At 64.5% G+C, this 111,499-nt stretch carries 107 protein-coding genes, 1 tRNA gene and 1 pseudogene (2 of these 109 cut by a window edge); 37 read left to right on the top strand and 72 right to left on the bottom strand.

Annotated elements, in window-relative coordinates:
* From H1B27_RS09890 to glsA, 3 genes are all read left to right on the top strand, one after another.
* Positions 1–795, top strand: the 3' portion of a protein-coding gene (locus H1B27_RS09890) for a TAXI family TRAP transporter solute-binding subunit (RefSeq protein ID WP_197965913.1). It extends 372 nt beyond the left edge of the window; the window shows 795 of its 1,167 coding nt (coding positions 373–1,167); its start codon lies beyond the left edge, outside the window; it ends in the stop codon at positions 793–795.
* Between the two features lie 233 nt (positions 796–1,028).
* Entirely contained in the window at positions 1,029–3,104 is a 2,076-nt protein-coding gene (locus H1B27_RS09885; RefSeq protein ID WP_197965912.1) for a TRAP transporter permease, read from the top strand.
* 21 nt (positions 3,105–3,125) lie between these two features.
* Positions 3,126–4,973: a glutaminase A gene (glsA, locus tag H1B27_RS09880; RefSeq protein ID WP_197965911.1), complete on the top strand. Its 1,848-nt coding sequence runs from the start codon at positions 3,126–3,128 to the stop codon at positions 4,971–4,973.
* Between the two features lie 151 nt (positions 4,974–5,124).
* Here the strand turns inward: glsA and H1B27_RS09875 are convergent, their stop codons facing one another.
* From H1B27_RS09875 to H1B27_RS09810, 14 genes and pseudogenes are all read right to left on the bottom strand, one after another.
* Positions 5,125–5,427, bottom strand: a complete 303-nt coding sequence (locus H1B27_RS09875) for a nucleoside triphosphate pyrophosphohydrolase family protein (RefSeq protein WP_061876794.1) — start codon at positions 5,425–5,427, stop codon at positions 5,125–5,127.
* Positions 5,428–5,453: 26 nt separating this feature from the next.
* Positions 5,454–5,981, bottom strand: coding sequence for a carboxymuconolactone decarboxylase family protein (locus H1B27_RS09870; protein ID WP_197965910.1), 528 nt, complete (start codon positions 5,979–5,981; stop codon positions 5,454–5,456).
* Between the two features lie 480 nt (positions 5,982–6,461).
* Positions 6,462–6,821, bottom strand: coding sequence for a Zn-ribbon domain-containing OB-fold protein (locus H1B27_RS09865; RefSeq protein WP_061876796.1), 360 nt, complete (start codon positions 6,819–6,821; stop codon positions 6,462–6,464).
* Entirely contained in the window at positions 6,818–7,954 is a 1,137-nt protein-coding gene (locus H1B27_RS09860; protein ID WP_197965909.1) for a thiolase family protein, read from the bottom strand. The genes H1B27_RS09865 and H1B27_RS09860 overlap by 4 nt, the downstream gene beginning before the upstream one ends.
* A 146-nt stretch (positions 7,955–8,100) precedes the next feature.
* Positions 8,101–9,300 (bottom strand): annotated as a pseudogene (locus H1B27_RS09855) (CaiB/BaiF CoA transferase family protein).
* 129 nt (positions 9,301–9,429) lie between these two features.
* Complete coding sequence (locus tag H1B27_RS09850; RefSeq protein ID WP_061876799.1) at positions 9,430–9,636, bottom strand: hypothetical protein; 207 nt, start codon at positions 9,634–9,636, stop codon at positions 9,430–9,432.
* A 122-nt stretch (positions 9,637–9,758) separates the two neighbouring features.
* Positions 9,759–10,928 (bottom strand): acetyl-CoA acetyltransferase, encoded by a 1,170-nt coding sequence (locus H1B27_RS09845; RefSeq protein WP_061876800.1) that lies wholly within the window; start codon positions 10,926–10,928, stop codon positions 9,759–9,761.
* 59 nt (positions 10,929–10,987) lie between these two features.
* Positions 10,988–11,638, bottom strand: a complete 651-nt coding sequence (gene eda / locus H1B27_RS09840) for a bifunctional 4-hydroxy-2-oxoglutarate aldolase/2-dehydro-3-deoxy-phosphogluconate aldolase (protein ID WP_061876801.1) — start codon at positions 11,636–11,638, stop codon at positions 10,988–10,990.
* A 25-nt stretch (positions 11,639–11,663) separates the two neighbouring features.
* Positions 11,664–12,632: a sugar kinase gene (locus H1B27_RS09835; protein ID WP_061876802.1), complete on the bottom strand. Its 969-nt coding sequence runs from the start codon at positions 12,630–12,632 to the stop codon at positions 11,664–11,666.
* A gap of 26 nt (positions 12,633–12,658) precedes the next feature.
* On the bottom strand, positions 12,659–13,645 hold the full coding sequence (denD, locus tag H1B27_RS09830; RefSeq protein WP_061876803.1) for a D-erythronate dehydrogenase: 987 nt from the start codon (positions 13,643–13,645) through the stop codon (positions 12,659–12,661).
* 64 nt (positions 13,646–13,709) lie between these two features.
* Positions 13,710–14,633 (bottom strand): carbohydrate ABC transporter permease, encoded by a 924-nt coding sequence (locus H1B27_RS09825; protein ID WP_061876804.1) that lies wholly within the window; start codon positions 14,631–14,633, stop codon positions 13,710–13,712.
* Positions 14,626–15,543, bottom strand: coding sequence for a carbohydrate ABC transporter permease (locus H1B27_RS09820; RefSeq protein ID WP_197488609.1), 918 nt, complete (start codon positions 15,541–15,543; stop codon positions 14,626–14,628). Before H1B27_RS09820 ends, H1B27_RS09825 begins: the two co-directional genes overlap by 8 nt.
* A gap of 100 nt (positions 15,544–15,643) precedes the next feature.
* Positions 15,644–16,963 carry an ABC transporter substrate-binding protein gene (locus tag H1B27_RS09815; protein ID WP_197965908.1) on the bottom strand — a complete coding sequence of 440 codons (1,320 nt, stop codon included), beginning with the start codon at positions 16,961–16,963 and terminating at the stop codon, positions 15,644–15,646.
* A gap of 54 nt (positions 16,964–17,017) precedes the next feature.
* A complete protein-coding gene (locus H1B27_RS09810; RefSeq protein ID WP_061876807.1) occupies positions 17,018–18,085 on the bottom strand; it encodes an ABC transporter ATP-binding protein in 1,068 nt (355 codons plus the stop codon).
* Between the two features lie 201 nt (positions 18,086–18,286).
* Between H1B27_RS09810 and gntR the strand changes: the two genes are divergently transcribed.
* From gntR to H1B27_RS09785, 5 genes are all read left to right on the top strand, one after another.
* Positions 18,287–19,387 carry an HTH-type transcriptional regulator GntR gene (gene gntR, locus H1B27_RS09805; RefSeq protein ID WP_197965907.1) on the top strand — a complete coding sequence of 367 codons (1,101 nt, stop codon included), beginning with the start codon at positions 18,287–18,289 and terminating at the stop codon, positions 19,385–19,387.
* A 124-nt stretch (positions 19,388–19,511) separates the two neighbouring features.
* Entirely contained in the window at positions 19,512–21,341 is a 1,830-nt protein-coding gene (locus H1B27_RS09800; protein ID WP_061876809.1) for an IlvD/Edd family dehydratase, read from the top strand.
* A gap of 132 nt (positions 21,342–21,473) precedes the next feature.
* Positions 21,474–22,205: an SDR family oxidoreductase gene (locus tag H1B27_RS09795; RefSeq protein WP_061876838.1), complete on the top strand. Its 732-nt coding sequence runs from the start codon at positions 21,474–21,476 to the stop codon at positions 22,203–22,205.
* 18 nt (positions 22,206–22,223) lie between these two features.
* The gene (locus H1B27_RS09790; protein ID WP_061876810.1) at positions 22,224–22,970 is read left to right on the top strand and encodes an SDR family NAD(P)-dependent oxidoreductase; all 747 of its coding nucleotides are present in this window, start codon (positions 22,224–22,226) and stop codon (positions 22,968–22,970) included.
* A 99-nt stretch (positions 22,971–23,069) separates the two neighbouring features.
* The gene (locus H1B27_RS09785; protein ID WP_197965906.1) at positions 23,070–23,336 is read left to right on the top strand and encodes a hypothetical protein; all 267 of its coding nucleotides are present in this window, start codon (positions 23,070–23,072) and stop codon (positions 23,334–23,336) included.
* 15 nt (positions 23,337–23,351) lie between these two features.
* Here H1B27_RS09785 and H1B27_RS09780 read toward each other — a convergent pair whose 3' ends face one another.
* Positions 23,352–24,233, bottom strand: a complete 882-nt coding sequence (locus H1B27_RS09780; RefSeq protein ID WP_197965905.1) for a DMT family transporter — start codon at positions 24,231–24,233, stop codon at positions 23,352–23,354.
* An 86-nt stretch (positions 24,234–24,319) separates the two neighbouring features.
* Between H1B27_RS09780 and H1B27_RS09775 the strand changes: the two genes are divergently transcribed.
* From H1B27_RS09775 to H1B27_RS09765, 3 genes are all read left to right on the top strand, one after another.
* A complete protein-coding gene (locus H1B27_RS09775; protein ID WP_197965904.1) occupies positions 24,320–25,186 on the top strand; it encodes a LysR family transcriptional regulator in 867 nt (288 codons plus the stop codon).
* 75 nt (positions 25,187–25,261) lie between these two features.
* A complete protein-coding gene (locus tag H1B27_RS09770; protein WP_197965903.1) occupies positions 25,262–25,942 on the top strand; it encodes a site-2 protease family protein in 681 nt (226 codons plus the stop codon).
* A 58-nt stretch (positions 25,943–26,000) separates the two neighbouring features.
* Complete coding sequence (locus H1B27_RS09765; protein ID WP_061876815.1) at positions 26,001–26,423, top strand: hypothetical protein; 423 nt, start codon at positions 26,001–26,003, stop codon at positions 26,421–26,423.
* Here H1B27_RS09765 and H1B27_RS09760 read toward each other — a convergent pair.
* The 6 genes from H1B27_RS09760 to H1B27_RS09735 form a co-directional block, all read right to left on the bottom strand.
* Positions 26,411–27,223 (bottom strand): energy transducer TonB family protein, encoded by an 813-nt coding sequence (locus H1B27_RS09760; protein ID WP_197965902.1) that lies wholly within the window; start codon positions 27,221–27,223, stop codon positions 26,411–26,413. The genes H1B27_RS09765 and H1B27_RS09760 overlap by 13 nt on opposite strands.
* Positions 27,224–27,234: 11 nt before the next feature.
* Positions 27,235–27,693: a TonB system transport protein ExbD gene (gene exbD / locus H1B27_RS09755; RefSeq protein WP_061876817.1), complete on the bottom strand. Its 459-nt coding sequence runs from the start codon at positions 27,691–27,693 to the stop codon at positions 27,235–27,237.
* 3 nt (positions 27,694–27,696) lie between these two features.
* A complete protein-coding gene (gene exbB / locus H1B27_RS09750; RefSeq protein ID WP_061876818.1) occupies positions 27,697–28,662 on the bottom strand; it encodes a tonB-system energizer ExbB in 966 nt (321 codons plus the stop codon).
* Positions 28,659–29,348, bottom strand: coding sequence for a Fe2+-dependent dioxygenase (locus tag H1B27_RS09745; RefSeq protein ID WP_061876819.1), 690 nt, complete (start codon positions 29,346–29,348; stop codon positions 28,659–28,661). The genes exbB and H1B27_RS09745 overlap by 4 nt, the downstream gene beginning before the upstream one ends.
* A gap of 2 nt (positions 29,349–29,350) precedes the next feature.
* Entirely contained in the window at positions 29,351–31,750 is a 2,400-nt protein-coding gene (locus H1B27_RS09740) for a TonB-dependent receptor (protein WP_197965971.1), read from the bottom strand.
* Between the two features lie 205 nt (positions 31,751–31,955).
* The gene (locus H1B27_RS09735; RefSeq protein WP_027571757.1) at positions 31,956–32,195 is read right to left on the bottom strand and encodes a hypothetical protein; all 240 of its coding nucleotides are present in this window, start codon (positions 32,193–32,195) and stop codon (positions 31,956–31,958) included.
* A 378-nt stretch (positions 32,196–32,573) separates the two neighbouring features.
* Here H1B27_RS09735 and H1B27_RS09730 point away from each other — a divergent pair, with 378 nt between their 5' ends.
* The 3 genes from H1B27_RS09730 to H1B27_RS09720 all read left to right on the top strand — a co-directional run bounded on the left by H1B27_RS09730 (position 32,574) and on the right by H1B27_RS09720 (position 37,514).
* Entirely contained in the window at positions 32,574–33,740 is a 1,167-nt protein-coding gene (locus H1B27_RS09730; protein WP_197965901.1) for an efflux RND transporter periplasmic adaptor subunit, read from the top strand.
* The gene (locus H1B27_RS09725) at positions 33,737–36,883 is read left to right on the top strand and encodes a multidrug efflux RND transporter permease subunit (protein WP_197965900.1); all 3,147 of its coding nucleotides are present in this window, start codon (positions 33,737–33,739) and stop codon (positions 36,881–36,883) included. The genes H1B27_RS09730 and H1B27_RS09725 overlap by 4 nt, the downstream gene beginning before the upstream one ends.
* A gap of 64 nt (positions 36,884–36,947) precedes the next feature.
* Positions 36,948–37,514, top strand: a complete 567-nt coding sequence (locus H1B27_RS09720) for an invasion associated locus B family protein (RefSeq protein ID WP_061876823.1) — start codon at positions 36,948–36,950, stop codon at positions 37,512–37,514.
* Between the two features lie 10 nt (positions 37,515–37,524).
* Here the strand turns inward: H1B27_RS09720 and H1B27_RS09715 are convergent, their stop codons facing one another.
* The 7 genes from H1B27_RS09715 to H1B27_RS09685 form a co-directional block, all read right to left on the bottom strand.
* The gene (locus H1B27_RS09715; RefSeq protein WP_197965899.1) at positions 37,525–37,887 is read right to left on the bottom strand and encodes a DUF1428 domain-containing protein; all 363 of its coding nucleotides are present in this window, start codon (positions 37,885–37,887) and stop codon (positions 37,525–37,527) included.
* A 168-nt stretch (positions 37,888–38,055) separates the two neighbouring features.
* Positions 38,056–38,129: transfer RNA gene (locus H1B27_RS09710), tRNA-Gln, on the bottom strand.
* Between the two features lie 210 nt (positions 38,130–38,339).
* Entirely contained in the window at positions 38,340–39,242 is a 903-nt protein-coding gene (gene rnz / locus H1B27_RS09705) for a ribonuclease Z (RefSeq protein WP_197965898.1), read from the bottom strand.
* A 48-nt stretch (positions 39,243–39,290) separates the two neighbouring features.
* Entirely contained in the window at positions 39,291–40,274 is a 984-nt protein-coding gene (locus H1B27_RS09700) for an antibiotic biosynthesis monooxygenase (protein ID WP_197965897.1), read from the bottom strand.
* Positions 40,275–40,289: 15 nt separating this feature from the next.
* Positions 40,290–41,687 (bottom strand): guanine deaminase, encoded by a 1,398-nt coding sequence (gene guaD / locus H1B27_RS09695; protein WP_197965896.1) that lies wholly within the window; start codon positions 41,685–41,687, stop codon positions 40,290–40,292.
* Between the two features lie 14 nt (positions 41,688–41,701).
* Positions 41,702–42,916, bottom strand: a complete 1,215-nt coding sequence (locus H1B27_RS09690; protein ID WP_197965895.1) for a multidrug effflux MFS transporter — start codon at positions 42,914–42,916, stop codon at positions 41,702–41,704.
* Between the two features lie 396 nt (positions 42,917–43,312).
* Complete coding sequence (locus H1B27_RS09685) at positions 43,313–44,086, bottom strand: alpha/beta fold hydrolase (RefSeq protein ID WP_197965894.1); 774 nt, start codon at positions 44,084–44,086, stop codon at positions 43,313–43,315.
* 145 nt (positions 44,087–44,231) lie between these two features.
* On the opposite strand from H1B27_RS09685, the gene H1B27_RS09680 reads away from it, so the two are divergent.
* The 3 genes from H1B27_RS09680 (at position 44,232) to H1B27_RS09670 (ending at position 47,850) form a co-directional block, all read left to right on the top strand.
* Complete coding sequence (locus tag H1B27_RS09680; RefSeq protein ID WP_197965970.1) at positions 44,232–44,882, top strand: GntR family transcriptional regulator; 651 nt, start codon at positions 44,232–44,234, stop codon at positions 44,880–44,882.
* Positions 44,879–46,408: an aldehyde dehydrogenase gene (locus H1B27_RS09675; RefSeq protein WP_197965893.1), complete on the top strand. Its 1,530-nt coding sequence runs from the start codon at positions 44,879–44,881 to the stop codon at positions 46,406–46,408. Before H1B27_RS09680 ends, H1B27_RS09675 begins: the two co-directional genes overlap by 4 nt.
* Before the next feature lie 74 nt (positions 46,409–46,482).
* Positions 46,483–47,850: an MFS transporter gene (locus H1B27_RS09670; RefSeq protein WP_197965892.1), complete on the top strand. Its 1,368-nt coding sequence runs from the start codon at positions 46,483–46,485 to the stop codon at positions 47,848–47,850.
* A gap of 187 nt (positions 47,851–48,037) precedes the next feature.
* Here the strand turns inward: H1B27_RS09670 and H1B27_RS09665 are convergent, their stop codons facing one another.
* Positions 48,038–48,643 carry a TetR/AcrR family transcriptional regulator gene (locus tag H1B27_RS09665; protein ID WP_197965891.1) on the bottom strand — a complete coding sequence of 202 codons (606 nt, stop codon included), beginning with the start codon at positions 48,641–48,643 and terminating at the stop codon, positions 48,038–48,040.
* Between the two features lie 200 nt (positions 48,644–48,843).
* On the opposite strand from H1B27_RS09665, the gene H1B27_RS09660 reads away from it, so the two are divergent.
* Positions 48,844–50,088, top strand: coding sequence for an efflux RND transporter periplasmic adaptor subunit (locus H1B27_RS09660; RefSeq protein WP_197965890.1), 1,245 nt, complete (start codon positions 48,844–48,846; stop codon positions 50,086–50,088).
* Between the two features lie 164 nt (positions 50,089–50,252).
* Positions 50,253–53,441, top strand: coding sequence for an efflux RND transporter permease subunit (locus H1B27_RS09655; protein WP_197965889.1), 3,189 nt, complete (start codon positions 50,253–50,255; stop codon positions 53,439–53,441).
* 51 nt (positions 53,442–53,492) lie between these two features.
* Here the strand turns inward: H1B27_RS09655 and H1B27_RS09650 are convergent, their stop codons facing one another.
* The 6 genes from H1B27_RS09650 to H1B27_RS09625 form a co-directional block, all read right to left on the bottom strand.
* Positions 53,493–53,990: a hypothetical protein gene (locus H1B27_RS09650; RefSeq protein ID WP_197965888.1), complete on the bottom strand. Its 498-nt coding sequence runs from the start codon at positions 53,988–53,990 to the stop codon at positions 53,493–53,495.
* A gap of 93 nt (positions 53,991–54,083) precedes the next feature.
* Positions 54,084–54,530: a MaoC family dehydratase gene (locus H1B27_RS09645; RefSeq protein WP_061877650.1), complete on the bottom strand. Its 447-nt coding sequence runs from the start codon at positions 54,528–54,530 to the stop codon at positions 54,084–54,086.
* Positions 54,531–54,917: 387 nt separating this feature from the next.
* Entirely contained in the window at positions 54,918–55,340 is a 423-nt protein-coding gene (locus tag H1B27_RS09640; RefSeq protein ID WP_061877651.1) for a hypothetical protein, read from the bottom strand.
* A gap of 12 nt (positions 55,341–55,352) precedes the next feature.
* On the bottom strand, positions 55,353–55,574 hold the full coding sequence (locus tag H1B27_RS09635; RefSeq protein ID WP_007592399.1) for a hypothetical protein: 222 nt from the start codon (positions 55,572–55,574) through the stop codon (positions 55,353–55,355).
* A gap of 201 nt (positions 55,575–55,775) precedes the next feature.
* Positions 55,776–56,594, bottom strand: coding sequence for a lytic murein transglycosylase (locus H1B27_RS09630; protein ID WP_061877652.1), 819 nt, complete (start codon positions 56,592–56,594; stop codon positions 55,776–55,778).
* 36 nt (positions 56,595–56,630) lie between these two features.
* On the bottom strand, positions 56,631–58,484 hold the full coding sequence (locus tag H1B27_RS09625; RefSeq protein ID WP_197965887.1) for a flavin-containing monooxygenase: 1,854 nt from the start codon (positions 58,482–58,484) through the stop codon (positions 56,631–56,633).
* Between the two features lie 179 nt (positions 58,485–58,663).
* Between H1B27_RS09625 and H1B27_RS09620 the strand changes: the two genes are divergently transcribed.
* Both H1B27_RS09620 and H1B27_RS09615 read left to right on the top strand, forming a co-directional pair.
* Positions 58,664–60,289 carry a long-chain fatty acid--CoA ligase gene (locus tag H1B27_RS09620; RefSeq protein ID WP_197965886.1) on the top strand — a complete coding sequence of 542 codons (1,626 nt, stop codon included), beginning with the start codon at positions 58,664–58,666 and terminating at the stop codon, positions 60,287–60,289.
* 54 nt (positions 60,290–60,343) lie between these two features.
* Positions 60,344–61,555 carry an acyl-CoA dehydrogenase family protein gene (locus H1B27_RS09615; protein ID WP_197965885.1) on the top strand — a complete coding sequence of 404 codons (1,212 nt, stop codon included), beginning with the start codon at positions 60,344–60,346 and terminating at the stop codon, positions 61,553–61,555.
* Positions 61,556–61,803: 248 nt separating this feature from the next.
* Here the strand turns inward: H1B27_RS09615 and H1B27_RS09610 are convergent, their stop codons facing one another.
* From H1B27_RS09610 to H1B27_RS09590, 5 genes are all read right to left on the bottom strand, one after another.
* Positions 61,804–62,712 (bottom strand): amino acid ABC transporter substrate-binding protein, encoded by a 909-nt coding sequence (locus tag H1B27_RS09610; protein WP_061877655.1) that lies wholly within the window; start codon positions 62,710–62,712, stop codon positions 61,804–61,806.
* 137 nt (positions 62,713–62,849) lie between these two features.
* On the bottom strand, positions 62,850–64,283 hold the full coding sequence (locus tag H1B27_RS09605) for an amidohydrolase family protein (RefSeq protein WP_197965884.1): 1,434 nt from the start codon (positions 64,281–64,283) through the stop codon (positions 62,850–62,852).
* Between the two features lie 16 nt (positions 64,284–64,299).
* On the bottom strand, positions 64,300–65,325 hold the full coding sequence (locus tag H1B27_RS09600; RefSeq protein WP_197965883.1) for an ABC transporter substrate-binding protein: 1,026 nt from the start codon (positions 65,323–65,325) through the stop codon (positions 64,300–64,302).
* 39 nt (positions 65,326–65,364) lie between these two features.
* Positions 65,365–66,141: an ABC transporter permease gene (locus tag H1B27_RS09595; RefSeq protein ID WP_061877658.1), complete on the bottom strand. Its 777-nt coding sequence runs from the start codon at positions 66,139–66,141 to the stop codon at positions 65,365–65,367.
* Entirely contained in the window at positions 66,141–66,998 is an 858-nt protein-coding gene (locus H1B27_RS09590) for an ABC transporter ATP-binding protein (protein ID WP_246515320.1), read from the bottom strand. The genes H1B27_RS09595 and H1B27_RS09590 overlap by 1 nt, the downstream gene beginning before the upstream one ends.
* A gap of 196 nt (positions 66,999–67,194) precedes the next feature.
* On the opposite strand from H1B27_RS09590, the gene H1B27_RS09585 reads away from it, so the two are divergent.
* The gene (locus H1B27_RS09585) at positions 67,195–67,953 is read left to right on the top strand and encodes a GntR family transcriptional regulator (protein WP_197965881.1); all 759 of its coding nucleotides are present in this window, start codon (positions 67,195–67,197) and stop codon (positions 67,951–67,953) included.
* Here H1B27_RS09585 and H1B27_RS09580 read toward each other — a convergent pair.
* Entirely contained in the window at positions 67,950–68,366 is a 417-nt protein-coding gene (locus H1B27_RS09580; protein WP_197965880.1) for a nuclear transport factor 2-like protein, read from the bottom strand. The genes H1B27_RS09585 and H1B27_RS09580 overlap by 4 nt on opposite strands.
* A 148-nt stretch (positions 68,367–68,514) precedes the next feature.
* Here H1B27_RS09580 and H1B27_RS09575 point away from each other — a divergent pair, with 148 nt between their 5' ends.
* Positions 68,515–69,756: an amidohydrolase family protein gene (locus H1B27_RS09575; RefSeq protein WP_197965879.1), complete on the top strand. Its 1,242-nt coding sequence runs from the start codon at positions 68,515–68,517 to the stop codon at positions 69,754–69,756.
* Positions 69,757–69,831: 75 nt separating this feature from the next.
* Here the strand turns inward: H1B27_RS09575 and H1B27_RS09570 are convergent, their stop codons facing one another.
* The 6 genes from H1B27_RS09570 to H1B27_RS09545 form a co-directional block, all read right to left on the bottom strand.
* Positions 69,832–70,755 carry a DUF1932 domain-containing protein gene (locus tag H1B27_RS09570; RefSeq protein ID WP_197965878.1) on the bottom strand — a complete coding sequence of 308 codons (924 nt, stop codon included), beginning with the start codon at positions 70,753–70,755 and terminating at the stop codon, positions 69,832–69,834.
* Positions 70,755–71,624, bottom strand: a complete 870-nt coding sequence (locus tag H1B27_RS09565; protein WP_197965877.1) for a substrate-binding domain-containing protein — start codon at positions 71,622–71,624, stop codon at positions 70,755–70,757. Before H1B27_RS09565 ends, H1B27_RS09570 begins: the two co-directional genes overlap by 1 nt.
* 84 nt (positions 71,625–71,708) lie before the next feature.
* On the bottom strand, positions 71,709–72,392 hold the full coding sequence (locus tag H1B27_RS09560; protein ID WP_061877663.1) for a 4-carboxy-4-hydroxy-2-oxoadipate aldolase/oxaloacetate decarboxylase: 684 nt from the start codon (positions 72,390–72,392) through the stop codon (positions 71,709–71,711).
* Entirely contained in the window at positions 72,389–73,102 is a 714-nt protein-coding gene (locus H1B27_RS09555) for a PIG-L deacetylase family protein (RefSeq protein ID WP_061877664.1), read from the bottom strand. Before H1B27_RS09555 ends, H1B27_RS09560 begins: the two co-directional genes overlap by 4 nt.
* Before the next feature lie 49 nt (positions 73,103–73,151).
* Positions 73,152–74,036, bottom strand: coding sequence for an amidohydrolase family protein (locus H1B27_RS09550; protein ID WP_061877665.1), 885 nt, complete (start codon positions 74,034–74,036; stop codon positions 73,152–73,154).
* A gap of 32 nt (positions 74,037–74,068) precedes the next feature.
* Positions 74,069–74,779 (bottom strand): TetR/AcrR family transcriptional regulator, encoded by a 711-nt coding sequence (locus H1B27_RS09545; protein ID WP_197965876.1) that lies wholly within the window; start codon positions 74,777–74,779, stop codon positions 74,069–74,071.
* A 117-nt stretch (positions 74,780–74,896) separates the two neighbouring features.
* On the opposite strand from H1B27_RS09545, the gene H1B27_RS09540 reads away from it, so the two are divergent.
* A complete protein-coding gene (locus tag H1B27_RS09540; protein ID WP_197965875.1) occupies positions 74,897–75,874 on the top strand; it encodes a tripartite tricarboxylate transporter substrate binding protein in 978 nt (325 codons plus the stop codon).
* Between the two features lie 226 nt (positions 75,875–76,100).
* Here the strand turns inward: H1B27_RS09540 and H1B27_RS09535 are convergent, their stop codons facing one another.
* Positions 76,101–77,243 (bottom strand): mechanosensitive ion channel family protein, encoded by a 1,143-nt coding sequence (locus tag H1B27_RS09535; protein WP_197965874.1) that lies wholly within the window; start codon positions 77,241–77,243, stop codon positions 76,101–76,103.
* A 127-nt stretch (positions 77,244–77,370) separates the two neighbouring features.
* Between H1B27_RS09535 and H1B27_RS09530 the strand changes: the two genes are divergently transcribed.
* Positions 77,371–78,621 carry a DUF763 domain-containing protein gene (locus tag H1B27_RS09530; protein ID WP_197965873.1) on the top strand — a complete coding sequence of 417 codons (1,251 nt, stop codon included), beginning with the start codon at positions 77,371–77,373 and terminating at the stop codon, positions 78,619–78,621.
* Between the two features lie 33 nt (positions 78,622–78,654).
* Here H1B27_RS09530 and H1B27_RS09525 read toward each other — a convergent pair whose 3' ends face one another.
* The 6 genes from H1B27_RS09525 to H1B27_RS09500 form a co-directional block, all read right to left on the bottom strand.
* Positions 78,655–78,897, bottom strand: coding sequence for a hypothetical protein (locus H1B27_RS09525; RefSeq protein ID WP_061877670.1), 243 nt, complete (start codon positions 78,895–78,897; stop codon positions 78,655–78,657).
* Between the two features lie 149 nt (positions 78,898–79,046).
* A complete protein-coding gene (locus tag H1B27_RS09520) occupies positions 79,047–79,247 on the bottom strand; it encodes a hypothetical protein (protein WP_131874530.1) in 201 nt (66 codons plus the stop codon).
* Positions 79,248–79,262: 15 nt separating this feature from the next.
* A complete protein-coding gene (locus H1B27_RS09515) occupies positions 79,263–79,448 on the bottom strand; it encodes a hypothetical protein (RefSeq protein WP_061877672.1) in 186 nt (61 codons plus the stop codon).
* Between the two features lie 136 nt (positions 79,449–79,584).
* Entirely contained in the window at positions 79,585–80,850 is a 1,266-nt protein-coding gene (locus tag H1B27_RS09510; protein ID WP_197965872.1) for a cytochrome P450, read from the bottom strand.
* 92 nt (positions 80,851–80,942) lie between these two features.
* Positions 80,943–81,263 carry a hypothetical protein gene (locus H1B27_RS09505; RefSeq protein WP_061877674.1) on the bottom strand — a complete coding sequence of 107 codons (321 nt, stop codon included), beginning with the start codon at positions 81,261–81,263 and terminating at the stop codon, positions 80,943–80,945.
* A 106-nt stretch (positions 81,264–81,369) separates the two neighbouring features.
* Entirely contained in the window at positions 81,370–82,143 is a 774-nt protein-coding gene (locus H1B27_RS09500) for a ferredoxin--NADP reductase (protein WP_061877675.1), read from the bottom strand.
* Between the two features lie 156 nt (positions 82,144–82,299).
* Between H1B27_RS09500 and H1B27_RS09495 the strand changes: the two genes are divergently transcribed.
* A complete protein-coding gene (locus H1B27_RS09495) occupies positions 82,300–83,496 on the top strand; it encodes an amidohydrolase family protein (RefSeq protein ID WP_197965871.1) in 1,197 nt (398 codons plus the stop codon).
* Between the two features lie 55 nt (positions 83,497–83,551).
* Here the strand turns inward: H1B27_RS09495 and H1B27_RS09490 are convergent, their stop codons facing one another.
* The 8 genes from H1B27_RS09490 to H1B27_RS09455 all read right to left on the bottom strand — a co-directional run bounded on the left by H1B27_RS09490 (position 83,552) and on the right by H1B27_RS09455 (position 91,884).
* A complete protein-coding gene (locus H1B27_RS09490; RefSeq protein WP_061877677.1) occupies positions 83,552–84,019 on the bottom strand; it encodes a MarR family winged helix-turn-helix transcriptional regulator in 468 nt (155 codons plus the stop codon).
* 24 nt (positions 84,020–84,043) lie between these two features.
* The gene (locus tag H1B27_RS09485) at positions 84,044–84,748 is read right to left on the bottom strand and encodes an ABC transporter ATP-binding protein (protein ID WP_197965870.1); all 705 of its coding nucleotides are present in this window, start codon (positions 84,746–84,748) and stop codon (positions 84,044–84,046) included.
* The gene (locus tag H1B27_RS09480; protein WP_061877678.1) at positions 84,745–85,536 is read right to left on the bottom strand and encodes an ABC transporter ATP-binding protein; all 792 of its coding nucleotides are present in this window, start codon (positions 85,534–85,536) and stop codon (positions 84,745–84,747) included. Before H1B27_RS09480 ends, H1B27_RS09485 begins: the two co-directional genes overlap by 4 nt.
* On the bottom strand, positions 85,533–87,422 hold the full coding sequence (locus H1B27_RS09475; RefSeq protein ID WP_197965869.1) for an ABC transporter permease: 1,890 nt from the start codon (positions 87,420–87,422) through the stop codon (positions 85,533–85,535). The genes H1B27_RS09480 and H1B27_RS09475 overlap by 4 nt, the downstream gene beginning before the upstream one ends.
* Before the next feature lie 217 nt (positions 87,423–87,639).
* The gene (locus H1B27_RS09470) at positions 87,640–88,842 is read right to left on the bottom strand and encodes an ABC transporter substrate-binding protein (RefSeq protein WP_061877680.1); all 1,203 of its coding nucleotides are present in this window, start codon (positions 88,840–88,842) and stop codon (positions 87,640–87,642) included.
* 80 nt (positions 88,843–88,922) lie between these two features.
* Positions 88,923–89,507, bottom strand: coding sequence for an amino acid synthesis family protein (locus H1B27_RS09465; protein WP_197965868.1), 585 nt, complete (start codon positions 89,505–89,507; stop codon positions 88,923–88,925).
* A 26-nt stretch (positions 89,508–89,533) separates the two neighbouring features.
* The gene (locus tag H1B27_RS09460; protein ID WP_197965867.1) at positions 89,534–90,430 is read right to left on the bottom strand and encodes a UPF0280 family protein; all 897 of its coding nucleotides are present in this window, start codon (positions 90,428–90,430) and stop codon (positions 89,534–89,536) included.
* Complete coding sequence (locus H1B27_RS09455) at positions 90,427–91,884, bottom strand: 6-hydroxynicotinate reductase (protein ID WP_197965969.1); 1,458 nt, start codon at positions 91,882–91,884, stop codon at positions 90,427–90,429. Before H1B27_RS09455 ends, H1B27_RS09460 begins: the two co-directional genes overlap by 4 nt.
* A 240-nt stretch (positions 91,885–92,124) precedes the next feature.
* Between H1B27_RS09455 and H1B27_RS09450 the strand changes: the two genes are divergently transcribed.
* Together H1B27_RS09450 and H1B27_RS09445 are read left to right on the top strand one after the other, a co-directional pair.
* Positions 92,125–92,607, top strand: coding sequence for a (2Fe-2S)-binding protein (locus tag H1B27_RS09450; protein WP_061877682.1), 483 nt, complete (start codon positions 92,125–92,127; stop codon positions 92,605–92,607).
* On the top strand, positions 92,607–96,137 hold the full coding sequence (locus H1B27_RS09445) for a molybdopterin cofactor-binding domain-containing protein (protein ID WP_246515318.1): 3,531 nt from the start codon (positions 92,607–92,609) through the stop codon (positions 96,135–96,137). The genes H1B27_RS09450 and H1B27_RS09445 overlap by 1 nt, the downstream gene beginning before the upstream one ends.
* Positions 96,138–96,267: 130 nt before the next feature.
* Here the strand turns inward: H1B27_RS09445 and H1B27_RS09440 are convergent, their stop codons facing one another.
* Positions 96,268–97,236 (bottom strand): catechol 2,3-dioxygenase, encoded by a 969-nt coding sequence (locus H1B27_RS09440; protein WP_061877684.1) that lies wholly within the window; start codon positions 97,234–97,236, stop codon positions 96,268–96,270.
* A gap of 436 nt (positions 97,237–97,672) precedes the next feature.
* Here H1B27_RS09440 and H1B27_RS09435 point away from each other — a divergent pair, with 436 nt between their 5' ends.
* The 3 genes from H1B27_RS09435 to H1B27_RS09425 all read left to right on the top strand — a co-directional run bounded on the left by H1B27_RS09435 (position 97,673) and on the right by H1B27_RS09425 (position 100,640).
* Complete coding sequence (locus tag H1B27_RS09435; protein WP_156504817.1) at positions 97,673–99,412, top strand: ATP-binding protein; 1,740 nt, start codon at positions 97,673–97,675, stop codon at positions 99,410–99,412.
* A 135-nt stretch (positions 99,413–99,547) separates the two neighbouring features.
* The gene (locus H1B27_RS09430) at positions 99,548–100,126 is read left to right on the top strand and encodes a peroxidase-related enzyme (RefSeq protein ID WP_061877685.1); all 579 of its coding nucleotides are present in this window, start codon (positions 99,548–99,550) and stop codon (positions 100,124–100,126) included.
* Between the two features lie 10 nt (positions 100,127–100,136).
* Positions 100,137–100,640, top strand: a complete 504-nt coding sequence (locus tag H1B27_RS09425; RefSeq protein ID WP_061877686.1) for an MgtC/SapB family protein — start codon at positions 100,137–100,139, stop codon at positions 100,638–100,640.
* Between the two features lie 121 nt (positions 100,641–100,761).
* Here H1B27_RS09425 and H1B27_RS09420 read toward each other — a convergent pair whose 3' ends face one another.
* From H1B27_RS09420 to H1B27_RS09410, 3 genes are all read right to left on the bottom strand, one after another.
* Positions 100,762–100,929 (bottom strand): hypothetical protein, encoded by a 168-nt coding sequence (locus H1B27_RS09420; protein ID WP_197965866.1) that lies wholly within the window; start codon positions 100,927–100,929, stop codon positions 100,762–100,764.
* Between the two features lie 149 nt (positions 100,930–101,078).
* The gene (locus H1B27_RS09415; RefSeq protein ID WP_165936396.1) at positions 101,079–101,222 is read right to left on the bottom strand and encodes a hypothetical protein; all 144 of its coding nucleotides are present in this window, start codon (positions 101,220–101,222) and stop codon (positions 101,079–101,081) included.
* A 138-nt stretch (positions 101,223–101,360) separates the two neighbouring features.
* On the bottom strand, positions 101,361–101,981 hold the full coding sequence (locus tag H1B27_RS09410) for a ParB-like protein (protein ID WP_197965865.1): 621 nt from the start codon (positions 101,979–101,981) through the stop codon (positions 101,361–101,363).
* Positions 101,982–102,299: 318 nt separating this feature from the next.
* On the opposite strand from H1B27_RS09410, the gene H1B27_RS09405 reads away from it, so the two are divergent.
* From H1B27_RS09405 to H1B27_RS09380, 6 genes are all read left to right on the top strand, one after another.
* The gene (locus H1B27_RS09405) at positions 102,300–102,641 is read left to right on the top strand and encodes a hypothetical protein (protein ID WP_061877688.1); all 342 of its coding nucleotides are present in this window, start codon (positions 102,300–102,302) and stop codon (positions 102,639–102,641) included.
* A 235-nt stretch (positions 102,642–102,876) separates the two neighbouring features.
* Positions 102,877–103,164 carry an acyl carrier protein gene (locus tag H1B27_RS09400; RefSeq protein ID WP_007592476.1) on the top strand — a complete coding sequence of 96 codons (288 nt, stop codon included), beginning with the start codon at positions 102,877–102,879 and terminating at the stop codon, positions 103,162–103,164.
* Positions 103,165–103,174: 10 nt separating this feature from the next.
* The gene (locus H1B27_RS09395) at positions 103,175–103,645 is read left to right on the top strand and encodes a 3-hydroxyacyl-ACP dehydratase FabZ family protein (RefSeq protein ID WP_061877689.1); all 471 of its coding nucleotides are present in this window, start codon (positions 103,175–103,177) and stop codon (positions 103,643–103,645) included.
* Entirely contained in the window at positions 103,642–104,847 is a 1,206-nt protein-coding gene (locus tag H1B27_RS09390) for a beta-ketoacyl-ACP synthase (RefSeq protein WP_061877690.1), read from the top strand. Before H1B27_RS09395 ends, H1B27_RS09390 begins: the two co-directional genes overlap by 4 nt.
* 21 nt (positions 104,848–104,868) lie before the next feature.
* Positions 104,869–106,146, top strand: a complete 1,278-nt coding sequence (locus H1B27_RS09385; protein WP_197965864.1) for a beta-ketoacyl-ACP synthase — start codon at positions 104,869–104,871, stop codon at positions 106,144–106,146.
* 8 nt (positions 106,147–106,154) lie between these two features.
* On the top strand, positions 106,155–107,087 hold the full coding sequence (locus H1B27_RS09380) for a lipid A biosynthesis lauroyl acyltransferase (RefSeq protein ID WP_197965863.1): 933 nt from the start codon (positions 106,155–106,157) through the stop codon (positions 107,085–107,087).
* A 7-nt stretch (positions 107,088–107,094) separates the two neighbouring features.
* Here the strand turns inward: H1B27_RS09380 and H1B27_RS09375 are convergent, their stop codons facing one another.
* The 6 genes from H1B27_RS09375 to H1B27_RS09350 all read right to left on the bottom strand — a co-directional run.
* On the bottom strand, positions 107,095–107,451 hold the full coding sequence (locus H1B27_RS09375; protein ID WP_197965862.1) for a DUF5615 family PIN-like protein: 357 nt from the start codon (positions 107,449–107,451) through the stop codon (positions 107,095–107,097).
* A gap of 1 nt (position 107,452) precedes the next feature.
* The gene (locus H1B27_RS09370) at positions 107,453–107,683 is read right to left on the bottom strand and encodes a DUF433 domain-containing protein (protein ID WP_197965861.1); all 231 of its coding nucleotides are present in this window, start codon (positions 107,681–107,683) and stop codon (positions 107,453–107,455) included.
* Between the two features lie 79 nt (positions 107,684–107,762).
* Positions 107,763–108,887, bottom strand: a complete 1,125-nt coding sequence (locus H1B27_RS09365; protein WP_197965860.1) for a polyamine ABC transporter substrate-binding protein — start codon at positions 108,885–108,887, stop codon at positions 107,763–107,765.
* A 2-nt stretch (positions 108,888–108,889) separates the two neighbouring features.
* Positions 108,890–110,068, bottom strand: coding sequence for an aminotransferase (locus tag H1B27_RS09360; RefSeq protein ID WP_061877696.1), 1,179 nt, complete (start codon positions 110,066–110,068; stop codon positions 108,890–108,892).
* A 21-nt stretch (positions 110,069–110,089) separates the two neighbouring features.
* Entirely contained in the window at positions 110,090–110,416 is a 327-nt protein-coding gene (locus H1B27_RS09355; RefSeq protein WP_061877747.1) for a rhodanese-like domain-containing protein, read from the bottom strand.
* Positions 110,417–110,573: 157 nt separating this feature from the next.
* On the bottom strand, positions 110,574–111,499 hold the 3' end of the coding sequence (locus tag H1B27_RS09350; RefSeq protein WP_197965859.1) for a potassium transporter Kup. 1,003 nt of this gene lie beyond the right edge of the window; 926 of the gene's 1,929 nt are visible here — the last part of the coding sequence; the start codon falls outside the window, past its right edge — the gene reads right to left on this strand; its stop codon occupies positions 110,574–110,576.

Here is a 111,499-nt window from a genome sequence, read left to right as displayed (position 1 = left end):
TGCGCCTCGCTCGGCGTCGCCGCCGACACCGGCGTGAAGGAGCTGAAGGACCTCAAGGGCAAGCGCGTCGGCTTCGTCGTCGGCTCGCCCGCGCTGAACCAGAACTCGCTCGCGGTGCTCGCCTTCGCCGGGCTGACGCAGAAGGACGTCAAGGCCGTCGAGTTCGCCAGCTACGGCGCGATGTGGAAGGGCCTCATCAACAACGACGTCGATGCCGCCTTCGGCACCACCATCACCGGTCCCGCCAAGGAGGCCGAGGCTTCGCCGCGCGGGTTGATCTGGCCGCCGCTCCCGGCCAAAGACAAGGAAGGCTGGGCGCGGATGCAGAAGGTCGGCTCGTTCTTCTTCCCGCAAGCCGCCACCTGCGGCGCCGGCATCTCGCCGCAAAAGCCGGTCGAGCTCGGCAACTATCCCTATCCGATCTTCGTCGCCTACGCGTCGCAACCGGCCGATCAGGTCTACGCAGTGACCAAGGCGATGATCGTGAACTACGACGCTTACAAGGACTCCGCGCCCGGCGCCGGCGGTCTCGCCGCCGACCGCCAGACCAAGAACTGGGTGGTGCCGGTGCATCCCGGCGCGGTGAAGGCGCTGAAGGAAGCCGGGCAATGGAGCGATGCGCAGGAGGCGCACAACAACCAGCTGATCAAGCGGCAGGAGGTGCTGGCAGCCGCGTGGGCCGATTACGGCAAGTCCAATCCAGCGTCGGAGGACAAGGCGTTTCTCGACGGCTGGATGAAGGCCCGCGCGACAGCACTCGCCAAGGCCAACATGCCGAACGGGTTCGAGGAATAGTCGCGCAATGGGATTGTCGGTTGCCGGGACCGCGGTGCGCCCCCTCTCCCGCTTGCGGGAGAGGGTTGGGGAGAGGGTGTCTCCACGGTGGGACTCCCCCAGAGTAGAGAACCCTCACCCGCCGCTTCGCGGCGACCTCTCCCGCAAGCGGGAGAGGTTTCGTCGCCCGCGGCGCGAGCGATTCAAACAACTGTCGTTCGCCTGATCTGCACAGTAGCCCACGCGCGGGATCAATGATGTCTTCCTCCACCACCACCGCCCCGCAAGACGAGACCAAGCGGGTCGTGTTCGACGATCCGCATGGCGCCGCCGCCAACATGCAGGAGGCGGAGGTCACGCGCGTGCGCGCACTTCGCGGTGCCTGGCGCTGGGCGCTGGTCGTCGCGACCGCGGCGACGATCCTGCTCTGCATCAATCAGCAATTCTCGCTGCGCTTCTTCATCGGCTACACCCAGCTCAACACGGAGTATTTCTATCTCCTGATCGCCTTGATGCTGCCCTTCACCTTCCTGATCTTTCCGGGAACGTCGCGTGCGTCGCTCGATCGCATTCCCTGGTACGACCTCGTCCTTTTTGTCGCGACCTTCGCGGCAGCGCTCATGCTGATGTCGAACGTGCGCAAGGCGGCGGAGGCCGGCTGGGAATTCGGCGGCGCGCCGACGGGCGTGATCGCCGCCGGCCTCGTGATGTGGGGAATGCTAATGGAGGCGCTGCGCCGCACCGGCGGCTGGAGCCTGCTGCTGAGCGTTTTGCCCTTCACGGTCTATCCGCTGTTCGCCGAAGCCGGCTGGCTCGGCCCGTTCCGCGGCACTCAATCGACGCTGGAACAGGCGACCGCCTATCACGTGCTGTCGGGCGAAAGCCTGCTCGGAATTCCCATCCAGGCCTTTGCCGACACCGTCATCGGCTTCCTCGTATTCGGCACCGCGCTGATGATGACCGGGGCCGGAAAATTCTTCATCAACCTCGCCTTCGCGCTGTGCGGCACCTTCCGTGGCGGCGCGGCGAAAGTCTGCATCTTTGCCAGCGGCCTGCTCGGCATGATGTCGGGCTCGATCATCTCCAACGTGCTGACCGCCGGCACCATGACCATCCCCGTCATGAAGAAAAGCGGCTTCCGCGCCTCCTATGCTGCCGCGATCGAGGCCTGCGCCTCGACCGGCGCGGTGCTGGCGCCGCCGGTGATGGGCGCCACCGCCTTCGTGATCGCGCAGTTCCTCAATGTCAGCTACGCTGACGTCGCAATCGCCGCGATCATTCCGGCGGTGCTCTATTACATCGGCCTGTTCATGCAGGTCGACGCCTATGCGGCCCGCCACAAGCTGAAAGGCATCCCGCGCGCCGAGCTGCCGCGGATCATGGATACGATCAAGGACGGCTGGTACTACGTCTTCGTCATCGCGCTTTTGATCGTGATGCTGCTTTACTTCAAGCGCGAGAGTCACGCGCCGTTCTACGCCACCGCGCTGCTGCTGGTCCTCAACCAGTTCTTCTCCAAGGACACGCGCTGGACGTTGGCGACGATCGGCAAATTCCTCGAGGTGAACGGACGCACCTTCGTGGAGCTCGTCGGCATCCTCGCCGGCTGCGGCCTGCTGATCGGCGCATTCTCGATGACCGGCGTCGTCTCGAGCCTCGCCAACGACCTCCTGCACATCGCCGGCGACAACGCCTTCCTGCTGCTCGGCATGTGCGCGCTCACCAGCCTCATTCTCGGGCTCGGGCTGACGACGACGGCCTGCTACATCTTCCTGGCCATCCTGGTCGCGCCCGCGCTGGAGAAGCTCGGGCTCAACCGCATGGCGGTGCACATGTTCATCTTCTACTGGGGCATGCTGTCGTCGATCACGCCGCCGGTCGCGATCGCCTCGTTCGCGGCCGCGGGCATCGCCGGCTCGCCGGCGATGAAGACCGGGTGGGAATCGATGTGGGTCGGCAGCATCATCTATTTCCTGCCGTTCTTCTTCGTGCTCAATCCGGCCCTGGTGTTGCAAGGGCCGAGCCCCTATCTCGCCGGCCTCGGCCTGATGGGGCTCGCCGCCTTCGGCACGCTGTTCATCTGCGGCGGCATCCAGGGCTACCAGCCCTTCGTCGGCGATCTCCGCGGTGCCGGCGCGCTGGAATGGCCCATTCGCGTGCTGCTCGTGATCGGCGGCTTCGTGGTGGCGACCCCCGGCGGCGGGATCATGCCGCTGTCACAGATGCAGGTGACCTTGCTGGGCCTTGCGATCTTGCTGCCGACGATCTTGATCGCGCTTCTTCTGGTCCGACGCCAGCCTGTGATGCCGGACGGGTTGCGCGTGCCTTAATTGCGTTGCACAAGTGCGGCGATGAAGCCGCACCTGTCCGCCGCCTCCGCCTGGACCCGCTCGAAACCGCCTTTGCTGCGGTTCCTGGACAATTGCCTCAGCGAATTCTCCGCCGAGACCTCGGGCCATGTCGCCGACTACATTCCTGAACTCGGCAAGGCCGACCCTGCCTATTTTGGCATCAGCCTCGCCACACTGGACGGCCATGTCTATGAAGTGGGCGACAGCCGGGTACCCTTCACCATCCAGTCGATGTCGAAGCCCTTCGTGTTCGCACTGGCGCTGGACCTGCTCGGCGCCGGCAGGGTCGAGAGCGCGATCGGCGTGGAGCCATCGGGCGATCCCTTCAACTCGATCCGGCTCAATTCCGAGAACCATCCGTTCAACCCGATGGTCAATGCCGGCGCGATCGCCTGCACCGGGCTGATCTACGACAGCAAGGGCGTGGAGGCCTTCGAGCAGATTCGCACTGCGCTCAGCCGCTTTGCCGGACGCGACCTCGCGCTCGACGAGGCCGTCTATGCTTCCGAAAGTCAGACCGGCGACCGCAACCGCGCCATCGGCTATCTGCTGAAGACCAATGCGGTCATCTCGGACAATGTCGCCGGTGTCCTCGACGTCTATTTCCGCCAATGCGCCGTGCTGGTCACCGCGCGCGACATCGCGGTGATGGCGGCGACGCTCGCCAATCGCGGCATCAATCCCGTCACGGGCGAGCAGGTGCTCAGCGCTTACGCGATCTCGCGCACGCTCTCGGTGATGACGTCGTCGGGCATGTACGACTATGCGGGCGAGTGGATCTACCGCATCGGCATTCCTGCCAAGAGCGGCGTCGGCGGCGGCATTTTGGCCGCCCTCCCCGCGCGTCTCGGTCTCGGCAGCTATTCACCGCGCCTCGACAAGCACGGCAACAGCGTGCGCGGCATCAAGGTCTGCGAGGCGCTGTCCTCACATTACGATCTGCACATGCTCAACCGCAGCGACGACGCGCGCAATGCCGTCATCGCCGATTACGACATCGGCAAGAGCCCGTCGCGCCGCGTGCGCCGCCCGCAGGAGCGCGAGATCCTGGCGGCACACGAACAGGAGGTGCGGATCATCGAGCTGGTCGGCACGCTGTCGCTGTCGGCCGTCGATTACGTCTCGCGGCGCCTCGCCGGCCGGCCGCGGCCGCAATTCGTGATCTTCGATCTGCACCGCGTGACCTCGACTACTCGCGCCGGCGCACGGCTGGTCGCAGAAGCGTTCGAGGAACTGGCTGCGCTGAATGTCACGGTGGTCTTGTCAGGCGTCCGGCGCGCCTCCAAGGAATGGAACACGTTGCGCGAATGGACCGCCGAGTTGAAGAACGTGCGCGACTTCTTTCTGCTCGATACCGCGATCGAATGGGCCGAAGACCAGATCGTCTATCGCTACGGCGGCTCGATCGATTTTCACGAGACCACCGAGCTTGCCGAGCAGCCCCTGCTGGCGGGGCTGAGCGAGGAAGAGCTGACGGATCTCGCTTCGCTCTGCACCGTCAGGACCTATCAGTCCGGCGCGAAGATTCTCACGACCGGCGATCCTGCGGATGCCCTGTATTTCCTGCGCAGCGGCGCGGTGCACGTCACCTTGCCAGACGGCATACGGCTGGCGACGCTCACCGCCGGCATGGCATTCGGCGAGATGGCACTGCTGGAGGCAACGCGTTCTGCCGACGTGTCAGCCGACATGGCGGCAACCGCATGCGAAGTGTCGCTGAAGGATTTCGAACGCTTCCGCAAGCAGCATCCACGCGCCAGCGAATGCATCATGCGCAACCTCGCCCAGCTGCTGGCCGACCGCCTGATCGTCGCCAACGCGAAGGTGGATATTCTGACGTCGACGTGAGCGGTAGGCATTCATTCCCATGAGATCGTCATGCCCGGGCTTGTCCCGGGCATCCACGTTCTCCGTGCTGCGTGGCAAGGCGTGGATGGCCGGGACAAGCCCGGCCCATGACGCTGTGGAAACTGTCGGTGCCTCAGCCGACGCCGTTTGCTCAGCGGCTCGCAGCTTCGCTGATGCGTCGCTTGATCTTGGCAGCACTGGCATCGAGCAGCGCGGATGGCTGCTGGCCGGTGGCGGCGCACAGGCAGGCCCAGTAATAGACGACATCGCCGAGCTCTTCGACGAGACCCGCCTTGTCGAGCCAATCGTCGCGCAGGAGCTTCTTGATGTGGTCGGCGACCTCGCCGGATTCACCGGCAAGGCCAAGACCGAGATAGGACAACCGCTCGTTGGACGGATGCTCGTCGACTTTGGCAACGCCAGCGGCCCAAGCCGCATATTCATCGATCGTCATCGACTTCCCTCGCCGCTTCTGTCTGATTAGCCCACCACTTCCGTGACCGGCTGGAGGTCGATCTCGAAGGTCTCCAGGAATTTCGAAGTCATGATGTAGAAGCCGACCGAGAGCTGCAATTCGACCAGAGCGGCCGGCGTCAGCTTCGACGCGATCGCCTTGAACGTCGCGTCCGTCGGCTTCTTCAGCTTCACGACCTCGTCGGTAAAGGCGAGCGCGGCGCGCTCCACCTCATCGAAGCAGGACGCCGCCTGCCAGTTCTCGAGCGCCTCGTTCTGCTCGTCGGTGACGCCGACGTTCTTGCCGATGCGCTTGTGCGCGACGATCTCGTACGGCGCCTCGCACAAGATGCCGGTGCGGGTGATCGCGAGCTCGCGCACGATGGGATCGAGCTCGCCCTTGTGCCTGATAGCGCCACCGAGGCGGCAATATTGCTCAAAGTAACTCGGCGAATGCGCCATCATCCGAAAGATGTTGGCATGACGGTTCTTGTCGAGGATTTCGCGGGTGCGGTCGGATGCCTTGGACGGGTCGCTGTACGGGATGCGGGCCATGATTTTCCTGAAGTTTTCCCTGAGCTTTTGATGCTTCTTGTCGCCACCGGCGAAAGTTCCCGAAGACTCTATTCGCGGGCGGACGCAGGAGCAACATCATCGAGTCAAATTGCCGCCGCATTGCTGATCGACCCTGACACTGTCGATATTCGCCGCGTGGGGACAAATCGCGGCGGATACTCGCAAGGGGTGTTCCGAGTAAAAACAATTGGCCATCATGTGCGCTAACCGCGCAACGATGAGTCATGCCCAAGTCTAGGGAGAGAACGGCATGAAGGAAGCCACCAAGGGGGCGGCCTCGGGAGCGCTCGCGCATATGCTGGCGGTGACGGCGATGCTCGTCATCGCCAGCATCTTGTTCTACGGGCGTTAGTTCGAGTTTTAGCGTTTTCGTCATTCCGGGGTGGCCCTCGCACAGGCCAGGCCCAGAATACCCGTTCCAGGCTCGGTCCCATGACCGCCCCCGAATGACGAATCCCGCTAGGCCCTCTTCGTGAAGAACGGCACGAGCTTTCCCGCAAAGGGCTTGAAGCTCGCGACGACCGAATCGCCGATGGCGAGATCGTTCGCGCCGTGCGCCATCATGCGAAACCCCTCGGCGCAATCGACCAGCAGGATGTTGTAGGGCACGTGGGCGCGCGTCTCGGGTGTTGCCGCGCGGCAGACCAATGAGGTCGCGTAGACCCTGCCCTTGCCGCTGGCACGCTGCTCGCGCGGATCAGGTGCGCCGCAGGCCGCGCAGAAGGCGCGGTGGAAATACTGCACATGGCCGCACGCGTCACAGGCCTGAAACGTGATCGCCTCTTCGCCCTTGGTCCAGTCCGCGAGACGCTCGCTCATCTGACCCGCTCCAGAAACATGCTGACGTGAGACGACAGCACGCCGCCGTCGCCGTGCAGCAGCGCGATCGAGGCATCGCGCACCTGCCGATTCGTCGCCCGGCCCGTCATCTGCAAATGCGCCTCGACCAGATGCGCCATGGCGCCGCCGACGCCGCAATGGCCGTAGCTGAGCAGACCGCCATGGGTGTTGAGCGGCATGGCACCGTCGCGGCCGAAATGGCCGGCGCGGACGCGCGCGGCCGCTTCGCCGCGGCCGGCAAGACCCAGATCTTCCAGCAGCATCGCAAGCGTGATCGTAAAGCTGTCGTAGATCGCGGCATAGCACACGTCGGAGATCGCGAGACCCGTGGCCGCCTTTGCTCGCGCGATAGAGATCTCGGCGCCGAGTTCGCCGAGGGCGGGCGCTGCCGTGACATGCTGATGCGTGTGGGCCTGGGCGCAGCCGCGGATGCGCACGCCCGCTTCCCCGGTTCTCTCTCGGCTGACGACGAACGCCGCGCCGCCGTCGGAGACCGGGCAGCAATCGAGCAGCTTGAGCGGCATCGCCACCGGCTTGGAGGCCATGACGTCGGCGACCGTGATGGGATCGTGGAATTGCGCGCCGGGATGGGTGCAGGCGTGCTTGCGCATCAGCACCGCGAACTCGGCGAGGTGCTGTTCGGTCACGCCGTATTCGTGCATGTAGCGGTTGGCGACGAGGCCGTAATAGGCGGGAATGGTCGGGCCGAGCGGCACCTCGTAGTCGGGATGGCCGACCTGCGCCAACGCCTGGATCGAGGCATCGCGGCTCTGTCCGGTGAGGCGGTTCTCGCCGGCGACGACGAGCACGTGGCGCACGACGCCGGCGTCGACGAGTTGATGCGCGAGCATCGTCATCGCGAGTCCCGTGGCGCCACCGACCTGCACCGCATGGGCGTAAGACGGACGAATCCCGAAATGCTCGGCAAACACGGTGGCGAGCATGATGTGCGGCGAGACGGTGGAGTAGCCGCAGAGGATGCCGTCGATGTCCGAGCGGTTCAGCCCGGCATCGTCGAGCGCGGCTTGGGCGGCCTTGCTCATCAGGTCGAGCGAGGACGAGCCTTCGTGCTTGCCGAACGGCGTGAGGCCGACGCCGGTGATGAAGCTCATGGCGGGCTTTCTCCTCTGTCATTCCGGGGCGCGACGAAGGCGCGAGCCCGGGATCCATAATCACCATCGGGAGTATGGATTCCGAGCTCGCGCCTAACGGCGCGCCCCGGAATGACGGATGAGAGAGTATGGGCCATCACCTCCTCCTACTCCGGAGCCGCGCGCGTGACGCCATCGCGGACCATGGCGGCGATCTCGTCCTGGGAGTAGCCGATCTCGCGCAAAATCTCCGCGCCGTGCTCATTGAGCCGCGGCGCCAGGCGCACCGGCTCGGCCTCGGTCTCGGACCAGGTCGCCGTCACCTTCATGCTGCGAATCGGACCTTCGGTCGGGTGAGTGACCACGGGGAAAAAGCCGGTCGCCTCCAGATGCTCGTCGTGCAGGATCGAGGCGAGGTCGTGCATCGGCATGACCGGCACGTCGGCCCTGGTGAGCAGGTCGATCCACTCGGCCGTGGTGCGCGTCTCGAAGACGCGCGCAAGCTCGGCGTAGACCACATCGATGTTGGCGGCGCGACCCGCGAAGGTCGCGAATTTGGGATCGGCGCGCAGATCGTCGCGCCCGGTGGCCTTGAAGAAATTCTCCCACTGCTTGTCGTTGTAGATGATGACGCTGAGATAGCCGTCCGAGGTCTTGTAGGGCCTGCGGTCGCGCGAGAGGTGGCGGGCATAGCCGCCCTTGTCGAGCGGCGGCTCGAAGGTGAGCCCGCCCATGTGATCGCCCATGACGAAGCCGGCCATGGTCTCGAACATCGGGATGTCGACGCGCTGCCCGCGGCCGGTGCGGTCGCGGTGCACGAGGCTGGCGCAGATCGCCCCGACGGCGGTGAGGCCGACGATGCGGTCGACCAGCGCATTCGGCACGTAGCGCGGCACGCCGTCGCCGGTCTGCGCCATCAGCGCCGGCAGCGCGGTGGCACCCTGGATCAGATCGTCATAGGCCGGTTTTGCGGCGTAGGGCCCGTCCTGACCGAAACCGAACACGCCAGCATAGACGAGGCGCGGGTTGATGGCGGAAACGACATCGTAACCGAGCTGAAGCCGCGCCATCGCCTGCGGACGGACGTTGTAGACGAGCACGTCGGCGTCCTTGAGCAGCCGCAGCACGGCCTCGCGCCCCGAGGGCTTTTTCAGATCGAGGCAGATCGAGCGCTTGCTGCGGTTGGTGTTGAGGAACACCGGGCCCATGCCGGCGTGTCGCATCGGGCCGATCAGGCGGGTGACGTCGCCGTCCAGCGACTCCACCTTGATGACATCAGCCCCTTAGTCGCCGAGCATCTGGGTCGCATAGGGACCCATCAACACGGTGGTCATGTCGATGACCTTGATGCCCTTCAGCGGCCCCATCGTTTGCTCCCGAATGCGCGAGGCTCAAGACGCGGCCCGCGAATTCGGTCCAGCTAACGGCAGCGCCGCCGCTCGCGCAAGGGCGGGCGGCGTATGGCGGCATGCGCAGCGCGGCGGCGATATCGGCCGCTATTTCTTCTGGCGGGATTCCCGGATCTTCAGGAGCCGGTCGAGCTCTTCGTTCTGCTGGCTGATCCGGTCGGCGATGCGCGACTCGTTCTGCTCGCCCGAGGCGGCAGCTGCCTGCTCGATGAGCTGGCGGATATTGTCCTCGAGGATCGCGATGCGGTCGTTGAGTGCGTCGAGGGAGAGAGAGTCTTCGTAGTCGTTGCTCATGATGCGCGTCTCGCCAATCAATCAGGAGCCGTAGGGTGGGCCAAGCGAAGCGGGCCCACCATGATCTAACGCAAGGAAAAGGTGGGCGCGGCGCTTGCGCGCCTTTGCCCACCTACGAGAGTCTACTTCAGCGGCTCCAGGATGGAGACGTAGTTGGCGACCGCAGCCCCGCCCATGTTGAAGATGCCGCCGAGCTTGGCATTCTTGAGCTGCATGCCCTCGGGGGCCTGCCCTGCGAGCTGCATCGCGGTCATCACATGCATCGAGACGCCGGTGGCGCCGATCGGATGGCCCTTGGCCTTGAGGCCGCCGGAGGGATTGACCGGCAGCTTGCCGTCCTTGAGCGTCCAGCCTTCCTTGATGGCGCGGGCGCCCTGCCCCTTCGGCGTCAGGCCCATCGCTTCGTACTCGATCAGCTCGGCGACCGTGAAGCAGTCATGGGTCTCGACGAAGGAGAGATCGGACAGCGTCACGCCCGCTTTCTCCAGGGCGCGCTGCCAGGCGACCGTGCAGCCCTCGAACTGCAGGATGTCGCGCTTGCTCATGGGCAGGAAGTCCTGGGCATGCGCGGTGGCGCGGAAGCCGATCGCCTTGCTCATGCCCTTGGCGGTCTCGGCATCGGCCAGCACCAGCGCCGCGGCGCCATCGGAGACCAGCGAGCAATCGGTGCGCTTCAAGGGGCCTGCGACGTAAGGGTTCTTCTCGCTCTCGGCGCGGCAGAAGTCGAAGCCAAAGTCCTTGCGCATCTGGGCGAAGGGATTGGCGACGCCGTTCTTGTGGTTCTTGGCCGCGATCAGCGCCAGCGCATCGGACTGGTCGCCGTATTTCTGGAAATAGGAGCTGGCGATCTTGCCGAACACGCCGGCGAAGCCGCCGACGGTGTCGCCGTCCTCGGGCAGGTAGGACGCCTTGAGCAGGTTCTTGCCGATCTCGGCGCTAGGGGTGCGCGTCATCTGCTCGACGCCGACGACCAGGACGATCTTGGCAGCCCCTGCGGCAATCGCGCGCAGGCCCTGGTGAACGGCGGCGGAGCCGGTGGCGCAGGCGTTCTCGACGCGGGTCGCCGGCTTGAAGCGGAGCTTCGGGTCAGCCTGGAGCACCAGCGAGGCGGTAAAATCCTGAGGGGAGAAGCCGGCGTTGAAATGGCCGAGCACGATCTCGTCGACGTCGCCGGCCGAAATGCCGGCGTCCGCCAGCGCTTCGTTGGCCACGCGGGTGACGAGGCTTTCGACGGTTTCGGTGTCGAACTTGCCGAACGGCGTATGCGCCCATCCGACGATGCTGGCGGTCATGATGTTCTCTCCCTGGGATCTCTTCCTGAGCTAAGTCTTAGCCCAGAGATGGCAAGACTTCACGCGGCTTTCAGGGCCTGGACGGTGCGCTGGCAGATGGCAGTTATGCCGGCCCAGTTCCCGGCCCGGATCTCCGCCATTGGGCATAGCCAGGAGCCGCCGACCGCGACCACGTTGGGCTCCGCCAGCCAGTTCGCCGCATTGGCCTCGCCGACGCCACCGGTGGGGCAGAACCGCACGTTCGGGAACGGCCCGCCGAGGGCGCGCAGGCCCTTGATGCCGCCGGCCTGCTCGGCCGGGAAGAACTTTGCGACGTCGAAGCCGTAGGACAGCGCCATCATCAGTTCGGAGGCCGTGGCAATGCCCGGCGCGAACGGCAAGGAGCTGTCGGTTGCTGCCTTCAGCAGATCGGGCGTCAGGCCCGGGCTGATGCCGAACGCGACACCGAGCTTCTCGACGCGGGTGAAGTCGGCCGGATTGAGAATCGTGCCGATGCCGACGACCGCCTCGGGCACCTCGGCCATCATCGCCCTCGCGGCTTCGATCGCGACGGGGGTGCGCAGGGTCACCTCCAGCGTGCGGACGCCGCCGGCAACCAGCGCACGTGCCAGCGGCACCGCATCCTGGATACGCTCGATGGTGAGGACGGGAATGACGGTCGCCGCCTTGAACAGCGCGACGAGGTGGTTCTGTTGGGCGGACGTGGTCATAGGACTCGATTCATTTGGTCGCTTTTCACTTGCTGGCCTGGCGAGAGGCCGCCGGCCGGTGCCGCTTCTTCGGGGGCATGGCATAGCCCGGAATGATGGCGCCGGGATAGCAGATCACGAGGCTGGCGAGGCGATGTCCGGCCTGGGCCGCCTCGACCGGATCGGAACCGGCGAGGCGCGCCGCGATATAGGCCGCGGCGAAGCTGTCGCCGGCGGCGGTGGTGTCGACGACCGGTTTCGTCATGGGTTCGGCGCGAACCTCGCTGGTCCCGCCGGGAAAGCGCAGCAGGCTGACGGGCTCGGCGAGCCGGAACACCAGCTCCGGGCTCGGGAGGCGCGCCATCAGCTGGTCGTGACTCTCGCCGGGATAGAGCGCGAGCAGGTCCTCGGTCGAGGTCAGCACGATGTCGGCGATCGCGAAGGCTGCGGCAAAGACCTCGCGGGCGACATCGCGATCCGGCCAGCCGCGTGCGCGAAAGTTGGTGTCGAACACGAAGCGGGTGCCGAGCAGGCGGGCGCGCTTGATCGCGGCGAACAGGCGCTCGCGCCCGGGCGCATCGTAGATCGAGAGCGTGATCGCGGAGAGATAGACGATGTCGTAGCTCATCAGCGAATTGAGGATCTCGTCCGTTTCCGGCAGGCTCATCAGCTGCCGCGCCGCCGCGCTGTCACGCCAGTGGAAGAACTGCCGCTCGCCCTTCGCATCCAGCTGGATCATGTAGAGGCCGGGCAGCTTGCCCACCAGCCGCACGACACGCCGCGTGCCGACGCCCTCCGCGTTCCAGGCCGCGATCATCTCATCGCTGAGACCGTCATCGCCGAGCGCGGTGAGATAGTCGACCTTGACGTCGAGTCGCGCCAGATAGACGGCGGTGTTGAGGGTATCACCGCCGAAGCCGCGTGAGTACAGGCCGCCCCCCTGCCCGGCGGACGCACCTCCTTGCGCCTGCCTGAGCTCGACCATGCATTCGCCGATGCAGGCAACGCTCGCCATCACTAGGGCCCGCTCAGTCAGAGGTCTCAGGCGACGAAATTGCCGCCGAGCTCGTCTTCGATGTGAATGCGGATGATATCGTCGAAAGTCTTCTCGGCCGTGGTGAAGCCGAGCTCGCGCGCACGCTTCGGGTCGAAATTGCGCGGCCAGCCGCCGACGATGCCGACGATGAAAGGATCCGGCTCGCGCTTGATGCGGGCGGCAACCTTCTCGCCGGCGACGCGCTTCAAGGCCGCGATCTGCTCGCCGACCGTTGCCGACAAGCCCGGCATGGTCAGGTTGCGGCGCGGGCCGACGGTGGCGAGGTCCATGGTGCCGGCGTGCAACAGGAAGCCGACGGCCGAGCGCGGCGTGGCGTGCCAGTGGCGGACGTCCTCGGACACGGGGAGGACCGCTTCCTTGCCGGCGAGCGGCTCGCGCAGGATGTTGGAGAAGAAGCCCGATGCCGCCTTGTTGGGCAGGCCGGGGCGGATGCAGATGGTCGGCAGGCGGATGCCGATGCCGTCGAGGAAGCCGCGGCGCGAATAATCGGCGAGCAGGAGTTCGCCGATCGCCTTCTGGGTGCCGTAGCTGAGCAGCGGGGTGTGGAAGAACTCATCGCCGATCGCATCCGGGAACGGGGCGCCGAACACCGCGATCGAGGACGTGAAGACGACGCGCGGCTTGTAGCCGCCGCCGACGAGTCTGATCGCATCGAGCAGCATCCGCGTGCCGTCGAGATTGATCCGGTAGCCCTTGTCGAAGTCGAGCTCGGCTTCGCCCGAAACGATCGCGGCGAGATGGAAGATCACGTCGGGGCGGCCGGCGATCAGCTTCTCGGCCGCGCCGGGCACGGCGAAATCGCCCGACACGGTCTCGACCGGGAAACCGGCCTTTTCCGGCTTCTTGGGCTCGACCACGTCATGCATGGTCAATCTCGTGATGTCGCTCTTGCCGAGCCGGCCGTCGCGCAGCAGCCGTTCACAGAGTTTGCGGCCGACCATGCCGGCGGCGCCCAGAACCAGAATGTGCAAGAGCCTACTCCTTCTTATTGGCAGGAGCGCACCGCTCCTGATGCGCCCTCGGCAAGCCCCGCGATCATTCCTTCACGGCGCCGGTCATCGCCGACACATAATGCTCCACGAAGAAGGCGTAAAGGATCACGAGCGGCAGCGAACCGGCCAGGGCTCCGGCCATCAGCGACCCCCAGCGGTAGATGTCGCCGTCCACGAACTCGTTGACGATCGCAACCGGCACCGTCTTGTTGCTGGTCGACTGCAGGAAGGTCAACGCATAGATGAACTCGTTCCAGCATAGCGTGAAGCAGAAGATGAAGGCCGAGATCAGGCCGGGAATCGCGAGCGGCACCACGATCTTGACCAGAATCTGCCAGCGGCTCGCCCCGTCGATCAGCGCGCACTCCTCGAGCTCGAAGGGGATGGTCTTGAAATAGCCCATCAACAGCCAGGTCGAGAACGGGATCAGGATCGTCGGATAGGTCAGGATCAGCGCCAGCGGCGAGTCGAAGAGGCCGTACTGGTACACGACGGTGGCGAGCGGAATGAACAGGATCGACGGCGGTACGAGATAGGCGAGGAAGATCAGCCCCCCGACGAGATTGGCGCCCTTGTAGCGCAACCGCACGATGGCATAGGCCGCGAACACCGATGCGACGATCGAGAGCACCGTGGCGCAGATCGCCACGTACATCGTGTTCCAGAGCCAGTGCGGATAGTAGCTCTCGAACAGCAGCTTGTGGAAGTGCTTGAACGTCGGATTCCAGGTCCAGAACGGATTGTACTTGTCGAGATCGAGCAACTGCTCGTCCGGCTTCACCGAGGTCAGCGCCATCCAGTAGAACGGGAACAGCAGGACCACGACGATGATCGTGAGCGGCAGATAGAGCGTCACGAGCCTGCGCGGCACCGACTGCAGGTAGCTCATGCCCTCGCTGTTGTCGACGCGCGACGGCGCCGATATGACCGACTTGAGATCGACTTTCGAGGCAGGAAGATCAGTCATTGCTCTCTCCCTGCTGCCACTTGCGGCGCTGCAGGCCGAACCAGGAGACCATGATTGCAGCGAGCAGGAACGGGATCATGGCGCTGGAGATCGCCGCGCCCTCGCCGAGCTGCCCGGCGATGATCGCCCGCTGATAGGACAGCGTGGCCATCAGGTGGGTTGCGTTGACCGGGCCGCCACGCGTCATCGCCCAGATCAGCTGGAAGTCGGTGAAGGTGAAGAGCACTGAAAACGTCATCACGACGGCGATGATCGGCGTCAACAGCGGATAGGTGATGTAGCGGAAATTCTGCCACCGCGTGGCGCCGTCGAGCGTTGCCGCCTCATAGAGCGAGGGCGAGACGGTCTGCAGGCCCGCGAGCAGCGTGATCGCGACGAACGGCACGCCGCGCCAGACATTGGCGAAGATCACGCAAATCCGCGCCCAGGTGGTGTCGCCGAGGAAGTTGATGTTCTGGCTGATCAGGCCGAGCTGCTTCAGCGACCAGGAAATGATCGAGAATTGCGAGTCGAAGATCCACCAGAAGGCGAGTGCCGAGAGCACGGTCGGAACGATGAAGGGGATGAGCACCATCGCGCGCAGCATCGCCTTGAAGGGCATGTGCTCGTTGAGCAGCAGCGCGAGATAGAGTCCGATCGCGAATTTGAAGGCACTGGCGACGAAGGTGTAGAGCAGCGTATTGAATACGGAAAGCCAGAAGATCGAGTCGTCCCAGAGCCACTCGTAGTTCTCGGTGGCGATGAACTGCCCGACCCTGCCGATGCGCGTGTCGGTGAACGACAGCCAGATGCCGAGCCCGAGCGGATAGGCCAGGAAGAAGATCAGGAACGCCATGGCCGGCACCATGAACCAGAAGCCGAGCCAGTTGCGATTGTATTTGAGCTGGGTCCAGGCGCTCGCCTCGCTCATCTGAGGCTTGGCCCGGGGAATTGCGACATCAGCCATGCCCGATATCCCTGATCGAAATGTTGACGAGCGGGCGGCCGAAGGGCCGCCCGCCCCGTGACCGTCAGCGATAGATGCGCTTCAGCTGGCGCTCGGCATCCGCCATCGCGCCCTTCGTATCCTTGGCGCCGGTGCAGTAGTTGGCGAACATGTCGACGACGATGAAATCGGCGATTGCGGTCGCCGCCTTCTCGCCGACCGTACCGATACCGGACGCCGGCAGCGTGCGCTTGGAGGCCTGCGAGAAGACGGTGTTCTTGGGATCCGCCGTCCAGATCGGCGCCGTCTCATAGGCGTTCAAGGTCTGGGTCAGGTAGCCCTGCGCGCCATCCAGCCACTTCTCGTAGTTCTCCTTCTCCAGCATGAAGGCGACGAAGGCCTTCGCCGCGTTCGGATATTTGGTGAAGTTGAAGGCGAGGATCGGCAGCGCGAGCTGCAGTTCCGTCGGCTTGCCGACCGGACCGACCGGCCAGAGCGCGTGATAGGTGTCCGCGGCAAGCTCTTTCTTGCTCGCGTCGGTTTTGGCGGCCACGTAGATCGAGATGCCGTTCGCCGTGCAATAGAGCTCTCCGGCGAGGAATGCCTTGTTGTTGGAGGAGTCGTTCCAGGATGCCGTGCCCGGGATGAAGCTCTCATACAGCGCCTTGCAATACTCCAGCGCCTTCGCCGTCTCCGGCGAATTGATGATGATCTTGTCGTTCTGGTCGACCGTGTAGGCCCCGTGCCCCCACAGCACCCAGTGCAGCCAGGAATTGCCGTCGCCCGATGCATGCCCAAGTGCGAAGCCGGCCGGCGTGTTGTTGGCCTTCAGGGCCTTGCACATTTCGAGGAAGCCGGGGAAATCCTTCGGGAATTCCTTGAAGCCAGCCTTGTCGAGCGCCGATTTGCGGTAGTTCATGTAGCCGCCGTTGGTCGCGACGGGAATGCCGAGCCAGTCGTTGCCGAGCTTGCAGGTCTTGGCGGCCGCATCGGTCCAGCCGCCATATTTCTTGCCGAGATAATCGGCGACGTCGTTCATCTTCAGCACTTTGGTGGGGAAGAGCTGCGGCAGCGTGTGCAAGCCCCAGGCAAGATCGAGCCCGGAGCCGGTATTGGCCGCGACCGAGGCCTTCGGCTGCACGTCCTCGAAGGATTCGCTGAACACGTTCATCTCGGTGCCGGTGGCAGCCTTGAACGCAGCCACCATCGCGTTGAATGCATCGTCCTCGGCCGGCACGAAGCGCTTCCAGCGCATCACGGTCAGCTTGGCGCCGGGCTCGGCCTTCCAGGGCGCGCTCTGCGCCCAGGCCTTGGCGAAGTCGAACAGCGCCGGCCCGGTCAGCATGCCGGTCGCAGCCAGTGCCGTTCCGCCCTGAAGCAGAGTCCGGCGGGTAAAGTCTTGCATGTTATCCTCCCTGTGATGCTTTTTTTGTCGTCTTATGCTTCGTGGTCTGATGCGCTAGGCGTTCATGCGTTTGCCTGTCGCATCGTCGAACAGATGAACCAGTGACGGGTCGGGCTTCAGCCGCACCTTGTCGCCCGGGTTGAACTGGTGACGCTCGCGGAAGACCGCGACGACCTGCTCGCCGCCGACCTTGGCGAACACTTGCGTCTCCGAGCCGGTCGGCTCGACCACGATGATCTCTGCCTCGGCGCCGTCATCGGCGATGGTGAAGTGCTCCGGCCGCACGCCGTAGACTGCGGGCCGGCCGTCGGAGCCCGCCGGCGCGGTCTTGAGCGGCAGCTTGACGCCGTTCGGTCCCTCGAAGGTGGCAACGCCGTTGACGCGAACATGACCCTTGAGGAAGTTCATCGCGGGCGAGCCGATGAAGCCCGCGACGAACTGGTTGTCGGGCTTGTCGTAGAGCTCGAGCGGCGTGCCCATCTGCTCGACGATGCCGTCATGCATGACGACGATCTTGTCGGCCATGGTCATCGCCTCGATCTGGTCGTGGGTGACGTAGACGGTCGTGGTCTTCAGCCGCTGGTGCAGCTCCTTGATCTCGGTGCGCATCGCGACGCGCAGCTTGGCATCCAGATTCGACAGCGGCTCGTCGAACAGGAAGACCTGCGGATCGCGCACGATGGCGCGGCCCATGGCGACGCGCTGGCGCTGGCCGCCGGAAAGCTGGCGCGGGTAGCGGTCGAGCAGCGGCGACAGCGCGAGGATCTCGGCGGCGCGCTTGACGCGCTTGTTGATCTCGTCCGAGCCGGCATTGCGCAGCTTCAGCGAGAAGCCCATGTTCTCGGCCACCGTCATGTGCGGATAGAGCGCGTAGTTCTGGAACACCATCGCAATGTCCCGCTCCTTGGGCTGGACATTGTTGACGACGCGGTCGCCGATCGAGATCGTGCCGGAGGTGATGTTCTCGAGACCGGCGAGCATGCGCAAAAGCGTTGACTTGCCGCAGCCGGAGGGGCCAACCAGGACGACGAACTGGCCATCCTCGATCGGAATCGTCACGCCGTGCAGGACTTCAAAATTGCCGAACGATTTCCGCACGTCGCGGATTTGCACAGACGACATCTAGCTCCCTCCTCGAAAGTCCACGACGCCTCTCGCGCCGCGACCGTCTTGTTTTTCAGACTTCACCGAACGAAGCCCGATCTTAGCGGGCGACATTGTCGGTAGTTTGTGCGGTTTTGGCAATTTGTCTTTGGTTAGTCGTTGCTGGTAGCGCTGTCAACGTTCCTTTGTTTGCAGGACTGACTGTGTTAAGAGCAGCAAATGGGTCGAAAACGCACCAAGTCAGGCAAAATCCGGCTGGCCGAAGTCGCCGAGCTCGCCGGCGTCAGCCCGATTACCGCGTCCCGCTTCTTCCGCAATCCGGAGGCCCTGTCGGTTGCCAAGCGGACGCGGGTCGAGAGCGCCGCCAAGGAGCTCGGCTATGTGCCCAACCTTGCCGCACGCGCACTGGCCTCGCAACGCACCGAAGTCATCGGTGTATTGATCCCCTCCCTCACCAATAACGTGTTCTCGGACGTGCTGCGCGGCATCTATGACGCGTCAGAGGGCAGCCGTTACTCGATCCAGTTGTCCAACACGCGCTACAGCATTCTCCAGGAAGAGAAGTTGCTGCGCCTGTTTCTGGCGCAGAAGCCGGCCGGGCTGATCGTCACCGGCATCGACCAGACCGCCGAGTCCCGCGCGATGCTGGAGGCCGCGGACTGCCCGATCGTGCAGATCATGGAGATCGGGCCGGATCCGGTCGACATGATGATCGGCTTTTCGCACTATGATGCAGCCCGCGCGGCGGTTGCGCACCTGTTCGAGCAAGGTCACCGCAGGATCGGCTTCGTCGGTGCGCGCATGGACCCGCGGGTGCAGCGGCGGCTGGACGGATATGTCTCGGCCATGGAGGACGCCGGACTGTTCGAGCAGCGCCTCGTCGTCACGACGGCCACGCCGACTTCGGTGACGCTCGGCGGAGCCCTGTTCACCGATCTCCTGGCGCGGGAGCCCGACATCGATGCGGTGTTCTGCGCCAATGACGACCTCGCGCTCGGCGTGCTGTTCGAATCCCGGCGCCGGGAGATCGCAGTCCCCGGGCAGATCGCGATCGTCGGCTTCAACGACCTCGAATTCATGGCCTCCGCCGTCCCCACCCTCACCAGCATCCGCACCAACCGCTACGAGATGGGAAAGACGGCCGCCACCATGCTGATCAACGCGATCGAAGGGCGGCGCCCGGAGCAGCCGGTGCTCGATCTCGGCTTCAAGGTGATCGAGCGTCAAAGCTCGTTGGCACGACGTTCGGACAGCAGGCCAGTCGTTTCCGGCGCGGGCGCGGTGAACAAAATGATAGCGTTACCAAGTAGCCACGACTAGTATTCGGACTCGTGAGGAAACGACCCGCCAGCCGGGAAGGCAGATCATCGCTCGCGCCGTTGGGCATCGCACATGCCGACACCATGAGACGGACGCCAGCGCGTTTGCATTGCAGGAGAAACCAATGACAAAGAAACCAACCAATGGGCATGCCGCCGGCAGCAACGGTTCTCGCCGCCACCTTCGCTCGCAGGAATGGTTCAACAACCCGCACAATCCGGGCATGACCGCGCTCTACATGGAGCGGTACCTGAACTACGGCCTTACCCGTGCCGAGTTGCAGTCGGGCAAGCCGATCATCGGCATCGCCCAGACCGGCAACGATCTCTCTCCCTGCAACCGCCACCACATCGAGCTCGCCCATCGCGTCCGCGAGGGCATCCGCGAAGCCGGCGGCATCGCGATGGAATTCCCGACCCACCCGATCCAGGAGACCGGCAAGCGCCCGACCGCGGCGCTCGACCGCAACCTCGCCTATCTCGGCCTGGTCGAGGTCCTCTACGGCTATCCGCTCGACGGCGTCGTGCTCACCACCGGCTGCGACAAGACCACGCCGGCCTGCATGATGGCGGCGGCCACCGTGAACCTGCCCGCGATCGTGCTGTCGGGCGGACCGATGCTGAACGGCTGGCACAATGGCGAGCGCACCGGCTCCGGCACCATCGTATGGAAATCGCGCGAGCGGCTCGCGGCCGGCGAGATCGACTATGAAGAGTTCATGGAGATCGTGGCCTCCTCGGCGCCCTCAGTCGGCCATTGCAACACGATGGGCACCGCCTCGACCATGAACGGGCTTGCCGAAGCGCTCGGCTTCTCGCTGCCGGGCTGCGCGGCGATCCCCGCCCCCTATCGCGAGCGCGGCCAGATCGCCTACGAGACCGGAAAACGCATCGTCGAGATGGTCTGGGAAGACCTGAAGCCCTCGGACATCCTGACCCGCAAGGCGTTCGAAAACTGCATCGTGATCAACTCGGCCATCGGCGGCTCGACCAACGCGCCGATCCACATCAACGCCCTGGCCCGCCACATCGGCGTCGAGCTCTCGATCGAGGACTGGCAGAAAGTCGGCCACGACGTGCCCCTGCTCGTCAACATGCAGCCGGCCGGCTTCTATCTCGGCGAGGAATTCCACCGCGCCGGCGGCGTGCCGGCGGTGGTGCGCGAGTTGATGAAGCACAAGCGCATCCATGAGGATGCAGTCACGGTCAACGGCCGCGGCATCGGCGAGAACTGCAAGGATGCGCCGGCGCCCGACAACGACGTGATCTGGGCTTACGACAAGCCGCTGGTGAAGGATGCCGGCTTCCTGGTGCTGAAGGGCAATCTGTTCGATTCCGCGATCATGAAGACGTCGGTGATCTCCAAGGAATTTCGCGACCGCTATCTCAGCAATCCGAAGGACCTCAATGCCTTCGAAGGCCGCGCCATCGTGTTCGAAGGGCCGGAGGATTACCACGAGCGGATCGACGATCCCTCGCTCGACATCGACGAGCGCTGCGTGCTGTTCATCCGTGGCACCGGTCCGATCGGCTACCCCGGCGGCGCCGAGGTCGTGAACATGCAGCCGCCGGCAGCATTGATCAAACGCGGCATCCTGTCCCTGCCCTGCATCGGCGACGGCCGCCAGTCCGGCACCTCGGGCTCGCCCTCCATCCTCAATGCTTCGCCGGAAGCCGCCGCCAATGGCGGTCTTGCGATCCTGAAGACCGGAGACAAGGTGCGTATCGACCTCAACAAGGGCAGCGCCAACATCATGATCTCGGACGAGGAGTTGAAGAAGCGCCACGCCGAGCTCAGGGCCAATGGCGGCTTCAAGCATCCGCCGAACCAGACGCCCTGGCAGGAGATCTACCGCAACACCGTCGGCCAGCAGTCGACGGGTGCCTGCATGGAGCTTGCCACGCGTTATCAGAACGTCGCCGGCACGTTTGGCGTGGCGCGGGATAACCACTAGGAAAGATTGTCATTCCGGGATGCGCCGCAAGGCGCAGACCCGGAATCCATATTCCCGATCGTGGTTATGGATTCCGGGCTCGCGATTGCGTCGCGCCCCGGAATGACGAGAGACAATTCAAAGGAGAACAACATGGCAGACCGCCTCAAGGGCAAGCGCGCCGTCATCACGGCTGCTGCGGCAGGCATCGGGCGCGCATGCGCCATCGCATTCGCGCGCGAAGGCGCAACCGTGATCGCCACCGACATCAACGAGCCCGGAATCGCGAGCCTGACCAAGGAAGGCATCGCCGAGGTCGCCAGGCTCGACGTCCGCAACACCGCCGACGTCAACGCCTTTGCCAAGCGCGTCGGCAAGATCGACGTTCTGCTCAATGCGGCGGGATTCGTGCACCACGGCACCATCCTGGAATGCTCGGAAGAGGATTTCGACTTTTCGTTCGACCTCAACGTCAAATCGATGCACCGGACCATCAAGGCGTTCCTGCCCGACATGCTCGCGGGCGGCGGCGGCAGCATCGTCAACATCTCGTCCTGCGCGGCGCTGCGGCCGCCGGCCAATCGCTATGTCTACAGCGCGTCGAAAGCGGCGGTATCGCTGCTGACGCGCGCGGTCGCGCTCGACTTCATCACCAAGGGCATCCGCTGCAACTCGATCTGCCCCGGTACCGTCGAGACCCCCTCGATGCTCGACCGCGCCGCCGCGCAAGGACCGCAGGGCAAGGAGATGTTCATCTCCCGCCAGAAGATGGGCCGGCTCGGCACCGCCGAGGAGATCGCATCCATGGCGGTCTATCTCGGCAGCGACGAGAGCGCCTTCACCACCGGCGTCGATCTGGTCGTCGACGGCGGATACATGCTCTGACGCTCGGGAGCAGATCTCATGAACAAGATCGATCTCAACGGCCGCATCGCCATCGTCACGGGCGGCGCGCAGGGCTTTGGCCGCGCCATCACCGAACGCTTCGTCGCCTCCGGCGCCAAGGTCGCGATCTGGGATTTCGACGCTGCACTCGCCGAGAAGACGGCAAAAGAGATTGGCGGCGAAACGAAAGTCTTCAAGGTCGACGTCACCGACACCGCGGCCGTCGAGCAGGCGCGCGATGCCACGCTGGCCGCCTTCGGCAGGATCGACATTCTCGTCAACAATGCCGGCATTGCCGGAATCAACAAGCCGGTCTGGGAGACTGATCTGGAGGAATGGCGCAAGGTGCTGCGCATCAACCTCGACGGTCCCTTCATCGTGAGCAAGGCTATCGTGCCGGCGATGCTCGAGCGGAAATACGGGCGCATCGTGAACATCGCCTCGATCGCCGGCAAGGAAGGCAATCCGAACGCGGCGCATTATTCGGCGTCCAAGGCCGGACTGATCGCGCTGACGAAATCGCTCGGCAAAGAGCTCGCCGGCCACGACATCCTCGTCAACGCGGTGACGCCGGCAGCGGCGAAGACCGCGATCTTCGACCAGATGACGCAGCAGCATATCGACTTCATGCTGTCGAAGATTCCGAAGGGACGGTTCGTGCTGGTGGAAGAGCTCGCCGCGATGGTGGCCTGGCTCGCATCCGAGGATTGCGCGTTCTCGACCGGCGCGGTGTTCGACATCTCTGGCGGACGCGCGACCTATTGAGGAGCGCCATGATTCGGGAAGGCGGATGCCTGTGCGGCGCGTGCGGTTCGAGGCGGAGGACTCAACGTCCGCATCTTCCACTGCGATGAGGAGAGCTTGATGGAGTTCTATTGGGAAGCCAAGGACGACAAGTGGTTCCTGCGTCCCGCCGTCGAGGCGCCAGAGCAGGCTCCTATCACCGTCGAGCAGGAGGACTGGTATTGGCTGGTGAAGATCAGTGGTCGACCTCTCAATTTCCGCTTCACGGGTCTGATAGGAGCGAGGCAAAGCGCTTGGGAGTACGTCAAGCGCTACAGTCACATGCACTATGGCATCAAGTCGGTCACGCTGCGGTCGATTGAGGAGCCTCAGCGATCCGCTTCATGAAGACCTCAGGCTTGCTTATCGCGCGCCTTTGCCCGCGGTCGTCGCGACCCAGATCCCGGCAAACACCGCGACGATGCCGGCCGCTAAATTCCAGCGCAGCGGCTCGTTCAGCAGCCAGGCCCCGACCAGCGATGCCGTGACCGGATTGACCGTCACCGAGATCGCGACGCGCGTCGGCGTCGTCCGCTCCAGCGCGAAGGCCCAGAGATAGAAGGTCAGCGCTGCGCCGAAGGCACCCAGATAGAAGGCTCCCAGCCACTGCGGCAGCCCGAAGCCCGCGACGGGCGCAAAGCTGCCGCGGATGGACGAGAGCAGGATGAGGCAGGCCGCGCCGGCCGCCATGCTCATGGTCGTAAAGGCGATCGGACTGGTGCGCCGGATCAGCGGCTTCGACCAGATGCCGTACAGGGCCATGCACAGTGCGGCCGCTATCATCAGGAGATCGCCGCGCCAGGCGCCCGACGGAGCTGAGGTCAGATCGGACAGAAGCGCCACAGCAACGCCAATGGTCGCGATCACGACACCGACCGATTTGCGCCAGGTCAAGGCTTCGGCGCCGAGCGCAGCCCCGATCACGAGCGACAGCAACGGAAGCGTCGACAGAGCCAGCGCGCCGCGTGCGGCGGTCGTGAAGATCAGCGACGCGTTGAACAGGATCGGAAACAGCGCGAAGAACAGGATGCCGAGCGCGACGGCGGCACCCCAATCCCCTCGCTTCGGCCAGCGATCGCCGCGCAGCAGCGCCAGCGGCAGCAACAGGAGAAAGCCGATGCCGAACCGGAACGAGCCGATCGCGAGCGGATCGATGCTCCCCACGAGATAGCGCGTGGCACCGATGGACGTCCCGCCCAGCGCGCTCGACAACACGGCGGCAAGAACGCCGAGAACCTCGCCCACGATTCCTCCCGATGGCTTTCGGTCAGCATAGGAGACGCGCCGAAACGGGGAATGGAATTTCCGTCATGCCAGGATAAGTTTTCGTCATGACCGCGTCCGATCTCGACCCCGACCTTCTGAGGGCCTTCCTCGCCGTCGCCGATCATCGGTCGTTCACGCGCGCGGCCGCGATCCTCAACCGCACCCAATCGGCGGTGAGCGTCCAGATCAGGCGCCTCGAAGAGCGGCTGAACGTCAGACTGTTTCACCGCACAAGGTCGGGTGTGGCGCTGAGCGCGGCCGGTCACGAGCTGCTCGTCTATGCAAGACGGCTTCTCGACCTCAATGCAGAGGCGGTCGATGCGCTCCGCCCGCGCAAGCCCGATGCCGTGGTCCGCCTCGGCGTGATGGACGATTACGGCACGATCGTCATTCCGCCATTGCTGGCGCATTTTGCCAGAGGTCGTCCGGAGATCCGGGTCGAGATCGAGACGGGGCTGACGGCGACGATGCCGGCCCGGCTCGGCGAAGACTATGACCTCGTCATCGCCATGCATCCGGAAGGAAGCGGCAATGGCGAACTGCTGAGACGCGAGCAGGCAGTCTGGGCCGCAGCCGCGTCCTACTCAGCCGGGCCACAGCGCCCCACGCTGCCCGTCGCACTCTGCCCGCCGGGCTGCCTGTTCCGGCAGTGGGCCACTGAGGCCCTCGATGCCGCCGGCCGTCCCTGGCGGCTCGCCTTCGTCAGCCGGACGCTTGCAGCGGTGGAAGCGATCGCGGCAGAGGGTCTCGCGATCACGGTCGTGAAGGCTAGCACCCTGCCCCCTCGCCTGCGCGTTCTGTCCGAACGCGACGGCCTGCCGCCGCTGCCGGCGGCGGACATCCGCCTCCACCGCGCGCGCAACCCGTCGCGTCCGGCGGCACTGCTGGCGGATCATCTGCAGCGGGCAATTTCGCAATTGGGCGCCATATAACAGTAGATCGTAAAGGGTTGTGGCCCTATACGGCCTGCTTTGCAAAGCGCGCGTGCGAACCGGAACGGACGAGCCGTGAACATCTCCTTCTATGATCTTTCCGTCTGGGTGCTGCCGCTGGTGCTCGCGATTACCTTTCATGAGGCCGCGCACGCCTTCGTCGCGGACCGGCTCGGGGACAACACGGCCTCGCAGCTCGGCCGCGTCAGCTTCAATCCGCTTCGGCATATCGATCCGTTCGGCACCCTGATCCTGCCCGCGATGTTGCTATTCGCGCATTCGCCATTTCTGTTCGGCTATGCCAAGCCGGTGCCGGTGAACTTCCGCAAGCTGAACAACCCCAGGCTCGACATGGTCTGGGTGGCGCTGGCTGGGCCCGTCACCAACATCCTGCTGGCGCTGGCCGCGGCCCTCGCCTTCCATGCCCTGCCCCTGGTGCCCGCGAGCTCGGCGAAATGGGTTGCGGACAACCTCAAGAATGCCTTGGTGATCAACGCGATCCTGGCCGTGTTCAACATGATGCCGATACCGCCACTCGATGGCGGACGCGTTGCGGTCGGGCTGCTGCCCCGCCCCCTCGCCGCGCCGCTGTCCCGGCTCGAGCCGTTCGGTATGCTGATCCTGATCGGCCTGTTGATCCTGCTGCCGCTTGCGGGTTCGCAGTTCGGTCTAAATCTTGATGTTATTTCAGCAATACTGCGAACGTTGACCGGTTATTTGATTCAGGCTGTTCTGTTCCTCACCGGCAACGTTTAGTTGAACAGAACACTCCTACGCCGAAGGGCCAGAGGCCGACTTGGTCAAAGCTGCCGATATGCTGATCGCGCGACGCGCCGACACCCGCGCCCGCGCTGATTTTGCCACCTGGAACATGATGGCCAAGCTCAACGGGGCGTCCGCGCTGCCACCTGAGGCCCAGGAGTTCCTCGCCAGCTACAGGAACCTGCTGACGCAGATGAGCGAGAACGAGGCCAGCGAAGCCACCATCGGCGCGATCTACAGGGCCTATTATGTCGAGATGGGCGGCGCCGGATCGCCACCCGACGTCCGCCCCCGTCCGTCTGAACCAGCGGCGGATAATGTTACCGCTTTCCGCCGGCCGGCGCCGAAACCGAAGAAGGCCGCCTCCTTCGGAGCGGCGGCGTTCGCTGGAAGCCAGAAACGGCCGCTCCCGGTAGCGCTGATCTTTGTGTGCCTGGTCGTGGTCTATGTTGGGATCCGGCTCTACTGGCGCTGAGCCGTCTTTTTCTTCTTCGCGTCCGGCGGAGTGAAGATGATGTCGACCGTACGTTCGAACCGGTCTTCGGTCAGTCCGGCGGGCGGCTGCGGGATGGGATCGGACTTGCGGACGATCGACACCGCCGCCGCATCGTAGGCTCCATCCCCCGACGATTCCACGACATCCACCGACAGCACGTTGCCCTTCCGGTTGATCGCGAAGCTCACCTTGACCTTCTGGTTATTGGGCACTTTGCCGTCCGGATTGACCTTGTGCAGCGCCAGATGCGCGCTGATCTTGCGGTTCCAATCGGCCGTCAGCTTCAGGATGTCCTTGCCGATACCGATGACGGGCGCCAGTGCCTTCTCGGCCTCGCGCGCATCCTCCTCGAGCGTCTGCCGCGCGGTGGCAACCGATTTCGGCGAGGCTTCGGCGGCGGGAGTCTCGACCGCCTGAATCTTCGGATCGTCCTCCGTCGGTTTCTTCGCGTTGTTCTCGGTCACGACGCGGTCGGGATCCTCGACCTCCTGAGACTGATCCTTTGGAAGCTCCGTCTCCTTGGTCTCGGCCTTCTGCTCGGGGAGCGCCTGCTGTTCCTGCATCGCTTCGCTGTCGGGTCCGGGCGGCAGATCCGTCTCGGGCGCCTTGGGCGATGCCATCTCGACGGCGAACTCTGCACCGTTGGCACCCAGGCCGTCGCCGTCGTCGTCGGCCCGCAGATGCGCCAGCGCGAGCGCAGCACCACCCAGATGGAGCGCGAGCGCCGCGACCGCCGCGAGGATCCAGAGCTTCCGGGATGGCCTGACTTCGTCCGACATTGTGCGTCTTCTTAGGGCTGAGCGGCGCCTGGAGCAGGCGCCCCCGGCGCGCCTTCCAGCGCGACCAGTTTCACCCGTGTATAGCCGCCTGAGCGCAAGAGCTCCATAACTCCCATCAATTCGCCATACGGCACCGAACGATCGGCGCGCAGGAACACATACTTATCCTTGCTCATGTCGGACAGGCCGTCGAGGGTCCCGATCAACTCTGCCCGGTGAACCGGGTTCTCTCCGATCGCGAGCGTCAGATCGGGCTTGATGCTGAGGTAAGTCGGCTTGTCCGGCTTCTTCTGCGGCGTCGCGCTCGACGTCGGCAGATCGATCGGCAGGTCGACCGTGGAGAGCGGCGCCGCGACCATGAAGATGATCAGCAGCACCAGGATGACGTCGATGAACGGCGTGACGTTGATGTCATGCGTCTCCGAGAAATCGTCGTCTTCGCCGTCGTTGTCTGCGAGCGAAACACCCATGGTTCACTCCGCTGCGCGCGAATGCACGCTGCCGTGGCTGCGGTCGAGATCACGCGAGAGCAGCCGCCCCGCCGCGCCCGAGGCGCGGCTGACGAGTTCGAGATAACCCTTCGTCACGCGCGAAAAATGATTGTAGATGATGACGGCGGGAATGGCGGCGACAAGGCCGATCGCAGTGGCGAGCAGCGCTTCGGCAATGCCGGGCGCTACTACGGCGAGGTTCGTGGTCTGCGACTTCGAGATTCCGATGAAGCTGTTCATGATGCCCCAGACCGTGCCGAACAGGCCCACGAAGGGCGAGGTCGAGCCGATGGTCGCAAGCACGCCCATGCCGATCCGGATGCGCCGCTGTTCCGCGCGCACGATCTCGGAAAAGCTGGAAGCCGCGCGCTCCTTGATGCCGGCATCGCTGGACAAGCCGGCCGACATCCGCGCCTCACGCAGCGCTGCCGTCAGGAAGGACGGCAGGATGCCCTGCTTGGTGCCGAGGGCCATCTGCGCTTCGGCGAGCGAGCGCGCCTCCGCAATCTTCTTCAGCGCCGAACGAAGCTTGGTGGAGGCGACCGAAAGCTCGATCGACTTGGCAATGAAGACGGTCCAGGTCATCAGCGAGGCGAAGGCGAGCCCGATCATCACCGCCTTCACGATGACGTCCGCCGACATGAACATCACCCAGGGCGACAATTCCTTCATGGCCGGCGCGACGGCGGCCGCATCGGGCTTTGCGGTCGTCGAAACGGTGGCCGCGGGAGGCGCCGTGGGAGCGGCTGGCGTCGAAACCGAAGGCTCCTGGGTCGCGGGCGCGGAGGCTCCTGGCGCCATCGGGGTCGGGCCGGCCGGGGCTGGCTGAGCCACCGATTGCGCCGGTGCCGGGGGGCTTTGTGTCTGGGCAGAAACGGGGGATGCGAGCCAGGTGGCCGCCAGCATCAAAGCTGCGGCAAGGCTTGCTTGGAAGGACATAGTCTTCATACTTCGGCCCAGTAGCGAATGAGGTTGTGATAGATACCCGTCAATTTGACCGTTTCGGGATCGTCACGCCCGAGCCGTTCCACCAGCGCCTGTATCGCGGTGTCGAGGTCAAAGATCATGCTCCGAGCTTGATCGTCCCGTATCATGCTCTGAAGCCAGAAGAAAGACGCAACCCGCGTTCCCCTGGTCACGGGGGTGACCAGATGGAGGCTGGTCGAGGGATAGAGCACGCAGTCCCCGGCTGGCAACTTGACCTCGTGCGAACCATAGGTGTCCTCGATCACAAGTTCGCCACCGTCATAGTCTTCCGGCTCGGCGAGGAACAGCGTGACCGACAGGTCCGTGCGGATGCGAAGGCCCGTCAGGCGGTCGCCGCGGATCGCATTGTCGACGTGCAGGCCGAAATGATGGCCGCTGCTCGCCGCATAGCGGTTGAACAGCGGCGGGAAGATTTGCAGCGGGATCGCCGCCGCAATAAAGCGCGGGTTCGAGGTCAGCGCCGAGATGATGCGGTTGCCGAGCTTGCGCGCGACCTCGCTATCCGGCGGCAATTGCTCGTTGCGCTTGACCATCGCTGACTGCGCGCCGGCGGTGGAGCGGCCGTCCTCCCAGTCGCTGACGTCCATGATGCGGCGGAAATCCGCCACATCATCCTTGCTGAGAACGCCAGGCAGGCAGGTCAACATGATCAGAACTTCGCTGTCGTCACGACGTAGAATGCCCGTCCCGGCGCGACCGCCACGAACGGAACGTTGCTGCGATAGAACGAGTCGTAATAGAGCTTGTTGGTCAGGTTCTGCGCGTAGAGCTTCATGGTCCAGTTCTGGTCGATCTTCTTCTCGACGAACGCATCGAAACGCCAATAGCTCGGCAGCTCGTTGGTGTTGGCCGCGAACGTGCCGCCATAGACCTTCGAACGGTACACCGCCTGGCCGCCAAGCTCCCAACCGCCATCGAACTTGTACTTGGTCAGCATGCTGAACGACTGGTGGGCAATGTTGGCAAGCTGCAGCCCGATATTCGAAGCAACGCCGCTCTGCGTGACCTTCGACTGCATCAGCACCAATCCGCCGAAGATGCTCCAGCGATCGGTGATCTTGCCCTCCGCCTCGATGTCGATGCCTTGGATCCTGTAGGCAGCACCCGATGTGAGCAGGTTGTTGACGGTCTCGCGCGCGTTGTCCTTGGTGGTCTGGAACAGCGCACCGGTCACCAGCAAGTGGCGATCCGCAAGCTCCCATTTGGTGCCGAGCTCGATCGCCTTGTTGCGCTCGGGCCCGAGCAGGATGGTCGAGTTGGGGGGAACGCCGCCGTATTCGGTGCCGGTCGCATCCAGCTCCGACCCGAACGGATTGGCCGAAGTTGCGTAGGCGGCATAGACGCTGCCGATCGACATCGGCTTGTAGACCACACCGACGTTGTAGTTCACCAGATCGGAATTCTGCTTCACATAGTTCGGGCTATTGTTCGAGGCACTCTGGCTGTAGCCGTCGTAGCGCACGCCGCCGTTGACGATGATGGTGTCCTGCCAGTTCGCGGTGTCCATGACGTACACGCTACTGGTGTTGACGCCATAGCGGGTCGGATTTCCAAGCAGCGACGGCGTGCCGAAGGGAATGTTGGTGTACTGCGGGGAGTAGAGATTGACGTTCTGGACGGCACCGTTGCTCGTGAAAGCGGAGCCGGACAGTTCTGACGCGAGGCCGGCATAGCGGTCGATCGAGATGTTCTCGTTCGAATATTCGACGCCGAACACCGCAGTGTGCTTGACCCCGCCGGTGTCGAGCTTGAAGGTGGCCTCGTTCTGGTTGGCCCATACGTCGACGTTCTGGTAGCGGCTCTGCGCGCTCGCCGTCGTGGTCCAGAGCAGCGGATTGGGGCTGGTGGTATTCGGATTCTGCGGCAGCGTGCCGATGTAGTTGAGCAGCGAGTGCTCGCCGCGCACCTTGCTGGTCAGCGTGATGGCCTCGTTGACCTTGTACTCGATCGTGCCGGTGCCGAAATCCTGCCGCGCGGTCTGGAAGTCGCGATTGAGGAAGCCGTACCAGTTCTCACGCGGAATGCCCGCCGAGGTCACCGGCACGTTGCCCTGCTTGTAGTAGGGCACGCCAAAATCCGGATAGCCGCTGAGATCGGTATGGACGTAGTTCGTCGTGATCTTGATGTCGCTGGTCGGGGTGTACTTGGTCGAGATGAAGTTGCCCCAGCGATTGTCGGTGACGTAGTTGCGTCCGGCGACGTTGGCGTCCTGGAACAGGCCGCCCGTGCGCACCGAGAAGGTCGGATCGATGACCTGGTTCACGTCGAGCGTGACGCGCTTGGTCATGTCGGTTCCGAACTCGCTATCCATCCGCTTGAAGTTGACGTCGCCGGCCTGCTTCGTGACGATGTTGATGGCGCCGCCGGCGGTGCCCCGGCCGGCATAGGAGGATGCCGGGCCGCGCAGAATCTCGATCTGCTCGGTGAAGAAATTCTCGCGGATGGAAACCGCGGGATCGCGGATGCCGTCGATGAAGACGTCGTTGCGTGCGTCGAAGCCGCGGATGAAGAAGCGGTCTCCGAACGCGTTGCCGCCCTCGCCCGAGCCTAGCGTCACGCCCGCCGTCGAGCGTCCGACCTCCTTCAGCGTCGTGGCGTTCTTGTCCTCAAGCACTTCCTTGCTGAGCACCGTAATGCTCTTCGGCGTGTTCAGCATCTTCTCGGGAAACTTGCCCGAGGCCTGCACGTGATCGACCTTGTAGGGCGCCGCGGGATCGGCATAGGGATTGGCGTCGGCGGGGCCTGACGGCGTGACGGGAGCCGTCTGCTGCGCCTGCTGCCGCTGCGCGGCGCGGCGAAGCGCGTTGCGGGCACGGACCTGCTCGGGTGAAGGCTTCGAGGCCGCCGGACGCGGCCGCTCGACCGGAGCATCGACCGTCACCGGCGGCAGGTTCGACTGCTGCGCCTGCGCGCCGCCCGACACCGACGCCACCGCGATCAAGCTCGCGACCGCCGAAACTTTTTTGCCGGAAACGCCCGCGAACCTCTCATCCATCAAATCGAATGCTGCGACCGAACGCAACGACTTCGGTGCGACCACCTGCCCCATTACCAAACGCCCCATATTCCTGTTCGCTCATTCACTTCGACGAACGATGGCTGTTGGTATCGGCCACAAAATAGCGGGTCAATGCGAGCCGCCCGCGAGAACCCTTGAATCAATCCAGATCAAAGCGATTCTAAACTACAGTTTGAAATCGTTCTAAGATCGAGATTGGACTCGTTCTAAAGACAACGCAGAAAGACGTTCGCTCTCAGTCGCTACTCGGCGGCTTCATCAGCGAGAACAATTCGTCGACCGTCTTCTGCGCGACCGCGCGCACGCGATCGGTGCTGTCCATGCCGGCGATGTTGACGCCGTTCACGACGGCTTTGATCTCGTCGCGAAAGTCGGTGAGGAAGCGCAAGGGATCGCGCTGCTCGTTGGCGACACGCGCGATCAATCCCGTGATCAAAATCTGACACGCGATCAGCTTGCCGTTCAGCTCGTCCATCCTGCGCTCCATTCGTGGCGGCGCCGATATGAACGATGCCGAAATCCCTGACAACCGAAACGGCCTCCGCGCGATTTAGAACCGTTCTCGTGACTGATCCGAACCAGGACTCAGCGCAGCGCCATTCGGCCTGAGCACACCGCTATCGGTGCTGCGCAAGAGGGGCACGGCGATCGGTCGCGCCCGGAAAAATGCAGCCCTGCACAGCGCGGCGCCAGAGCACTGCCCAGGGCGTGCAAAGCTTTCCAATTGTTTAGGTTTCCGAACTGATAGTGCTGTTTACACTGGAACTTGGCGTGTATTATACAAGCGCGCTGGAACCGTATGATTGGCCCCATATTTCGTAAGCGTAGGGCACGAGAGCCGACACGAGACGATATGAAAAAGTCCCGGCCGATCCTCTGGATTTCGATCATCGCGGCCGTGGCCTCCGCAGGTTACTATGGTTGGCAGAGATTTGGCTCGGCCGGACAGACCCAGACAGCACAGAAGGCGTCGCCCCGCCCGTCCGCTATTCCCGTCAGCGTCGCGCCGGTCCAGAAGGCCGACTTCCCGGTCTACCTGACCGGTCTCGGCACGGTCCAGGGCTTCAACACCGTCCAGGTCCGCAGCCGGGTCGACGGCCAGATCATCAGGCTCGAGTTCAAGGAAGGCCAGATCGTCCAGCAGGGCGACCTTCTGGTCTCGATCGATCCCCGGCCCTACCAAGCCGCGCTTGACCAGGCCAAGGCCAAGAAGGCGCAGGACGAGGCAAACCTCGCCAACGCCAATCTGGAGCTCCAGCGCGCCGTGAAGCTCGGCGAATTCGCAACAACACAGCGGGTGGATACCCAACGCTCCACCGTCGCGCAGCTCACCGCCCAGATCGCCGCCGACGAAGCCGCGATCGCCAACGCCCAGACCCAGCTCGACTACACGCAGATCAAGGCACCGATCACCGGTGTCGCAGGGCTCCGCCAGGTCGACATCGGCAACATCGTCAACGCCTCGACCCAGACGGGCATCGTCATGATCTCGCAGGTCGAACCGATCTCCGTGATCTTCACCGCTCCGGAAGACCAGCTCCCCTATATCACCGAAGGCCAGAAGGCCGGCGCGCTGAAGGTGATTGCCTTCACGACCGACGGCAAGAAGACGCTGGCCGAGGGCAAGCTCGCGGTCATCAACAACCAGGTCGACACGACCAGCGGAACGATCCGTCTCAAGGCGGTGTTCGACAACAAGGACCACGCGCTGTGGCCGGGCCAGTCGGTTTCGACGCGGCTCCTGGTGCGGACGCTCAAGGATGCGACCGTGGTTCCTGATGATGCGGTCCAGCATTCCACCAACGGCCTCTACGCCTATACGGTCAATCAGGACAACAAGGCCGAGGTTCACAAGGTCAAGGTCAGCTATGGCATCGACGGACGTTCGGTCATCGAGGAAGGCTTGAGCCCGGGCCAGCAGGTGATCGTCGGCGGCCAGTTCAAGGTCCAGCCCGGAAGCCTCGTGTCGACGGCAGTGGCAAGCTCCGATCCGGCCCAGAGCAAGGTACGACAGGAATGACCGAAGGCGGGATTTCGGCACCTTTCATCCGTTATCCCATCGGCACCTCGCTGCTGATGGCGGGGATCCTCTTCGTCGGTCTCGTCGCCTATCCGCTGCTTCCGGTTGCGCCGCTGCCGCAGGTGGACTTTCCGACCATCCAGATCACCGCCAACCTGCCCGGCGGCAGCCCCGAGACGATGGCCTCCTCGGTGGCACAGCCGCTGGAGCGGCAGTTCGCCCAGATCCCCGGCATCGCGCAGATGACCTCGACGAGCTATCTGGGCACGGCGTCGATCACCATCCAGTTCGACCTCAACCGCAACATCGACGGCGCCGCGAATGACGTCCAGGGCGCCATCAACGCTGCCAGCGGCCAGTTGCCCAAAAACCTGCCCTCGCCCCCGACCTACCGCAAGGTCAACCCGGCCGACGCGCCGATCCTGCTATTGTCGGCGACATCAGAGACGCTGCCGCTGACCAGCGTCAGCGACGCGGTCGACGCCCAGCTTGCTCAGCAGATCAGCCAGCTGTCGGGCGTCGCCCAGGTCTTCATCGGCGGCCAGCAGAAACCTTCGATCCGCATCCAGGTCGACCCGGCGAAGCTCGTCGCCAAGGGCCTGTCGCTGGAGGACGTGCGCAGCCAGATTGCGATCACCACGGTCGACAGCCCCAAGGGCAATATCGACGGCGAAAAACGCGCCTACACGATCTACGCCAACGACCAGCTCACCCAGGCGAAGGACTGGAACGACGTCATCATCGCCTATCGCAACGGCGGTCCGTTGCGGATTCGCGACATCGGCCGAGCGGTCAGCGCCGCTGAAGACGCCAAGCAGGCGGCCTGGGCCAATGGCAAGCGCGGCGTCTTCCTGGTGATCTTCAAGCAGCCCGGCGCCAACGTCATCGAGACCGTGGACCGGATCAAGGCGACCCTGCCCCGCCTCGTGGCAGCGATCCCGCCCGCGATCAAGATCGAGCTCATCAGCGACAGAACCACCACCATCCGCGCCGCGGTCGAGGACGTCCAATTCACGCTGCTGCTGACCATCGCACTCGTGGTCATGGTGATCTTCATTTTCCTGCGCAGCTTCTGGGCGACGGTCATTCCTACCGTCACGGTGCCATTGGCGCTGCTGGGCGCGTGCGCCCTGATGTGGCCGGTCGGCTATTCGCTCGACAATCTGTCGCTGATGGCACTCACCATTGCGGTCGGTTTCGTGGTCGACGACGCCATCGTGATGCTCGAGAACATCACCCGCTACATCGAGGAAGGCGACTCGCCGATGGAGGCCGCCTTCAAGGGCTCCAAGGAAATCGGCTTCACCATCGTCTCGATCAGCATCTCGCTGGTCGCGGTGCTGATCCCGCTGCTGCTGATGGGCGGCATCATCGGGCGCCTGTTCCGCGAATTCGCCGTGGTGCTGGCGATGACCATCTTCGTTTCGATGTTCGTGTCGCTGACCCTGACGCCGATGATGGCCTCGCGCTTCCTGCGCGCCCATGGCGAGGTTCAGCACGGCCGCTTCTATCAATGGAGCGAGCGCGCCTTCGACGCGATGCTGCGCGGCTACGAATATGTGCTCGATCACGCCCTCGCCTGGCGGCGCACCACGCTTGCAATTTTCTTCGTCACGCTCGGACTGTCGATCTACCTGTTCGTCCTGATCCCGAAGGGCTTCTTCCCGCAGCAGGACGTCGGCCTGATCACCGCCACCTCGGAAGCCTCGCAGGACATTTCGTTCAAGGAGATGACCCGGCGCCAGGAGGAGCTCGGCAAGATCATCATGGCCGATCCCGACGTTGCCAGCGTTGCCATGTCGATCGGCGGCAGCGGCCGCGCCGGCAACAACGGCAACCTGTTCATCACGCTGAAACCTCGCGATCAGCGCGAGGCCTCTGCTCAGCAGATCATCGCGCGGCTGCGTCCGCAGTTCGACAAGGTCGAGGGCGCCCGGCTTTACATGCAGGCGGCCCAGGACGTCCGGCTCGGCGGCCGGCCGACGCGCACGCAGTTCGAATTCACGCTGCAGGACGCCAATCTTGACGAGCTCAACGAATGGGCGCCCAAGATCCTCGCCAAAATGCAGACCCTGCCGCAGCTGCGCGACGTCGCGACCGACCAGCAGACACAGGGCACAACGGTGCAGCTCAAGATCAACCGCGACACCGCCGCCCGCTACGGCATCCAGCCGCAGCTGATCGACGACACGCTGTATGACGCCTTCGGACAGCGGCAGGTCACGCAGTATTTCACCCAGCTCAACACCTACAAGGTCATTCTGGAAATCCTGCCGGAGATGCAGGGCAATCTCGACAGCTTGAACAAGCTCTACCTGAAATCGCCGTTGACCGGCGACCAGGTGCCGCTGTCGACCTTCGCGACCTGGACCACCGACCCGGTCCGTCCGCTCTCGATCAGCCATCAAGGCCAGTTCCCATCGATCACGATCAGCTTCAACCTGGCGCAAGGCGTGGCGCTCGGCCAGGCCACGGAGGCGGTGCAGCGGGCAATGGCCGATCTCGGCGCACCGCCGACGCTGAACTCCAGCTTCCAGGGCACCGCGCAGGCGTTCCAGCAGTCGCTCGGCACCGTGCCGCTCTTGATCCTCGCCGCCCTAGTCGTGGTCTACCTGATCCTCGGCATTCTCTACGAGAGCTACATCCACCCGATCACGATCCTGTCGACGCTGCCCTCGGCCGGCGTCGGCGCGCTCGCAATCCTGATGGCGGCGGGTTTCGACTTCAGCCTGATCGCGCTGATCGGCATCATCCTGCTGATCGGCATCGTGAAGAAGAACGGCATCATGATGGTCGATTTCGCGATCGCCGCCGAGCGCGACGAGCACAAGACGCCGGAGGAATCGATCCGCCAGGCCGCGTTGTTGCGTTTCCGCCCGATCATGATGACGACGATGGCCGCGCTTCTGGGCGGCGTGCCCTTGATGCTCGGTCACGGCACCGGCGCCGAGATCCGTCAGCCGCTCGGCTACGCCATGGTCGGCGGCCTGATCGTCAGCCAGGCGCTGACGCTGTTCACCACGCCCGTGGTCTATCTCTATCTCGACAAGCTCAACAACTGGTTCGCCACCTGGGTCCGTTCGGGCGATGGCGAAGGCGACGAGGCCCCCGAGCACGGCAGCGTCAAGGAAGCCGCCGAGTAAGCTTGCGCTGCGGCTTCGGCGACGCTACAGCGAGGCGCCTGTTTCACGCCAGCGCAGTTTCGCCATGCTCATGCAATCCAGACTTGTCGCCCTTGCCGCAGCCGTCTTGTCAATTGGCGCTGCGCATGCCCAGCAGGGCGCCAAGAGAAACACCGCGCCCCCTGCCCCGGCCACACAGCCTGCGCCTGCCCCGACGCAATCACAGGCGGACGGCACTCCCGGGCAGTCCGGCTGGATCGTCCGTTGCACCAGTGCCAGCCGCGATGCGCCACTCGAATGCGCGATGGAGCAGAACGCGGTACTGACCAAGACCGGCCAGACCGTCCTCCTGATCAACATCCGCATCGCGCCCGACACCCGCACGCCGGTAGCGCTGCTGCAATTGCCGCTTGGCCTCAACCTTCCCATCGGTGCCAAGCTCCAGGTCGACGAGGGCAAGACGGTCGATCTCCAGATCCAGACCTGCGAGAACCGCGGCTGCTACGCCTCGACCCCGATCGCGCCGGACCTGCTCGCCGCCTTGCGGTCAGGCAAGCAGCTGAAGGTCACCTTCCAGAACATGGCCAAGGAGACGATCGCGATCCCGATGCCGCTGGGCGATTTCTCGGCCGCTTACGACAAGATCAAGTAGCCGCTCCGCCTCACGTCACGACGTCGCTCGCCCGGAGCAGCGTCGTGAAGCCGCCATAGATCATGCGCTTGCCGTCGAACGGCATGCCCTCCATTTTCAGCCGGGGATCCGCCATCACCTTCTTGTTGATGGCATCGCGGCTCTCCCGGTCCCGGTAGACGATCCAGGCGAACACCACGACCTCGTCTTCCTTCGCCATCACCGCGCGCGGAAACGAGGTGAGCTCCCCATAGGGAACGTCGTCGCCGATGCATTCGACATAATCGAGCGCGCCGTGCTCCATCCAGATCGCACAGGCGGTCGCCGCCATCGCCTTGTAGGCCTCGAGATTGTCCTTCGGCACGGCGAGAACGAAACCATCGACATAGGGCATTAGGGATCTCCTTGGGTTGTACGGCCCAAGGACGATACTGCGCGCGGCGATCCGACCCGGAAATACGAATGCGAGTGAGGCAAAGCGTCGCGAGCGCGACGCGGCCGATCACTGGGCAAATCCTGGTCGGGAGGACAGGGAACTTCACATTGGAAGAGGGCCAGGAACTGGCTGGGGAACCTGGATTCGAACCAAGACAAACAGAGTCAGAGTCTGTTGTGCTACCGTTACACCATTCCCCACCGAAGCGCTTGAAATTGCTAAGCTTTCTTCGGAGTTCTGCAAGACTGGCTGAAAGTTCCGCAAATCAGCGGCCCGCAGGCCGGTCATATAGCCGCGCCAGCGTTTGCGGTCCAGTCCTTCTGTGAACATCGTCGCATGTTCTTACTGCGTTCACGCCCGAGCGAAACGTTGCTGCTCTTTCGGACAGTCCCGGCCTCGCCATGGGTTGACTAGACGACGATGCGATCGAAGTCTGCGGCGATCCGAGTGTTCCGGAAGATCCTTGCCGCCTCGGCGAGTATCTCCTCGTCTTCGTAGCGTCCCGACAGATGCGTCAGCACGAGTTGTCCGACGTTGTTCGTGACAGCCAAGGAACCCGCTTCCGCCGCGGTGAGATGGCCGTAGTTCCGCGCGATCGGCGCGTCGCGATCGAGAAACGTCGCCTCGATCACCAGCACGTCGGCGTCGGCAACGTATTGCGACAGCCCCTCGGTGGTCTCGGTGTCGCCGATCACGACGAGTTTCCTGCCGCCGCTCGGCGGGCCAAGGACGTCTTCCGGATCGATGGTTCGGTTGGCAAGCACGACCGGGCGCCCCGCGGCCAATTCGCCGCGCAAGGGACCGTCGGGGACACCAAGCGCCATGAGCCGATCAGGCCGAAGACGACGGCGCGCGGGGCTTTGGAAGACGAAACCAAAACTGTCGGTGTCGCGGTGGCGGACCGGAAAACAGTCGATGGTGAAATCACCGGCATCGATGACCCGTCCTTCGGTCAGCGGCGCGAACTCGACCGGGATCGGCGCCCTGCCCGCGCCCCACAGGCCTGCAAGCATCCGGATGACGATGTCGAGCGTTCCTTCCCCGCCGTGAATTGTCATCACGTCGGAAGTCTGCCGCAAGCCCAGCGTCGAGAACAGGCCGGGGATGCCGAGCATGTGATCGAGATGCGCGTGCGTCAGCAACATGCGGTCGAGCCGCCGAAAGCCGGCGCCGCTGCGCAACAACTGGCGCTGTGTGCCCTCGCCGCAATCGACCAGGACACGCTTGCCTGCGGCCTCCACGAGGAGCGCGGGATGGTTGCGCTCGGTCGAGGGAACGCTGGCGGAGGTCCCGAGAAATGTCAGGGCGAACATGGTCGTCACGAGCCCAGAAGGTGGTTGAGGCCGCCCGCCCGGCCGGCCTCACCGTCCCCAATGCCACGCGAGCAGCAGCGCGTACAGGGCCATCGACGCGACGTAGAGCGCCGCAAGCAGTGCGTAGCCCGCGATCTGGCGACTGATCGTCGCCTTCGGCGTCACCCACCAGTCGAGCGCCCTGAAGGCGGCGGGCACCAGCCACCAGCCGAGCAACTGGGTGCTGACGAGATTGCCGACGAACAGCGATAGCCAGACCGGCACGCCATGACTGTCGATCAGCGGCCGGCTGATGAAGTAGCCCCAGAGATAGACCACGGGATAGAGCACCAGCAGGACGATCAGGTTGCTCTTCCAGATGAAGCCCGGCCCTTGCTCGGGAGCCGGCGTCTTGCCGGCCGGGAACCAGAAATTGAATCCGTAGCTCGCTCGCTTCACGTTCATGCCGGCATTGAAGCGTTCGCCCTCCTTCAGCAGGGTCTGCCGCAACGGCGAGTCGAGCCACGCATTGAGATTGGCATCAGAGTCGAACGACAGGATGATGATCCATTCGTCGTGCAGGCCCGGAATCGGCCGCTCGATCTTGTGGCGCAGGAAACCCTTGAACTCGGCCTCCGCGGCCTGGATGCGCTGCTGCCATTTCAGGAACGCATCCTCGAGCCCATCAGGGACTTTGAACGAGATGACGGCCGAGACCGCGCTGTCGCGCTGAACGCCGGTGTCGGGCAGGATATGGACGTCCTCCGAACCGACGAAGAAGCGCTGCACTTCCGCGATGAGTCGTGCCCGCACATCGCTCTGGAGCCAGGCGCGTGCTGCGGAGGGGCTGGAGAAACGCAGTATCGTCACCCAGTCCACATGCGCCGGCGGTCGCGGCGGCACCACCTCCTGGCCGAGAAAGCCGGGCCAAGCCTCGAGCACCTCGCCGACCTCGCCGTTCCAGCGTGCGAACGCAGCAAAGCCATCGTCGGCAATGCGGCGTTGGATGACGAGTGCGACCGGCTGGCCGGCCGCGTCAGGAGTTGCGCTCATTGGCAGCCGTCCGCTTCAGCTCTTCTTGTAGAGACGCTTGCCCATCACCCAGGTCTCGTCGACGCAGCGATCGTCGCCGACCATCATGACGGCAAACAGCATGCTCGCGGCCTCGTCCATCGTGCGCGGGCTCCCGCCATCGGCGATCAGCGACTGATGCCACGCTTGCGCGGCCTGTCCGCCGTTCGGATCGAGGGCGACGAAATCAGCTTCCTTGCCGGGCTCGAAATTGCCGAGCTTGTCGTCGATGTAAAGACCTTCGGCACCGCCGAGCGTGATCGACCAGAATCCGCGATAGGGCGAGAGCTTGTTGCGCTCGGCCTCGGCAAGATCCTTCCGCGTGGGATCGATGCTGCCGTCGAGCAGCGTGTTGTTGCACATGCCGACCTTGTAGGCGTCGTCGAGCACGGAGATCATCGAGAAGCGATTGCCGCCGCCGACGTCGGTGCCGAACGACATCTTCACGCGATGTTCGGGATCGGTGGCGCGGCCGAGCCGGAACAGGCCGCTGCCGAGGAACAGGTTCGAGCACGGGCAGAACACCACCGCGGCGCCCTTCTTCGACATGCGGCGGAATTCGTTGTTGGAGAGATAGACGCCGTGGCCGCCGGAGAACTTTGGACCGACCAGGTCGAACTTCTCGTAGACGCCGAGATAGTCCTGGCAGTCCGGATGCTCGACCAGCACGCCGCTGCATTCGGCCGGGTTCTCGGAGATGTGGGTGTTGACCCAGCAGTCCGGGTGTTCGTGCTTGAGGCGCTGACACGCTCTCAGCAATTCCGGCGAGGCACCGAAGGCAAAGCGCGGCGTGATGGCGTAGAGGTTGCGGCCCTTGTTGTGGTACTGCGCAATCAGCCGCTTGCTGTCGCGATAGAAATTGTCAGGAGTATCGATGAAATCGGCCGGCGCGTTGCGGTCGATCCCGGTGAGGCCCGCGATGACGCGCATGTTGCGTCTGCTCGCTTCCTCGAACAACTCTTCGGTCGAGACCGGCGAGGAACTGGTAAAGGCCTGGCAGGTGGTGGTGCCGGAAGCGAGCAGCGCATCGAGGAAACGCTTCACGCCCTCGCGCGCGTAGTTGCGATCCCGGTATTTGAGCTCTTCCGGATAGACCCACTTCTGGAGCCACGGCAGCAACTGCTCGCCATAGGCCCCCAACACGCGGGTCTGCGGCAGATGGATGTGGCCGTCGATGAAGCCCGGAACGATGATGCGGTCCTTGATGTGGGTGATCTCCACGCCCGGATGCGCGGCGGAGATCTTGTCATAAGGGCCGAACGCCTTGATCACGCCGTCGGTGGCGACCATGAGGCCATCCTGGTGAAAGCGCGCCGCGGCCTGCTCGTCGCCGACGTGCTTCCAGGGATCGTCGACGAAGTCGAAGAACGTGCCGCGAATGGCAACGGTGGTCATGATTGGTTCCTCCCTTAAGTCTGTGAGTGGCGCGCCGATGGCAGCGAGATCGCGAGCAGCGTTCCGGCGACGGCGCAGAGGCCGAGATACAGCCATCCGAGCGGCGCCTGCGTTGCTTCAGGCAGCACCGCCGCGATCGCCATGGCGCCGCTCACCGCGAGATAGCAGAGCGCGCTGATCAGGCCGCCGATCAGGCCGTGGTCGCGCTCGAACAGGCCGAGCGCCATGCCGTACATCATCGGGCACAGCACGCCGCAGCCGCCGAGCACCAGCGCGCCGCCGATCGTGATCGACGCAAAATCGAGGCCCAGCGTCATGCCTGTTACGGTCAGGACGGCGGCGCCGGCGAGGAATAGCGCGAAGGCGCCGAAGCCCATCACGCGGGCCGGCATGAAGCGCGCGAAGTGCGCGCAACCCAGTTCGCCGGCGAGATTGACGCCGCCAAGGCCGAGCGCGACGAGGCCGTAGATGGCCGCCGAATAGCCGAGGCCAGTCTGGTAGAAGAACGGCGCGACGACGCCGAATGCCAGTTGCGCGCTGGCGACAGCGGCGAAGACCAGCACGAAAGCCAGGAAGCCCCGACGAACGAGCGCCTCGCGCAAGATACCGGCAGTGCGGCGCGGATCGAACGGTGCACGCCGTTCCGCTGGCAACGTTTCAGGCAGAAGGAATACGACGATCGTGGCAACGATCGCCGCGGCGATCGCAATGACCACGAAGACGCCGCGCCACGACGTCAGCTCGACGATGAAGCCGCCGGCTGCCGGCGCAAGCACGGGCGCCAATCCCCATGCGGCTCCAAGCAGACCCGAGATCGCAGTGAGCTCGCGCCCGCGGAAGCAATCGGCGGCGACCGCATAGGCGACAACGAGGCAGGTGCAGCCGCAGATGCCTTGCAGGAAGCGCAAGCCAAGCAGCAGCGAGGCGCTGGTGGCCAGCGCGCAGGCGATGCTCATCGCGATCAGCACCGACAGCCCTGCGAGCAGGACGTTGCGGCGGCCGAGCGTGTCGGAGGCGATGCCGACCGGCACCAGGGCAAGGCTCATGCCGAGCATGTAGGCGGTGACGGTGTTCTGCATCGACGCCGCGTCGGCGGCGAGATCCACCACCATCTGCGGCAGGCCGGGCGTATAGGCATCGAGCGGAATCTGGCTGAACGGCACGACGCACAGCAGGATCGGCACGATCCCGCCCTTCGCGCGGCCGGTGTCCGAAGCAAGTGCAGTCATCGCTCACGCCCCCTCGATGCCCGCAGGTCCCCGTCTTTTCGTGCGCGCAATGAGAGGCGACGATGCAGGTTGCGGATCTTGACGCGCGGAGCGTGCCAGAACTGTGTATAAAAACTCTTAGGAGGTCCCGTCGCGATACGGAATCTGACAGCTGATGCTGTGGCCGCGGAGCGCGCCGACAAAAAACGCGAAAACAACCCCATGCAAAGTAGAAATCACTGAAGAATTTCGTCCGCCGCGACTCTTGCCCTGTCGGCACGAAGGTTTGACTCGTCGGGCAAAACAGGCGCAGAATGACAACATCGCCAATTGCGAGTTCGTCGTTGCACCGACGCCATTAACCGCTCGGAAGGCATCGCTGCTTCCGATACGCGGCCGGCGCTGGCCGGGCGAAGGTCAGAGCAAGAATCCCTCGAGAGCTCCGAGAAACTGCCGCGGCGATTGAAGCTGCGGCACGTGCGCGCATCCTGGAATGATCTTGAGCTCAGCGTGCGGCAATCCAGCGGCCAGCTCGTGCGACATCGGCGGAGGCGTTGCTTCGTCGTGCTCGCCGACCAGAACGAGGACCGGAACTTTCACCGCGGCAAGCTCGGCGCGGAGATCGAGGCTAGCCAACGCCTCACATGCGCTGCGAAACACATCGGGATCGGTCCGTAAGAATGCGGCGCGACGATCCTGCATCAGGTCGGGGTGCCGCTCCTGAAACTCGGGCGCGAACAGGCGCCGCATCGCGACGTCAGTGATGGCCTCCAGCCCCTTTGCCCGAGACACCTTTGCCATGTTGCGAAATGCCTCGCGTCCGGGCTCCGAAAAGGCCGCGCCGCAATCAGCGAGAACAAGCCGGCTGGCGATCTCCGGATGCCGGATCGCCATCTGCAGGGCGACGAAGCCGCCATAGCCATTGCCGAGCACGATCGACGGCGCGCCGCCCGCGGCATCCCGCACAGCCTCTGCCATCCGGTCCGCGACAGCAGCAAGTCCGCCCTCGACCGTGCGTGAACGGCCGAACCCGGGCAGCTCCGGCGCGATGGTCTGAAACGATCCCGCAAGCTCCGGCGCGATCGCATCGAAGCTGGCCCGATCCGATAGCAGCGAATGGAAAAGAAACAGCGGAGGTCCTTCGCCCGCCTGCGCGGCGTTGACGGTCCCGTTGGCAAGAAGCCTGTCCATATTCGGTCTTTCCCTAGCTTCGTCGGTGGCTGGCATGCCGCGGAGGCCATTGATTGATAAATCAACTGTCAGGGAATTCAAGCATTTGCCTCTTGACGTGAAATATCAGGATTGTCAGATTATGGCCAACGAGGTCCAAAGAATCATGCTTTTGCGCGAAAATATCTACGATCTTCTCAGAGCTGATATTTTAGCCTGCCGGCTTACGCCGGGCGATGAAATGCGCGAGCAAGACCTTGCCGAGCGCTATTCGGTGAGCCGGCAGCCGGTTCGGGATGCGCTCCTGCGGCTCCAGCGCGAGCACCTCGTGACGGTGCAGCCGCGCCAGGGCTACCGAGTGACGCCGATCTCGCTCTCCGATGCCCGCGACCTCCTGCGCTTCCGACTCGCACTGGAGCCGGCCTGCGTCGCAGAGGCGATCGAAAGCGCATCCGACAGCGTCTTGAAATCGCTCGACGAATTCCGCCGCTTCGCGGGCAATCACGAGGACTTCATCGCCTACAATCGCGGCTTCCACACTGCGCTGGCCCATGCCTCCGGCAATCGCCGCATGGCAACGGCGCTGTGCGACCTGATCGGCCAGGCCGACCGGCTGGTCCGTGTCAGCATTTCCAACCTGAAGGGCCACGACCCCGCAAAGCTCGTCGCAGAGCACGTCGCACTGATCGACGCCATGCAGCAGCGCGAAACGCGCACCGCGGCGCGCATCATCAAGGCCCACATCGGGGACACCGAAAAGCGCGTTCTGCCGGCGCTCAAGCGCAACGCCGTCATCGTCGAAGAGAGGTCATCATGAACGTTCCCTCGAAGCCCGCGTCGATCGACGTCGAAACCCTCGGCAATTTCATCGATGGACGGGAAGTCGAAGCCGGAGACGGCGCGATGCTGGACGTCCGCAATCCCGCGACCGGCGATGTCATTGCCCGCATTCCCAATTCAACCGCCGAAGACATCGACCGCGCGATGAAGAGCGCGCGTGCAGCCTTCGAAGGCAAGGCCTGGGGCGGCATGGACACCCGCGCCAGGGCCAGACTGGTCAACAAGCTCGCCGATGCGTTCGAGGCCAATCTCGACAGCCTGTATCGGCTCGAGACTCTCAACAACGGCCGCCCGGTCAACGAGACCCGCGCCCAGCTCTCCCGCCTGCCCGATTTCTTCCGCTACTTCGCCGGCCTCGCTTTGTCGCGCCGTGACTCCGTGATCCCCGTCGAAGGCGCCTATCTGAACTACACGCTCCGCACCCCCATCGGCATCGTCGCCAATTGCACCCCGTTCAATCACCCCCTGATGATCCTGTGCAAGTCGCTCGCCGTGGTGCTGGCAACCGGGTGCGTCACCGTGGTGAAGCCGTCCGAATACACGCCGCTCACGACCTTGAAGCTCGCGCAGATCTTCACGGAAGCAGGCCTGCCGCCCGGCGTCTTCAATATCGTGCTCGGCCTCGGCCCCACCGCCGGCAAGATGCTGGCCGAACACGGCGACATCAACAAGCTGGTCCTGACCGGCGGCACGGAGGCCGGCCGCATCGCCGGCAGCGCGGCCGCAAAGGTGTTCGCGCATCAGACCATGGAACTCGGCGGCAAGACGCCGGTGATGGTGTTCGACGATTTCGACGTGGACCGCGCCGTCAACTATGCCGCGTTCGGCGCCTTCATCGGCGCCGGGCAGACCTGCGTCTGCGCCTCGCGCCACATCGTCCAGGCCTCGATCTACGACGAGTTCGTGGAGAAGCTGCAGGCCAAGACCCGCACGATCCGCGTCGGCGATCCCTTCGATCCCAGCACCCAGATGGGCCCCGTGATCTCGGCCAAGCAGCGCGACCGCGTTCTCACCTATGCAGGCTATGGTCACGCCGACGGCGCGCGTCTCGTCACCGGCGGCGTTGCCGCCAAGGTGCCGGGCCACGACAACGGATATTTCGTCGAGCCGACGGTCTTCGCCGACGTCAAATCGGACATGCGCATCTTCCAGGAGGAAGTGTTCGGTCCCTTCACCTCGGTGACACCGTTCAAGGACGAGGCCGATGCGCTCCGGCTCGCCAACGACTCGCCGTTCGGCCTCGCCGCAGCGATCCGTACCCGCGACGTCGCCCGCGCTCACCGTGTCGCCGCCGCGGTCAAGGCCGGCATCGTCTGGATCAACGATCATCACCGCCTCGACCCGGCCTCGCCCTGGGGCGGCGTCGACGATTCCGGCATCGGCCGCGAATGCGGCGCCGAAAGCTTCAACGACCATTTCAACACCAAGAGCGTGATGGTCGCGACCCACGAGCAGCCGTTCGACTGGTATCGCGACACGGCCAATCAGAAGCGGCTGAACTAGCAAAACTGCACCCGGCCGACCGCCCATAGAAGGCGGGCCGCATCAACCAGAATGACAGTCAAGGGAGAGCGTCAATGTCGACATCGGTAAACGCGGGCAGCCGTCTCGATCGGCTGCCGATCGGTCCATTCCACCGCCGCATCATGCTGCTGATCGGCATCGGAATGTTCTTCGACGGTTTCGACATCTACATTGCCGGGACGGTGCTCAGCGTCACGCTGAAATCAGGCTTTTCGACGCTCGCTCAGAACGCGGCCTTCATCTCCGCGACGTTCGTCGGCATGATGCTGGGATCGTTCGGCACCGGCTTCCTCGGCGACCGCCATGGACGTCGCTTCACCTATCAGTTCAATCTGCTCCTTTTCGGCATCGCTTCCCTTGCCGCGGCATTCGCGCCGAACATGGCCTTCCTGATCGCCTGCCGCTTCGTGATGGGCGTCGGGCTCGGCGCGGAGAACGTCGTCGGCTATTCGACGATGACGGAGTTCGTGCCCGCCCGCACCCGCGGCAAATGGCTCGGCCTCACCGCCGTATGCGTCGTGACGGGCCTGCCAGCGGCACTTTTGATCGCATCCGTGCTCGTTCCGCAATTCGGCTGGCGCTCGATGTTCGTGCTCGGCGGCATCGGCGCGCTCGTCGTCTGGTACATGCGCAAGTCGCTGCCGGAATCCCCGCGCTGGCTCGAAGCCGTGGGACGCACCGCCGAGGCGGAAGCGTTGATGCAGGCGATCGAGAAGGAAGCGGCGCAAGGACAGCCCTTGCCTGCTCCAGCGCCCACGACACCCGCTCCGGTCGCTCCCGATCTCGGCACGTTGTTCACTGCGCCCTTGCTGTCGCGGATGATCGTCGGCGCCGTCTGCCTGATCACGATCAACACCCTGCTCTATGGCTTCGTGACCTGGCTGCCCGTGTTCTTCGTCAAGCAGGGCCTGTCGGTCGCGACATCGTTCGGCTATTCGCTGCTGATGGCGCTCGGCGCGCCGATCGGCGCGGCCATCGGCGCATTGACCGCCGACCGCTGGGGCCGCAAGCCAACGATCATCGGCGCGTCGCTGATCTCGGTGGCGCTGGGCATGCTCTATCCCATGATCTCGGATCCGATCCTGCTGCCGGCCGTGGGCTTCGCACTGACGGTGCCGATTTATGTCCTGGTCGCGCTCCTGTTCGGCATCTACGTTCCAGAGCTGTTTCCGACCGAGGTCCGGCTGCGTGCGTCAGGCATCGTCAATACGCTGGGGCGCGGCGCCACGATCGTCACGCCGTTCCTGGTCGTGTCGCTGTTCGAATCGCGCGGCATGGCAGGCGTCATGGCCCTGATGATCGGCTTGCTCGTGGTGCAGATCGTCACGGTCTGGGTACTCGGCATCGAGCCCCGACATCGCAGCCTCGAGGAGCTGAAGGCGGAGGAGACTCCGGCGCCGGTCCTCAAGGAAGCGTCCTGAGAGGCCTTCGGACGAGCGCGGCCTGCATGGTTCGAGACGCCCGCTTGCGGCGGGCTCCTCACCATGAGGGTCTGACATCTGGCTACATAACGCCACCTCATCCTCAGGCCCTCCGTAGGCGTGCGTCGCGAAGGACTGGGGCGCAGGCAGCTTGCCACCCCGACCGATGGGCAGATCTGCGAGATAGCTACGTCTTGTCGGCCGATTGCGCTTCCACCGCCTGGACGGCGACATCAGCGACCTGCCGCAGCGCTTCGCGGTCCGCGCCCGAGGACGCCATCACGCCCATGCCGACCGACACCGCGGAGACATAACGCGCAAGCGCGGCGGGATCGGAGGTTGGCTTGAGATCGCCTTCGGCCTTGGCGCGAATGAAACGGTCGCGGAGCTGGTCCTCGTTCTGGGCGCGGCGCGCGGCCAATTCGAAAGGGACGTTCTCGGAGCCGGTGCCGCAGGCGATGCCGCCTTGCACCAGCAGGCAGCCGGGCGGATTGGCAGGATCGGTCTGCTTGTCGGCGATGCCCATCAACATCCGCTTGGCGACGGCGCGGGCGGTGGGGGCTGCCACCACCTCCTCCATCCAGATGTTGCGCAGCTTGGTGTAGCGGTCGAGCGCGGCCTTCAGCAGGCCCTCCTTGTTGCCGAAGCAGGCGTAGAGACTGGGCGGGTTGATGCCCATGGCCTCGGTGAGCTGGGCAATGGTCGCGCCCTCATAGCCATGGCGCCAAAACACTTCCATCGCCTGGTCCAACGCCATTTCGGCGTCGAATTCGCGGGGGCGTCCCATGCCCATGTGCCTGTCTCCTCGGAATTCGCGTTCTGCAGAAGGCTTAACGTCGATTCCTAACTATTTGTTCTAATTCTACTTTCCCAGGGCCTTCCAATTCTTGCGGTATGCCGCTACAATTTTCTTAGTGAATGGTACATAAGTATCTTGCACCGCGGTATCCAGCTCCACATCTGTAGTGAACACTACATATCTGGAGCGCGCAAATGCCCCCCTCCCAAAACACTTCCCGCACCGGCCGTTTCCGCCGCCTTCTGGGCGGCATCGCCATCGTGGGCGCCCTCGCCGCGGCCGGCTCGATTGCGACCGGCCGCTATTTTCACGCGGCGCAAGCGACGGCACCGGCCGCCGCGGCCGAACAAGCCGTTTCCGTCACCGTCGCGATGATCGAGCCACGGCAGACCGTGCTGTGGGACGACTTCTCCGGCCGGCTGGAGGCCATCCACCGCGTCGAACTCCGTCCGCGCGTTGCGGGTGCGATCCTGTCGGCGAACTTCACCGAAGGGGCGCTGGTGAAGGCCGGCGACGTGCTGTTCAAGATAGATCCCGCCCCTTATGCGGCCGAGGTCGACAAGGCCGCGGCCCAGCTCGAAGCTGCGAAAGCGCGCGTCGTCTTCACCCAGAGCGAGCTCGAGCGCGGTGCGCAGCTCGTCGGCAACGCCGTGGTGACGCGCCGCGACTATGACCAGCGCGACAACGCCAACCGCGAAGCCATCGCCAATGTGAAGGCGGCCGAGGCGACGCTCCAGACCGCAAAGCTCAATCTCGACTACACCGAGGTGCGCGCTCCCGTGGACGGCCGCGTCGGCAAGATCGAGGTCACCGTCGGCAATCTCGTCGCCGCCGGCACCGCGTCCCCGGTCTTGACCTCGCTGGTCTCGATCAATCCGATCTACGCCTCGTTCGATGCGGATGAAGAGCTCGTGCTGCGCGCGCTGAACTCGATCGCGGATGCCTCCGGCAGGCGCGGCGAGCTCGACCAGATCCCGGTCGAGATGACCACGTCGGGCGGCCTGTCCGCGAAGGGCCACATCCAGCTCATCGATAACCAGGTCAACGGCCAGAGCGGCACCATCCGTGTCCGCGCGGTATTCCGCAACGAGGACGGGCGCCTCATCCCCGGCCAGTTCGCCCGCGTGCGCATGGGCCAGCCGAAACAGCAGGCACTGGTGATGATCGACGAGCGCGCGATCGGCACCGACCAGGACAAGAAGTTCGTGATGGCGGTCGGCGACGACAACCGCGCCGTCTACCGGCCAGTCACGCTCGGCGGCACCGTCGATGGGCTTCGTATCGTCACCTCGGGTCTGAAGTCCGGCGAGCGCATCGTCGTGAACGGACTACAGCGTGTGCGTCCCGGTGCCCTGCTCAAGACGGAGATCGCCGCAATGGGTGCGCGCGGGCGGCAAGCGGCCTCCAACCACAGCAACAAGGACGTGGTGCAACGCTAACACTCTTCGTCATCCCGGGGCGCGCGTAGCGCGAACCCGGGATCTCGAGATTTAGATACTCCGATCTTCTCACTTCTGGATTCCGGGTTCGCGCGCGATGCGCGCGCCCCGGAATGACGGTGAAACGGTCGGAGTTCGGGAAGATATGCCCAGGGGCAAAACCAATGAATCTCTCGAAGTTTTTCATCGACCGTCCGATCTTCGCCGGCGTGCTGTCGGTGCTGATCTTCCTCGCCGGCCTGATCTCGCTGTTCGCGATGCCGATCTCGGAATACCCGGACGTGGTGCCGCCCTCGGTCGTGGTGCGCGCGACCTATCCCGGCGCCAATCCCAAGGTGATCGCGGAGACGGTGGCAACCCCGATCGAGGAGCAGATCAACGGCGTCGAGAACATGCTCTACATGTCGAGCCAGGCGACCACCGACGGCGCGATGACGCTGACGGTGACGTTCCGGCTCGGCACCGATCCCGACAAGGCGACGCAGCTGGTGCAGAACCGCGTGCAGCAGGCCGAGCCGCGCCTGCCGTCCGTGGTGCGCCAGCTCGGCATCATCACCAAGAAGTCGTCGCCCGACCTCACCATGGTCGTGCACCTGCTGTCGCCGAACGGCCGGTACGACATGACTTACTTGCGCAACTACGCCGTGCTCAACGTCAAGGACCGCCTCGCGCGGATCGACGGCGTCGGCGACGTGCAACTTTATGGTGCCGGCGACTATTCGATGCGGGTCTGGGTCGATCCGCAGAAGGCCGCCGAGCACGGCCTGACCGCGAGCGACATCGTGCGCGCGATCCAGGCGCAGAACGTCGAGGCCGCCGCCGGCGTGGTCGGCTCCTCCCCGAACGTCAAGGGGATCGACCTGCAATTGTCGATCAATGCGGAAGGCCGGCTCGCGAATGAGGAGCAGTTCGGCGACATCGTGGTCAAAACCGGCGCACGCGGCGAGGTCGTACGCTTGCGCGACGTCGCGCGCGTCGAGCTTGGCGCCTCCGAATACGGCCTGCGCTCGCTGCTCGACAACAAGCAGGCGGTGGCGATCCCGATCTTCCAGGCGCCCGGCTCCAACGCGCTGCAGATTTCCGACAACGTTCGCGCCACCATGGCCGAGATCAAGAAGAACATGCCCGAGGGCGTGTCCTACCAGATCGTCTACGACCCCACCCAGTTCGTGCGTTCCTCGATTGAAGCCGTCATCCACACGCTGCTGGAGGCCATCGCCCTTGTCGTTCTGGTGGTGATCCTGTTCCTCCAGACCTGGCGCGCCTCGATCATCCCGCTCCTGGCCGTGCCGGTGTCGATCGTCGGCACGTTCGCGGTGATGCACGTGTTCGGCTTCTCCATCAACGCGCTCAGCCTGTTCGGCCTGGTGCTCGCGATCGGCATCGTCGTCGACGACGCCATCGTCGTGGTCGAGAATGTCGAGCGCAACATCGAGGCCGGCCTGTCGCCGCGCGATGCCACGTACCAGGCGATGCGCGAGGTGTCGGGTCCGATCATCGCGATCGCCATGGTGCTGATCGCAGTGTTCGTGCCGCTGGCCTTCATCTCCGGCCTCACCGGGCAGTTCTACAAGCAGTTCGCGCTGACGATCGCGATCTCGACCGTGATCTCGGCCGTCAACTCGCTGACGCTGTCGCCGGCGCTGTCGGCGCTGCTGCTCAAGGGCCACAACGAGCCGAAGGACAAGCTGACGCTGGTCATGGAAAAGAGCCTCGGCTGGTTCTTCCGCGGCTTCAACAAGGCCTTCACGCGCTCCTCCGAGAACTACAGCGGCAGCGTTGGCAAGGTGATCTCGGGCAAGGCCGCCGTGATGGGCCTCTACGTGGTCCTCGTCGGCATCACTGCCCTCTTGTTCCAGCAGGTGCCGAGCGGCTTCGTGCCGGGGCAGGACAAGCAGTACCTGGTCGGCTTCGCCCGCCTGCCCGATGGCGCGACGCTCGACCGGACGGAAGAAGTCATCCGCAAGATGAGCGACATCGCGCTGACCCAGCCCGGCGTCGAGAGCTCGGTGGCATTCCCGGGCCTGTCGATCTCCGGCTTCACCAACTCGTCCAACGCCGGCATCGTGTTCTCGACGCTGAAGCCATTCGACGAACGCAAGGATCCCTCGCTCAGCGGTCCCGCCATCGCGGCCGAGCTGAACAAGAAGTACGCGGGCATCCAGGAAGCCTTCATCGCCATGTTCCCGCCGCCGCCGGTCAACGGCCTCGGCACCATCGGCGGCTTCAAGCTGCAGATCGAGGACCGCGCCGGTCTCGGCTATGACGCCTTGAACGAAGCGACGAACGCATTCATGGCTGCAATGCAGAAGGCACCGGAGATCGCCGGCGTGTTCTCGAGCTTCCAGGTCAACGTGCCCCAGCTGTTCGCCGACATCGACCGCACCAAGGCGCTTCAGCTTGGCGTGCCCGTGACGGAGGTGTTCAACACGCTCCAGATCTACCTGGGCTCCTATTACGTCAACGACTTCAACAAGTTCGGCCGCACCTATTCCGTTCGGGTTCAAGCCGACGCGCCGTTCCGCGCCCGCGCCGACGACATCAGGCAGTTGAAGGTGCGCTCGTCCTCGGGCGACATGGTGCCGTTGTCCGCGCTGCTCACGATCCGCCAGAGCGCGGGTCCGGAGCGCGCGATCCGCTACAACGGCTTCCTGTCCTCGGACATCAACGCGGCGGCCGCGCCCGGCTTTTCATCGGGCCAGGCGCAGGAGGCGGCGACGCGGATCGCCGCAGAGGTGCTGCCGCCGGGCTTTGCCTTCGAATGGACCGACCTGACCTATCAGGAGTTCATCGCCGGCAATTCCGGCATCTGGGTCTTCCCGCTGGCGATCCTGTTGGTGTTCCTGGTGCTGGCCGCGCTCTATGAGAGCCTGACCCTGCCGCTCTCGATCATCATGATCGTGCCGATGGGCCTCCTGGCAGCGATGTTCGGCGTCTGGATCTCCAAGGGCGACAACAACGTCTTCACCCAGATCGGCCTCATCGTGCTGGTCGGCCTCTCCGCCAAGAACGCGATCCTGATCGTCGAATTCGCGCGGGAGCTCGAATTCGCAGGCCGCACGCCGATCCGGGCCGCGATCGAGGCGAGCCGCTTAAGGCTGCGTCCGATCCTGATGACGTCGATGGCGTTCATCATGGGCGTCCTGCCGCTGGTGCTCTCGACCGGCGCCGGTTCGGAAATGCGGCGAGCCATGGGCGTTGCCGTATTCTCGGGCATGATCGGCGTCACCGTGTTCGGCCTGTTCCTGACGCCGGTGTTCTATGTGCTGCTCAGAACCGTCACCGGCATGAAGCCGCTGATTCATCATGGCAGCGACATCAGTGCGGCGCCGGTCCACGGACCTGCCGAGTGAACCGCGTCCCGCCGCGGCACGCCCCCGGCGGGACCAACAAGATCGGATCGATTATTTCCGATTCTCTTCGCAGAATTTCAGCGCCGCCAGCGCCTCGCCGGCACGCGGGATCTGCATCTCGATGCTGTCGTCATCGTCGTCCTCGAAATCCAGCGTAAGGCGCTTGGCCTTCGCGAGCCGATCCATGATCGATTGGTCGTAGGCGAAAATGCCGCGCACGGTGGTCTTGTCCATGACCTCCCACTTGGCCTTCTTCATGATGTCGGCGTCATCGGTGCCGAGGTCGGCCCGGAGGACCTCGCCGGACCTATCCCATTCCCAGCCATCGTAGATCATCACGATCACGATCGCCTGCTCGGAATAGGTGATCACGATGACGTAGTCGCGGTTCTCGTCATCCTTGTCCTTGTAGCCGCGGCTCGCATTGCAATGCGTGTCCTGCGCGCGCCTCTCGATGGTCCAGTCGCCGACTTTGGATTGTTGCGCAAGGGAGGGGCCGGCGCTCAAGATGCCTGCAAGCAATGCAGCGCCGCGACTGAATCGACTCATATCGGCCTCCAGCACGCTGCCCCGTGCTGAGATGATCACCTCTGTCGGCGGCTCGCAAGGATTTCAGTCGCCCGCACAGAACGCGGCTGTGCCCTACCCCTGCCGCGGCACGATCGCGATCGGAGTAAAGGTGTAAACCTCCTCGCCGTTCTGGTTGAACATGGTCCATTTCACCAGCGCTATGCCCTGCGGCTTCGACTTGGACGGCGTCAGGCTCATGACTTCGCCGACCAGATGCAGCCGGTCGTCGGGGCGCACCGGCATCGTCCAGCGCAGGCCGTCGACACCGGCGCCAATGAGCGGATGCGGGCCGAACGGGCGGGTCTGGATTGCGAGGTTCATGGCGATCGCGGCGGTGTGCCATCCTGAGGCGGCAAGCCCCTTGAACAGGGTCGTCTTGGCGGCCTCGTGATCGAGATGCATCGGCTGCGGATCGAACTCGGCGGCAAAGCGCTTGATGTCGGCCTCGGTGACCACAACTTCGGGGGACTTGAACCGCATTCCGACGGTGAGATCGTCGAACCACTCGACCTGCGCCATGATTTTGCCTCGCAGTATGATGCGCCGCCTCGGAGAGGCTGCCTAGAGGGCTTGGGCAATGACGGGATATAGCGGGCTCGCACCGCGTAAACCAGCGCCGGGTTCCGCGCGAAACCCCTTTCCCGATGCGACGAAACACGCCTGAAACAGATCGCCGGTTAAGTGGTTGTCAAAATAAGTACAGGGACGGCCACCATGCAATTCATCCTCGACCTGATCTACGAATACTCCTGCTGCCAGAACCTCGTCGCCCAGCCGCTACGGGAGGACGAACTATGATCGAGTTGATCTCAGCCCTGCTCGCCCTTTGCAGCGTCGGCGTCTTCGCGGCGCATGCGCTGGACGCCTACCGCTCCACGCATTACTGACGCCTCGGCCTTCCCGGCGCTAGAAGGGCCGGCGGTAGAAATGCTCGGAATGCGTGGCCGGCGGAAACCGGTTGGCGAGCGCCAGCGCTCCCCTCTCGTCCGTCTCGAGCGCGATCTTCTGCGCCAGCATCACGTCGCCTGGCACCAGGAAGCCTGACGGAACGAAGCACCAACCCATCGTGGCGCGCCCGTCGCCGTCGATCTCGTGCACATTGGCGGCCGTGCCGTAGTGGATGCGATAGGTTCTGCCGGTATCGCAGCCGACGACGTCGAAATACCGGTGCTGCTCGAACTGAACGCGCTGCGCCGGCGACAGCCATTCGGCCAGCAGCCGGCGGCCGCGCGCGTCCGGCGTGTTCTCGCCGAAGAAGCGGCGGTAGAGTTCACGCAGCGCATGCAGACGCGCACGCGCCGGCGCGCGGAGCCAAACTGCCGCGATCATGGGCAGCTCAGATCAACCACCGACCAGGCGGGGATAGAACAGCGTTTCCTGCGCGGTCGGGTCGAACGATCGGATCCGGGTAACTTCGCCGGGCCCGGTTCGAAGAGCGGCGGTGAAGCCGGCTCCGGTCAGCTCCCGAAAGCGCCGTTCGGCTCGCGCCAGCGCCTCGGCATTGCCAGGATCAAACTCGTGGCGCGTATCGCCAGTTTGGTCCATCACGATCTGGGTAGCCATGTTGAGTCTCCTCATGCCCAGCCCTGAACTCGATCAAAGCAAACGTCGTGCCGTCAGTTCCAGTTGGCAACAACTTTCTCGCGCCGGCGCATCACTCCTTGCTGAGCAGCCCAAGACGAGACGAGATTGTCATCGCGTTCTAGGCTCTTGTTTAAGCATGATCTTTTCGAAAAACCGCTGCACACTCCTCCGGATCATGCTTCAGCGCGAAGCGGCGGCGCCTCCGCCCTCGTCGATCTGCCGGCCCATCAGCGCGATTGCCTTCTGATAGACGCCTGCAGCATTCCAAGCCTCGATCGCGGCAAAATTCGGCTCGCCGGGCTGGTACCCGGCTCCCGCGCGCCAGCCATGGGCCTTGAGGAAATTCGCGGTCGAACTCAGCGCATTGGCGGCAACTTCGAGGTTGCCGGTGCCGTAGGCCAGAATGCTCTTCGGCATGAACTGGGTCTGACCGACCTCGCCATGCATCGAGCCGCGGGTTGATCCCGACAGCGTACCGCGGTCGATCAGCTTCAAGGCAGCATAGAGCTGGTCGGTGAAGAATTCGGGCCGCCGGCAGTCATAGGCAAGGGTCGCAATCGACGACAGCATGTTCTGATTGCCGCGCTGGCTGCCGAAGCCGGTCTCCATGCCCCAGATCGCGATCAGGGGTCCGGGCGGGACGCCATAGCGCTGCTCGATCGAGGCGAACAAGGCGGCATGCGACTGCTTGAGCTGCCGTCCCTTGGCAACGATGGTAGTGGCGCCGCGCTTGGCGAGGAACTGATCGAGCGTCAGCGAGAAGCTGCGCTGGCCGCGGTCGGCCGCGATGGTGGCGCTGGCATAGTTCGTCTGCATCAGGGCCGAGAGTGCGGTGGGGCCGACGCCCTTGCCCTGCGCCTCCGCGCTGAATTCGCGTTTCCAGGCCTCGAAACCCGCCGGCGAGCTGCCGCATTGCGCAGCCTCAGCCGGGGAGGCCAGGCAACCGAGCAGCGTCATTGCGCCAAAAACCGCTCCCGCAACAACCCTGCCCCTGATCATACCAATCTCCGTCCTGTACCGTTCGGCCGCGCCATCTTAACCGGTGGAACGCGCCGACTCCATGGCCGGATCATAGGACAATTCGAGGCCTTCCAGATCGCCCTCCTCGCGCCATTTGTCGAGCAGCCGCAGGAATGCCATCGGCCCGCGCCAATATTGGCTGTTTCTTGCCGCGATCGGATCGAACACGCCTTCGTTGTTGTAGTAGCCCGGCGTGCATTCGGCGAGATAGGTCTGCCGGCCGAGTGCGGCCCTGACGACCTCGTCGACCCAGGCGTTCTCGGCGGCAAGCGTCGGCTCCAAGGTGCGCGCCTTACGGTCTCGGGCCTCCTTGATGACATAGGCGATGTGCTGCGATTGCTCATCGATAATGTGCGGAAAATTGGCGCTCTGTCCGGCCTGCACCGTGACGATCAGGAAGCAGTTCGGGAAGCCGCGGCTGTAGAAGCCGTGCAGCGTCTTGACGCCGTCGCGCCACCGCTCGGACAGGCTCGTGCCGTCGCGGCCATACACCTCGAAGCCCATGCGGCGCGCGTAGTCGGTGCCGACCTCGAAGCCGCTGGCATAGATCAGGCAGTCGAGCTCATAAGCCTTGCCGGCGACGACGACGGCATTCTCCGTGATGCGCTCGACGCCCTGCCCTTTGGTGTCGACGAGATGCACGTTGGGGCGATTGAAGGTATCGAGATATTCGTCGTGGAAGCACGGCCGCTTGCAGAATGCCTTGTACCAGGGCTTGAGCGCAGCCGCGGTCGTCTCGTCCTCGACCACCGCGTCGACGCGGGCGCGGATCTCCTCCATCTTGCGGTAATCGGCCTGCTCGATCACCTTCAGCGCCTCGTCCATCGAGGTCACCGGCTGGGGCTGACGACGCGGCGCCAGCAGGATCTCGCCGAGCAGGCCAGTCCAGCCGTCCCGCACCAGATCCCGTTCGAAGGGATCGCCTGAAATCACGGCCGTAAAATTGTCCATCCGTTCGCGCTGCCAGCCTGGCTTGAGGCTCTGCGCCCAGGCCTGATCCGTCGGACGGTCGTCGCGAACGCCGATCGCAGACGGCGTGCGCTGGAACACATAGAGCTCCTTCGCGGAACGGCCGAGATGCGGCACACATTGCACGGCGGTGGCGCCCGTGCCGATGATGCCGACGCGCTTGCCGGCGAGACCGGCCAGGCCACCGTCCGCATCGCCGCCGGTGTAGCCGTAATCCCAGCGGCTGGTATGAAAGCTGTGGCCCTTGAACGTCTCGATGCCGGGAATGCCCGGCAGCTTCGGGCGGCTCAGCGGACCGCCTGCCAGAATGACGAAGCGCGCGCGGATGCGATCGCCCCGATCGGTCTCGACCAGCCAGCGCGCTTCCTGCTCTTGCCAAGCCATCCGCGAGATGACGGTCTGAAACAGCGCGCGCTCATAGAGCCCGAAATGACGGCCGATGCGGCGCGAATGCTCGTAGATCTCGGGAGCGCGTGCGTATTTGCGCACCGGCATGTAGCCGGTCTCTTCCAGAAGCGGCAGATAGATGTAGCTCTCGGTGTCGCAGGCGGCACCGGGATAACGATTCCAGTACCAGGTGCCGCCGAAGTCGGCGGCCTTTTCCACGATACGAAAATCCTCGATGCCGGCATCGCGCAACCGCGCGCCACACAACAGACCGCCGAAGCCGCCACCGACGATGAGCACTTCAGTCGCTTCGCTGACGGCGGCGCGCGCAAATCCGGGATCGGCCCAGGGGTCGTCGAGATAGCGACCGAATTCGCCCGTGACCTCGACATACTGCGCCTTGCCCTCGGCGCGCAGTCGACGGTCGCGCTCGTCGCGGTAGCGGGCACGGAGCGCGGAAACATCGACCGTAGATGCGCCGGTTGTGCCGGTCTTGTGTCTTTCCGCTGACATTCATCTCCTCCACCGCGAACGCTGCTTCGCCGGCAGCTCACATCACGTTAGCCCTGAAAAAGTGCCGCACGCAATCATGCTCGCCGTTTTTCGCGTGAACGCCGCGTGGCGTTCCGCTAACCTCGCGCGCAAAATCACAAGCCTGCGCCATGCAACGACGCGGCGACCTGGAGGAGACCATGCAGGGATTGATGATGGACATGCCGCTTCTGATCAGCGGCCTGATCCAATACGCAGCCGACTATCACGGCGAGGCGGAGATCGTCGCGCGCGAGATCGAAGGCGACATCCATCGCTACAGCTATGCGGACGCCCATCCCCGCATCAAGCGCATGGCGCTGGCGCTCAAGCGGCTCGGCATGAATCCCGGCGACCGCGTCGGCACGCTGGCCTGGAACACCCATCGCCATTTCGAGATGTTCTACGCGACGCCGGGCATGGGCTACGTGCTGCACACCGTCAACCCGCGGCTGTTTCCCGAACAGCTCGTCTACATCATCAATCATGCCGAAGACCGTCTGCTGTTCATCGACCGCGCCACGCTGCCGCTCGTCGAGGCGATCGCACCGCAGCTCAAGACGATCGAGGCCTATGTCGTGATGTCCTCGCGCGAGCGCATGCCCGAGACGAAGCTTGCGAACGTCCATTGTTACGAAGAGCTTCTGGGACGCGAGAACGAGGCCGGCTTCGCCTGGCCGGAGTTCGACGAGAAGTCCGCCTCGACCATCTGCTACACCTCGGGCACGACGGGCAATCCCAAGGGCGTGATCTATTCGCACCGCGCCGCGATCCTGCAGACCATGACCTGCTGCAATTTCGACTTCCTGCCGGGCCATGTCGAGGGCGTGCGCGAGGTGATGATGCCGATGGCGCCCCTCTTCCACGGCAATGCCTGGAACATGCCGTTCACGGCGCCCTATACCGGCTCGAAGCTGGTGCTGCCCGGCCGCAACTACGAGCCCGACAAGCTCTATGAATTGCTTGAAGGCGAGAAGGTCACGCTGTCGGCGGGCGTACCGAGCTTCTGGCTGATCCTGCTCGACTGGCTCGGCCGCACCGGCAACAAGTTCTCCACGTTGCGCGCAACGTTGTCGTCCGGTTCGGCGCCGCCGCGCGCGATGGTCGAGAAGCTGAAGCGCGATTATGGCATCGACTATATCCAGGCCTGGGGCATGACCGAGGCCCTGGGCTGCTCGATGCCGGGCTTGCGTCCCGGCTCGGAGCACCTCAGCGAGACGGAGAAATTCGACCGACGCCAAGTCTCGGGACGCGCCTGTTTCGGCACCGCCTTGCGCATCGTCGACGATGCCGGCAACGAGTTGCCGCGCGACGGCAAGACCGTCGGTCATCTGCGCGCCCGGGGCCCCTGGGTCGCCTCGGGCTACATGAAGCTGGAGGAAGGCCTCGATCGCGACGGCTGGCTAATCACCGGCGACATGGCGGTAATCGACCCGCAGGGTCACGTGACGTTGACCGACCGCTCCAAGGACGTGATCAAGTCCGGCGGCGAGTGGATCTCCTCGATTCAGCTCGAGGACATCGCCTTGTCTCACCCCGACGTGCTGCAAGCCGCCGTGGTCGCGATCGCGCACGAGAAATGGCAGGAGCGTCCCCTGCTCCTCGTCGTCCGCAAGAAGGGCGCGACCGTCGACGGCAAGACGCTGCTCGACCACATGCGCCCAAAGATCGCGAGCTGGTGGATGCCGGACGCGGTGGAATTCCTGGACGAATTCCCGATGACCGGCACCGGCAAGGTGCTGAAGTCGGCGCTGCGCGAGAAGTTCAGGGAGTACCGCGTCGCGTGACGCGACGCATCATCGCGCGAAAGTCCGCGCCGCCCTCGATCCTGGAGACGAACGATGCTCTACCCGATGTCACCCAAAGTCGTCGAGCTCAAGCGCAAGCTCGAAAGCTTCATGGACCGGCACATCTATCCGAACGAGGAGCGCTTCTATCGCGAGGCCGAGGAGCTCGGGCCGTGGAAGGTCTATCCCGTCGTCGAGGAATTGAAGCCGCTGGCGCGCGCCGAGGGGCTCTGGAATCTGTTCCTGCCGGAGTCCGGCCACGGCGCGGGTCTTTCCAATCTCGAATATGCCCCGCTCTGCGAGGTGATGGGGCGCTCGCACCTCGCGCCCGAGGTGTTCAACTGCTCGGCGCCCGACACCGGCAACATGGAGGTGCTGGAGCGCTACGGCACCGAGAAGGACAAGGAGCGCTGGCTGAAGCCCCTGCTCGCCGGCAAGATCCGCTCCTGCTTCGCCATGACCGAGCCGGCGGTCGCATCATCCGATGCGACCAACATCGAGAGCTCGATCGTGCGCGATGGCGACCACTACGTCATCAACGGCCGCAAATGGTACACGACGAATGCGACCGACCCGCGCTGCAAGATCTGCATCTTCATGGGCAAGACCGATCCCGACAATCCTGACCGCCACAAGCAGCAATCGATGATTTTGGTGCCGATGGACACGCCCGGAATCGAGGTGAAGCGTCCCCTGCCCGTGTTCGGCTTCTACGGCGTGCCCGACCGCGCCTCCGAAGTGGTGTTCACCAATGTGCGGGTCCCGAAGGAGAACATGCTGCTCGGCGAGGGCCGCGGTTTCGAGATCGCACAGGGCCGCCTCGGGCCCGGCCGCATTCATCACTGCATGCGCCTGATCGGCCTGGCCGAGCGCACGCTGGAGAAGATGTGCCGCCGCGTGCGCAGCCGGGTCGCCTTCGGCAAGCCGGTCTCGGAGCAGACGGTGACGCAGGAGCGCATCGCGGAATCCCGCATCATGATCGAGCAGGCCCGGCTGCTGACGCTGAATGCGGCCCACGCGATGGACACGGTCGGCAACAAGGTGGCGAAGGCCGAGATCGCCATGATCAAGGTCGCCGTGCCCAACATGGCCTGCCAGATCATCGACTGGGCCATTCAGGCCCATGGCGGCGGCGGGACCTCGAACGATTTCGGCTTGACCCAGGCCTATGCGACCGCGCGGCTGCTGCGTCTTGCCGACGGGCCGGACGAGGTTCACCGGAACCAGATCGCACGGTTCGAGCTGAAGAAGTATTCGAACGTTTAGAGGACCGACTCATCAAGAGCACAATGACATCTTCCCTTCTCCCCTTGTGGGAGAAGGTGGCGCGAAGCGCCGGATGAGGGGTATCCATCCGCACGGCAAATGCGGAGAGAGACCCCTCACCCAAGTGAGCGCGTGTCCACGAGTAGAGATGCCCTCTCCCACAAGGGGAGAGGGCGCAACAATGCGCAGCCTGATCGTCGTGGCCTAGTATCGCGCACGGCTGCAATCAGCGCCCAGACCGCTTCGCCTCAGTTCACCACATACACATCAGGATCGGCGCTCGAGCTTGGCTTCTTGAAGGCGTTGCGCAAGGCCGGCGACAGCGGGACGTTGTAGTTGAGGCCGTTCGGCGGGGTTGGCGATTGCAGCCACTTCTTGTAGAGCACCTCGATCTCCGGGCTTGCATAGAGCTCCGCTGTTGCGCGGTCGGCGAGCGCCTTGAATGGCGCATCCTCCCGCCGCAGCATGATGCCGTACGGCTCCGGTTTCGAGAACGCCTCATCGCTGATCATGTAGGCTTGCGGCTCCTTCGACCGCGCGATGGCGACGGCGAGCTGCACGTCGTCGAGCGCGTAGGCCTGGGCGCGGTCGGTCTCCAGCAACAGGAAGGCCTCGGCCTGGTCCTTTGCCGGCATCACATTGATGCCGAGATTGCGCTCGGTGTTGACCCTGGCAAGCTGCGTCAGGTTGACTGATCCCGCCACCGCCGTGACCGCCTTGCCCTTGAGATCGTCGATGGTGTTGATCTTGGCGGCCTTCCTGGCCGCAAACCGCGTCGCGCTGAGGAAATGCGTGTTGGTGAAGGCGACCTGCTTCTGACGGTCGGCATTGTTGGTGGTCGCCGAGCAATGCAGATCGAGCGTGCCGTTGACCATCAAGGGAATCCGGTTCGACGAGGTCACGGCGAGCGTGTCGACGGCGATGTCGGGCATGCCGAGCTGCTTCTTCACGGCCTCGACGATCCTGAGGCAGATGTCCATGGCAAAGCCGACCGGCTTCTGGTTGCCGTCCAGATAACTGAACGGGACCGAGGCCTCCTGGTAGCCCAGCGTGATCTTCCTGGTGTCCTTGATCTTCTGGAGCGTGCCCGAGAGGTCTTCGGCTGACGCTGCGCCGGCGAGACTACTCAGGGCCAGGAAAAGAACGGGTAGACGCATAGGCTGCTCCTCAATGGGGTCGTCGACCTTGTCGCGACGGAATCGCGGAGGTGATAACCGACGCATGCAGCGCCCGCCAGACGGGGCAGCGACTACCAGCTATCGCACTTTTCAATACTGGGCGAACGGGAGCCGCTTCACTGGCACGTCAGCTGCTGTTCGAACCAGCCGCTCAACCGCTCCGCCAGGGGCGGCCACATCCGCTGAAAGTTCGCGAGCTTGCCGACATTGGCGCGGTATATGTCCCGCAACTCCCGCTCGATGGCCGGCAGATCGACTCCGGTGCAGCCCCCGTCCCTGACGATGGTCTTGCCGGCGACGACAACCTCCTTCACCAGAGACGCATTACCCCTTGCGAACAGCAGCGCCATGGGGTCTACCGGCATGATCCGGTCGCGGTCGAGCCGGTCGAGATCGATCACGACGTAGTCGGCGGGGTTTCCGGTACCGAGCTCACCGCTCCCGGGCGCGCCGGTGGCGCGGCGCCCGTTGCGGATGGCGAGCGAGAACAGCTCGGCCGGTGTCCACGTCTGCCTGAAGCCGAGGCCGCCATGGACCATCTGCACCAGCCGCATCTCGCGCAGGATGTCATCGTCCTCGTCCAGCGCCAGCCCGTCGACGCCGACTGCGATGGCGCAGCCGCATTCGCGCGCGGCGGCAATCGGAGCGAGTCCCGAGCGTAGATGCATGTTCGAGCTGAAATTGGTGACGATGCGCGTACCGGAGGCCGCGATCATCTCCAGCTCATCCGGGCGGGCATGGATGCAGTGCGCCAGCGTCAGCCGCTCGGAGAGGAAGCCAACGTCGCGAAGCCAGCGCACCATGTCCGGAAAATTCTGATCGGCCCAGGCGCGCTGGTACACGGTCTCCAGCAGATGCATGTGGATCCGGCGGCCGGTTCGCGCCGAATTCTCCGCCACCGCTTCCAGCAGCGGCTTCGAGCACCATTGCACGCCGGCAGGCCCGAGCTGCACGTCCACCATCGGACCGGCGATGGCCGAGGCAATGGCCTCCGTGAGTTCAATATACGCCTTTGGCGACATCGGCGCGCGGACGAACAGCTCCTCGACGGTCTTGCGAGCATCGCTGGAGAGACCCGAGAGCGCCGGCTCGGCATCACCGTAGACGATCGGATTCTGGTCGCGCACGGCCATCGCAAACGCGATGCGGATGCCGACGTCGGACGCAGCCTTCGCAATGGCTTTCGCCTCGTCGACCAGGGGCATCGTCCCGCTCGGGCGTGTGTAGTGCACCATCATCGCCGCGCAGCCGGCCCTGGCGGAACGCGCCAACGCAGAGGCCGCGGTCAGATAGGGATCAACGGGCGTGCCCAGTGCGGTGCGCAGGATCCAGCTTTCCAGGGGCATGCCGACCGCGCCGAAGGACGACGCGGTGGCACGGGCGTGGTCATGGGCGTTGACGAAGGCCGGGATGACGAAGGAACGTGGCCCCTGCCCCGCTCCTTCCGCGATTTCGGTGATGACGCCGTCATCGTGCCGCAGCACGACGTTGTCGCTGACACCGAGGTCAGGGCCACGGAACAGGCTCGTTGCCGAAATCTCCGCCGCCATGGCCGTCGCTCCGGGATCAGTTGGCCGTATACACCAGCTCCCGCTCCGCGCGGGGCGGCAGGAACTCGCGCGAGAACACCTCCGCCGGCGTCGGCGTCCGGGCGAGCTGATAGCCCTCGACCACGATGCCGATGGCGCGGGTCATGCGGTCGTCCTTGATGTCGCCGATGCCGATCTCCTTCATCTCCGGCGAGACGATCAGCTTCTCGAAGGAATATTGCAGCCGGCGCTTCTCGACGTCGGCGTTGATGAGGTTGTCGTAGTTCGTCGCAGCCTTCATGCCGGCGTTCTGGTCCTTGGCGACCGCGATCGCGCCCTTGTTGATGGCGCGCACCAGGCCCGCGACGGCCTTCGGGTTCGAGGCGATCAGCTTGCGGGAGACCATCACGCCGTTCGAATAGAGATCGAGGCCGTACTCGCCGAACGAGAACCATTTGAAGTCCTTGTCCGGATCCTGGCGATTCAGCACCAAATTGAAATAGCTCGTGATGTTGAAGACGAGGGCCGCATCGATGTCGCCCTTGATCAGCATCGGCTCCTGCAGGTTCGGCGCCATGTTGGAGATCTTGATCTTCTCGCCGTCGAGCCCGTTCTTGCGCGTGAACACCGGCAGAAGGCGCGTCGTCGGCGTGCCCTGCGCGCCGCCGAGCGTGTGGCCTTCGAAATCCTTGATGGTGTTGATGCCGCTGCTCTTCTTGGCGACGATCGCGAACGGCGGCTGGTTCCACATCATGTAGACCATGACGGGCGCCTCCTGCGGCTTGCTCGAGGCATTCTGGATGATGGCATTGACGTCGCCGAAGCCCGCGTCATAGGCGCCGGACATCACGCGCGTGACGGTGGCACCGGAGCCCTCGCCCTGGTCGATGACGACGTTGAGCCCCTCCTCTTTGAAGAAACCGTTGTCCTTGGCGTAGAAGAACGCGGCATCGCTGCCCTGGGTTTTCCAGCCCAGCGTGAACTTGATCGTGGTTTCCTGCGCCGTGGCGGCACCGGCGGACAGCGCCAATCCCAGCAGCGCGGCGGTTACGTTCCTCAACATCGAGACCTCCTCAAGCTTCGTTGCGTGACAGTTGGAAAATCAGGTTGCGATCACGTCGTTCTTGCGCGTGGCCCAGCCGGTGACCCGCCCTTCGATCAGCGAGAACACGACGTAGAGTGCGACGCCGAGCGCGGCGAGCACGAACAGGCCGGCAAAGACCAGCGGCACGTTGAAATTGGAGGACGCGGTCATCATGACGTTGCCGATGCCGCGGTTGGAGGCGACGGTCTCCGACAGCACCGCGCCGACGAAAGCGTATGAGATCGCGACCTTCAGCGAAGCGAAGAAGAAGGGCATGGTCCTGGGCAGGCCGACGTTCCAGAGGATGTCGAGCTTGCTCGCGCCGAGCGCCTTCAGCACGTCCTCGAGCTCGGGCTCGGTGGTCGCAAGGCCCGTGGCGATATTCACGACGATTGGAAAGAAGCAGATCGACAGCGCGGTCAGCACCGCCGGCACCGTGCCGGAGCCGAACCACAGCACGAAGATCGGCACCACCGCGACCTTGGGGATGGAGGAGAAGCCGATGAGCAGCGGATAGCAGGTATCGTAGGCCGTCTTCGACACGCCGATGATGGCGCCGAGGGCGACCCCGAGCGCGACGCCAAGCACGAAGCCGAACATGGTGGTCGCGAGCGTCTGCACGATGTGCGGCCACAGCACCGGGAAGCGCTGGTACAACGTCAAGAACACCTGCGAGGGTCGCGGCAGCACCAGATCCGACATGCCGGTCATCAGGCAGAACAGCTCCCAGGCGACGAAGAACAACAAGATCAGCCCCGCCGACCACGCCTTCTGCCTGATATCGATCCCGAACATCAGCCTGTCCCCTGCTCAGCGGCGCTGCGCGCATCCTCGATGAAGGTCCGCAGCTTCTGGTTCAGCGCAACGAATTCCGGCTCAAAGGTCATGGCGACGGTGCGCGGGCGCGCAAACTCGACGCGGCTGTCGTCGAGGATGCGGCCGGGGCGCGCGCTCATCACGCAGATGCGGCTGGCGAGAAAGCCGGCCTCGCGCAGATCGTGGGTGACCAGCAGCACAGTCGGCTTGTGCGTCATCCAGAGGGTCTGGAGGATCGTCCACAGCTCTTCGCGGGTGAACTGGTCGAGCGCGCCGAACGGCTCATCCAGCAGCAGCATGCGCGGTTCGTGGATCAGGGCGCGGCACAGATTGGCGCGCTGGAGCATGCCGCCGGAGAGCTGCCAGGGGTAACGGCTGCCAAAGCCCTTGAGGCCGACCTGCTCCAGCAGCGCGTTGGCCTTGTCACGGAATTCGGTCTTGCGCAGCTTCCGGAAATTCGAGCGGAAGGGCTCGACGATCTTCAGCGGCAACATGATGTTCCGCTCGATCGTCATCCACGGCAGCATGGTCGGATTCTGGAAGGCCATGCCGACCCGCATCGCGCGCGCCGCGACTTCGCGGCCGCCGACGATGACGACGCCGCTGGTCGGCTGCACCAGGCCGCTGACCAGACGCAGAATGGTCGATTTGCCGCATCCTGACGGGCCGACCAGTGCGACAAACTCCCCGTCGGCGATCTTCAAGGTGGTCGTCGACAGGGCGGGCACGGCGCGGTCGCCGCGCCCGAAGGTCACGGAGGCCTCGGACAGTTCGATGGCCGTGGCGGCGGCGCCTTCGGAAACGGGCTGGCCGTCAAACTGGGCGTTGGGTTGCATGCGCATCACAGCCAAAGTGCATGCAAGCTAGGTGCCAGCCTGCCGTCCCCGCAAAATCAATGATTTGCCAGATGCCCTCGGCGAACGGCCGGAGTCGATTTAGGCAATCTGGACATCAAACTGCATGCATTTGGAGCGCCGGATCGCAGCGAGACTGTGCTACAGAGAGGCTTCGACCCATCCCAAGGATTCGCCGATGGCGGCGCGCGCGAGCAGCAAGACTTCTGAATCGTCGGACAAGGTCAGCGTGATCTGCCGCGCGCTCAGGCGCGCGATCATCGAACAGGCGCTGGAGCCTGGCGCCAAGCTGCCGGAGGATGCGCTCGGTGAACGCTTCGGCGTCAGCCGCACCATTGCCCGCCATGCGCTGGGCCAGCTCGCCGCGGAGGGCCTGGTCGAGCTGCGCCGCAACCGGATCGCGGTGGTGGCGACGCCGAGCTGGCAGGAGGCGCGCGATGCCTTCGACATCCGCATCGAGCTCGAACGGCTCGTCGTGCGCCAGCTTGCGGGCAAGCTGACGAAGGCGCAGATCGCCGAGCTGAACGCCCATGTCGATGCCGAGGACCGCGCGCGCGGCGGCACGGACGCCGTCTCGATTCGCCTCGCCACCGAATTCCACATCCTGCTCGCCCACATGACGAACAGCCCGATCCTGGTGCGCTATATCAGCGAGGTCGCCTATCGCTGCTGCCTGACGCTGTCGCTCTACAGCCGGCCGCATTCCAGCGAATGTGCCATCAACGAGCACCGCGCCATCATCGCCGCGCTCGCCAAGGGCGACGCGGCCAAGGTGATGGAGCTGATGCACCATCACCTGGATTCCGTGGCCAATCGTGCGCTGGTTGCTCCCACTCCGCAGCGCGGCCGCGACCTCCTCGATATCCTCGCGCCCTATGCCGACGAGGTGACGAGCGATCGCGTCGTCAAGCTGTCGAAAATCGCGCGGAGGGGCTAAGCCTCGATCCCGCGCTGAACGAGAATGCGCTCGGCGCTGTCGTTCCACACGTCCATCTTCACGATCTGCCCGCCCCTCACGACGAAGCGATCGACATAGCGGTTGCCCTCGAACGGCGTGCCGTCCATCCATTCGCCGTAGAGCGTGCCGACGCTGTAGACGACGGTCTCGTCCGCGCCCGGGCAGACGTCGAACCGGTCCATCTTCTTCTTCACCCAGCGATAGCGCCTGGCGTTGAAGCCGGTCGGCCCGCGCGGATGGTCGAACGCGCGACCGCCGGTGAACGTGATCACCGTGCCCGGCTTCATATAGGCCGCAGCGGCATCGGGATCCGGTATCATCGAAGCGTTGAGATAGGCTTCGACAATCTCGGCGTCAGTCATCGGGCTTTCGGCTTTTGCGGGAGTAGACATCGCGGGGTTCTCCGGATGTCGCCATCTTACAATCCGGGCTTCAAAGTGCATGCACATTTTTTGGACAATCTGACCCGAGCACTGCACACAATCTGGAGCTGCCCGCTCCCACGGCTTCCGCTAGGCTGCCATAGCTGAATCCAACGCCATGACCACCCAAGCCGCCTTGGACCTGATCTTCCGCAACGCGCTGTTGCGCTCTTCCGCCGCACCCGTCGATATCGGCGTGAAGGACGGTCGTATCGCCGTGATCGCGCCCAAGCTGGCCTGCGAGGCCGCCGAGGTCGATCTCGGTGGCCGCCTCGCCCTGCCCGGCTTCGTCGACACCCACATCCATCTCGACAAGGCCTGCCTGCTTGGCCGCTGCGGCCACGATCACGGCAACGTCTCGGAGGCGATCCGCGCCGTCGCCGCGATGAAGAAGGATTTCACGATCGAGGACGTCTACGCACGTGGCGCAAAGGTGCTTGAACGCGCCATCGTCAACGGCACGACGCGGATGCGCACGCATGTCGAGATCGACCCCCGCATCGGCCTCCGCGGCTTCGAGGCGGTCAAGGCGCTGAAGCGCGATTACGCCTGGGCGGTCGACCTCGAGCTCTGCGTCTTCCCGCAGGAAGGCCTCACCAACGATCCCGGAGCCGAGGAGTTGCTGATCCAGGCGCTGCGCGAAGGCGGCGAGGCCATCGGCGGCTGTCCCTACATGGACACCGACCCGAACGCCCATCTCGCGCGCATCTTCGATCTAGCCCAGGAATTCGACGTCGATGTCGACCTTCATCTCGATTTCGACCTCGACCCCTCCTGGTGGCACCTCGACGAGGTCTGCCGCCAGACCGAGCAGCGCAACTACGGCGGACGCGTCGCGATCGGCCATGCGACAAAGCTGTCGGCGTTGTCGCCGGACCGGATGAAGGCCGCCACCGCGCAACTGGCGAAATCCGGCGTTGCCGTCACCGTCCTGCCCGCGACCGATCTCTATCTGATGGGGCGCGAGGCCACGCACAACGCACCGCGTGGGCTGACCCTCGCCCACAAGCTTGCCGACGATGGCGTGCTCTGCTCGGTCGCCACCAACAACGTGCTCAACCCCTTCACGCCGTTCGGCGATGCCTCGCTGCTGCGGATGGCGAATTTCTACGCCAATGTCGCGCACGCCTCGGTGAGCGATTTCGACACCTGCCTGGACCTCGTGACCGAGCTGCCGGCCCGGCTGATGAACCTCGCCGACTACGGCATCGAGGTCGGTAATCCCGCCGACCTCATCGTGCTCGATACGCAAGACAGCCGCTTCGCTATCGCCGAGTTGCCCGATGTCCTGATGGGCTTCAAGGGTGGCCGGCAGACATTTGCGCGGCAGCGGCCTACCCTGTTCACTCCCAAGAGCTGAGAGCGGTCATATCCCGGACATTCCGCGATGCTGCACGCGGAGAGTTTTCAGACCGGCGGCGCGGTCTTGAGCTGATTACTTGGTGCGGTTGATCTTCGCGAGGATCCGGTCAGCCTCGGTCCGCCAATCCGCGCTGCGGGCGAAGTCTTCCGTGCTCCTGGGACCGAACAGCCCCTCATCGGCGAGATCAGCCACCCAGGCCTGCCGTTCGGCAGTGCCTTGCGCGGACCATGGCGTCAAACCCGCCTCGCGTACGGTTTCAGCGACCTCACACACCTCCTCGGCGCGGCGACGGCCGTGCTCGATCACGCGCTGGAAGACATAGGCGCCCTGCTTCTCCCAATCGATGCCGGGAAAAGTTTCCGCGAGCGAGGCCAGCACCGCATCCTCGACACCATAGGCGCGCGCGGTCGTAAAACTTTCGATGACCATAGCTTCCAAGCCCTTGATCATGATGCTGCGGCACATCTTGACCGCGGAGGACACTCCGAGCCTGTCGCTCGCAACCTTCGCGGCAAATCCGATCGCGTTCAGCAGCGGCTCCAGCTCCCTCGCACCGGGCCCGCCGAGCAGCAGCGGCACCTTGATGCGATAGGGCGGCACCGAGGTCATCACCGCGCCCTCGACATAGCGCCCGGCGGCGCCGTCGATCAGTGCAGCGGCGCGCTGCTTGGCGCCCGGAGAAGCCGAGTTGAAATCGAGGAACCAGGTGCCCTGATTGATCGCCGCGGCACAGGCCTTTGCGACCGGAACGGCCTGGCTGGCGGTGACCGCAGAGATGATGAAATCGGATTTCGCGGTCAGCTCGGCGTGCGACGCTGCGAGCACCACGCCGAACTTCGCCGCATGCCCCTTCAGCGGCGCGGCCTGCAAGCCACCGAGCTTGATATCGTAGGCTGACACCTTGATATCCTGCTGGCGCAAGTCCTCGGCCAGGATCCGCCCGACCTCGCCATACCCGACCAGTCCGATCTGCCAGCGCCTGGGATCACCTGCCATCAGTTCAATCCTCGTGTCGTCTCGTCCAAGAGATCCTCGACCGCATAGCGGCGCGGAATCAGCGCCTGTTGGAATGCGTAGTCGATGATCAGCTCCAGCGGCTTCCTGTTGGCCTCGATCCCGAACGGAACGAGATCGGGTGCTGCCGCAGGCCCTATTTGTTCCTTGTTCCGCTTGAGCAGATCATAAACGCCCGCGACCACGTCAAGACGCGATTTCGCGAGCTTCTCAGTCACGACCACGAGATGGTTGACCGGCACGACACCACGACGGGCGTACCATTTGGCGGCCTCGGCGGCGGGATCAGGGAATAGCGGCTTCAGCTTGGGATTATCGGAGGTCTCGCCGAGCACGGCATCGAGCTCGCTGTCGATCAGCATCTGGAGAATCTTCTTGTCCTTCGGCGCGCGCTCGGTGGTGTCGACATATTCGGACACGTGCGGATCCTCGAAGGTCACCCAGCGGATCCTGTCGAGATCGACGCCATAGTCGTTGGCGAGGATGCCCCTGATCCAGGCGCCCGTCGTGGTCGTGAAGGAGCGGATGCCGACACGCTTGCCTTCGAGATCGGTCGGCCCGAGCGTCCCCCTTTCAGGATTATAGAGCGCGTAGGCATGCTGGAAGCGTCCGAGCATGGTCGCCGGCAGCAATACCAGCGGCTTGCCGTGCGCCTTCGCCATCAGGTAGGTGACGATCGCCATCTCGCAGACGTCGAAGGCCTGCTCGCGCACCATCGGCTTGAACGCCGTGTTGGTCGGTGTGTACTCGATGAAGTCGAGATCGAACAGGTCGGAACGAAGCGCGCCGCTCTTCACCGCCTGGACATGAGGGTGGCTGCCGAGAACGGCTTTCAGCTTGAGACGATCCATCCGCCCGCTCCGCTTCTCTAGAGCATGATCCGAAAAAGTGCGCAGCGGTTTTCCGGAAAGATCATGCTCAAACAATATTGCCGCTCAGACGTCCTCGGGATTGTCGACGTACACCAGTCCGGCCTTCGTCAGCGCCTCGCGCATCCCGTACATGTCGAGACCGAGCTCGCCGGAGGCAAGCCGCTTGCGCTTGCCGCCCTCGTCCGCGTTGCGCTTCTTCGCCCTTTCGGCCACCTCGGCCGCATAGCGCTTCGGCACCACCACCACGCCGTCGTCATCGGCCACGACGATGTCGCCGGGGTCGACATTGACGCCGGCGCAAACCACGGGGACATTGACCGAGCCGAGCGTGGCCTTCACCGTGCCCTTGGCGGAGACCGCGCGTGACCACACCGGAAAGCGCATCTCGTGCAGCGCTTTGACGTCGCGGCATCCGGCGTCGATGATCAATCCCTGGACGCCGCGCGCCTGCAGCGATGTCGCAAGCAGCTCGCCGAACATGCCGTCGGTATTGTCGGTGGTGCAGCCGACGACGAGGACGTCGCCCTTCCTGCATTGCTCGACCGCGACATGGATCATCCAGTTGTCGCCGGGCTGCGCCAGCACCGTCACCGCCGGTCCGGCGATCGACGCACCCGCCCAGACCGGACGCAAGTAAGGCTTCATCAGGCCGATGCGGCCATAGGCCTCGTGCACGGTTGAGACACCGTATTCTGCCATCCCGGCGGGATCGGCGCGCTTGATGTTGCAAACGACGACCGGCTTCATGCCAATTCCTCGGCGACGGTCGGAAACAGGCGCTGATAGGCCTCGCCATAGGTCATGGGCACGCCGGTGTTGCGGCTGCCCTGGATGCCGCGGTTGAGCGCGACGCGCTCGTAGTAGCCCCAGAGATGCTTCTGCGCGGCGAGGATCTGGAACGCCTCGTACTTCTCCTTCCAGACCTCGTCGATCTTGAGGAGGAGGTCCGGCTTGTAGTTGCACTGCTCCGGCTGGTGCGGCTCGAACAGGAACACCGGCGGCGCAGAATATTTGTACTGCGCGCCGGGCTTGTGGCCCATCGCCTGCGCGACCACGCGCGTCTCCTGCGCGAAATGCGCCGCATTCGGATGGTCGAAATTATAGGGATCTTCCAGCGCGTGCGTCAGCACGAAGCTCGGATTGAGCTCGCGGTAGATGTCGACCATGCGGTCGAAATGTACCTCGGTGAGCTTGAGCGGATAATCACCGCAGTCGAAGAACTCGATCTCGGCACCCAACAGCTTTGCGGCCCGCTCCGCCTCGTCCTTGCGGCCGGCCTTGACCGATTCCAGCGTCGCGCCTTTCTCCTTCCAGGCGAACTGGCTCTCGCCGCGCTCGCCGAACGACAGGCAGACGATCTTCATGCGATAGCCCTTCTTCGCATGCAGCGCGATGGCGCCGCCGGCGCGCCAGACGAAATCGCCGGGATGGGCGGTGATCACGAGACCTGTCTTCATGGGACGAACTCCCTTCTTTCGCTTGTAGGCAATATTGATCGGAGCCCCTTCATTGGTCGAAGCCAAACAGGCGCGCGGGATTGTCGACCAGAATCTTCTCCTGAAACTCCGGCTCCGGCGCGAACAGCGGGATCAGATCGACGAGATCGCCATCATTCGGCATCACCTTGACGTTGGGATGCGGCCAGTCCGTGCCCCAGATGACGCGATCCGGCGCGGTCTCGACGATCTTTCGCGCAAACGGCACCGCATCCGTGAACGGCGGACCGGCCGAGGACACCCGCTCCGAGCCGCAGATCTTGACCCAGCACTTCTCATCGCGCTGCATCAGCTCGATCAGGATCCTGAACGGCAGCTGATCGAGCCCGTCGGCAGCCTTCACCCGCCCCATATGGTCGATGGTGTAGCTCAGCGGCAGCTTGGTCAGCATGTCGGCATATTCCGGCAGGTCGATCGCATCGAAGTGCAGATCGATGTGCCAGCCGAGCGGCGTGACCATCGCGACGATGCGGTCGAACACACGTCTGTCCGGTACGCCGCCGAGATGGCGAACGAAATTGAAGCGGCAGCCGCGGAAGCCGCCGTCATGCAGCACGCGGAGCCCGCGTTCGGTGATGGTATCGTCGATATTGGCGACGGCACGGTAGGCGCCGCCGCTCTGCGCGATGGCATCCAGCGCGACCGTGTTGTCGGTGCCGTGCACGCTGGCATTGACGATGACGGCGCGCTCGACGCCGAGCTTGGCGTGCAGCGCGCGAAAATCCTCCAGCGGCGCGTCAGGCGGCGTGTAGGAGCGATCCGGCGCGTAAGGATATTTCGCACCGGGCCCGAAGATGTGGCAATGCGCGTCGCAGGACAGCTTCGGCAGCTTGAACTTCGGCGTGCGCGTGTTTGGATCGGGCGGCGGAATGGTCGGCGTGTACATCATCGTCATCAGGTGAGCCCGCCGAAGCGGGACCGCTTGCTTCAAGACTTGCTGCTGACGACCGGCCGCCGCCGCGCCGGCGCGGCTTGATCGAGCGCGGGTGCCTGGAATGCGGCGACCGTGGCCTGCACCAATTGCTCGATGGCCCCTGCGGCATCGCTGCCGTCGGCCTCGCCGCGCGACAGGCGCGAAACGCGCTCCGGCGTCACCAGCGAATAATAGAGCGCACCGAGCAGAAAGTGGCTGCGCCAGACGATGTCCGTACGCGGAATGTGCGGCAGGCTCTCATGGATCGCATCGATGAAGGCGTGGCTGGTGTCGTCGAAGGTCTGTGCGATGATCTTTCGCGCGACCTCGTTGCCCTCCGCCGACATCACCGCGCGCAGCCGCGTGAAGCGCGCGCCGCCGCCCGCGAGATCGCTGCCCGAGGTGAAGGCCGGCACCACATAGGCGCGCACGATCGCCTCCAGCCGGTCCTGCAGATCGCGCACACGCCTGGCGGCGGCAAGTAGCTCGGAACGGCGCAGGTTCATCGGCCCGCAATGGCGCCGGTAGATCTCCAGCAGCAACCCGTCCTTGGTCCTGAAATGATATGTCACGCTGCCCGGATTGGCCCCGGCGGCATGCGCGATATCTCGCACCGAGACGGCATTGAAGCCGTTGGTGGCGAACAGCTCCTCGGCCGCGGCGAGGATCGCCTCGCGCATGTTCGGCTTGCGGGCTGTTTCCCTGCTGGTGGGCTTGCGTATCATGTGATTTGTACTATCGTACAAAAGATCAGGTCTCGTCAACAAAAACGATGGCAGGGTGCAGTCGGCCTGGAAAGAGCGCCGCTGGAATGCGAACGCCGCCTATGGAGTGCTGGGAATATGTTGGATTTGAACAAGAAGATCGGCCGCCTGCTGCTGGGCGCCATATGGCTGCTGGCAGCGGGTGCAGCTCAAGCCGACAACTATCCGAGCAAGCCGGTCCACATCCTGGTGCCCTATGCAGCGGGCGGAGCAGTCGACGTGCTTGCGCGCACGTTGGGCCAGGCGCTGGCGAAGACCTGGGGGCAGCAGCCCGTGATCGACAATCGTCCCGGCGCGGGCGGCATCGTCGCCTCGCAAACACTTACCAAGTCCGCGCCTGACGGTTACACGCTGATCCTGGTCGCGAGCGGCCATCCGCTCAACCAGTTCATCTATCCAAGCGTGCCCTACGACACGTTCAAGGATTTCACCCCGATCACCGAAGTCGCTTCGTCCCCGCTCGCGATCGTGGTGGCCAAAGACAGCCCTTACAAGACGCTCGGCGATCTCCTCGCCGCCGCCAAGAAGGAGCCGGACAAGCTCTCCTACGGCATGTCCGGCAACGGCACCTCGGCGCATCTCGCAGGCGAGCTGCTGAAATACATGTCCGGCACCAGGATCGTCGCGATCCCCTACAAAGGCGGCGCGCCGGCGCTGACGGCCGTGATCGCCGGCGAGATTCCGCTCAGCATCAATCCGCTTGCCGAAGCAATCGGCCAGCTCGAGGGCGGCCCCGTGCGCGCGCTGGCGGTGACCTCCGCCGAACGCGCGAAGGCGCTGCCGGATGTGCCGACCATCGCCGAGGCCGGCGTGCCCGGCTACGACGTCTCGGTCTGGTGGGGCGTTCTTGGACCGGCAAACATGCCGCCCGAGATCGTGTCCAAGCTCGAAGCCGATCTGAAGGCCGCGCTGCAGGATCCCGGCGTGCTATCGACGCTCAGCAAGATCGGCGCAGCGCCGGTCGGCTCCTCTGCCAAGGAGTTCGACGCCTACATGCACGCCGAGGCGACCAAATGGGAGCCGGTGCTGAAGGCCGCCAACATCCGCGCGCAGTAAAGCGCCCTTCCGGGTTCATCGCACACCGCACTGCTTGCACCTGCGGTCATTGCTTCGCTGACGGCGCCCGCCCGCGCGCCGACGGCGAAGCAAGGCTACTGGCGCCGGACAGCAAGCCGCTTCGCCAAGGCAGAGCGCAAGGCAGAACGCGAATGGGTCGCATTCGCTGTCGGCGGGCAGATCGGCCAGCCGACGCAGCCGTGGTCGGCGCCGGCTGATCGCAGAGTCAATTGCGCCCGCCAGCCCGCATCTTCTCCGGCGGCGTGACGCGCCGCACGAAATCAGCATCATCGTCGCCAGACGGGATCAGGATCGCGCGTTCGCGCGGCAGCGCCTCCGGCATCTCGTCCCGGATGAAGGCCACGAGCTTCTCCCTGATCTCGCAGCGGAGGTCCCAGGACTGCGGTGCATTCCTGGCGCTGACCAGCGCCCGAAGCTCGATGGTGCGCGCGTCGGCATCGATCACCTGGAGATTGACCACCTCGCCGTCCCACAGCTTTGACTGCTTCACCGCCTGCTCCAGCCAGGTCCTGATGCATTGGACGTCGGCACGATAGTCGACATGGAGCGCGATCACGCCGATGAGGGATGCGGTGTCGCGCGTCCAGTTCTGAAACGGCTTTTCGATGAAATAGGACAGCGGCACCACCATGCGGCGCCAGTCCCACAGCCGGATCACGACATAGGTCGAGGCGATGTCTTCCACCCAGCCCCATTCGTTCTCGATGATCACGGCGTCCTCGATGCGGATCGGCTGGGTGATCGCGATCTGCAAACCCGCGATCAGGTTGCTCAGCAGCGGGCGGGCGGCGAGACCGACGATGATACCGGCCGCGCCCGCGGAGGCGAACAGGCTGACGCCGTATTGCCGGACCGAATCGAACGTCATCAGCGCGGCAGAGATCGTGATGACGACGATGATGGTATCGGTGACGCGCTTGAACACGCGCACTTGCGTGACATGCTTGCGTGCGACGAAATTCTCGGTGACATCGCGAAAATTCTGGAGATAGCGCGCAGCACTCATGTCGACGATCCGGATCGAGATCCAGCCGATCAGCGCGATGAAGGCCACGACGAACAGCCGCATCAGCGGCGTGCGGATCGCGTCATCCAGCGGAGCGAGCGGCAGCACCAGTGCGACGGCGGCGAGACAGAGAGCGAGTTGGGCGGGGCCAGCGGTCCGATCGATGAACACGCTCAGAAGGGGGAAGCGGGTGCCGAATGCGCGGCCAAGCAGCCATATGGCGACCCGATAGACCAACAAGGCGAGCAGGATCGCGCCGGCAACGAGGCTGAGGCCAATGAACCATGAGGGTATCCAGCCGAACATCCCGTCGATGTCGGCCATGAGAGCCTGCCAATTCATCGCCGTCCCCGTCTTTGCATGCGCACCAGCGCGCTCAACGCCTTCCCGGCCGGCTTGGCTCCCCCGTTCAGTGCAACGCAGCATCCCGCTGGTGCAACCGTCGCCGAATTGCACTAGATTGAACCGCATGACTCGACGAACCGGCAGCGCCGATCTCCCTCTTCACACCGGACGGGTTCCGTCGTGGCTGGCAAGTCGCATGTCGTCGCTGGGAGCGATCGTCACCCAGACGATCGTGCATCATTACGGCCGCGATGCGTTCCTCCAACGGCTGTCGCATCCGTTCTGGTTCCAGTCGTTCGGCGCCGTGATGGGGATGGACTGGCACTCTTCCGGCATCACCACCTCCGTGATCGGCGCGCTGAAGCGCGGGCTCGGACCGCTTCAGGACGAGCTCGGAATTTATGTCTGTGGCGGCAGGGGCCAGCATTCGCGCAAGACGCCGGACGAGCTGCTGCAGCTCGGCGACCGCGTCGGATTCGACGGCCCCAGACTCACCCGCGCCAGCCGCCTGGTGGCCAAGGTCGACAGCGCCGCGGTCCAGGACGGTTTCGACCTTTACCTGCACGGCTTCTTCGTGACGGCCGACGGCAAATGGACGGTGGTGCAGCAGGGCATGAACGGCGACAAGCGGCAGGCGCGACGCTATCACTGGCATTCCGAGGCGCTGAAGAGCTTTGTCGATGCGCCGCACAGCGCGATCGACGGGCCGCAGCAGGGGGAGATCGTCAATCTCACCGATCATCGCGCCGACGTTTCTCGGACGGCGCAGCTCGAACTGCTCTGCGATCTCGGCCCCGATCGCATCGTCTCCGAATTCGAACGGCTCATCGGGACCGAGTCCACGCCGGCACAAGGCACGCTGCCGCATCTGATCATGCCCTCCCATCACGACGTCCGTCCCAAGGACGTATTCGCGCGCCGCCTGCACGGAACGCTGGCCGCCGCAGCCGAGCGGGGCCCGATCGATTTCCCGGAACTGCTGCTGACGCCGGGCGTCGGCGCGCGCACCGTGCGTTCCCTCGCGATGGTCGCGGAGGTCGTGCACGGCGCACCCTATCGCTTCAGGGATCCCGCGCGTTTCTCGCTCGCCCATGGCGGCAAGGACCGACATCCCTACCCCGTTCCGATCAAGGTCTATGACGAGACCATCCGGGTGCTGAAGGGCGCGATCCAGAACGCGAAGCTCGGACGCGAGGAAGAGATGCAGGCGATCAAGCGTCTGGACGACCAGGCGCGGCGGCTGGAGCGGACCGCACGCGGCCCTTCGGTTGAGGCTTTCATCGCCACTGAGCGTGCGGCCTCCCCGGATCTCGATGGCCGATCGGTGTTCGGCTGGGAGCGCGATCTTGCGCCCACACGAAAACGGACCGGCTGAACACCGGTCCGCAAGTTGGCGGGAGGAACGATCTCAGGTCTCGTCGGTCTCCGGCTCCTCCTCAAGCCGGTTGGCTGCGTGGTCCTGATATTGTTCAGTCTGGATGGACTTGCCGTCCATGCCACGAATGTCCGAATGCTGTTTCTTGTCACGGTTGGACAGCACCATGTTGTCGCCGATCATATCCTTGGGAACGTCGGTCAGTCCGCCGGTGCCGTCGCCCTTGCCGTGCATGCCCGATCTGAAATGCGTCTTGCTGCCATGCCCACTCGGCATTTGTCTCTCCTGTTGCAGTGATCTTCCGAAGACTTAGTGCTTCATGGTGGCCCCCTTCGATCCACCGATCAGGGGATTTTCACGCATGTCCTTCTCGCTCGGCGCGTACAGTTTGGGTTGCCTGCTGCTCATGAGTCACCTGCCTCCAGTCACCTGCCTCCGCCCTTTCCGGCCTCGTCATGCCTGTGATGGGAATCGTGCTCTCCACCGCCGCCGGAAATCCGGCTGTGGCTGCGCTGCGGGTTATCCGCCGGTGGCTTCTTGATTTCCAGCGGCGCCTTCGCGTTCTCGTGCGATGCGCCGGGCCCACCCTGACGGATGCTGTTCGGGGTCTTGGTGGATGTCGACATGGGATGTCGCCCTCCTCAACGATCTTGCTGGTAGCCTTGATTGGTCGTGTTCTGCTTGATGTTGCCCTGCTGTCCCTGCTGGTCCGGATTTTGCGCACGTTGCTGGCCATGTGGCGCCTGATCGGCGGACGTTTGCTTGCTGTCGCCAGTTCCCTTGCGGCTCTGATTGTCCGGCGGAACAGGTGGCATCCTGCTGGTCATGATCTTGTCTCCCGTTAGGACGTCGATCCGAGACCTGCACGGCCAAGGATCCGCGCGTCCAAGAGACAACAGGTCCAGCGGCACACCGTTCCTGACCGATCACGCGCGGCAAAGATTTTCCGAACGGACGCTGATCTCAGCTCGCCGCGGTGAGGGAACGCTCAGGGCTCGCTCCTGCCCGCCCCGGTGTTCCACGGCTCTCAGCCGTGACGGGAAGTTTCGCGATCGCGCGCAAGCCCGGCCGTCTGCGCCAATGGACCTCGGCGGGATCGACAGCTAGACCGAGTTTGGGCCATCGCACGAACAGCGCTTCCAGCGCGCAGGCTGCCTCGATGCGCGCGAGCTGATGGCCGAGGCAGAAGTGGATTCCCGTGCCGAATGAAATATGGCGGTTCGGCTTGCGCTCGAGATCGAGGCGCTCGGGACGATCGTGCACCGCCGGATCCATGTTCGCAGCGGCAAGCATCACCATGACGCGGTCGCCCTTCTTCAAGCGCACGCCTTCGACCTCGACGTCGCGGCGCACATAGCGAGGCTTGGAGAATTGCACCGGCGACACGAAGCGCAGGAACTCCTCCACCGCAAGCCCGACGCGGCTCCAGTCCTGTTCCAGCCAGTCACGCAAACCGGGATTCCTGAGAAGCTCATACGCCGAGCCGCTAATGAGATGAGTGGTCGTCTCGGATCCCGCCGCGAGCAGCAGAAACACCATCGAGACCATCTCGCCCGGCGTGATCTGACCGCCTTCGCGCTCGACCTGGACCAGTTCGGCAATCAGGCCCTCGCCGCCTTGCACGCGTGCGGTCTGCAACTGCCGTTCGAGGTAGACTCGCATCTTGCGGAAGGCGAACAGCAAGCGGAAGAAGCTGACGACATTCGTCAGCGAGGACATCTCGTTGGCCCAGGCGATGAACTTCGGGCGATCGGCCGGCGGCAGACCCAGGAGTTCCGAGATCACCGCGAGCGGCAGGATGCGCGCGTAGCGCTGGACGAGATCGGCCGGGCTTCCCGCTGCGAACAGTTCGTCCGCAAGCGTGTCGGCGATGGCACGGATGCGCGGCTCCATCGCAACGATCGCGCGGCGGCGAAACGCCTCGTCCACGATGCTGCGCAGCCGGGTGTGATCCGGCTCGTCCATCGTCAGCATGTTGTTGGCGATGGTCCTGACGTATCTCGGCATCCACCAGCGCAGACCCGCGACGTCGCCGTCCTCCTTGCGCAGCGTGAAGGTCGCGCCGTCCTTCAGCACCTGCGCTGTCGCATCATGGGTCGTGGTGATCCAGACATCGCCGACGATCGGGAATCGCGTCGCAACCACCGGGCCGGACATGCGCAACGTCGCGATGGCCTTGGGCGGATCGCGGAAAAAAACCTCGCTGGTAAAATCGAGGCGCACAGTCATGGAATCACCGGACTGATTGCTGGCGTTTCACCCAGATGGTGCGCGGCGCGGCCCGTGCAAGGGTCGCCTCGTCGATCGTCAACGAGAGGCGTCTATCCGCGCCCGGGCGAACGCTGGCCGGTCTTGCGCTGCTGAGTGTAGGCGTCCCAATGGCTCCAGCTGCCGTTGCTGAGGCTCTGCAGGTCGGTTGCGAGCGGACGGCGCGTGCGCTTGTCGTGATCGGCGATCACGCGCTCCGACTGTGCGATCTTGCGCTTGAGTTCCGCGATCGACTTTTGGGTCTGGCCATCCCGCTTCGATGAGGCGATCTCGCCCATCGTGAAGCGCGCGGTCTCCAGCGCCTTCAGCTCGGCGCGGTTCTTCTTCAACTGAACCCGGTGCCAGGCGATGTTGCTGTCGCTGTCCGCAACCATGTGGGAACTCCGCTGATTCGCTCCCACATAGTATCAAGCGCCGAATCGGCGCCGCAACGGGCCCCACGCGGCGAAAATACGGTCTTATCGCGCAGGAATTGCGGGATTACCGCTCGGCGAAGGCCTTTTCGACCACGAACTGGGCCGGCTCGCCGTGATTGCCCTCGGCGAAGCCGCGTTCGCCCAGGAGCACGCGGGTGTCCGCCACCAGAGCCGGGCTGCCGCAGATCATGACGCGGTCATGCGCGGCTTCCAGCACCGGCAGGCCGATATCGGTGAACAGCTTGCCTGACGTGATGAGGTCCGTGATGCGGCCACGGTTGCGGAAGGGATCACGCGTCACGGTCGGATAATAGATCAGCTGATTGCGAATGTATTCGCCGAGCAGTTCGTCCTTCGGCAGATGCTCGGTGATCATCTCGCCATAGGCGAGCTCCTTCACGTGGCGGCAGCCGTGCAGCAGCACCACCTTCTCGAACCGCTCATAGGTTTCGGGATCCTTGATCACGCTCAGGAACGGCGCAAGCCCGGTGCCGGTGCCGATGAGGTAGAGGTTGCGCCCCTCTTCCAGATTGTCGATCACCAGCGTGCCGGTGGCCTTGCGGCTGACGATGATCTCGTCGCCTTCCTTCAAATGCTGGAGCCGCGAGGTCAGCGGGCCGTCCGGGACCTTGATCGAGAAGAACTCCAGCGTGTCCTCGTAGTTGGCGCTGGCGACACTGTAGGCCCGCAGCAGCGGCTTCTCGCCGACCTTGAGCCCGATCATGGTGAATTCGCCGTTGCGGAAGCGGAAGGTCGGGCTGCGGGTGGTCTTGAAGGAGAACAGCGTATCGGTCCAGTGGTGGACGCTCAAAACGCTTTCCTGATTGAAATTGCTCATCTCACCTTCCCTGTCGCGTCAATTGCGGTTCCGAGGCCGGCAGCTATGCGTCGTTTGTACACGATCATTCGTATACTAATGAATAATCCGGCTTGATCCCGCGGTCAAGGCTGCCCAAGATCGGAAGCGTTGCAGTTAGGAATGAGGAGCCCTTCCATGGCGCATGACGCCCCCCAGGCCACCGGACCGTCGAAGCTCGTGATCCGGAATATCGGCCTGATCCTGTCCGGCGCTTTGGAAAAGCCGATCCTGGACGGCGACACCATCGTCGCCGAGAACGGCAAGATCACCGCGATCGGCCGCTTCAAGGACGTCAACACCGAGGGCGCGACCACCATCGTCGATGCCCAGGGCACCACGGTGGCGCCGGGCCTGATCGACAGTCACGTCCACCCCGTCGCCGGCGACTGGACGCCGCGTCAGAACCAGATCAACTGGATCGACAGCTACCTCCATGGCGGCGTCACCACCATGATCTCCGCGGGCGAAGTGCACATGCCCGGCCGCCCCCGCGACGTGGTCGGCCTCAAGGCCATGGCGGTGTTTGCCCAGCGCGCATTCTGGACCTTGCGTCCCGGCGGCGTGAAGGTGCACGCCGGCGCGCCGGTGATCGAATGCGAGATGGTCGAGGAGGATTTCAAGGAGATGGCTGCCAACGGCGTCAAGCTGCTCGGCGAAGTCGGCCTCGGCGGCGTCAAGGACGGCCCGACGGCACGCAAGATGGTCGGCTGGGCCCGCAAATACGGCATCCAGAGCACGATCCACACCGGCGGCCCGTCGATCCCCGGCTCCGGTCTGATCGACAAGGACGTGGTGCTTGAGGCCGACACCGATGTGGTCGGCCATATCAATGGCGGTCACACCGCCCTGCCCGATGATCAGATCCGCTGCATCTGCGAGGGCTGCAAGCGCGGCCTCGAGCTCGTGCACAACGGCAACGAGCGCTCTGCCCTGTTCACGCTGCGCACCGCGCGCGAGATGGGCGATCTGCACCGCGTCATCCTCGGCACCGACGCGCCCGCCGGCTCCGGCGTGCAGCCGCTCGGCATTTTGCGCATGGTCTCGATGCTGTCCTCGCTCGGCGATCTGCCGGCCGAGATTGCGTTCTGCCTTGCCACCGGCAACACCGCGCGGATGCGCCAGCTCGACTGCGGCCTGATCGAGGTCGGCCGTTCCGCCGATTTCGTCATCATGGACAAGGCGCAGCACTCGCCCGGCAAGAACATCCTGGAGAGCGTCCAGCTCGGCGACCTCCCCGGCATCGGCATGACCATCATCGACGGCATCGTGCGAACGCAACGCAGCCGCAACACCCCGCCGGCGGGAAAGGTGCCGGAGGTGGTGGCGAAGTGACGGGATTTGCCGTCATTCCGGGACGCGCGTGAGCCCGCCCCGGAATGAGAGACATTCACCGCAGCTTGTTCAACAGCGCCATCAGCGTCTCGCGCTCCCTCGCGTCGAGCGGCGCCAGCGTCTCGCGCGTGATCGCAAGCGCATTGGGGGCCAGCTTCTCCGCAAGCTGCTGACCTGCACGCGTCAGGCTGACCAGGAGCCGCCGCCCATCGTTGGGATCCTGGCTGGTCTCGGTCAGGCCGCGCGCGGTGAGACGATCAATCACGCCCTTGATGGTGGCGACGTCCATCGCCGTCAGCCGCCCGAGCTGGTTCTGCGAGCACGGCCCGGTCTCGGCCAGTTTCGACAATGCCGCCCATTGTGTCGGCGTCAGATTGGTGCCGATGTCGCGGGCGAAGATCGAGCTGTGGCGCTGCCAGACCTGCCGCAGGATGAAGCCGACCTGCTCGTCGAGCACGTAAGGCGGCCTGTTAAACACTTTGGCCGGTTTGACGCTCTTCTTTGCCGCAACGCTTCTCGCCATCCGTTCGCAGCCCTTCCACTTGCCTCACAACGACAGATGCGCGTCGCGGATATCAGGACGCGCGTCGAGCTCGGCCATGGTGCCGCCGAAGCAGATCCGGCCGCGCTCGATGATGTAGGCGCGATCCGAAATCAGCCGCGCGAAATGCAGGTTCTGCTCGGAGACGACGATGCTGACGCCTTCCTTCTTCATGGTCAGGATGGCATCGACCATCTGCTCCACGATCTTCGGCGACAGGCCCTCCGAAGGCTCGTCGAGCAGCACCAGCGAGGGATTGCCCATCAGCGTGCGCGCGATGGTCAGCATCTGCTGCTCGCCGCCGCTCATGCGGCCGCCGGGACGGTTCTTCATCTCACCCAGATTTGGAAACAGCGCGAACAGTTTCTCGCGCGTCCAGTGCGGCGCGTTCTGGCGCTTCGGCTGGCGGCCGACTTCCAGGTTCTCCTCGACTGTCAGGTCAGTGAAGATGCGCCGCTCCTCCGGAACGTAACCGAGCCCCTCGCGCACGATCTCGTGCGTCGGCTTCGCCGAGACATCCTTGCCCTCGAACATGATGCGGCCGGAGCGCTGCGCGACGAGGCCGACGATCGAGCGGAACGTGGTCGACTTGCCGGCGCCGTTGCGTCCCAGCAGTGCCACCACCTCGCCCTCGCCGACCTCGAAGCCGATGTCGAACAGGATATGCGCCGGTCCATAATGGCTGTTGAGGTCTTGCACCGTGAGCTTCATGCCGATGTTCCCTCGCGGTGGCGGGCATCGTAGACGAGGCCCTCGCCGAGATAGACCGCCTGCACCTGCGGATTGCCGCGCACCTCCGCCGGCGAGCCTTCGGCGATCAACGTCCCGCGATTGAGCACGATGATGCGGTCGGCATGCTCGAACACCACGTCCATGTCGTGCTCGGTGAAAAGCACGCCGATCGACTTCTCCCGCGCGATGCTCGCGGTCAGCCGCATCAGATCGACGCGCTCGCGCGGCGCCATGCCCGCGGTCGGCTCGTCCATCAACAGCAGCTTCGGCTGGTTGGCGAGCGCGACCGCAAGCTCGAGCCGCTTGAGGTCGCCATAGGCGAGCTCGCCGCAGGGACGATCCGCGTAACCGCCCATGCCGACCAGCTCGAGCAGGCGGCCGGCCTCGCCGCGATCGAACTTCGGCGCCGAGCCCCAGAGGTTGTAGAGCTGCTTCTCATGCGAAATCAGCGCGACCTGGACGTTCTCACGCACGGTCATGGTGGCGAAGGTCGCGGTGATCTGGAACGTGCGCCCGACGCCGAGCCGCCAGACCTCACGCGGCTTCCTGCCCGTGATCTCTTCGCCGAGCAGGCGGACATGGCCGCTATCAGGCTTGTTCTGGCCATTGAGCATGTCGAAGCAGGTGCTCTTGCCGGCGCCGTTCGGGCCGATCAGCGCCAGGATCTCGCCCGCGCGCAGCGAGAACGAGACGCCGCGCACCGCATGGATGCCGCCATAGGACTTGGTCAGCCCTTCAACCGCGAGAAGTGGGGGTGCAACGCTCATTCGGCAGACTCGATCGGCTTGGCAAGCAAGGGAGAGCCCGGCGGCGAAGACTTTCGCCGGCGCTGCGCCAGCATCTCGAGCATGCCGACGATCCCCTTCGGGAAGACGACGACGATCAGCATGATGAAGCCGCCGAGCACGAGCTTCGACAGATCGGTCTGGCTGACCAGCCAGATATTCAAGGCCTTGTAGACGATGGCGCCGATCACGGCGCCGGACACCGTCTCGACGCCGCCGAGCAGCACCATGACGAGCGCGTCGACCGACAGCGAGATGCCGAGATTGTCGGGGAACACACTGCCCTTCAGATAGGCGAACAGTGCGCCGCCGATGCCGGCGGTGGTGCCTGCGATCACGAAGGCGGTCCACTGGATGCGCTTGGCATCGATGCCGATGGCTTCGCTGCGCAACAGCGAGTCGCGCGTTGCACGGAGCGCGTAACCGAACGGCGCGAACACCATGGCCCGCAACGCGACGGTCACCAGCGCCGCGACGCCGAGCGCGAGCCAATAGAAATGCGACGGACTGGCCGCCCATTTTTCCGGCCAGATCCCCAATATGCCGTTGTCGCCGCCGGTTACGCTCACCCACTGGAACGCGATCGACCAAACGATCTGCGCGAAGGCGAGCGTCAGCATCGCAAAATAAACGCCGGAGAGCTGCACCGCGAAGAAGCCGAACACGGCGGCGCCCATGCAGCCGAGCAGCGGTCCGAGCAGCAGGCACACGATCATCGGCAGCCCCGCCATCTTGGCGAGGAATGCGACGCCGTAGGCGCCGAGGCCGAAATAGGCGGCATGGCCGAAGGACGCGAGGCCGCCGACCGACATCAGGAAGTGCAGGCTGACAGCGAAGATCACGAAGATCGCGATCTCCGAGCCCACGGTGAGCAGATAATTGCCCGCGAACAGTGGCAGCATCGCTGCGACGACGAACGCAGCAAGCGCCGCCAGCCGTTCGTTCGACGTCAGCGGCCGCCAGGGATTGACGGTGAGGCCAGGCGTCTTGCGCGCGGCCGCCTCCGGCTTGCCGAACAGCCCCCAGGGCCGCACGATCAGCACCGCCGCCATCACCAGGAAGACCAGAATGATGGAGATCTTCGGGAAGATCAGGATGCCGAAGGCATTCAGCTCCGAGACCAGCACGGCCGCGACGAAGGCACCGACGATGCTGCCGAGGCCGCCGATCACGACCACGACGAACACCTCGACGATGATGCGCAGATCCATGGCGTGATGCACGGCATCGCGCGGGATCTGAAGCGCGCCGCCGAGGGCTGCGAGGAAGACGCCGACCGCGAACACCGACGTGAACAGCCATTTCTGATTGACGCCGAGCGCGGCGACCATGTCGCGGTCCTGCGTCGCGGCGCGCACCAGCACGCCCCATCGCGTGCGCTGGAACAGCAGCCAGAGAATGCCGAGCACGACCGGTCCCAGCACGATCAGAAACAGATCATAACTCGGGATGTTCTGGCCGAAGAAATCGATGGCGCCCCTGAAGCCCGGCGCGCGGCGGCCGACGAGATCGTCAGGCCCCCAGATCAGCACCACGAGGTCCTCGACCATCAAGGTCAGGCCGAAGGTCGCGAGCAGCTGGAACAGTTCCGGCGCGTGATAGATGCGGCGGAGCAGCACCATCTCGACGATGACGCCGATGACGGCCACCGCGAGCGCCGCCAGCACGATGCTGCCCCAGAACCCAAACGCACCCGAAAGCCGCTCGGTAAGCGTAAAGGCGATGTAGGCGCCGATCATGTAGAAGGCGCCATGCGCGAAGTTCACGATCCGCGTCACGCCGAAGATGATCGACAGGCCCGAGGCCACCAGGAACAGCGACGCTGCGCTGGCGAGACCGGTCAGAAACTGTACGACATAAAAGGCCATCGGCGGTCCGGGTTAGGTGTGGCATGCCGCGGCATGCGAGGCTTGGTTCACCTCTCCCCGCTTGCGGGGAGAGGTCGAATTGCGCTCGGCGATGCGGAGCATCGTCCGGTGCAATTCGGGTAAGGGGGAGTCTCCGCGAGCACGTCTGTCACCTCCCTCGCGGAGGCTCCCCCTCACCCCAACCCTCTCCCCGCAAGCGGGGAGAGGGAGAAGGACATCAATCCTTCGGGCGCAGCTTCGCGACTTCGGCATCGCTCGGGAGATAGTCCGCGCCCTTTTTGTACGAAGAATCCACCATCACGCCCTTGCCGTCCTTGAGCGCGGTCTTGCCGACATAGGCACCGAGCGTCGATTGGTGGTCGATCTTGCGGAAGGTGATCTCGCCGAATGGCGACGGCATGGACAGCCCTTCCGCCGCGGCAATCAGCTTCTCCGGATCGGTCGAGCCGGCCTTCGCGAGAATGGCGGCGGCCGACTTGATGGTCTGGTAGCCGACGATCGAACCGAGACGCGGATAGTCGTTGTACTTGGCCTGGTAGGCCTTGAGGAACGCGTCATGCTCGGGCGTCTTGATCGAGTACCAGGGATAGCCGGTGACGATCCAGCCCTCCGGCGTCTCGTCCTTGAGCGGGTCGAGATATTCGGGCTCGCCCGTGAGGAACGAGACGACCTCGCGCCCCTTGAACAGGCCGCGGGTGTTGCCTTCGCGCACGAGCTTGACGAGGTCGGCGCCGAAGGTGACGTTGAGGATCGCTTCGGGATTGGCGGCGGCAACCGCCTGCACCACGGGACCTGCGTCGATCTTGCCCTGCGGCGGCCACTGCTCGTCGACCCACTGGATGTCGGGGCGCTTCTCCGACATCAACTTCTTGAACACGGCGACCGCCGACTGGCCGTATTCGTAGTTCGGCGCGATCGTGGCCCAGCGCTTTGCGGGCAGCTTGCTGGCGGCTTCCACCAGCATCGCCGCCTGCATGTAGTTGGAGGGACGCAGGCGGAAAGTGTACTTGTTGCCCTTGGACCAGGTGATGGCGTCCGTGAGCGGCTCGGCCGCGAGGAAGAACACCTTCTTCTGGTTGGCGAAGTCCGAGACCGCAAGGCCGATGTTCGACAGGAACGTGCCTGCGAGCATCGCAACGCCCTCGCTCGAGACGAGCTCGTTGGCCGCGGTCTGCGCGTCGGCCGGCTTGCCGCCATCATCCTTGGAAATGACGACGAGCTTCTTGCCGTTGATGCCGCCGGCCGCATTGATCTCCTCGACCGCAAGCTGCCAGCCCTTGCGATAGGGCTCGGTGAAGGCCGGCAGCAGCGAGTAGCTGTTGATCTCGCCGATCTTGATGTCCTGCGCCAGGGCCGAATGAGCCATGCCGCCCGCCAGAAGCGCAAAGGCCGCGCCCACAAAATAGTTTCTCGCTCGCATCCCAACCTCCAGTTTTGAACTCTCTACGTCTTCAGCGTAATCGTGTCGGGGAAGCTGTGCCCGCCTCCCCGGTTCAAATCCTATCTCAGACCGTCTTCGCCCTTGATCTCCGCGACCGTCAGCCCGCCGACGCGCGGCAGCGGACGGCCGCTGTCGGTGACGGCGACTGCGACCATGATCTCGTTGGCGCGCGGAGCGTCGTTGATCTGTACCTCCATCCCATCGAAATGGCTGCGGACGAAGGCTGCGTCCTTGTGCCCCAGCGGAATGTCGAGCGTCGTGCCGGGACCGCTGCGCTTCTTCGAGGACGGGATGAGCGCCGCACCCTTCGTCAGAACCTTGCGCACCGGCGCTCCCATTTTAGGGTGGAGGATGGCGGCGGCATGCTCAAGCTCGCCGTTCTCGCCGACGGCGGCGGCCTTGCCGTAGCTCTGCGCCTTGGCGCCATCGATGCCGAGCGCGGCCACCGCACGCTTCGACAAGAGCTCACCCAGCTCCTCGCCGATCGCGATCAGCGGCGAAAGATCCTCGACATATTTTCCGGCGAACGGATTCTCGATGACGGCAATCGCAGCCGCACGCCGGGTCGGCGGCGACACCTGCCGGCCCATCTCCATCTGCGTCTCTTCGACGACGGTGACGATCTTGCGAATGATCGCGCTCATGATTGTGTCCTCAGGCTCTTCCCTGTTCAGGCATGAACCGCGTTCTCCAGCTGACGCGGGCGCGCTTCTTGCCGTTCAATATCTTTCGGTCCGATGACAAGCATAACACCACAAAGCTGCAACACGGCACCCTCGATCAGTCCGCGGTCGAACAATTGCCGTGCACGTTCCGCGCCAGATTCGAGTGCGGCGGCGATCTCATCGTGAGACAGCTCGCCGACATCGCGGGTGACGAGGCGCGCGCCCAGATCGCTGTCGGGCTGAAGCTCGTTCGCAGGCTTCCGGATGATGGCGGGATGCCTGGGCAGATCGACGGCATTGGCGATGATCGTCGCCGCCGCATCGGCCTGCGATGCAGTCGCCGCCAGCACCGTCACGGCATCGGCGATGCCGAGTGAAAAGCTGCGGCCGTGGCGTCCGCTGGTCGCGACGCCCCGCACAGGGTCATCTGCATCGATCCTCATCGTCCGCATCACGCCGTCGCGGTCGGGCCGGTCCATCAGGCCGACCGAAAAATGCGCGCCTGCGGCCAGATGAAGCGCGATGTCGCCACCATTATTGACGTAAGCGCGATCGAGCGTCGCAGCGCGCAGCATCGCGCCCAGAATCTCCTCGGCCACGCTGCCCGCAACCGCCGCCATCGGCGTGATGAAGCAATCGGCGGCATAGGGCGCGACAGCGGCGTGCATACGACGCGCGACAGCGCCGGTCAGCGAAGTCCGCGTCGCAGCATCCGCACGCAGTTCAGTCAGTTCCGCGCATAGCTCGTCGAGAAGCCCGGTGAACCTGCGCGCCGCAGCCTCATAGGCCGCGCGCACCTCGTCCGCACGTCCCCTCGCCTCCACGATCAGGTCAATCGGTCCATCCTGCAAATGCAGCCGCCGGCCATCAGACAGCAATGCGATTTGCGGGAGCCTGGTCATGCCCGCGGCCCCGGAATCGGATTTTGCCAGGGCAGCTGGCGGACATCGTCGCCGTTCTGCACCTCGGAGAGCGGCTTCACGTAATCCATGTGGCCGCCGAGCGCGGCATAGTCCGACAGCTTCATCGTGAACTCGATCGGCGCGACCAGCGCCGGCGTCGGCACATAACCGAACGCGCCTGACGGCATCTGCGTCACGTCGACCATGTAGGTGATGCCGCCGCCGGGCCAGACATAGACCGGCGCGCCGCCGCTGGTGACCCGCGTCAGCGCATCCTTCACCGAACGCGTCAGCCGCACCGGATTGTCGGTGACACCGGCACGCAGCGAGCCGCCGGCGCCGGCCATGAACAGCACGGTGCACAGCGCGGGCTCGCAGTTTTCCTGGATACGCTCGACCGAGAATTTCAAGTCGGCCGGCATCTCCGTCTCGACCGGCTTCAAGGCCTCGTCGAGCACGTAGTAGGACGAGTGCTCACCGGTGGTGGAGACCATCAGCATGGAAAGACCGGGCTTGGCTTCCTTGGGATCGAACGGCCCCAGGATCGCCAGCGGATCGGAGATGTTGGTGCCACCCCAGCCCGTGCCGGGATCGGCGACCTGGAAATAGCGGCCCGGCGTCGAGCGCCGCCCCTTCATCTTGATGCCGGTGTCGGCGATGTCGAGCAGCTTGCCAGCCTGATGCTCCGAGAGCACGCCGGTGATGTGGTCATCGACCACGACGACTTCGTCGACCTTGCCGTGCCATTGCTTGGCGAACATGCCGATCGTCGCCGAGCCGCAGCCGACGCGCATGCGCTCTTCTTTCATGCCGTTGACGATCGGCGGCTGCCCGGCCTGCACCACGACGGTGGCGCCGCCGTCGATGGTGAGCTCCACCGCCTTGCAATTGGCGAGGTCCATCAACGTGTCGCAGGTGACGCGGCCCTCCTTCTTGGAGCCGCCGGTGAGATGATGCACGCCGCCGAGCGACAGCATCTGCGAGCCGTATTCGCTGGTGGTGACGTGGCCGACCGCCTCGCCTTGCGCCCGGACCGTCGCAGTCTCCGGACCGAGATAGCGGTCGGTGTCGATCTTCACCTTGATCCCGCAATAGGAGAAGATGCCCTCGGTGACCACGGTCACCATGTCGACGCCGTCGACCTCCGCGGAGACGATGAACGGCGCCGGCTTGTAGTCGGGATAGGTCGTGCCCGCGCCGATCGCGGTCACGAAAGTCGAGGGTTCATGGACGATCTTGCCGTCCCAGTCCTCAGTGCGACTGAAGGGAACGAGCTTGCCGCCATGAGAAACGGTGCGCTCCAGGATCACATGCGGATCGACACGGACGAGCTTGCCGTCGTGATTGGCGTAGCGGTCGCAGGCACCAGCTGCGCCCGGCTTGATGTAGCACATCACCGGACAAGCATCGCAGCGGATCTTGTCGATGACGGCGCTCGTCGTTTCAATCACCATGTCGGAGCCGGCGGCCACTGCGGTTATCATTCGTACACGAACAATGTTGCGCGCGGTCCCCTGGCGCTGTCAAGCGGCGGTGCAGCGCAAAAGATGCGGCTGCCGCATAAAACCTCATTTGCCTATCAGCTCTGTCCACAAAGAAGGCAACCACGCTGCAGTGCGGGATGCACCGCTTGCACGTTTGTGTACAAACGGTATCGTTCGCCACGGTAGAGTTACGCGCGCTTGGGAACGAGGATGACGAAGACACCGATCCGCCTCACCGTGAACGGCAGGATCCACGAAGTCACGGCGGCGCCGGACACGCCGCTGCTCTATGTGCTTCGCAACGAGCTCGCGCTGAACGGCCCGAAATACGGTTGCGGCTTGGGTGAATGCGGCACCTGTACTGTCCTGATCGACGGCGCGGCGGCGCGCTCCTGCGTGATTCCCGTGAGCGGCTGCGCCGGCCGCGACATCGTGACGCTCGAAGGCCTCGGCACCCGCGACAAGCCCGATGTGGTGCAACAGGCCTTCATCGACGAGCAGGCCGCACAATGCGGCTATTGCCTCAACGGCATGATCATGACCACCAAGGCGCTGCTCGCGGTCAATCCGCGGCCGACCGAACAGGAGGCGCTGGCGGCGCTGCGCTACAATCTCTGCCGCTGCGGCACCCACGTCGAGATCCTGCGCGCGGTGATGCGGGCATCCGGCCAGCTCGCCGAGGCCGCGGACTGATGGCCTCCCCTGTTTCGAACGGAGCTGAGCGGCCATCGGGCTCGCTCATCGTCGCCCGCACCGTGGACGAGGTCACATCCGAGACCTTCGTTCGCATCACCGCGGACGGGGCGGTCACGGCCTATAACGGCCATGTCGATCTCGGCACCGGCATCCGCACCGCCCTGGGCCAGATCGTCGCCGAAGAGCTCGACGTCTCCTTTGCGCGCGTCGTGGTCGTGCTCGGCGACACGTCGGTGGTGCCGAACCAGGGCGCGACGATCGCCAGCGAAACCATCCAGATCACCGCCGTGCCCCTGCGCAAGGCCGCGGCGCAGGCGAGGCACTTCCTGATCGCGCGCGCGGCCGAGCGGCTGGAGCTGCCGGCCTCCGAGTTACGGATCGAGGACGGCCTCGTGCGCGGACACGACAACCGCAGCGTCAGCTATGGCGAGCTGATCGGCAGCGAAGAGATCCGGCTCGAGCTTGCCGACGATGTCGCGGTCAAACCCGTCGGCGACTACACGATCGTCGGCCAGTCGACGCCGCGCGTGGATCTGCCCGCCAAGGCCACGGGCGAGCTGACTTTCGTGCACGACATCCGCGTGCCCGGCATGCTGCACGGCCGCGTGGTGCGGCCGCCCTATGCCGGCGTCGATGCCGGACCGTTCGTCGGCACCAGCCTGCTCGCGGTCGATGAATCCTCGGTGCGCGACATTCCCGGCCTGATCGCGGTGGTGCACATCGGCGATTTCGTCGGCGTTGTCGCCGAGCGCGAGGAGAATGCGATCCGCGCGGCAGAGCAGCTTGAGGTGAGCTGGAAACCGACACCAACCCTCATCGACCTTGCCGACGTCGAAACCGCGCTGCGCGCCAATCCGTCGACGCCGCGCACGCTGATCGACAAGGGCGACGTCGATGCGGCGATATCAGGCGCGGCCAGGCCGATGCAGCGCACTTACGTGTGGCCGTATCAGATGCACGCCTCGATCGGCCCGTCCTGTGCCGTCGCCGACTACAGGGACGGCAATATCCGCGTCTGGTCGGGCACGCAGAACCCGCACGTGCTGCGCAGCGATCTTGCGCTCCTGATCGAACGTCCCGAGAGCGAGATCGACGTGATCCGGCTCGAAGCCGCAGGCTGCTACGGCCGCAACTGCGCCGACGACGTCACCGCCGACGCGCTGCTGCTGTCGCGCGCGGTCGGCCGGCCCGTGCGCGTGCAATTGACACGCGAGCAGGAGCACGCCTGGGAGCCCAAAGGCACCGCGCAGCTCATCGACGTCAACGGCGGGCTCGATGCCAACGGCGGCATTGCCGGTTACGACCTCGCAACGCGCTATCCCTCGAACGCCGCGCCAACTCTGGCGCTGCTACTGACCGGCCGCATCTCGCCCGATCCCGCCGTGCTTCAGATGGGCGACCGCACCGCGATCCCGCCCTACGACTACGACCACATGCGCGTCGTTGCCCACGACATGCCCCCGATCGTGCGCGCCTCATGGTTCCGCGGCGTCTCGGCGCTGCCGAACACCTTTGCGCATGAATCCTATATCGACGAAGCCGCGACCGAGGCCGGCGTCGATCCGATCGAATATCGGCTGCGCTATCTCAAGGACCAGCGCGCGATCGACCTGGTCAATGCAGTGGCCGAACGCGCGGGCTGGACGCCGCGGCCGGTCCGCGAAGAGAAAGACGGCGAGATCGTGCACGGGCGCGGCTTTGCCTATGCGCTTTATGTCCACAGCAAGTTTCCCGGCTATGGCGCGGCGTGGTCGGCCTGGGTCGCCGATGTCGCGGTGAACAAGGCGACCGGCGATGTCAGCGTCACGCGCGTTGTCGCGGGCCAGGACTCCGGCCTGATGATCAATCCGGACGGCGTGCGCCACCAGATCCATGGCAACGTCATCCAGTCCACCAGCCGCGCGCTGATGGAGGAAGTGTCGTTCGAACGCGGCGCGGTGGCGGCGCGGGAATGGGGCGCCTATCCCATCATCCCGTTCCCGGACGTGCCCAAGATCGACGTGTTGATGCTGCCGCGTCAGGATCAACCACCGCTCGGCGTCGGCGAATCCGCCTCGGTGCCGAGCGCGGCGGCGATCGCCAATGCGATCTTCGATGCCACCGGCGTGCGCTTTCGCGAGCCTCCGTTCACGCCCGAGCGCATCCTGAAAGGGCTGCACGGCGATGCGGCGGCGACACCACAGGCCCTGCCCGCTCCCGCGGCGTCGCCGCCGGCCCGCATCTGGCAAAACCCGTTCGCAAAGCGCGCCGGCGTCTTCGCGACCATTGCAGCTCTCTGCACTGCTGCAATCGGCGTCGGCGCGGCGCTGCTGCCGGGCCGCGCGATTGCACCCATCGCGCGCCCCGACGCGTCGGTCTATTCCGCGGCGACGATCGCGCGCGGAGAGCAGCTCGCGGCGCTCGGCAATTGCGCGGAGTGCCACACCTCGACCGGCGGCGCGCTCAACGCCGGCGGCCGCGCGCTTGAAACGCCGTTCGGCACGATCTACGCGACCAACATCACGCCCGACGTCGAGACCGGCATCGGCGCCTGGTCCTATCCAGCCTTCGAACGCGCCATGCGTGACGGACTGCATCGCGACGGACGGCAGCTCTATCCGGCCTTTCCCTACACGCATTTCGCCAAGACCAGCGACGCCGACATGCAGGCACTCTACGCCTATCTGATGGCGCAGCCCGCGGTGCGCGCGACGCCGCCGGCGAATGCGCTCGCCTTCCCCTTCAATCTCCGTCCGCTGCTCGCAGGCTGGAATGCGCTGTTCCATGAGAGCCGAGAGTTCAAGCCCGATCCCGCCAAGTCCGAGCTTTGGAATCGCGGCGCCTATTTGGTCGAGGGGCTCGGCCATTGCAGCGGCTGCCATTCGCCGCGCAACGCGCTCGGCGCCGAGCAACGCAATGCCTACCTCGCCGGCGGTTTCGCCGAGGGGTGGGAAGCACCGGCGCTGACCTCGATCTCGCACGCGCCGATCCCGTGGAACGAGGACGAGCTCTACGCCTATTTGCGCACCGGCCATTCGCGCTATCACGGCGTCGCCGCCGGACCGATGGCGCCTGTGGTGAGGGACCTCAAGGCACTTCCCGACCAGGACATCCGCGCAATGGCGGTCTATCTCAACTCGTTCAACGACGCCGCGACCGACCGGCAGGCACAGGAAGCACTCGCGGCAAAGCTCGAGAGCGCAACGCAGGTCACCGTTGCCTCTTCCACCGGCGCGCGGTTGTACCTGGGCGCCTGCGCCGTCTGCCACGAGGTCGGCGGCCTGCCGCTGTTCGGCAGCCGGCCTTCGCTCGCGCTTAACAGCAACCTGCACAGCGCGACCGCGGACAATCTCGTGCAGGTGATCCTGCACGGCATCGCCGAACCGGTCACAAGCGATCTCGGCTACATGCCGGCGTTCAGGAACAGCATGAGCGACGCGCAGGTCGAGGAGCTCGTCACGTTCCTGCGCAGGCAGTTCGCGCCGGACAAGCCAGCCTGGACCGGCGTGCGCGAGACCATCGCGCGGGTGCGCAGCTTCAACCCCTGATGTCATTCCGGGGCGACGCGAAGCGGCGAGTCCAGAATCCATAACCCCGGCTGGTGGTTATGGATTCCGGGCTCCCCTCGCTACGCTCGGACTCCGGAATGACGCTGAATGACACGTCGGATGTGCGACTCTAGCCGTGCTTCTTCATCTCCACCGGCGGCGTGCCATGGGTGTGGAACGACTCGATCGTCTTCAATCCCCAGGCCTGGCCCTTCTTGCGCTCCTCCTCGGTCCACACGATCGGCTTCCAATCGGGCGCGAGAATGAGGCGCGCGCCGGCATTGGCGACCTCGACGCGGTTGCCGCCGGGCTCGTAGACATAGAGGAAGAAAGTCTGCTGGATCGCGTGCTTGTGCGGGCCGGTCTCGATATGAACGCCGTTCTCCAGGAAGATGTCGGCAGCGCGCAGAATCTCCTCGCGGCTGTCGAGCGCATAGGTGACGTGGTGGAAGCGGCCCGGCACGCCGGAATGGTCGAGCGAATAGGCGAAGTCGTAGCTCTTGTTCGACATCGTCAGCCACATCGCCGCTTCCCGGCCGTCATTGAGCACGATCTGCTCGGTGAGACGGCAGCCGAGATAGGTCTCGAAGAACTCGCGGTTGGCCTTGATGTCGACGGCGAGGCAGTTGAGATGGTCGAGACGGCGGACATTGACGCCGCGGGCCGGAAAGCGTTGCGCCTGGTTCTTCAGCGCCGGCTTGAGCTCCGGCGGCGCCTGATACCATTCGGTCTCGTAATAGAGCTCGACGATGTGGCCATCGGGATCGCGGCAGCGGAAGGTCGGCCCCTGCCCCATGTCGCCGTCGATCCAGCCGATGTCGAAGCCGGATCCATTCAGCGCCGCGACCCGGCGCTCCAGCGCCTGCTGGCTGCGCGCGCGCAGCGCCATGTGGCCCATGCCCGAGGTCTTCGACGCCGTCAGCTTGAGCGAATAGCGCTCGTAATCATCCCAACCGCGCAAGTAAACCGACTCGCCTTGTCGTCCGCTGATGGTCATGCCCATGACATCGACGAAGAATTTCAGGCTCTCGGCGGGCTTCGGCGTCAGCAGCTCCATGTGGCCGAGATGGGCGAGATCGAGGATTGGTTCGGGCTGCATGATTTCCTCCCAGGGACGTCGCTACGATCCGCCGGACCGGACGGCGCGATTGAACGCGGGGCACAACGACGCGCGCCCCGCATGGCGCCGGTGGCAGCGATTTGATTTGTACTAATGTACAAATGATTAGGTCCCGTCAACAAATCAAGCCGCTGCGCCCCTGCAAATGACGGCCCGGCCGGGACCGGCGGGTCTTCGAAACCGGCGATCGCCCGCCTGGATGGTAAAGTCTTCCTTAAGGTTGACCGGACGCATTGGCCCGGAAAAGCAGCAGTTTCCCGGCGATTCCGCCCACAAGTATGCATCAGGGCCAAACCTGTTGGCCGAATTACCGCTGATTTAACGGAGCAGGCGCGCCCGGCGTTTAACCCTTTGTCCAGCGACGGCCGCGCATAGTCCGGAGGAAATCCCTTAGCTCTTGCCGGGTTCATTCATCGTGACATCCTTTGGACGCGTGATTTCGGTTCGCGGATCGCTCGCCCGGGTCGGGCTATTGGCGGCAAGCCAGATGCCGATCTCGGAGGTTCGGGCGACCGTCGGCCGTTTCGTCAGCATTCGCTGCGCCAGCTCCGTCATCGTTGCGATGATCACCGAGGTCTCCTGCGAGAACCTGTCGAGCTCCGACGGCTACATCGCCATCGCCTCGGTCGACCTGCTCGGCGAGATCCTCAACGCCGCGGACAAGGCCAAATTCCAGCGCGGCGTCACCAACTATCCCACCATCGGCGATGCCGTCGACCTGATCACCAGCCAGGAGCTGCGCACGATCTACGCGCCGACCGGGTCGGACCAGATCAATGTGGGCTTCCTCCAGCAGGATCGCTCCGTCGTCGCCTATGTCGATGTCGAGGAAATGCTGTCCAAGCATTTTGCGGTGCTGGGCTCGACCGGCGTCGGCAAATCGACCGGCGTCTCGCTCCTGCTCAATGAGATCCTGAAGGCGCGGCCGAACCTGCGCATCTTCCTGCTCGACGTGCACAACGAATATGGCCGCTGCTTCGGCGACCGCGCGCTGGTGCTCAACCCGCGGAACCTGAAGCTGCCGTTCTGGCTGTTCAACTTCGAGGAAATTGTCGACGTGCTGTTCGGCGGCCGCGCCGGCGTGCCCGAGGAGCTCGACATCCTCGCCGAGGTGATCCCGCTGGCCAAGGGCGTCTACACCCAGTACCAGAACGCCGACCGCATCGGCCTCAAGCGCATCGACCCCAAGCAGATCGGCTACACCGTCGACACGCCGGTGCCCTATCGCCTGGTCGACCTGCTGTCGCTGATCGACGAGCGCATGGGCAAGCTCGAGAACCGCTCCTCGCGCATCATCTATCACAAGCTGATCTCGCGCATCGAGGCGGTGCGCAACGACCCACGCTACGCCTTCATGTTCGACAACGCCAATGTCGGCGGCGACACCATGGCCGAGGTGATCAGCCATCTGTTCCGCCTGCCGGCCAACGGCAAGCCGATGACGGTGATGCAGCTCGCCGGCTTCCCGGCCGAAGTGATCGATTCCGTCGTCTCGGTGCTGTGCCGCATGGCCTTCGACTTCGGCCTGTGGAGCGACGGCGTCTCGCCGCTGCTGTTCGTCTGCGAGGAAGCGCATCGCTATGCCTCCGCCGACCGCAACGTCGGCTTCGGGCCGACCCGCAAGGCGGTGTCGCGCATCGCCAAGGAGGGTCGTAAATACGGCGTCTATCTCGGCCTCATCACCCAGCGTCCGGCCGAGCTCGACGCCACCATCATCTCCCAGTGCAACACGCTGTTCACGATGCGGCTCGCCAACGACCGCGACCAGGCGCTGCTGCGCGCCGCGGTCTCGGACGCCGCCGCGAACCTGCTCTCCTTCGTCCCCTCGCTCGGCACGCGTGAAGTGCTGGCGTTCGGTGAAGGCGTGGCATTGCCGACGCGCCTGCGCTTCAAGGAAGTGCCCCCGCACCAATTGCCGCGCGGCGAGGCCACCATCTCGAGCGTGCCGTCGGTCACCTCCGGTCACGACATGCATTTCGTCAGCGCAGTGCTCGAACGCTGGCGCGGCGCCACCTCGCAGCGCGACGTGCCCAACGACCCCGTGTTCTCGGCGCCGCCGGCGAAGTCGATGTCCAGCGTCGAAGCCCCGATGCTGCAGCCGTCGATGGGCCTCGACCCGGACCGCTTCTCGCTGTTGAAGAAGCCGCTGCGGTAGCGCATCTCTCGTGTCCCGGACGCGCCGCAGCGTGCAACGCTGCTGCGCCGCGTCCGGGGCACGAGACCTTGCGACGCCTCTGGAGCGTCTCGCGCGCATCGACTATGGTTCCCGCCCCAAGCCGGAACCATGCCCATGACAAAAGCCACGCAACGCTTCCCCGCACCCGCCCTCGAAACGCTGCCCGAGGACATCCGTGCGCGCCTCCTTGCCGTGCAGGAGAAGAGCGGCTTCGTGCCGAACGTGTTCCTGACGCTGGCCTATCGTCCCGACGAGTTCCGCGCGTTCTTCGCCTATCACGACGCACTGATGGAGAAGGACGGCGGCCTCACCAAGGCCGAGCGCGAGATGATCGTGGTGGCAACCTCGGCCGCGAACCAGTGCCAATATTGCGTGATCGCCCACGGCGCGATCCTGCGCATCCGCGCCAAGAACCCGCTGATTGCCGATCAGGTCGCGGTGAACTACCGCAAGGCCGACATCAGCCCGCGGCAGAAGGCGATGCTCGACTTCGCGATGAAGGTCTCGACTGACGCGCAGCGGATTTCCGAGGACGATTTCGCCACGCTCCAACCGCACGGCTTCAGCGACGACGACATCTGGGACATCGCCGCGATCGCCGCCTTCTTCGCATTGTCGAACCGGCTGGCGAATTTCACCGGCATGCGCCCGAACGAGGAGTTCTACCTGATGGGACGACTGCCGAAGACGTGACGGGCAAGACATGACCGAGCTGGACTGGCCCGAAATCCTGCTTCGCCTCGGCGCGGCGACGCTCGCCGGCGGCGCGATCGGCCTCAACCGCGACCTGCACGGCAAGCCGATCGGGCTGAAGACGCTCGGCATCGTCGGGCTCTCCACCGCAACCGTCGTGCTGCTCGCAGTCCAGTTCGCCGAGCCCGGCAGGATGACCGATGCGACGAGCCGTGTGATCCAGGGCATCCTGACCGGCATCGGCTTTCTCGGTGCCGGGGTCATCGTCCACGAGAGCGACCGCTTTCGCGTGCGGGGCCTGACCAGCGCGGCCTGCACCTTTCTCGCCGCCTGTCTCGGCATTGCCTGCGGCGTCGGACAATGGAAGATCGTCCTGCTCGCGCTCGCTGTCGCCTTCGTGCTGCTCACGATCGGCCGCCGCATCGAGCGCTGGCTGCATCGCGCCCTCGGCGGCAAAGAGGACCCGCATCGGCCGGAGACCACGCCGCCCGCGGGTCCCCGCAATAGCGGCTAGTGATCATACGCCGCGCAATCGCCTCGGAGGCGAGCGCGTGCAAGGCTTCATCGGATCGAAGGAGCCTGGCGAGCACTGCATCTGCCGCAATCCGCTCGCCTGCTGCCGCATTCTGTCTCGCTCACGTCTTCCGCCGCAGGCTCCAGAGACTTCCAGCGCCCAGAATGGCGGTCACGAACAGAATCGCAACGAAGGTCTGGATGATCGTGAAGTTCAGGGCATCGCGCGCAACGAACAGCGCGGTGACCGCGCCGGCGATGACGAAGAGGATGCGAAAGATGATGCTCATGGCCATGTCTCCAGTCAGCATGACCTGGAGCCCACCTCGCCCTCGATATCGGGACGCCATGCTGCTTCGGCAATCATGCAGGCGGACCATAGCCGCCGGCCGCCGCCGCAAATTTGCGGAAGATCAAGCGTGTCCGGGCCGCCAAGCCGCTAGCGTTTTGTCATCAGCTCGAGCGCCGGCGCAAAACGATCGGCAAATGTCAATGTCTTGGCGTGGTGAACTGCGGCAAACGATGCCGAAATCCCTGCTGAGGCGACGGCGAGCAAGGCAATGGCAAGAACCAGACGGCGCATTCCGGCCTCCTGTGTAAGCTCGATACCTCAAAGATGTGGGGTGGCCCTGTTTCAGGACCGCTTCATGGAGACGGGAAAGTGATTTCGCTCAAGCGACCGTGATGTGGTGCGGCTGGTGGTGCCGGTGGCGCCACGGCCCTAATCATCCGCCGGACCGCACCAGCCGGGCAGATAGATGGCATTCTTGCTTCTGGCTGCGGCCATCGCCTTCTCGATCGCCCTGTCGAAATCGGACTCCACCAACTTGCGCGAGACCTGTCGGCGCAGGAAATCAGCCCACAGAAATTCCGAGAACGGCGTGGTGTCTTTGGCAAAGCCGCCCATGCGGCGCAACTCGCCGGCAAGGCTGCGAAACGGATCGTCCTCGAGGTCGGCAACCGATTTCGGCAGGTCGCGGAACGATCTCCGCTCGCCCTTGGCGTCGTAGGGATAGGCCCAGCGCTTGTTGTCCATGACGCCCCAGAATGCCTTGCGCTCGACCATCCTGAGGTCGCCGACGATGGTCACCAACACCTCCTTGACGCCTTCATCGTGCAGCGCTCGGCCGAGATGATGATGATCGATCACGTAGTAGCGCGAATCGGGGCCGTAGACGACGGGGATCATGTGCTTGCCGAGCAGATCAGCCTGCTTCTTCTCGTCGTGCTCGCGCCAGCGCTTGCGCTTCTCCCTGACCTCGCGCATGCCGACCGTCATCTGCGTCGGCCGGAGCGACAGGATCGGGACAGGATGCACTCGCGGCTCGCGCGTATTGGTCATGATCGATAGGTCCTCGGATAGTCCGGCTTCCCGCGACTATGCCATGGGCCCCGCGGCGACAAAATGCGTTCGGAAAGGACGCCGAGATCACAAGTCGGTACTGGCGGGACGAAGGGACGAACTCCGTGGCCGTCGCGATCCCTGTCGTTGCGGCGCAACCCGCGCCACCACCACGACGGCCGGTTCCCGGTGGGCTCCACACCGGCCCATGTACAAATAGTGCAAATGCACAAATGCCCGCGAGCATTGAGAAGATTTTCTGCAACGCGCGCGCCACGTATGCTATCTAAATCGGCGCTTCGGAGTGATCCCCGCCCCATGAACAACCAGCGGCCCATAAGCTCGGATGACGAGCACCGGGTGCTCCAGTTCAGGCCGCGCACCTCGCCTCCCACGGCGGCCCAGCGCGGCAACGGCACCGTACAACCGTTGCGCGTCGCTCCCGAACGGCTGGACCTGTCGCGCTACGAGCGGCCCCGCGCCGAACCCGACAATTTCCGCCAGCGCATGCTTGCCAACATCGCGGCGCTGGCCTTCACCATCGCGCTGACCGCGATCGGGATCTGGCTCGCGGTCAGCATCGCCGACCTGCGCCGGACCCAGGATTGCGTGCTGATGGGTCGCCGCGACTGCGTCAAGATCACGACGCCGCATATTTAGGGACCGGCCCGCCGCTGGCCGTCCGGCGGAAGGGCCCCGGTGGGCATCCCCAAGCCTGTCCCTTTGCGGTCCCCTTGGCCTGCCCGGCTCCATTGAACTCGGGGCGGCGCTCCGATATACGGGCTTTCGACCCGGCCAGAGGGGGGTTTGAGGGCGTCATTCGGGGCGCGATGCCCACCCACCGTGCCACTCTGGACAATCTGACAAATACCCGCAATATATCAAAGGCTTAGTGATGTCTTCCACATTCGATCAGGTCGCCACGATCATCGCTGAAACCTGCGACATCCCGCGCGACACGATCACGCCCGATAGCCACGCCATCGATGACCTCGGCATCGACAGCCTCGATTTTCTGGACATCGCGTTCGCGATCGACAAGCAGTTCGGCATCAAGCTGCCGCTGGAGAAGTGGACTCAGGAGGTCAACGACGGCAAGGCGACCACCGAGCAATATTTCGTGCTGAAGAACCTGTGCGCCCGCATCGACGAACTGGTTGCGGCCAAGGGCGCGAGCGCCTAAGGGCGCAGTCATGCAACTCGAATACTTCCACATGATCGACCGCATCGTCGACCTCAAGGTCGACGAGAAGACGATCGTCGTCGAAGCGCAGGTCCCGAAGGAGAGCACCATCTTCGAGGGGCACTTCCCGGGCTATCCCTTGATGCCCGGCGTGCTCCTGATCGAATCGATGGCGCAGGCCTCGGGCTGGCTTCAGCTCGGCGTATTCAGGTTCGAGCGTATGCCGATCCTGGCCGCCGTGAAGGAGGCGAAGGTCCGCGGCTCGGTCTTCCCCGGCGATCTCATGAGCATCGAAGCGCGCCTCACCCATGAAGGCTCCGGCTATGCGATGACCGAAGCCAAGATCAGAGTCGGCGGCAAGCTGCGCGCCAATTCGGCGCTCACCTTCACGCTGATCCCCTTCCCCAATGCGGATATGCGCGGATACATGGCGAAAGTCGCCGAGCGTGTCGGCTTTCCGCAACAGGCCGTATCGCCATGACTGACACTCCCGCTTCGAAGCCCGGCCAGACCGAAGTCTGGATCACCGGCATTGGCCTTGCGACCTCGCTCGGCGAGGGTCTGGACGCCAACTGGGCCGCGCTTCAGGAGAAGCGAATCAATGTCGACGAGAAGGGCTTTGCGCCCTACATCGTGCATCCGCTGATGCCCGTTGCCTTCGACAGCCAGATCCCGAAGAAGGGCGATCAGCGCCAGATGGAAGCCTGGCAGCGCATCGGCACATATGCCGCCGGTCTTGCGCTCGATTCCGCCGGCATCAAGGGCAACAAGGATATCCTGTCGAAGATCGACATGGTCGTCGCCGCCGGCGGCGGAGAGCGCGATCTCAACGTCGACAGCGGCGTGCTGACGGCCGAGGCCAAGGGCGCCAACGCGCCCGGCTTCCTCAACGAGCGCTTGATGAGCGATCTCAGGCCGACGCTGTTTTTGGCCCAGCTCTCCAACCTGCTCGCCGGCAACATCGCCATCGTGCACGGCCTGGGTGGCACTTCGCGCACGTTCATGGGCGAAGAGGTCGCCGGCGCCGATGCCGCCCGCATTGCGCTTGCGCGCATCGCCTCGGGCGAAAGCGACATCGCGCTGGTCGGCGGCTCGCACAATGGCGAGCGCAAGGACCTGTTGGTCCTCTACGAATTCGGCGACTTCAACCTCAAGGACAAGTTCGCTCCCGTATGGGCGCGCAAGGATCACGCCGGCTTCGCGCTCGGCTCGGCCGGCGCCTTCCTGGTGCTGGAATCGAAGACGCATGCGCAAGCGCGCGGCGCAAAGCCGTTCGCGAAATTGTCGAGCGTCGTCGCGGACCTCGCCAAACGCAAGCGACCCGGCGACATGGCCGCGACGCTGGAAAAGCTGTGGGCCAAGCTGCCGAGGCGCGAGGGTAAGGGCGCCATCATCACCGGAGCGACCGGTGCCGAGCCCGCGACCTCGGAAGAGCACGGCTTCCTGAAGGGCCATGCCGACTTTCCGGTGCGCTCGACCGGCACGGTGTTCGGCCACGCCATGGAGACGCAATTCCCGCTCGGAATTGCGCTCGCTGCGCTGTCGATCTCGCGTGGTGCACTGTTCCCGCCGAACGATTCGACCGGCACCGAGATTGAAATGCAGGGGGCGCCCACCCAGATTGTGGTGGTGGGAGCTGGACACTGGCGCGGCGAAGGCATGGCGCTGGTCGAGGCAGTTTAGTTAGCTCAAGCGGGGATCGACATGACTGCAGCACGCGACAAATTCGGGCGCCCCGTCGTCGTCGTCACCGGCATGGGCATCTTGACGTCGCTCGGTGCCGGCAAGGCCGATAATTGGGCGAAGCTCGTCGCCGGCGAATCCGGTATCCGCACCATCACGCGTTTTCCGATCGACGGCCTGAAGACCACGATGGCGGGCACGGTCGATTTCGTCAGCGTCGATCCGTTCTCGTCCACCGCCCTGTCCGAACGGATGGCCGAGATCGCGACGCAGGAAGCGCTGGAGCAGGCCGGCATCGGCGCCAAGGCCGATTTCCCCGGCCCCCTCTTTCTTGCCGTTGCGCCGGTCGAGGTGGAATGGCCGCAGCGTCGCGAACTGGGGCGCGCCGTCGGCCAGCTCGACATCAACTATGACGATCTGCTGCGCATTTCCGGCGGCGGCAAGTACAGCGCCTACCATCATCGCTTCATGTTCGGCTCGGTCGCCGCATCTCTCGCCGAGACGTTCGGCACCAAGGGGTCGCCGATCTCGCTGTCCACGGCCTGCGCCTCGGGTGCGACCTCGATCCAGCTCGGCGTCGAGGCGATCCGCCGCGGCGAGACCGATGCCGCGCTGTGCGTCGCGACCGACGGCACCGTGAACCCGGAAGCGCTGGTGCGCTTCTCGCTGCTGTCGGCGCTGTCGACCCAGAACGATCCGCCGCAAGCAGCCTCCCGTCCCTTCTCCAAGAACCGCGATGGTTTTGTGATGGCCGAAGGCGCCGGCGCACTGGTGCTCGAAAGCTACGAGGCGGCGACTGCGCGCGGCGCGAAGATCCTCGGCGTGATTGCCGGCTGCGGCGAGCTCACCGATTCCTTCCATCGCACCCGCTCCTCGCCCGACGGCAAGCCGATCATCGGCTGCATGAACAAGACGCTGGCCGATGCCGGCATGACGCCGGACCAGATCGACCACATCAACGCGCACGGCACCTCGACACCCGAAAACGACAAGATGGAGTTCAACACGACATCGGCGGTGTTCGGCGAGCTCGCGCAGAAGATTCCGGTCACCTCCAACAAGTCGATGGTCGGCCACACCATCTCGGCCGCCGGCGGGGTGGAGGCGATCTTCTCGCTGCTGACGCTCGAGCATCAGCGCATTCCGCCGACCATCAACTACGACATTCCTGATCCCGCAATCCTGTTCAACGTCGTCGGCAACAAGGCGCGCGACGCCCGCGTGACCGCGGTGATGTCGAATTCGTTCGGCTTCGGCGGTCAGAACGCCTCGCTGATCCTGACCCGCGAACCGTTCTGACCGGACGCATGGCGCTGCTTCCTGCGAGCACGAAGGCCCGCGCGCGGGAGGCTGCCAAATCGCTCGGCGGAAGCCTGATCGGCGCGGCGACGGTCGCGATGCTGCGCACCACGCGCTATTTCGATCCGGCCAAGACCTCGGACTTCTTCGCGCGCGCCGTCAAGCTGATCGGCCCGCGCCTGCGCGAGCACCGCATCGGCCGCGCCAACCTCACCGCCGCCTTTCCGGAGAAATCGCCGGAGGAGATCGACCGGATCCTGATGGGCGTCTGGGACAATCTCGGCCGCGTCGGCGCCGAGTTCGCCCATATCGACCACGTCTGGGACTACGATCGCGATGGCCCGGAGAAGAGTCGAATGGAGATTTCCCCGCGCAGCATCGAGCTGTTCGACCAGATCCGCGACGATGGCAAGCCGGCGCTGATCTTCGCCGCTCACCTTGCGAACTGGGAATTGCCGGCGCTCGCCGCGGTCGCGCATGGCCTGGATACCGCGATTCTCTATCGCCGCCCGAACATCGCCTCGGCCGACCGCATCATCCAGGAGATGCGCCAGGTCAACATGGGCACGCTGATCCCGGCCGGCCGCGACGCGCCGCTGCGGCTCGCGCAGGCGCTGAAGGATGGCAAGCACGTCGCGATGCTGATCGACCAGTATCTGACCGGCGGCGTCGAAGTCACCTTCTTCGGCCGCAAGACTCGCGCCAACCCGATGCTGGCGCGGCTCTTGCGCCAGATCGAATGCCCGATCCATGGCGTCCGCATCATCCGCCTGCCCGACGGCCGCTTCCGCGGCGAGCTGACCGAAGAGGTCAAGCCGGTGCGCGATGCCGATGGCAAGATCGACATCCAGGGTACCACGCAGGCGATCACGAGCGTGGTGGAAGGCTGGGTGCGCGAGCATCCGGAGCAGTGGCTGTGGCTGCACCGAAGGTGGCGGTAGGCTGGCGCTATTTGCTCAGCGGCCGCATTCGGACTCGGCCAGGCTCGATCACAGAAAAATGGCCCGCCCAATCGTCACGGGCCAAGATCAGGTCGGCGAGCACTTTGCCAATCCGCCCGGGTGCCGGCGGAGGAATGCGCAACAATACGATACCGCATGCGGTCGGCAGCGATGACGCTTTGGCCAACTCCCCAAAGTCCTTATCAAAGGTGAGCAGGATCCGTTGTTCGTGCGACGCTCGCGCCAACACTTCGCGATCGCTGCTACCAGGAGCCGAAGCTCTGATCCAGATGACGTCGTGACCTGATGCACGAAGTACATCGACGGCGGAGCCAGGAAAATTCTCGTCCGCGAGGAAACGCATCTCAAGCCGCGGTCGGGTGAACCCGTTCGACGCTCAGTGAGTCGCGTGCGTAGGCCAAGCACGCGAGAATGTCCTCGCGGGAAATGCCCGGATAGTTCGCCAGAATATCGGCTTCGCTCCAACCGTCTGCCATCAATCCGATGATGAACTCGACCGCAATGCGGGTCCCGCGAATCACGGGCTTGCCGGCGAGGACATCAGGTGCGAGCGAAATGCGAGGGTGATCTGTCATTGCTCAAGGCCTAGTCTGTCAGCTGAGGCAGATAGTACACCAATTCGCGCGGGACAGCGAATTTGGAACCTAACTGCCTTTACCGTCCCGTCTTCACCCTGGTCCAGAGCCGGTTGATGATCCGCTGCGTCGCCGGCTCGCGCGCCGTGATGACGAACAGCTTTGCGAGCGTCGCCTCGTCCGGATAGATGTTCTTGTCGCCCAGGATTTTTGGATCGACCAGCTTCTGGCTGGCGAGATTGCCGCTCGCGTAGGACAGGAAGTCCGAGTTCTTGGCGGCAACGTCGGGGCGGTAGAGGTAGTTGATCAGCTCGTAGGCTTCCTTGACGTTCTTGGCATCCGCGGGGATCGCGAGATTGTCGAAGAACATCTGCGCACCCTCCTTCGGAATGGCATAGCCGATCTCGATGCCACTGCTGTTGTCTTTCTTGGCTTCGGCCGCCCGGGCCCGCGCCTGCATGATGTCGCCGGACCAGCCGACCACGAAGCAGATCTCGCCGGTGGCGAGTGCGCTGAGATATTCGGACGAGTGAAATTTGCGCACCGACGGGCGAACCTTCGCGACGGCCTCGGCGGCCTTCTCGAGGTCGGCCTGCTTGGTCGAGTTCGGATCGAGCCCGAGCCAGCTCAGCGCCGCCGGAAAGATGTCGTCGGCGGAGTCGAGCATGTGCACGCCGCAATCTTTGAACTTTGCCAGGTTCTCCGGCTTGAAGACGATGTCCCAGCTGTCGATCTTCGCGTCAGCCCCAAGGATCTGCTTCACCTTGGCGATGTTGTAGCCGATGCCCGTCGTGCCCCACATGTAGTTGGCGGCGTAGACGTTGCCGGGATCGTAGATGCCGAGACGCTGCGTCACCACCGGCCAGGCATTGCTAAGGTTCGGCAGCTTCGACTTGTCGAGTTTCTGGAAGATGTTGGCCTTGATCTGTCGCTGCAGGAAATAGGCGGTGGGGACCACGACGTCATAGCCGGACTTGCCGGCCATCAGGCGCGTCTCCAGCGTCTCGTTGGCATCGAAGGTGTCGTAGACCACCTTGATGCCGGTCTCCCTGGTGAAGGCTTCAAGGACATCCGGCGCCATGTAGTTGGACCAGTTGTAGAAGTTGACGACGCGCTCCGCGGCCGCTGCGGGAGGCGAAAGCAACGTCAACGCCGCGGCGATTGCAAGACCGAGGCAAAACCCGGAGCGGCTGACGTTCGTCATCCCTACCTCTTGCGTCCACGCACCGCGTCCGACAGCCGCTCCAGCGCGGTGTCGAGCGTCTCGTCCTTCTTGGCAAAGCAGAAGCGCACCACCGAGGTTACGGGGTCCTGCTCGTAGAAGGCCGAGACCGGGATCGCCGCAACCTTGTAGTCTTTCACGATCCGCCAGCAGAATTCCGTGTCGCTCTCGTTCAGCCCGAGCGGTGACAGGTCGACGGTAAGGAAGTAGGTGCCTTGCGACTTCAGCACAGGGAAGCCGAGGCTCTCCAGACCCCTGGTCAGGCGGTCCCTGCTCCGCGTCAGATCCTTGCGCATCGACAGGAAATAGTCGTCGGACTTGCCGAGGCCGTAGGCGACGGCGGCCTGCAGGTTCGGCGCGGTGGTGAAGGTCAGGAACTGGTGCACCTTGGCGGCGACGCGCAGCAAGGGCGGTGCGGCGCAGACGAAGCCGATCTTCCAGCCGGTCAGCGAGAAGATCTTGCCGGCCGAGCCGACCTTGATGGTGCGCTCGCGCATGCCGGGAATGGTGATGAGCGGGACGTGCTTGTGCTCGTCGAAGGTGACGTGCTCCCAGACCTCGTCGCAGATCGCGATGACGTCGAACTCCTGGCAGTAGCGCGCGAGCAGCTCGAGGTCCTCGCGCGGATAGACCACCGCGCTAGGATTCAAGGGATTGTTGAACAGCACCGCCTTGGTCTTTGAATTGAAGACGCTTTTCAGCATGTCCTCATTCAGCCGCCAGTGCGGCGGCTCGAGACGGACCAGGCGCGGAATGCCGCCCGCCTGGCGGATGATGGGCAAATAGGAATCGTAGACCGGCTGGAAGCAGACCACCTCGTCGCCGGGCTGGACCACCGCGAGGATCGCCGAGGTCAGCGCCTCGGTGCCGCCGGAGGTCACCATCACTTCGCTCATCGGATCGAGCGTGAGGCCGTGCCAGTGGCCATAATGGGTCGCGATTGCCCGGCGCAGCTCCGGCAGGCCCATCATCGACGGGTACTGGTTGTAGCCGTTCAGCGAGGCCTCGGCCGCGGCGCGGCGGATGTCCTCGGGGCCGGGATCGTCGGGAAAGCCCTGCCCGAGATTGATGGCATTGTTGTCGCGGGCCGCCTGCGACATCGCCTCGAAGATGGTGACGGGAAGGTCGGCAAAGACCTTGTTCAGGGACGAGCTTTTGGACATCTTGTTAGACATTGGGGCCGATCAGCCACCGACCTTGCTGGGGAGCCCCGCCGCCTTCCAGCCCAGCATGCCGCCGGCCAGATGCTTGTCGTAAGGAAGGCCCGCCGCCTGCGCCGCCAGCGAGGCCGTCACGGAGCGTTTTCCCGAGCGGCAGGCGAACACGACCTCCTTGCCGGCGGGATCGGGAATCGCCTTGGGATCGAAGGTCGAGAGCGGAACCACGACGCCGTAAGGGTAAGCCTCGGCTTGAACCTCGTTCGGTTCGCGAACGTCGACGAGCAGATAGCGCCCTTCCGCGATGCCCTTGGAAACCTCGTCCGGGGTCAGATCCTGTACTTGATTCGCCACATCATCCTCCAACGTCGCAGGCGCATGCCGGGGCGACCCCGGCGGCCGGCAACCTCGCCTCTCGGGAGGTGAAAATCAAGCACTACAAAGGCTTGAGCCGCGCGGCGCAAGTTAAAGCTAAATCGCAGCGGCTTGAAGTCCGCGGCGAATCCCCACCCTAGATGGTCACCTGCGTGCCGACCTCGACCACGCGGCCGGACGGGATCTGGAAATAGTCGGTGGCGTCGTTGGCGGAGCGGCTGAGCGAGATGAACAGCCGGTCCTGCCACCGCGGCATGCCGGAATGGACGGCGGGCTTCAGCGCCCGGCGCGACAGGAAGAACGAGGTCGACATGATGTCGAACTGCCAGCCCAGCTTGCGGGCGATCGCCAGCGCCTTCGGCACGTTGGGCGATTCCATGAAGCCGAACTTCAGCGTCACCTTGGAGAAGGTCGGTGAGATCTGCTCCAGCCTGACGCGCTCGGACGGATCGATGCGCGGGGTCTGCGCGGTCTCGATGGTGAGAATGACGTTCTTCTCGTGCAGCACCTTGTAGTGCTTCAGGCTATGCATCAGCGCGGTCGGCGCGCTGATTGGGTCCGAGGTGAGGAATACCGCGGTTCCCGGCACGCGCTGGGGCGGCCGCTTCTCCAGCATGGCGACGAGGTCGGCGAGCGGGAACTCGAGCTTGCGCGACTTCTCGAACAAGAGCCGGCTGCCGCGCCGCCACGTGTACATCAGGATGATCATGAGCGCGCCGAGCGCCAGCGGCACCCAGCCGCCCTCGACGACCTTGAGCAGGTTGGCGGAGAGGAAGGTCAGGTCGAGGAACAGGAATGGCGCAATGAGAGCGGCGGCGGCGAATGGCGACCATCGCCAGACCTTCCAGATCACGACAAAGCCCATCATGGCCGTGACCACCATGGTGCCGGTGACCGAGATGCCGTAGGCCGAGGCCAGGGCACTGGAGGAGCGGAACATGAGCACCAGCAGCACCACCGCGACCAGCAGCAACTGGTTGATGCGTGGGATGAAGATCTGGCCGGAATGGGCTTCCGACGTATGGCGAATTTCAAAGCGCGGCAGCAGGCCAAGTTGGATCG

This window comes from Bradyrhizobium diversitatis (assembly GCF_016031635.1).
In the GTDB taxonomy this organism is placed as follows: Bacteria; Pseudomonadota; Alphaproteobacteria; order Rhizobiales; family Xanthobacteraceae; genus Bradyrhizobium; species Bradyrhizobium diversitatis.
This window is presented reverse-complemented; position numbering and strand designations above follow the sequence as displayed.

What these genes read in the sequence shown, in the direction of transcription:
- H1B27_RS09495 (WP_197965871.1), top strand. Translation starts at nt 82,300, where the DNA reads ATGGCGCATGACGCCCCCCAGGCCACCGGACCGTCGAAGCTCGTGATC.
- H1B27_RS09580 (WP_197965880.1), bottom strand. Translation starts at nt 68,366, where the DNA reads ATGTCTACTCCCGCAAAAGCCGAAAGCCCGATGACTGACGCCGAGATT.
- H1B27_RS09620 (WP_197965886.1), top strand. Translation starts at nt 58,664, where the DNA reads ATGCAGGGATTGATGATGGACATGCCGCTTCTGATCAGCGGCCTGATC.
- H1B27_RS09535 (WP_197965874.1), bottom strand. Translation starts at nt 77,243, where the DNA reads ATGAATTGGCAGGCTCTCATGGCCGACATCGACGGGATGTTCGGCTGG.
- H1B27_RS09605 (WP_197965884.1), bottom strand. Translation starts at nt 64,283, where the DNA reads ATGGCGGCGGAGATTTCGGCAACGAGCCTGTTCCGTGGCCCTGACCTC.
- H1B27_RS09625 (WP_197965887.1), bottom strand. Translation starts at nt 58,484, where the DNA reads ATGTCAGCGGAAAGACACAAGACCGGCACAACCGGCGCATCTACGGTC.
- H1B27_RS09600 (WP_197965883.1), bottom strand. Translation starts at nt 65,325, where the DNA reads ATGTTGAGGAACGTAACCGCCGCGCTGCTGGGATTGGCGCTGTCCGCC.
- H1B27_RS09860 (WP_197965909.1), bottom strand. Translation starts at nt 7,954, where the DNA reads ATGAGCTTCATCACCGGCGTCGGCCTCACGCCGTTCGGCAAGCACGAA.
- H1B27_RS09810 (WP_061876807.1), bottom strand. Translation starts at nt 18,085, where the DNA reads ATGTCGTCTGTGCAAATCCGCGACGTGCGGAAATCGTTCGGCAATTTT.
- H1B27_RS09505 (WP_061877674.1), bottom strand. Translation starts at nt 81,263, where the DNA reads ATGGTTGCGGACAGCGACAGCAACATCGCCTGGCACCGGGTTCAGTTG.
- H1B27_RS09420 (WP_197965866.1), bottom strand. Translation starts at nt 100,929, where the DNA reads ATGAGCATCATCTTTCGCATCCTCTTCGTCATCGCCGGCGCGGTCACC.
- H1B27_RS09480 (WP_061877678.1), bottom strand. Translation starts at nt 85,536, where the DNA reads ATGAGCGTTGCACCCCCACTTCTCGCGGTTGAAGGGCTGACCAAGTCC.
- H1B27_RS09680 (WP_197965970.1), top strand. Translation starts at nt 44,232, where the DNA reads ATGCTTTTGCGCGAAAATATCTACGATCTTCTCAGAGCTGATATTTTA.
- H1B27_RS09835 (WP_061876802.1), bottom strand. Translation starts at nt 12,632, where the DNA reads ATGGCGAGCGTTGCCTGCATCGGCGAATGCATGGTCGAGCTCAGGCAG.
- H1B27_RS09550 (WP_061877665.1), bottom strand. Translation starts at nt 74,036, where the DNA reads ATGACGATGATGTACACGCCGACCATTCCGCCGCCCGATCCAAACACG.
- H1B27_RS09595 (WP_061877658.1), bottom strand. Translation starts at nt 66,141, where the DNA reads ATGTTCGGGATCGATATCAGGCAGAAGGCGTGGTCGGCGGGGCTGATC.
- H1B27_RS09590 (WP_246515320.1), bottom strand. Translation starts at nt 66,998, where the DNA reads ATGCAACCCAACGCCCAGTTTGACGGCCAGCCCGTTTCCGAAGGCGCC.
- H1B27_RS09570 (WP_197965878.1), bottom strand. Translation starts at nt 70,755, where the DNA reads ATGGCAGGTGATCCCAGGCGCTGGCAGATCGGACTGGTCGGGTATGGC.
- H1B27_RS09425 (WP_061877686.1), top strand. Translation starts at nt 100,137, where the DNA reads ATGACCGAGCTGGACTGGCCCGAAATCCTGCTTCGCCTCGGCGCGGCG.
- H1B27_RS09540 (WP_197965875.1), top strand. Translation starts at nt 74,897, where the DNA reads ATGTTGGATTTGAACAAGAAGATCGGCCGCCTGCTGCTGGGCGCCATA.
- H1B27_RS09455 (WP_197965969.1), bottom strand. Translation starts at nt 91,884, where the DNA reads ATGGTGATTGAAACGACGAGCGCCGTCATCGACAAGATCCGCTGCGAT.
- H1B27_RS09610 (WP_061877655.1), bottom strand. Translation starts at nt 62,712, where the DNA reads ATGCGTCTACCCGTTCTTTTCCTGGCCCTGAGTAGTCTCGCCGGCGCA.
- H1B27_RS09360 (WP_061877696.1), bottom strand. Translation starts at nt 110,068, where the DNA reads ATGTCCAAAAGCTCGTCCCTGAACAAGGTCTTTGCCGACCTTCCCGTC.
- H1B27_RS09785 (WP_197965906.1), top strand. Translation starts at nt 23,070, where the DNA reads ATGGAGTTCTATTGGGAAGCCAAGGACGACAAGTGGTTCCTGCGTCCC.
- H1B27_RS09675 (WP_197965893.1), top strand. Translation starts at nt 44,879, where the DNA reads ATGAACGTTCCCTCGAAGCCCGCGTCGATCGACGTCGAAACCCTCGGC.
- H1B27_RS09775 (WP_197965904.1), top strand. Translation starts at nt 24,320, where the DNA reads ATGACCGCGTCCGATCTCGACCCCGACCTTCTGAGGGCCTTCCTCGCC.
- H1B27_RS09520 (WP_131874530.1), bottom strand. Translation starts at nt 79,247, where the DNA reads ATGTCGACATCCACCAAGACCCCGAACAGCATCCGTCAGGGTGGGCCC.
- H1B27_RS09475 (WP_197965869.1), bottom strand. Translation starts at nt 87,422, where the DNA reads ATGGCCTTTTATGTCGTACAGTTTCTGACCGGTCTCGCCAGCGCAGCG.
- H1B27_RS09720 (WP_061876823.1), top strand. Translation starts at nt 36,948, where the DNA reads ATGCTCATGCAATCCAGACTTGTCGCCCTTGCCGCAGCCGTCTTGTCA.
- H1B27_RS09665 (WP_197965891.1), bottom strand. Translation starts at nt 48,643, where the DNA reads ATGGGCATGGGACGCCCCCGCGAATTCGACGCCGAAATGGCGTTGGAC.
- H1B27_RS09715 (WP_197965899.1), bottom strand. Translation starts at nt 37,887, where the DNA reads ATGCCCTATGTCGATGGTTTCGTTCTCGCCGTGCCGAAGGACAATCTC.
- H1B27_RS09390 (WP_061877690.1), top strand. Translation starts at nt 103,642, where the DNA reads ATGACTGACACTCCCGCTTCGAAGCCCGGCCAGACCGAAGTCTGGATC.
- H1B27_RS09545 (WP_197965876.1), bottom strand. Translation starts at nt 74,779, where the DNA reads ATGATACGCAAGCCCACCAGCAGGGAAACAGCCCGCAAGCCGAACATG.
- gntR (WP_197965907.1), top strand. Translation starts at nt 18,287, where the DNA reads ATGGGTCGAAAACGCACCAAGTCAGGCAAAATCCGGCTGGCCGAAGTC.
- H1B27_RS09585 (WP_197965881.1), top strand. Translation starts at nt 67,195, where the DNA reads ATGGCGGCGCGCGCGAGCAGCAAGACTTCTGAATCGTCGGACAAGGTC.
- H1B27_RS09560 (WP_061877663.1), bottom strand. Translation starts at nt 72,392, where the DNA reads ATGAAGCCGGTCGTCGTTTGCAACATCAAGCGCGCCGATCCCGCCGGG.
- H1B27_RS09670 (WP_197965892.1), top strand. Translation starts at nt 46,483, where the DNA reads ATGTCGACATCGGTAAACGCGGGCAGCCGTCTCGATCGGCTGCCGATC.
- exbB (WP_061876818.1), bottom strand. Translation starts at nt 28,662, where the DNA reads ATGAAGACTATGTCCTTCCAAGCAAGCCTTGCCGCAGCTTTGATGCTG.
- H1B27_RS09575 (WP_197965879.1), top strand. Translation starts at nt 68,515, where the DNA reads ATGACCACCCAAGCCGCCTTGGACCTGATCTTCCGCAACGCGCTGTTG.
- H1B27_RS09875 (WP_061876794.1), bottom strand. Translation starts at nt 5,427, where the DNA reads ATGACGATCGATGAATATGCGGCTTGGGCCGCTGGCGTTGCCAAAGTC.
- H1B27_RS09745 (WP_061876819.1), bottom strand. Translation starts at nt 29,348, where the DNA reads ATGTTGACCTGCCTGCCTGGCGTTCTCAGCAAGGATGATGTGGCGGAT.
- H1B27_RS09410 (WP_197965865.1), bottom strand. Translation starts at nt 101,981, where the DNA reads ATGACCAATACGCGCGAGCCGCGAGTGCATCCTGTCCCGATCCTGTCG.
- H1B27_RS09465 (WP_197965868.1), bottom strand. Translation starts at nt 89,507, where the DNA reads ATGAGCGCGATCATTCGCAAGATCGTCACCGTCGTCGAAGAGACGCAG.
- H1B27_RS09650 (WP_197965888.1), bottom strand. Translation starts at nt 53,990, where the DNA reads ATGAGTCGATTCAGTCGCGGCGCTGCATTGCTTGCAGGCATCTTGAGC.
- H1B27_RS09460 (WP_197965867.1), bottom strand. Translation starts at nt 90,430, where the DNA reads ATGACCAGGCTCCCGCAAATCGCATTGCTGTCTGATGGCCGGCGGCTG.
- H1B27_RS09450 (WP_061877682.1), top strand. Translation starts at nt 92,125, where the DNA reads ATGACGAAGACACCGATCCGCCTCACCGTGAACGGCAGGATCCACGAA.
- glsA (WP_197965911.1), top strand. Translation starts at nt 3,126, where the DNA reads ATGAAGCCGCACCTGTCCGCCGCCTCCGCCTGGACCCGCTCGAAACCG.
- H1B27_RS09515 (WP_061877672.1), bottom strand. Translation starts at nt 79,448, where the DNA reads ATGACCAGCAGGATGCCACCTGTTCCGCCGGACAATCAGAGCCGCAAG.
- eda (WP_061876801.1), bottom strand. Translation starts at nt 11,638, where the DNA reads ATGACCACGTCCGCCCAACAGAACCACCTCGTCGCGCTGTTCAAGGCG.
- H1B27_RS09850 (WP_061876799.1), bottom strand. Translation starts at nt 9,636, where the DNA reads ATGAGCAACGACTACGAAGACTCTCTCTCCCTCGACGCACTCAACGAC.
- H1B27_RS09820 (WP_197488609.1), bottom strand. Translation starts at nt 15,543, where the DNA reads ATGAGCGAGGCGAGCGCCTGGACCCAGCTCAAATACAATCGCAACTGG.
- H1B27_RS09655 (WP_197965889.1), top strand. Translation starts at nt 50,253, where the DNA reads ATGAATCTCTCGAAGTTTTTCATCGACCGTCCGATCTTCGCCGGCGTG.
- H1B27_RS09700 (WP_197965897.1), bottom strand. Translation starts at nt 40,274, where the DNA reads ATGAGCGCAACTCCTGACGCGGCCGGCCAGCCGGTCGCACTCGTCATC.
- H1B27_RS09725 (WP_197965900.1), top strand. Translation starts at nt 33,737, where the DNA reads ATGACCGAAGGCGGGATTTCGGCACCTTTCATCCGTTATCCCATCGGC.
- H1B27_RS09400 (WP_007592476.1), top strand. Translation starts at nt 102,877, where the DNA reads ATGTCTTCCACATTCGATCAGGTCGCCACGATCATCGCTGAAACCTGC.
- H1B27_RS09530 (WP_197965873.1), top strand. Translation starts at nt 77,371, where the DNA reads ATGACTCGACGAACCGGCAGCGCCGATCTCCCTCTTCACACCGGACGG.
- H1B27_RS09640 (WP_061877651.1), bottom strand. Translation starts at nt 55,340, where the DNA reads ATGATCGCGGCAGTTTGGCTCCGCGCGCCGGCGCGTGCGCGTCTGCAT.
- H1B27_RS09790 (WP_061876810.1), top strand. Translation starts at nt 22,224, where the DNA reads ATGAACAAGATCGATCTCAACGGCCGCATCGCCATCGTCACGGGCGGC.
- H1B27_RS09500 (WP_061877675.1), bottom strand. Translation starts at nt 82,143, where the DNA reads ATGAGCAATTTCAATCAGGAAAGCGTTTTGAGCGTCCACCACTGGACC.
- H1B27_RS09630 (WP_061877652.1), bottom strand. Translation starts at nt 56,594, where the DNA reads ATGATCAGGGGCAGGGTTGTTGCGGGAGCGGTTTTTGGCGCAATGACG.
- H1B27_RS09760 (WP_197965902.1), bottom strand. Translation starts at nt 27,223, where the DNA reads ATGTCGGACGAAGTCAGGCCATCCCGGAAGCTCTGGATCCTCGCGGCG.
- H1B27_RS09430 (WP_061877685.1), top strand. Translation starts at nt 99,548, where the DNA reads ATGACAAAAGCCACGCAACGCTTCCCCGCACCCGCCCTCGAAACGCTG.
- H1B27_RS09865 (WP_061876796.1), bottom strand. Translation starts at nt 6,821, where the DNA reads ATGAGCGAGCGTCTCGCGGACTGGACCAAGGGCGAAGAGGCGATCACG.
- H1B27_RS09765 (WP_061876815.1), top strand. Translation starts at nt 26,001, where the DNA reads ATGCTGATCGCGCGACGCGCCGACACCCGCGCCCGCGCTGATTTTGCC.
- exbD (WP_061876817.1), bottom strand. Translation starts at nt 27,693, where the DNA reads ATGGGTGTTTCGCTCGCAGACAACGACGGCGAAGACGACGATTTCTCG.
- H1B27_RS09730 (WP_197965901.1), top strand. Translation starts at nt 32,574, where the DNA reads ATGAAAAAGTCCCGGCCGATCCTCTGGATTTCGATCATCGCGGCCGTG.
- H1B27_RS09815 (WP_197965908.1), bottom strand. Translation starts at nt 16,963, where the DNA reads ATGCAAGACTTTACCCGCCGGACTCTGCTTCAGGGCGGAACGGCACTG.
- H1B27_RS09565 (WP_197965877.1), bottom strand. Translation starts at nt 71,624, where the DNA reads ATGGATCGTCTCAAGCTGAAAGCCGTTCTCGGCAGCCACCCTCATGTC.
- H1B27_RS09375 (WP_197965862.1), bottom strand. Translation starts at nt 107,451, where the DNA reads ATGCGTTTCCTCGCGGACGAGAATTTTCCTGGCTCCGCCGTCGATGTA.
- H1B27_RS09385 (WP_197965864.1), top strand. Translation starts at nt 104,869, where the DNA reads ATGACTGCAGCACGCGACAAATTCGGGCGCCCCGTCGTCGTCGTCACC.
- H1B27_RS09645 (WP_061877650.1), bottom strand. Translation starts at nt 54,530, where the DNA reads ATGGCGCAGGTCGAGTGGTTCGACGATCTCACCGTCGGAATGCGGTTC.
- H1B27_RS09510 (WP_197965872.1), bottom strand. Translation starts at nt 80,850, where the DNA reads ATGACTGTGCGCCTCGATTTTACCAGCGAGGTTTTTTTCCGCGATCCG.
- H1B27_RS09635 (WP_007592399.1), bottom strand. Translation starts at nt 55,574, where the DNA reads ATGGCTACCCAGATCGTGATGGACCAAACTGGCGATACGCGCCACGAG.
- rnz (WP_197965898.1), bottom strand. Translation starts at nt 39,242, where the DNA reads ATGTTCGCCCTGACATTTCTCGGGACCTCCGCCAGCGTTCCCTCGACC.
- H1B27_RS09800 (WP_061876809.1), top strand. Translation starts at nt 19,512, where the DNA reads ATGACAAAGAAACCAACCAATGGGCATGCCGCCGGCAGCAACGGTTCT.
- H1B27_RS09470 (WP_061877680.1), bottom strand. Translation starts at nt 88,842, where the DNA reads ATGCGAGCGAGAAACTATTTTGTGGGCGCGGCCTTTGCGCTTCTGGCG.
- H1B27_RS09525 (WP_061877670.1), bottom strand. Translation starts at nt 78,897, where the DNA reads ATGCCGAGTGGGCATGGCAGCAAGACGCATTTCAGATCGGGCATGCAC.
- H1B27_RS09825 (WP_061876804.1), bottom strand. Translation starts at nt 14,633, where the DNA reads ATGACTGATCTTCCTGCCTCGAAAGTCGATCTCAAGTCGGTCATATCG.
- H1B27_RS09370 (WP_197965861.1), bottom strand. Translation starts at nt 107,683, where the DNA reads ATGACAGATCACCCTCGCATTTCGCTCGCACCTGATGTCCTCGCCGGC.
- H1B27_RS09740 (WP_197965971.1), bottom strand. Translation starts at nt 31,750, where the DNA reads ATGGGGCAGGTGGTCGCACCGAAGTCGTTGCGTTCGGTCGCAGCATTC.
- H1B27_RS09845 (WP_061876800.1), bottom strand. Translation starts at nt 10,928, where the DNA reads ATGACCGCCAGCATCGTCGGATGGGCGCATACGCCGTTCGGCAAGTTC.
- H1B27_RS09555 (WP_061877664.1), bottom strand. Translation starts at nt 73,102, where the DNA reads ATGAAGACAGGTCTCGTGATCACCGCCCATCCCGGCGATTTCGTCTGG.
- H1B27_RS09660 (WP_197965890.1), top strand. Translation starts at nt 48,844, where the DNA reads ATGCCCCCCTCCCAAAACACTTCCCGCACCGGCCGTTTCCGCCGCCTT.
- H1B27_RS09380 (WP_197965863.1), top strand. Translation starts at nt 106,155, where the DNA reads ATGGCGCTGCTTCCTGCGAGCACGAAGGCCCGCGCGCGGGAGGCTGCC.
- H1B27_RS09365 (WP_197965860.1), bottom strand. Translation starts at nt 108,887, where the DNA reads ATGACGAACGTCAGCCGCTCCGGGTTTTGCCTCGGTCTTGCAATCGCC.
- H1B27_RS09415 (WP_165936396.1), bottom strand. Translation starts at nt 101,222, where the DNA reads ATGCGCCGTCTGGTTCTTGCCATTGCCTTGCTCGCCGTCGCCTCAGCA.
- H1B27_RS09485 (WP_197965870.1), bottom strand. Translation starts at nt 84,748, where the DNA reads ATGAAGCTCACGGTGCAAGACCTCAACAGCCATTATGGACCGGCGCAT.
- H1B27_RS09445 (WP_246515318.1), top strand. Translation starts at nt 92,607, where the DNA reads ATGGCCTCCCCTGTTTCGAACGGAGCTGAGCGGCCATCGGGCTCGCTC.
- H1B27_RS09440 (WP_061877684.1), bottom strand. Translation starts at nt 97,236, where the DNA reads ATGCAGCCCGAACCAATCCTCGATCTCGCCCATCTCGGCCACATGGAG.
- H1B27_RS09690 (WP_197965895.1), bottom strand. Translation starts at nt 42,916, where the DNA reads ATGACTGCACTTGCTTCGGACACCGGCCGCGCGAAGGGCGGGATCGTG.
- H1B27_RS09490 (WP_061877677.1), bottom strand. Translation starts at nt 84,019, where the DNA reads ATGGCGAGAAGCGTTGCGGCAAAGAAGAGCGTCAAACCGGCCAAAGTG.
- H1B27_RS09685 (WP_197965894.1), bottom strand. Translation starts at nt 44,086, where the DNA reads ATGGACAGGCTTCTTGCCAACGGGACCGTCAACGCCGCGCAGGCGGGC.
- H1B27_RS09405 (WP_061877688.1), top strand. Translation starts at nt 102,300, where the DNA reads ATGAACAACCAGCGGCCCATAAGCTCGGATGACGAGCACCGGGTGCTC.
- guaD (WP_197965896.1), bottom strand. Translation starts at nt 41,687, where the DNA reads ATGACCACCGTTGCCATTCGCGGCACGTTCTTCGACTTCGTCGACGAT.
- H1B27_RS09735 (WP_027571757.1), bottom strand. Translation starts at nt 32,195, where the DNA reads ATGGACGAGCTGAACGGCAAGCTGATCGCGTGTCAGATTTTGATCACG.
- H1B27_RS09870 (WP_197965910.1), bottom strand. Translation starts at nt 5,981, where the DNA reads ATGGCCCGCATCCCGTACAGCGACCCGTCCAAGGCATCCGACCGCACC.
- H1B27_RS09795 (WP_061876838.1), top strand. Translation starts at nt 21,474, where the DNA reads ATGGCAGACCGCCTCAAGGGCAAGCGCGCCGTCATCACGGCTGCTGCG.
- H1B27_RS09885 (WP_197965912.1), top strand. Translation starts at nt 1,029, where the DNA reads ATGATGTCTTCCTCCACCACCACCGCCCCGCAAGACGAGACCAAGCGG.
- H1B27_RS09395 (WP_061877689.1), top strand. Translation starts at nt 103,175, where the DNA reads ATGCAACTCGAATACTTCCACATGATCGACCGCATCGTCGACCTCAAG.
- H1B27_RS09615 (WP_197965885.1), top strand. Translation starts at nt 60,344, where the DNA reads ATGCTCTACCCGATGTCACCCAAAGTCGTCGAGCTCAAGCGCAAGCTC.